The sequence below is a fragment of the Bittarella sp. HCP28S3_D9 genome, assembly GCF_052065655.1.
Lineage (GTDB): Bacteria > Bacillota > Clostridia > Oscillospirales > Ruminococcaceae > Bittarella > Bittarella massiliensis.
Genome location: NZ_JBQHTP010000011.1, coordinates 1 through 93,016, shown reverse-complemented (window position 1 = coordinate 93,016; position 93,016 = coordinate 1). Strand labels below are relative to the sequence as shown.

The window sequence follows — 93,016 nt, the reverse complement described above, 5'->3', positions numbered from 1 at the left end:
CCGGGAAAGGGGTTTGACCCTTTCCCCGGGCCGCCCTGTTTTGGTCCTACCCGCGGATGAACTTCTGCACCTTTTTGGGGGGCGCCTCGGGGTTGAGGCGGTAGACCTGGCGGGCGATGGCCTCCTCCGCCCCCTGGGGGGAGAGGGCGGCTGCCTCGCGAAACAGGCCGCAGCCCCAGAAGCGCTCGGCCGTGCAGAAGGCGGCCGAGGGCCAGCCGTACGCCTCCCCGGTTTGGGAGCGCTTTTGCTGCCGGCCGCAGACGGTGATGTAAAGCCCCATCTGCAATTCCGTCAGGGCCCGCTCAAAGGGGGCCTTCTCCTGGGAAGAGAAGCCGGCCCGGCGCTTGAGCTCGTGGGCGGGGAGGCTGTCGGCCTCCAGCAGCGCCTCGTAGACCCGCTTGGCCTCCCGGCTGACCTGTCCCTCCTCGTAGGCCTCGAAAAGGGTCCGCCCCTGTCGGCGGGCGGCGAGGAAATAGGGGTACCAGGCCCGGGTGATGTAGCCGCTCTTTTTGAAAAACACCTTGCCGTAGGCGATGTCGTCGCGCTCTGTCAGCACCCGCATCCGCCACTCCCAGGGATCGGTCTCGGGGTCGCCGGTGTGCCAGCGCACCGGGGTGTCGTAGGGCGGCTGTTCCCGCCAGTCCCAGGGCACCAGGGTGTAGATGCCCTCGGCGTTGCTGCCGCCCAGGGCAAACCCCGCCGCCAAAAGCCCCTCGACAAAGTCGCTGTAGCTGTAAATCTCCACCGCTTTTCTCTCCTCCTTCTCTTCGGCCCAGGCCCGGCCCCGCTCGATGCGGGCGCCGGGCGGGGTGTCGCCGTGTGCGGGGTCGCTGAAATGGCGCGCCGACAGCGCGCAGGGGAAGGCGAGGCACCCGCCGCAGTGGGGATGGCCCCTGCCCTGGCGGCACCGGGCCAGGGGGCAGGCCCCGTGAAAGGGGGGGACCGCCAATCTCGATACAGCCGCCGCAGCGCTCCCCCCAGGTGCAGCCGGTACAGGGGAGGCCGCAGCGGGGTTCCACCATCAAAGGCGCCTCCTCTGCGGGCCGCCGTCATTTCCCCCCTATCGTAGCAGGGCAAACAGGACAACAGCCTGTCCTATTCAGCGGTGGTGGGCGGCGATTTTTTCGGCCTCCTCGCGCACCCGTTCCCTCATCTGGGGCGGGTCGATGACCTCCGCCCCGTCGCCGAAGCTGAGGAACCAGGCGAGGGCCTCCTCCGGCCCGGCAAACCCCCAGCGGGCCAGCAGGCGGCCGTCCTCTGCGACGGAAAAGGAGTCGGGGCCCCGCTCCTCCACCAGCCGGTATTTGGCCGCCGGGCAGTAGAGGGCGGTGACCAGGTAGTCATCGCGCATCTGGCTGCCGAAGCGGCGCTTTTCCGCCGGCACCGGGCGGGGGACAAACCCCTCTCCGGCGGGGGTCAGGGCCCAGAGCCGCCCCAGCTTGTAGAGGCGGAAGACCTGCCGCTGGGTGCAAAAGCCGAAGAGGTACCAGTCCGACCACTTGAAGACCAGGGAGTAGGGCTCCACTCGCTTGTCGGCCTCGCCCTTGCCGTAGTAATAGTGAAAGCACACCAGCTCCCGCTGGGCGATGGCCCGGCGCAGCAGCTCGATCTTTTCGGACAGGCTGTCCTTGTAAAAGGATGCCAAATCGATGACCAGGTCGCCGTCGGGGGAGAGGGGGGCCTCCCCCCGGGCGGAGACCTTCTGCAAAAACTGCTCGGCCGAGGAGGTCTTGCTGACGCTGTCGAGCCCCCGCAGCCCGGCGAGGATGCCCTGCAATTCACCGGGGCTGAGCAGCCGCCGGTCGAGTTTGTAGCCGTCCATGATGGCGACCCCTCCGCCGCTGCCCCGGGTGCTCACCAGGGGGATGCCCGCGCGGCAGAGGGCGTCCACGTCCCGCTGGATGGTGCGCCGGGACACCTCAAAGCGGGCCGCCAGCTCTGGCATGGTGGCCCGGTCGGTCTGCAAGAGGTAGGTCAAAATGCCCACCAGACGATCTGTTTTCACGCGCTCACCCCGCCGGTCGAATCGAATTGGGGCCGCGGCTGTGCGCCCCCCTGAAGAGAGTGTACGGCATTCCCGGCAAATTGACAAGCGGCGGCCCTTGTCCCCCCTGCCGCCGCTGTGCTATCATGCAGGAAAGAGAAGGAATGTGCGGCCCCCGCCGGACCGCCTGTTTGCAGAAAGGGTGGTATGCCGTGTACCCAGTTGATTTGATCCTCGAGAACGCCCGGATATACAACAGCTATTTTCAGCGCTTTTTCCATGGCTATCTGGCTGTTTTGGAGGGGCGGATCTTCCACGTGGGCCTGGGGGAGGAGGGGCTGGAGAAGTTTTCGGCCCCGGCGCGCTATGACTGCGGCGGGCGCTGCCTGATCCCCGGGCTGGTGGACGTGCACATGCACATCGAGAGCAGCATGGCTGCCCCGCTGCCCTTCACCGACTACCTGGCCCGCTGCGGGGTCACCACCATCGTCAGCGAACCCCACGAGATCGCCAACGTCTTTGGGCTTGAGGGGATCCGCGCCATCCTCGACGCCGCCCCTGACAGCGCGGTGGAGGTGCTCTGCGGCATCCCCAGCTCGGTGCCCTCCACCAGCGCCGCGCTGGAGACCACCGGCGGCGAGATCGGGCTGGAGGAGCTGAAGGAGCTGCTCCAAGATCCCCGCATCGCCTGTCTGGGCGAGGTGATGGATACCCGCGGGGTGCTAAGCGAGCCCGACTGCAAGCCCAACGTTTTCACCCGCTACCTGCGCGATCGGGCCCCGGCGCTCCCCCTGGAGGGGCACTGCCCCCGTCTCAAGGGGATCGACCTCTCCCGCTACCTCTTCACCGGCATCGACAGTGACCACACCGAGCACGACTTGGAGGAGGTGAAGCACCGCTATTTTAAGGGGATGTTCTTCGAGCTGCAGCGGAAGATGCTGCTGCCCGAGGTGGTGGAGTTCATCGTGCAAAACCGCCTCTACGAGCAGACCGCCTTTGTCACCGACGACACCATGGCCGACGCCCTCGTCGACCGGGGCCACCTCAACGCCCTGGCGAGGGAGGCGGTAGAGCTGGGGATGCCCCTGGAACAGGCCATCTACTGCGCCAGCTACACCGGCGCCCGGCGGATGCGGCTGTACGACCGGGGGGCCCTTGCCCCCGGCCGGCTGGCGGACATGGTGCTGCTCTCCGAGCGGGCCGAGGACTTTTTGCCCCAGCGCACCTACAAGGCCGGGCGGCTGGTGTGGGACGCGGCGGCCCCGGCCCCCACCCGCAGCCGCGCGGGGATGTTCCCGCCCCACTTCTACCGCTCGGTGCAGCTGTCCCCCATCGGGGAGGAGGCCTTTCGGGTGCCCGCCCCCCAGGGGGCCCAGCGGGTGACGGTGCGGGCCATGGGGGTCAGCCGCCTAAGGACCCAGACCGCCGAGGAGCACCTCTCCCTGCCGGTGCGAGGGGGGCTGGTGGACTGGCAGGGCAGCGGCGCGGCCCTGGTCTGCGTCTTTGAGCGCCACGGCAGGGGCGGCGGCGTGGGCCGCGGATTTACCTGCGGCGACCTGCTGCAGCGGGGGGCGGTGGCCACTACCTACGCCCACGACCACCACAACCTGATGGCGGTGGGCCACAGCGCCGCCGACATGGCCCTGGCGGCCGAGCGGGTGCGCCAGCTGGGCGGGGGGATGGCGGTGGCCGAGGGCGGCAATATCCTGGCCGAGATCCCCCTGCCGGTGGCGGGATTGATGAGCGAGGAGCCGATGGAGGTCATCGGCGCCCAGCTGCGGGGGGTGCAGAGCGCCCTGCGCCGACTGGGGTACCGCCACTACGAGCCGGTGATGTCCCTGTGCACCCTCTCGCTGCCGGTGAGCCCAGCTCTGAAAATCACCGACAAGGGGTTGGTGGACGTGGCCAAAGGGGCGGTCGTCCCCCTGTTTTGCGAGGAATGAGCGGGGGAAAAGAGAGATTGGTAGAGGGGGGCGCGCTCCGGGTGTCGCCTTGGGGCGATGGAAAGTTGTCCGCCTCTCTCCGCGGCGGCGGGCAGGAGGAGTGGGCACGCCCCCGCGGCCGGTGGGGAAGGGACGGCCTGTCCTGGCGGCCACGCGCTCCTCTTTTTTGATTGGGAGCAAAATTTCCGCGGAGACATCCTGCTGCCGGGCAACGAGATATCCGGCGGGAACGACCTCGAGACTGCCCGGCGCATCTGGGAGGCGAGCCGGCAATCATCTCTGTCAGCGGGCGCGGCGGTTGCCCGGGCGGAGGGGACGGCGTGCAGGTTCTGCGCTGTCCCCTCAAACCGACAGATGAAAGGAAGTTCTTTGCCGCCCTCGACCGGGTGCGGCCGGGCACCCGGCACACATCGCCCCGGCCCTGCTGCTGCCGGAGGAGGGGCGATGCGGGTGCCCGCCAATCGGGGTCGCCTGGGCTGAGGCAAAGGGATGCGGCTGCCACTGGCGCGCCGCAGAGGGCTGACGGCCTGTTCGCAGGGATCGTCCGGCTGCAAGGGGGGCGGAACGGGCCGTGCAGGGGCGCTCTTCGCCTGTCGCCGCAGCTGTTTGGTGCGGCGGACCCGGGCGGCGCTCCCGGGCTGCCAGGAGGTGGACACCCGCGGCCGGTGAGTCGCCGGGCCGCACCGCAGCCGGCTTGTGTCCTCCCCGGTGAGAGCGGGTGAGGGGAGAGAGAAAAATGCGACGAGGGCCGCTGGGGCGGCCGGATGCACCCTGGCGGCAGGCCTTTTGGCGGTGGGGTCGGCCCGGCTCTGGTGTCGGCGGCTCGAGCGGCGGTCGGCCCTCTCCCCCAAACAGGCGAGGCGCCGCTGCTCGGGCGAAGCCCAGGGGAGCAGCCGGGGCCCTTTACAGAGACGCCCCATTTGTCATTTTGGACAGGCCGACGGCAGCCCCGGCCCGGCGGTGGAATTTGAAATTTCATCCATTTTTTGGTGGACGGGGAGAGACGACTGTCCACCTTCCTCGCCGGCTCACCCGCTGCTTTTGCCGGGATATCGCCGGCTTTGGCGGGGGCGGCTGAACCGGTGGGAGCAGGTGCACCCCGTCGCGGTGGGCCCAGACCCGGTCCTGCGCCGAGGACCAGGCCGCCGGGTTGGATGTGGGGGAATAACCCGCCCGCCGGGGGAGAAAATGAGAGAGAAGGGCAAAAAAAGCCTGGAGCGGCCGCTCCAGGCTTTTGATGAATGGTTTGTCAGAGGGGGCGCTCCACCCGGTCGTCGTCGGTGATGGGGCGGATCACCCGGCAGGGGACGCCGGCGGCCACCGACATGGGGGGGATGCTCTTCAAGACCACACTCCCCGCGCCGACCACCGAGCCGTGGCCGATGCGCACCCCGGGGCCGATAAAGCAGTTGGCGCCCACCCAGACGTCGTCCTCGATCACCACCGGCTCCAGGGTGATGGTGGTGCTGCCGTCGGGGCCGTAGCGCTCGTCGGGGTGGATGGGGTGGCGGAAGGTGCAGACGGTGACGTTGGGGCCAAAGAGGACCCGGTCGCCGATGTCGATGCGCTCCCCGTCCAGGAGGATGCAGTTGTAGTTGGAATAAAACTGCCGGCCGATGTGGACGTTTTCGCCCTGGTCGCAGTAAAAGGGCGGGGTGATCAGCTCCCGCTCGCCGATGTCGCCCAGCATCTCCTCGAGGATCTGCCGCCGGCGCTCCAGCTCGTCGATCCGGGTCTGGTTGTAGTCGTAGAGCAGCTGGCCGGGCTTGTAGGCCTTTTCCCACCAGGGCTTGGTGTAGCCGCCGTAATTGTCTCGCAGGGGAGGGGTGTCGTACATCTCTCTGCCGCCTTTCCTTTTTTGTCCTGTCCGCCCTGCCCCGCGCTGTGGGGGAGGGCGGCGGTCGCCCCCTGGCCGGCGCTCTGCCGCCAGGGTCAGAAGCCGCCTTTGCCGCCCACCGCCGGGCGGGGACAGACGCCGCCTGCCCACCTGTTCGGCCGCCTCGGCGCACCGGCCGCGCTGCGGCCATTGTCCCGCCAGCGCCGAGCGCGCAGGGGGATTTGGCCGTGGGGCAGGGGCAAACGGCGTCTGCGCATCTGCCCGGCCAATCCCCGGTATCATAGCTGCTTCGTGGCTATTATACCATATTTCTCCGCCGGGGGAACCCGGTTTCACCGCTTTTCAAGGAGGTTTTAAAAGAGATGAGACACCGCTTGTTTTCCGCCCGGGAGCCCGCGCGCCCGGCCCCCCTTTCAGCCGAGGGGGACGCCATCTGCCTGGCCGGCGGCTGCTTTTGGGGGCTGCAGAAGTACCTCTCCCTCATTCGGGGGGTCACGGCCACCCAGGTGGGCTACGCCAACGGCTTTAGCGAAAACCCCAGCTACGAGGCGGTCTGTTACGGCAACACCGGCCACGCCGAGGCGGTGATGGTCCGCTACGATTCGGCCGTCCTCCCCCTGGAAGGGCTGCTGGAGTGCTATTTTGGGGCGGTGGACCCCACCATTCGCAACCGCCAGGGGGGCGATATGGGCAGCCAGTACCGCACCGGCATCTTCTACTTGCGGGAGGGGGACCTCCCCGCCATCCGCCGGGCGGTTGCGCGGGTGCAGGCCCAATACAGCGCCCCGGTGGTCACCCAGGTGGAGCCGCTGAAAAATTACGCCCCGGCGGAGGAGTACCACCAGGACTACCTGCAAAAAAATCCCCAGGGCTACTGCCACATCGGCCCCGCGCAGTTTCGCTGGGCCGAGGCAGCCAATCCCCCGCCCAGAGAGACGGGGGAGCGGGGGTGGAAAAACCCGCCGGAGGAGGTGCTGCGGGAGGAGCTGCCCCCCGAGCAGTACCGGGTGCTGCGCGAAAACGGCACCGAACCCGCCTTTGAAAACCCCTACTGGGACTTTTTTGACGACGGTCTTTACGTGGACGCCGCCACCGGCCAGCCCCTCTTCCTCTCCTGCGACAAGTTCGCCTCCGACTGCGGCTGGCCCGCTTTCTCCCGCCCGGTGGAGGGGGCGGCCCTCACCGAGCACCGGGACGAGAGCTTTGGCATGGAGCGGGTGGAGGTCCGCTCCCAGGGGGGCGACAACCACCTGGGGCACCTCTTTGACGACGGCCCGGCGCAGACGGGGGGCCTGCGCTACTGCATCAACAGCGCCGCCCTCCGCTTCATTCCCCGGGAAAGGATGGCGGAGGAGGGCTATGGCGCCTACCTCGCCCGGCTGGAAGAGCGGGGGAGTGAGGACCCGCCCCCTCAAACCGCCTGTTGGCGGCCCGGGCGAGGGGGATAGAGCTCTGGCACCCGCTGGGCAAAGCCTCTAAAGGGGGCGCGGCCCGCCCCCGTGTTTTGGCGAAGGCTGTGCTAGTTCGTAAAAAGTTATTTTGCCACCGGGCAAAGGGTGCGAAAAGCATTCGCCTGCACATCGCTAGGTCTTTGAAGATGTGCGAGCGGATGCTTTTTTTGGAAGTGCTTGCAGTGAACGGAAAGGCGCTGTCCAACTACTTCACAAGGGCAGAGAGGCTGCTGTGTTGCTCGTCGGTGCTGCTGATCGCCCTCTCCGCAGAGGTGAGGGTGGACCGGTTGAAGCGGGGAGAGGGCGCCGTCATGCTGGCCCTGGCGGCGGCTGTCACCGCGGCGTTTTTCTCTATTTTGAGGGCCTTTCACACGGCCGACCTGGGGGTGAACACCCTCTCTGTTGCCACCAGTTTCCCCGCCGTCTATCTCGCCTTTCGGCGAAATCCCCACTGCGCGCTGGCCTATGCGGCCAACGGCCTGGTGCCGATCGCCCTGTGGGGGCTGGCCCCTTTGACAGATCCCTCCTACCTCTCGGCGGCCATCTGTTTTGCCGTGTTTTTGGCTGGCGACCTCTACGTGTCTGTCAACTGGCGAAGGGTGCAGGTCCGGCAGAGCGAGGCCCGAGGAAGCGAAAAAAGGGCTCCCCCAAAGGGGAGCCCTTTTTTGTGGGAGGGGGCGCAACCCCTCTCTCTTTGGCGGCGGCGTGGGAAATCAGAGCATCGCTTTGAGCAGCTCTTCCAGCTCGGCCTGGCTTGTCTCCCGCGGGTTGTCGGCGGTGCAGACGTCGCTCATGGCCTGCTGGGCCAGGAAGGGGACGTCCTCCGCCTTGACGCCCAGGGCGCCCAGGTTGGCGGGGACCCCCAGGTCGGCCCCCAGTTGGCGCACCGCGTCGACCGCGGCCTTGCGGTACTCCTCCGGCGACATGTTGGCGGTGCCGTGCACCCCCATGGCCTTGGCGATGTCGCGGTACTTTTCGCCGGTGCACTCGGCGTTGAACTCCATCGCCCAGGGGAGGATGACCCCGTTGGTCAGCCCGTGGGAGGTGCCGTAGACCCCGCCCACCGCGTGGGCCAGGGAGTGGACGACGCCCCGCCCGGCGTTGGAGTAGCCCATCCCCGCCAGGTGCTGGCCCAGGGCCATGCTGCTGCGGGCCTCCGGGTCGTTTTCAAGGGCGGCTTTGCGCAGCGACCGGCCGATGAGTTCCACCGCTTTGAGGGTGAAGATGTCGCTCATGGGCCAGGCACCCTTGCTGATATACCCCTCGATGGCGTGGGTCAGGGCGTCCATGCCGGTGGCCACGGTCAGGTCCTTGGGCATGCCGGCCATCATATCGGGGTCGACAATGGCCACCACGGGGATGTTGTGGGGGTCGTTGCAGACGATCTTGCGGCGGTTTTTCACGTCGGTGATGGTGTAGGAGGTGGTCACCTCGGCGGCGGTGCCAGCGGTGGTGGGGACCGCCACGATGGGCACGGCCTGATTGAGGGTGAGGGGCCGCCCCTCCAGCGAGAGAACGTCGTCGTAGTCGGGGTTGTTGGCGATGATGCCGATGGCCTTGGCGGTGTCCATGACGCTGCCGCCGCCGATGGCGATCATGCAGTCGGCCTTGACAAAGTGGTAGGTCTGCACCCCGTGCTGCACGTTTTCGATGCTGGGGTTCTGGTGGATGTCGTCAAAGAGGCTGTATTTGATTTTGTTCTCGTCCAGGATGTGGGTCACCCGCGCCGCCACCCCCAGGCGGATCAGGTCCCGGTCGGTGACGATGAGGGCCTTTTCCCAACAGTGCTCCCGCACCTCGTCGGGGATTTTTTCAATGGCCCCAGGCCCGAAGTAGGACGTTTCGTTGAGCAGCATTCTCTGAATCATTTGTCAAACCCTCCCGCTGTTATTTGTGTTGGGATTTGGATCCTCTCAACACCTTTAGTGTAGTATATATATGATAACAAACTATTAACAAAAATAGAAAATATAGATAGAATATACATATTTCTGCCAAAAAGACGCTGAACTTTTGCGCTTTCTTTTGTGCAGTTTGGGGGCGGATCCGCTGTTTGGGACCGCGCTCTTTTGATTTTTGGAAAAGTCTGCTATAATAGAGCCAACTGCCGGGCGGCCCGCGCCCCCGGACGACAAAGCCCACCAGAAAAAGGAGCGAGCGACCATGTACGATACCCAGACCGGCGAATGGATCGAACCCGGCAAGGAGCCGATTTCCGCCCCCCTGCAGAGAGAACCCGTCTACAAGCACCTGGCAGCCACCTTCGGCTGGATGTTTTTGGCCCTGGCCATCACCTTTGTCACCTCTTATGCGGTATATGCCACCGGCGCCCTCTACTATGTCTTTGCCAGCCCCTACCTGCTCATCGCCATGGTGGTGGCCAAGCTGGTGATGGTGGCGGTCCTCAGCCGCAACCTCTACAAGTTCAGCGTCGGGGCGGCCCGGGCCATCTTCCTGGCCTACGCGGCCACCACCGGGGTGGTGCTCTCCTCCCTCTTTTTGCTCTACGACGTGCCCAGCGCCATCCTCCTCTTTTTGGCGGCCTGCGTCTACTTCGGGGCGATGGCGGCGGCGGGGATCATCACCAAAAAGGACGTCTCCGGCCTGGGTGGCCTGGTGACCTGCGGCCTGATCGGGCTGCTGGTGATGACCGTGTTGTCGATGGTCTTTCGCCTCTCGGGGCTGGACATCGCCGTCAGCTTCATCGGCCTGGCCCTCTTCATGGGAATCACCACCTACGACGCCAAGCGGGCCAAGGACTACTATTACAGCTTTGAGGGCGATGGGGAGATGCTCAAGAAAATCTCCATCTACTCGGCGCTGAACCTCTACCTCGACTTCATCAACATCTTCCTCTATCTGCTGCGGCTGCTGGGCAAGCGCCGGAAGTAGGGCGGTGGACATTGTGTTGCGCCCCACCCGGCGGGGAGAATACCGCGCCACCGAGGAGCTGGTGCGGGAGGCCTTTTGGAACCTCCTCGCCCCCGGGTGCGTGGAGCACTACCTGCTGCACCGGCTGCGAGGGGATCCCGCCTACCTGCCGGGCCTGGACTGGGTGGCCCTGGCGGCCGGTCGCCCGGTGGGAGTGATCGCCTACTCCCAGGCCCTGGTGACAGGGGCGGATGGGGTGCGCCGCCCGGTGGCCACCTTTGGCCCCATCGGGGTGTTGCCCGACTGGCAGGGGCAAAGGGTGGGTTCCGCCCTCATCGAGGCCACCCTCCCGCTGGCCGCCGAGCTGGGGTACGGCGGGGTGGTCATCACCGGCGACCCCGACTACTACCGCCGCTTTGGCTTTCGCACCGGCAAGGCCTTCGGCATCCGCCTGCGCGACGGGCGCTATCACGCGGCCCTGCTGGCAAGAGAGCTGCGCCCCGGCGGGCTGTCGGGGGTCGCCGGCCGCTACTGCGAGGCGGAGGCCTTCTCCCTCTCTCCCGGCGATGCGGGCCTGCTGGCCTTCGAGAGGGGCTTTCCCCCAAAGGAGCGGGTGGAGGGCACCCCCTCCCAGCGGCGATTTGCCCGCTCCGCCGCCCGCTATCTCCCCGACGACTGACTGGCAAAGCGCCCCGTTCCCACATGGGAACGGGGCGCTTTTTTGACGGATGGGAGAATTTTGTGGGCTGTTCTAAAAATGCTGTACAAATCTTGTCTAATAAACCGTTGAAAAGGGAGATTTAAGGGAATAAGCTGAAAGTGGAAGTCATTACACCGCTGGACCAGACAGAGGAGGACTACAGAATGGACGTTCAAAATTTGACCAATGAAGTGGGTGCGCCGGTGGCGGAAAACGAGAACTCGCTGACCGCGGGCCCCCGCGGCCCGGTGATGCTGCAGGATGTTTGGCTGCTGGAGAAGCTGGCCCACTTTGACAGGGAGGTCATCCCCGAGCGGCGGATGCACGCCAAGGGCTGGGGGGCGTACGGCAAGCTGACGGTCACCGGCGACATCTCCCGCTACACCCGGGCCAAGGTGCTGCAGCCCGGCGCGGTGACCGACCTCTTCCTCCGCTTCTCCACCGTGGCGGGGGAGCGGGGGGCCGCCGACGCAGAGCGGGACATCCGCGGGGTGGCGGTGAAATTCTACACCGAGGAGGGCAACTGGGACCTGGTGGGCAACAACACCCCCACCTTCTTCCTGCGCGACGTCCACAACTTCCCCGACCTCAACCGGGCGGTGAAGCGCGATCCCCGCACCGGCATGCGCTCGGCGCAGAACAACTGGGATTTCTGGACGCTGCTGCCCGAGACCTTCCACCAGACCACCATCGTCATGTCCGACAGGGGGATCCCCGCCTCCTTCCGCCACATGCACTTTTACGGGGAGCACACCTTCTCCCTCTACAACGAGAAAAATCAGCGGGTCTGGTGCAAGTTCCACTTCAAGACCCAGCAGGGCATCAAAAATCTCACCGACGCCGAGGCGGAGGCGGTGGTGGCCAAGGACCGGGAGAGCCACGGCCGGGACCTCTACGAGTCCATCGAGCGGGGCGACTACCCCCGCTGGACCATGTACGTGCAGATCATGACCGAGGAGCAGGCCCAAACCCACTATGAAAACCCCTTTGACATCACCAAGATCTGGAGGCATGGGGAGTTCCCCCTGATCGAGGTGGGGGTGCTGGAACTCAACCGCAACCCCGAGAACTACTTTGCAGAGGTGGAGCAGTCCGCCTTCACCCCGGCCCACGTGGTGCCGGGCATCGGCTTTTCGCCGGACAAGTTTTTGCAGGGGCGGCTCTTTGTCTACGGCGACGCCCAGCGCTACCGGCTGGGGGTCAACTACAACCAGATCCCGGTCAACCGGGCCCGCTGCCCGGTGAGCGACTACCACCGGGACGGCGCCATGCGCACCGACGGCAACTACGGCGGCGCGCCGGCCTACTCCCCCAACAGCCAGGGGGCCTGGGCGGCCCAGCCGGGGGTGATGGAGCCGCCGCTGGACCTGTCGGGGGCCATGTACGCCTACGACCCCAAGGACGACCCCACCGACGACTGCTTCCGCGCGGGGGGCGACCTCTGGCGGGTGATGACCCCGCAGCAGCGGGACCTGCTCATTGAAAACACCGCCAGAAACATTGAGCCGGTGAGCAAAAACGTCAAGTACCGCCACGCCGTCCACTGCTACCTGGCGGATTTGGAGTACGGCCGCCGCATCACCGAGGCCATGGGGCTGGACCTTGAAATGGTCAAAGCCCTCTCCCGCCTGACCCACCAGAAGTTGGTGGAGGCCACTTTGGGGGAGATGGAGTAGAAAAAGGGACCCGGCGCTTTGGGCGCTGGGTCCCTTTTTTGGGTCGGCAATCGTCTGGCGGCGCGATGTCCGGAGCCCATGGAAAAGACCAATTTTTCCGCCTCCCCATCCCCCTTTGGCTTTGACCGGGGAGGGGAGGAAGCGGGTGGTTTTGAACTGCCGAGGACGGGAGGGAGAATTCTCTGGCAGGGGAGCCGCCAGGGGCGTTTTCCCGGGCCGAAGAGCGGCGGCCGGACGCCTGCGAGAACTGCCGATGGGGAAGAGGACAGCCGGGAGTATTGAGATTGCGAAAACAGCTCCAATCGAGGGCGGTGCCGAGCAGCCGCCGGGCCCCAGTGACCCGGCGGCGCTCCCCCCTTGCCCTTCCGCGCGGGGGCTGCCGACTGCCTTTTCGATGGCCGGGCCGTTGGCACGGATCGACTGGTTTCTGCGCCCGCTTCCGCTTTGCATTTATGTCCCCGCAGGGAAGGGGAGCGGCCTCCCCTTGGAAGGCAGGGCCCCCTAGCGGCGGTATCCGCCGGGCAGGGGGCGGTGGGGGTACTGCACGGCGATACGATTTTCCGGCAGGGGATCAAAGAGGTAGAGCACAGTGAGGAAGAGCCATTCGGCCGGTTTCATCAGCAGGTAGACGGCGTCCGCCAGGTAGGGGGAGCGGATGTGCCGGGCCACCGGGTAGCCCAGCCGGTCGTAGAGCCCCCGCACCAATCGGTGAAAGCGGGGGGCGCGCTCCTCCAGCAGCTGCTCAAAGGCGTTGGCCACGCAGAGCTGCCGGTTGACTGTCACCCGGTGGCCGTGGCGGCAGCCCGGGCGCAGGGGTTTGACCAGCCGCCGGTGCCCGCCCGCCGCCACCGTGCAGAGGTAGTGCTCGTCGTAAATGACGTTGGGGGGAGAGACCTGCCGGGAGAGGTTCCAGTCGCTGGTCTCGCTCCAGGCCCGCAGCACCGCGTCGGGTGCCTGGCCAAAGAGGGCCAGCAGCCCGACGAGGACCCCCAACAGGGGCCACATCAGCAGCCCGGCGAGCCAGGGCCAGTTGGCGGTGTTTTCGAGCAGGGCGGCCATCCGCCCCAGCAGGGGGCGGGTCTGGTAGCGCGCCGCCGCCTCCCGCCGGGGACACTGTTCCCGCCACTGGGCCACCAGATCCCGCACCGCCTTGGCGGCGATGAGAAGGCAGTTGGCGGGGAAGAGGGCCAGCAACCAGTACCGGGCGGTGAACACCTGCGCCATCCAGAGCAGGCAGACGCCGCAGCCCAGGTAGAGGGCGGCCATGGCCAGCACCGCCGCCAGGGGCGGCAGCTTGGGCAGGGGGACCAGCCGCAGCAGCAAGTACCCCAACAGCCCTACGGCCGCCAACACCGCCACGGTGGGCGCCCCCCAGCTGGCGACGGGGGTGTGCCGCTGGGCATTTTGCAGGGGGACCGGCCAGTCGGCAAAGCGGACCTCCGAGATCGAGAGGAGAAGGGCGGTAAAGAGAGACCCAGCCGCCAGCGTCGCCCCCTCCACCGCCTGCCCGGCCAGGCGGGCGGCTGCCCCCTTGGCGCGGCGGATCAAAAAGGCCAGGTTGAGGAGGGTCAGGAGGAGGGGCCAGACCAGAAAGAGCCCGACGCCCGCCGACACCGCGAACAGCCCCGCGAGGGAGGAGGCGCGGCCCAGCGCCGCGATCAGGCAGCCCAGAAAGCCCAGGACCTGCCCGGCCGCCAGCGACCAGAGGAGCGGGTGGCGCAGGAAGGCCTCTTTGGCCCTGGCGGGGCTCATCCCCTTTTCCCCCGGGGCGCGAGCCCCAGCCAGCGGCCGTAGAGGAGGGCCAGCAGCAGCTGAATGGCCCCCGCCGCCAGGGCGATGAGCAGGCAGGGGAGAAGGGCGCTACCCCCCTGGCCCCAGCCGCGGTAGTACCAGAGGGCGAGGGCATCGCCCCCCAGACAGAGCAGGGCGGTCAGCCCCCCCGAAACGAGAGAAAAGAGGGGGGCGCTGCGGTATTCCCGGGCGAAGAAGTAGTGGATGAGGGAGAGAAAGAAGCTCACCCCCGGCACCACCAGCCAGAGGGCGGCCCGCCCCTGGGGCAGGGTGTGCCAGCCCCCCTCCACCATCACCCCGGCGGCGGTGAAGAGCAGGGCGGTGAGGAGGATGGCCGCCAACAGGGAGTTGGCCCAGCGGCGGCGGATGTTGGCGAGGACGGTCCCCTCCGGCGGGGGGGCGGAGAGGGGGAGGTCGAGCCCCGCCTCCATCTCCGCCAGGGCGCGGCGGCAGTCGGCGCAGCCGGCCAGGTGCGCCTTTACCGCCCGGCGCGAGGCATCGCTGCAGACCCCGTCCAGGTAGAGGGGGAGCAGGTCGCGTATCAAATCACAGTCAAAGTCCATCCAAACCATCCTCCTTCATGGCGGCGATGATCCGCCGTTTGGCCCGGTAGTAGAGCACCCGCGCCCAGCTTTCAGAGCGGCGGTAGCGGCGGCTGATCTCGGCCAGTGAGAGCCCCTGCAGGGCGTGCATGGCAAAGACGGTGCGCCCCGGCTCGGCCAGCCGCTCCACCTGGCGGAAGATGGCCTCCGCCTCCTCTCGTTCCTCCTGGCGCAGGAGGGCCGGATCCTCCGCTGCCGCACCGTCCACAGCCCCCTCCAGGGGGAGCTGTCGGCTCTGCCTGCGCCGGGCGTCCAGGTAGAGGTTTTTGCCGATTTGGCAGAGCCAGGAGGAGAGGCGGCAGTCCCCCCGAAAGCCGTCCAGCCGGATCAGGGCGCGGACAAAGGTCTCCTGCAACAGCTCCTCCGCCTCGCCGGGATCGCCGGTCAGCCGCAGCAGATAGCCGTAGACCAGGGGGGCATTCTCCCGGTACAGCTGTTCAAATTCGTCCACGGCGGCTCCCCTCCTCTCTTCTAGTAAGACGCCTGTATCCCCCGGCCGTTACAGCGACCCCGCCCCTTTTCTGCGCATTCGGCCGCTGCGGCAGGCGCGGGGAGAGGGGCAAAAAAGCGGGCCGCCCGCCCTCTGGCGAACGGCCCGCTGCGGCTGGGCAGGCGGTCAGTCCCGGCTGCGGCGCAACTTGCTCTCGGCGGCTGCCAGCCGGTCGTAGCCCTCGATCTTGCAATCGAGCCTTGCCAGCACCGCCTGCATCTCCTCGATGCGCTCTGCCAGCCGCTGCCGCTGTTCCGCCAGCAGCAGTTTGCGGGCTGGGGCGGTCTCCTCCCCCTGCTGGAAGAGGGCGACGTACTCCACCAGCGACTCGATGGGGAGTCCCGCCCCCCGCATACACTTGATGAATTCGACCCAGCGGCAGTCCTCCTCGTCGTACTCGCGGATGCCGCCGGCGCTGCGGTGCACCGGGGGGATCAGCCCGATGCGCTCGTAGTAGCGCAGGGTGTCGGCGGACAGGTCGTAGGTGCGGCTCACCTCGGCAATGGTCATGGCGCAGTCTCCTTTCGCTTGTTTGCTTTGCCCGGGGCGGGTGTTCCCCCGCCGGCTTGCGCCCGGCGGGCGAGCTCCGCTGGGCATTTGATCTGGTAGCCCTGTTTGCTCTTTTGCAGCACCCCTTCGCGGCAGAGGTCGGCCAGCAGGCGAAAGACATGGCGGTAGCTGGCGCCGACAGAGCAGGCCACGTCGGTGATGGGGTCGCGGAACAGCCCGCCGGGCGCATTTTTGCAGATGTAGGCGCAGAGGCGTTCCTGTGCCGAGCAGAGGGAGGAGAGGGCGTAGTTTTCAGAACTCCTCTGCAACTTGTCGGCCAACACCGCCCCCAGCCGCTGCCAGAAGGGGATGTTTTCCCGCAGCTGCTCGGCGATGCTGGCGCGGTCGATCAAGACGCACTCGAAGGCGGAGACGGCCGTCACCGTGGTGGTGGCCAGCCGCTGGCAGGTCAGCAGTTCGATCTCCCCGATCATCCCGTCCGAGAGGTAGTAGCAGAGGATGAGGTTTTTGCCGTCCGGCGTGGAGCGGGAGACCTTGGCCAACCCCTTGACCGCCAGGGCCAGCCCCTCGAGCTCGTCCCCCTCCCGCACAATGGCCTCTCCCGGGCAGTAGCGCAGGGCGGTGCAGCGCTCCCGCGGCACCCCCTGCAGGTTGTACTCGGCGAGTTTGGCCAGGTGCCGTGCTGTCAGTGCGCACCGCTCCATCGGCTCTTCCCCCTCTCTAAAAGACAGTATCGCGCCTCTCCCCCAAAAGCACCATGACAAATGTCCTATGCCGTCCCGGAAAAATCTGGTATCCTCATGACAGGGAGGGATCAAACCATGTATCAGCTGCTCGCTCTTTTGACCGGCGTCACCCTCGCGGTCATGGTGTCCGTCAACGGCAACCTCACCGCCGCATACAGCGTCTTTGTGGCGGCGGCGATCGTCCACCTGGTCGGCTCGCTCTTTGCCCTGGTCCTCTGCGCGGCGCAGCGGGAGAAGCGGCCGCTGTGGGGCCACCGCCCCCGCTGGATTTACCTGGGCGGGGCCATCGGGGTCTTTACCACCGTCTTCAACAACCTCGCCTACGGGAAAATCAGCATGACGAGCATCGTCGCCCTGGGGCTATTGGGGCAGACGGCGGCGGCCCTCGCCATCGACCACTTCGGCCTGTTGGGAATGGAGAAGCGCCCCTTTCAAAAGAGCTCCCTCATCGGGCTGGCCTTTTCCCTGGCGGGCATCAGGATGATGCTCGACCGCACGGTCGCCGCGGCGGCGGTGGCGGTGGCGGTCTCCCTCGGCGCGGGGGTATCGGTGGTCCTCTCCCGCACCGTCAACGCCCGGCTGGCCGAGCAGACGGGGCTCCTGCGGGGCTCCCTCATCAACCATCTGGTGGGGCTGCCCATCACGGTGGCGCTGGCCCTGGGCTCCATCTGCCTGGCGGGCGGGGCGCACATCGGCAGCGGCGCAGGACGGCCCTGGATCTACCTTGGGGGCGTTTTGGGGGTGGCGGTGGTGCTGCTGAGCAACCTGACTGTCCCCCGCGTGCCGGCCTTTCGCCTGACCCTCCTGCTCTTCATCGGGCAGATCTTCACCGGCGTCCTGCTGGATCTTCTCCTGGGCAACAGCTTTTCCGACGCCACCTTCCGCGGCGGCCTGGTCATCGCCGCGGGGGTCATTGTCAACCTTGTGGTGGAGAGGTGGGTCGGCCGCAAGGGGGAGAAGGGGGAGGACTAGCGCCTATCGCAAGAGGGCGGCCGGTACAGTCCGGCCGCCCTCTTTTTGGGCTAGAGGCAGGCGCGGAAGATGGCCTCCACGTCGGCCGGGCGCAGGGGGCGATAGCCCCGCAGCACCCCGTTACCGCAGGCCTTTTTGGCCATCTCCGCGAAGTGGGTGTCGTCGATGCCCAGGGCGGTGAAGGTGCTCTTCAGCCCCAGGGTGTCAAAGAGGAAGGCGGACAGCCGGGCAATGCCCTCTCTGGCGGCCACCCTGTCGGGCAGGGCGGCATCGACCCCGAAGACGCTCTTGGCAAAGCGGGCGAGGCGGGGGGCGCTCTCCTCGTCGAGGACGTGCTCCATCCAGCGGGGGGTGAGGATGGCCAGCCCCAGGCCGTGGGTGATGTCGTAAAAGGCAGAGAGCTCGTGCTCCATGGGGTGGCAGCTCCACTCGCAGGTCTGGCAGGTGCGGGTGAAGCCGTTGATGGCCCAGGAGGAGGCCCACATCAAATTGGCCCGGGCCTCGTAGTTCTCGGGTTCTGCCAGCGCCACCGGGGCCGCGTGGACCACCGTCTCCATCAGCCCCTCCATCATCCGGTCGAGCATGTAGAGGCTGCCCTCGGCGTTGAAGTAGGTCTCCATGAGGTGGGAGAGGATGTCCGCCGCCCCGCAGGCGGTCTGGTAGGGCCCCACGGTGTAGGTGGCGGTGGGGTCGAGGAAGGAGACCTTCGGCCGCATGGAGGGGTGGCCCCGGCCGATCTTGTCCCGGGTCTCCAGGTTGCTGATGACGCCGCCCGCGTCCATCTCCGAGCCGGTGGCGGACAGGGTCAACACGGTGACGATGGGCAGGCAGTTGGTGATGGGGGCTTTGTCGGACAGCAGGTCCCAGGCGTCGCCGTCGTGGTAGTACCCCGCGCCGATGAACTTGGTGGCGTCGATGGTGGAGCCGCCGCCCACCGCCAGCAGCACGTCGATTTCGTGCTCCCGGCAGAGGGCGACCCCCTTGTTGACCGAGGTGATGCGGGGGTTGGGCTCGATGCCCGGGAGCTCAAAGAGGGTGAGCCCCGCCCGCTCGACCTCCGCGACGACGCGGTCGTAGAGACCGGTCTTTTTGATGGAGCCGCCGCCGTAGGTCAGCAGTACCCGGGTGCCGAATTTCTTCAGCTCCTCCCCCAGGTGGGAGAGCTGGTCGGGCCCGAAATAGACCTTGGTCGGGATATCGTAAACAAAATTTTGCATTGAAAAACTCCTTTCATCTGGCCGAAGGGGGGGCAGATATGGCGCCCCGCCGGCGCAAGTTCCTATCAACTCCATTTTAAAGCGCCGCTCGGCCGGGGTCAATAGCCCTCTTGGGCGGATTTTTTGGTGCAGGTGGCAACCGGTCTACCCGTCCACCGACTCCAGCCACTTGGTCGCGCCGCCGTCGGCGGGCACCTCGACCGCCAGGAGGGGAAACCAGCTGTCCGGCGCCGCGCCGTGCCAGTGCTTGACATCCGGCGGGATGTTGACCACATCCCCCGGGCGGAGTTCCCGGGCGGGCTCGCCCCAGGCCTGGTAACACCCCTGCCCCCCGGTGACCAATAAAATCTGGCCGCCCCGGCGGTGGATGTGCCAGTCGTTGCGGCAGGCAGGGGCAAAGGTGACGTTGGCGATGCTCACCCCCTGTCGGCGAGCATTGCCAGATAGGATTTTTCGCTGAAGTGGGCGGCGAAGGCGGTGTTTTCCGCCCCTATGGGGAAGGCGGTGCCACCGCCCAGGTCGTGCAGTCTCTTTCCTTCATCCATCTCTCATCCCCCCTCAAACGGCGGCGCGTAAGGGCCGCTGTTTTGTTGGTCTGGTTCTAGGATAAACCCTGGAGTCCGCTCCAAGTCAAGGGCCAGTTTTGCGCCGCCTTTCAGTGAGGGTCAAGCGGCAAAAATGCCCCCGGGAGCACTGCTCCAGGGGGCATTTTGGGGAGGTCACAAGAGAGAGGGAAGACGGGCGAAAAGGGAAGATGTCCAATGTGCGAAGGAGACACAGGGTCCACTGGTTTTTTTACATCCTGTCCGAAAGCGTCATTCAATAGGCTTTTCTTCCTGTTTGGCCATGGTGATGAGTGTTTTTGCATCGTCCCCCAGGAAGCGGATGGTGCCGCGATCGCCGTCCTGAACAAAAAGGTGGTCCGGGAGATCGTCGTTTTGTGGCCTGGGATTCTTCAGATGGATTAGGGGGGTATGGGCTTCACTTATGTACTGCATCAGAAAAATGAGAAACTCTTTTTGGAGTTCTAGCATATCCCTGTCAAAGCCTCCAGCCGGATTGCGATGCCCGTCGATGTCGAGGTATAAAACGCGCTTTTTCCCGGGATGAGCCCTCTGCGCCTCAGCTGCCAGGTCCATTAGAATGCACGCCGACGTATCGAAGTCCTCACCTTCGTATACGACGTGGTAGATAGCCACTTTTTCACTCTCCAGTGCTGTGTAAGCGCTATCGCTGAGCCCTCTGTCAAGAATGCCGCTGTCTGTCATTGATTCGACTTGCTGGTAATAGTGGTCCCTCATCTCCCTGATCTGCTTTCTCTTGGCGGGATTTTCACCAAATAGGTCGTGACATCTTGCGCACAGCGGAACGGCGTTGTCCAGCGTGTCATCGCCGCCTTCGTGTTGTGGCTTAATGTGGTGAACCTCCACAAACGGCTCCCCACAAATCACACATCTAAAATTGCTTTTCCTTTTGGCAGTCAACTTGACTTGCTCACTAAAGGGCATGGGTTACCTCCCTTTTCTCACGGGCATCTCTCTGGGAGACAAAACTACCCGTTTGCAAAAATGACAGACGAGCCTAGGCGCGCCTGTCATCAAACACTTACTTGAGATAGCTATTCCCACTCGGCAAATTCAGATATAGTAGGGTGTATTTGAGGTGATTTCGCAGGAAAAACTTTCGCAAATATGTTAATATTCCACCTGCTATTTTCGGCTGTAAAGTTTATTAGTATCAAAATAGTATCACAAAAGGCTGGGAAATACAACAGAATTATGTGGAGCTCTACATAATTCCGGCACGGACGGACGCTGTCAGGCACAGCGGATAACAGCCTTGCAAGAGGCGTTGTACCTGCGCTGGATATATTCTTGATAGGCTTTCTGGTCTGTCATGGAAATTCCCCCTCTCTGAATAATAGTGCGGGGCGGCAGCACTCCTTGCTGTCGCTCCTTGACTGCCTAACTGCGAAACCGGGCGGGGCTGTCAACGGTGGGCGAAGCCCGTTCATCTTGACCGCCCGCTGGCTCGGCTGGCTTTGCTATTTACCCGACAAACTTGAATTTATTGTAAGGTATCACGTTTTACCTTCTTAAGCCTTACTATCATTACCATAGGAATTTCTTTGTTGGTTTTGAAACATTCTTCATAAAATCCATCAATGACAAATCCAGCTCTAAAACAAAGGTTAAAAATATCTTGTATGGAACGATGATAATAAATCTGCTCTTTCGGTTGCCCTTCAATCGCTATATCATAGTAACTGTGCGGTGTCATATATTTTTCAGTCAACGTGACAAAACAAGGGTGTTGCGTTGCAAAGACAAAAATTCCGCTTTCCTGCAACAGTTCATAAACAGCCATAAGAAGTGGTTCAATATCCGTAATATCCATAATTGCCATATTAGAAACTGCTTTCGTAAAGGCTCGATTTCTTTTTAATTCTAATATACTTTTTCTATTGGTCGCATCCGCCACACAAAATTCAATTTGTTTTGCATATTGTGATTGCCGTCTTTTAGCCAATTCTATCATTTTTTTGCTGTAATCAAAAGCGACAACCGAAGCGCCTCTTTGTGCAAGATACGAAGAATAATTTCCATTGCCACACGCAATATCCAAAATATAATCCGCAGGATTAGGAGATAGAAGTTCCGTTACTTTGGGACGCACTACCTCTCTGTGAAATTCATTAGATTCGTCACCCATTGCATTATCCCAAAATTGTGCGTTCTCCTCCCAGATTTTTTTACTTTCCTCTGTTCCCATGTTCTCTCCCACTCCCAAAATTTGCTTTTTTGCTTCCATTAAATCTTCCTTACGATATTCCATTGTTACCCTCCATAACTTCTGATTGTTGCCGTCTTGACGATTATGTATCTTTACATTACCTTCTGAAACATATGGCGCACCTTGTCCAGGCGGTTGTTTGGACGGCGGGGCTGGATGACCGGCTGGCCGACAGCGGCCTGATACCCTTTTAGCTCTGTAAGGCATACGCTCTGCCCGTTGGTGTAAAAGGCCAGATCAGTACGGTATGCCTGTATACAGCGGGCGGGAATCTCGCCAGTAAAGACAACTTCATCCTTTTTTACCTGGGCCGTTTCGATGGTGGCACAGTATTTCGGTGCATCATGATAAGCCCTGGAAAGGTATTCCTGGGGCGCATAGAGGGTGAAGGAGAGATAAGGTTCCAGCAGCTGCGTCCCCGATTCCTTCAATGCCTGTTCCAATACAATCGGGGCCAATGAGCGGAAGTCCGCCGGCGTGCTGACTGGACTGTAATAAAGCCCGTATTCAAAGCAAATCTTACAGTCCGTTACGTTCCAGCCGAACAAGCCCTGCTCCAGCCCGTAACGGATACCATCCCTGACAGCGTTTTGAAAACTCTGGTTCAAGTATCCCAGCGAAACCCGGCTCTCGTATTGTACGCCGGAGCCAAGCGGGAGTGGTGTAACAGACAGTCCGATAGATGCCCAAAACGGGTTGGGCGGCACCTCGATATGGATGGTGTGGCTGGCTGCTTTGAGCGGCCGCTCCATATAAATGACGGTGGGTTCCTTTACCACTGTTTCAATCTTGTATTTTTCCGACAGCAAAGCGGAAACGACCTCCAACTGCACCCGGCCCAAAAAAGAAAGAATGATCTCATGGGTGATGGAATCCACTTCGCAGCGCAAAAGCGGGTCAGTATCCGCAAGTTGCGTAAGAGCGTCCAGCAGCCGTTCTCTTTGCGCTGCCGTTTTCGGCGCAATCGTCGTCCGCAGCATGGGGAGGGGGGCCTCGCGCCACCTTTTACGAGGGAGCCGGGTTTGATCCCCTAATACATCGTTTAACCTCACGCTGTCGCTGGGAAGGATAACAATTTCGCCCGGATAAGCGGTGTCTGTCCGAACAATTTCCCCTTTGGATGGAATACGCATCTCTGTGATTTTCAGCTTTTCTCTCCCGGCCAGGGCCACCGTATCCCGCAGGCGCAGCGTTCCGCTGTATAGCCGCAGATAGACACGCCGCTGGCCGCAATCGGTGTACTCAACCTTGAAAACGCTGCCGCATAGGGTGGCGCTCCCCTGTTCCCCAATCGGTTGGAACAGTCCTGTCACCGCATCCATCAACGGTTGAATGCCAAGGCCCTTTTTGGCGCTGCCATGATAGACCGGAAACAGGGAGGCTTCTTGAACCCGCCGCTGTTCCTCCCGCGCAAGTTTTTCCTGGCTGATTGGTTCTCCTGCGATATACTTTTCCAATAATGCATCGTTATTTTCGATGACCGCATCCCATGCTTCTATGTCGGTATTTTCCTCCAGGACTATTTCCGGGGACAGCGACACCGTCTGCTTGATGATAATATCGGCGGAGAGCTTATCCCGAACAGACTGAACCACGCTCTGCAAATCAACGCCAGCCTGGTCGATCTTGTTGATAAAGATAACGGTGGGAATGTTCATTTTCCGCAGGGCATGGAACAGAATACGGGTCTGGGCCTGCACGCCATCTTTCGCGGAGATCACCAAGATGGCCCCATCTAAAACAGCCAAAGAGCGGTACACCTCCGCCAAAAAATCCATGTGGCCGGGCGTATCCACAATGTTAACTTTACATCTGTGCCACTGGAAGGAAGTGACTGCCGCTTGAATGGTAATCCCACGCTGCCGCTCCAAAAACAAGGTGTCCGTCCTCGTTGTCCCTTTTTCGACGCTCCCTGGTTCTGAAATGGCTCCACTGGCATATAGCAGACTCTCCGTCAAGGTCGTCTTTCCAGCGTCTACATGGGCAAGAATCCCGATATTGATAATGTTCATGTCTATCCTCCATACAAGGCCCGAATGGGCGCAAAAATCCCCAGCGGCTAATACTTTTACCGCTGGGGATCATGACTTCGGACACACAGAAACATACACGACTTACATAAGCCGCGGTCCGTCACGATATTTACTAAAAAGGCAAAAGTATTCTTAAAATTGGGTACAAAAACCAAGCCCCTGCAAGGGGCAATCATTTTTGCGCCCATTATCAAATTTTATTTAAGAATACCTTGCCGCATATTTGATAGACTCCTCAAATCAGGATAATAGCAGTATATCATAGTACGCTCTAAAAAACAAGAAATCATTTTACCGATTCCACAAATAAAATCGGAGGGTATTCACTGGAATACCCTCCGGTTTTGGTGATTATCGTGCGTCTATCCGAATTTTTGACTTTGCGGCCCGTTTCCGTTCCTTTTCGGCATGTTCCTGCTGGTAAGCTGCCTCTAATATTCTGTCCACTTGTTCTGGGCCAAAGGCCCTTTTGACCCGCTCATAGTCAGCGGAGACTTGCCGCATGGCCTTGTTTTCCAACTTGACCTCCTGCAATCGATCAGACAGGCGGATGTTGCTCTCCCTCACCCGGCCATAGTCCCCTTGCAGACGCTCAAATTTCCCCCGCAGCTCCACATAGGCCAGATACAGGGAGCGCAGCACCTTGACGATTTGGGCCAGCAGGGGCTTTGCCTTTTTCTCTCGGTAGGCCCGGCCTGTTTCCAGCGTTCCCGGCTCCGGCAAAATCTCCTCCGGATTGGCGGAGAAATCCGCTGCCAACCGCTCCATATTTTTCACCGCCGGGGCAAGTTCTTTGAGCCGCCGTTCCTGGCTCTCCACCTGGTTTTCTTTCTCCGCCTTGACCGTCTCCAGAACGGCGATCTCCTTTGCCCGCTGCTCTTTCTTGTAGTCCAGCACAGACAAGTGCTTGTCGTGGGTGCCTTTGTCCTCCCACTCAATCCCGTGGCGCTCCATGACCAGGGAAAGCTGCTCCTTTTCCGAGCGCACCCACTGGCTCCACTCTGTGTCCCCTCTGGTGCCGCCCTGGAAACCCTGGGCCGCTAACGCCTGTTTCAAAGATACCCTCGTGTCCAGCCCTCGCTTGCTCCCGGTGGTGAATGGTACAAAGTCAATGTGCAGATGGGGCGTAGCCTCGTCCATGTGGAGGTGGGCAGAGAACACCCGGAGTTGGGGGTTGCGCTCTTGAAAGCCCTTCATGTACTCGTCCAAAACCGCTGCCGCAAGCTGTCCCTCCTCGCTGTCGGCGCTCATATCATCTCGATTGCCCACTTGCAGGATGATTTCATGGAACGGCTTTTCCTGCTTGCCGGAGCGGATCTTCTCATAGTAATCCTCTATCCTTCTGTCGGCCCTGGTTTGTTTAGCGTTGTACCGTTCCAGAGCCTCGTCAAAGAGTTCATGGTACACCGCCTTGATATTCTCCTGGCAGTAGGTTATATTCAAGTGGGAGCGTTCCGGGTCAGTGTTCTTGGCGTGGAATTTTCTACTGTTATGGTTCACCGATCCTTGGCCCACCATGGCGCTGATTGTCCTTTTCAAATCAATCCCTCCTCCCTTTTCCGCCGCGCAAGCGGCGAGCCTTTGTTACTTTCTGCGAAAGTAACGCAAAAGCACTTTTGACAGCCTGACGGCCATCAAAAGCGCATTTGCGCCCTACGGGGTGGTGTGGGGGCTTTGCCCCCGGCAACTGCGGTTGCCTCCCCCAGCAGGGCCGCCCTTTGAAAAGGGCACCCTGCACCCCGCCTAAACTTTGTCACTCGCCGTTGGGCAGGGTGGAAAGGCCAGGGGCCTTTCCCCCGCCCGGCAAGTGTTTTCCGTGGGCCGAAAGTCAAGGGGTACGGGTTGTATTGACTTGCGGCAATCTCCACCCGCAGGTATGCCCCCCTTGACTTTCGCCCCCGCTCCCCGTGACAGCCGTGACGACCGTGACGATGTTTTACACACCGCCTCCGCACTCCGAAAAGCTGTCACAGCTGTCACGGTCGTCACGCCTGGGGTTCCTCCAACGTGAGCTTGATACTCCGCCCGGCATGGGTTCGGGCGCTTTCATAGTGGATGTGGTACTCATAGGACAGCCGCCACGCCCGGACATTCAGCCGCATAGCCAGGGCATTGGGTTTCATATCCAGCCCCAGGGCGGCGACAAGTTCCGTGGCCGTCCCTCTCCACTCTGGCCGTTCCGCCGTTACCAGGGCGGCAACAGCCTCCAACACCGGGTCAGGCGGCTCCTGCCGCAGCTCCGTTTCCCGCCGCTCCAGCTCCCACACAAGCCGTTCCTCGTCCCGCTTGAGGTAGAGGCGCTGGTCTTGCTGATCCCGCCCAGAAATGTCCAGGGTGGCGGCGTTGTCTGCCCGCCGCTCCTTTTGGAGCAGAAAGGCCCCGTCTGCCGCACCCAATAAGCCGTTGGTGCCGGAGATCATATCAAACTTATCATCGGCCTGCTGCTTGCGGGTGTGATGTACAACCAGGAGGCAAACCCCGCTTATATCGGCAAACCGTTTCAGTTTGGTGATTACCTCATAGTCGTTGGCATAGCTGTACTTCTCTGCCCCGGCCTCCCGGATTTTTTGCAGGGTGTCGATGATAATAAGCCGGGTGTCCGTGTGTTCCCGGACAAAGCCCTTTAGCTGCTCCTCCAGGCCACCGCCGAGCTGCTTAGCTCCGATGGCAAAGAACAGGTTTCCGGTACTCTCTACTCCAAACATCCGGTACAACCGCTCCTGTAAGCGACGGTGGTTGTCCTCCAGGGCCAGATAGAGGACTGTCCCCTGGCGCACCTCATACCCCCACAGGGAAAGGCCCATACTCACATGATAGGCAAGCTGGGCCATGAGAAAGGACTTGCCCACCTTGGGAGCGCCCACAAAGAGATATGTCCCCGCATAGAGCAGACCGTCTACCACAGGAGGTCTGCCGGGGTACACCTGTTCGTAGAGGTCATTCATAGACACGGTAGGCAGATAGGCCGGGTCATTGACCCGGCTTATCTGCCGCAGGATTTCCTCCAAATCTCTTTCCGGGGGCTTGTGTTCTGTCACGCCCTCTGCTATACTTTGGTTAGGTTTTTGTGAGAGCGACTGTCCCCCGTCTGCGCCAACAGGCGGATATGGGGCAGTCGTTTTCTCTTGCAATCTATCCATCTATCAATCCTCCCTCATGCCGTCCATGATGGCGGCGATCAGCCGGATGGTGTCCAGCAACTCCCCATCCACGCCATTCCCGGCCTCGATACGCTCCAGTTCTTCCAGAACGGCGGCCAGCTCGTTCCGCAGGGCCTTATACACCCTGGGGTTGCCCTGTACCACCACATCCCGGCACAGCAGCCGTCGGGTGATGTAGTCCTGTTTGGTAAGGCCGGAGAGCCGCACAGCGGTTTCAATTTCCCTGTCCTCATCCGGGGACACCCGGAAAGCCACAGTTTTGTTTCTCCAGCGGTTGTGTCGGTCAAGATTTTTCACTGACATGATTTAGGCCCCCTTTCGCTCCATGTCCAGTTTGTCCGCCATCTCCGCCTGCCGGGTGGGGAACAGGTGGGCGTAGCGGTAGGTAATATCAATGCTTTCATGTCCCACCCGGTCAGCGATTGCCAGGGCCGTAAAGCCCATGTCAATGAGCAGCGAAATGTGGGAGTGCCTCAGGTCGTGTATTCTGATCCGCTTTACCCCGGCCTCTTTCGCACCCCTGTCCATCTCCCGGTGGAGGTAGGATTTTGTCACCGTGAAAATGCGGTCGGTGGGCTTCACCCCATACAGGCTCTTGATATAGTCTCGCATTTCTTCACAGAGGAAAGCGGGCATTTGAATGACCCGGTTGCTCTTAGGGGTCTTGGGGTCGGTAATCACATCCTTGCCCTTAATCCGCTGGTAGGACTTGGAGATGGTGACGGTCTGTTTCTCAAAGTCGAAGTCGCCAGGAGTGAGGGCCAGCAGCTCCCCCTCCCGGACGCCGCACCAGTAGAGCATTTCAAAGGCGTAATAGGAAAGGGGCTTGTCCATCATGGCCTCGGCGAATTTCAGATACTCCGCCTTTGTCCAGAACAGCATTTCCCGTCCCTTTGGCTTTCCCATATTGCCCGCCTGGGCAGCGGGATTGACCTTTAGATTGTAGTGCCGTACCGCATGGTTGAACACGGCGCTCAACTGATTGTGCAGCGTTTTTAAGTACACCGGAGAGTAGGGCTTGCCGTTCTTGTCCCGGTAACCCAGCATTTCATTCTGCCAGGCGATGACCTCCTTGGAGTGAATGTCGCACATCTTCCGCTTGCCGAAGTACGGCACCAACTTCTTGTAGAGGATATGCTCTTTCGTCCCCCAGGTGTTTTCCTTGATACGGCCTTTCATGTCCGCCACATAGACAGCCACGAAGTTTTCAAAGGTCATTTCCAGGTCGGCGGTCTGTTGTTGCAGGAATGTCCGCTCCCACTCCAGAGCCTCCCGCTTGGTGGGAAAGCCCCGTTTCATTTTCTTTACTTTCTTGCCCGTCCAGTCCTCGTAGTAAAAGGACGCATACCATGTGCCCTTTGCCTTGTCTTTGTATGCCGGCATTGTGGTTCCCTCCTTATTGTCTGTCCCGCAGCCCATAGAATTTTTCCTCGAAGTAGCGCCTGCTTACCCGTCCGGGAATGGTGAGAAAGCCTTTTTTCTTCAGCTCCTCGTTCATCTCCCGCACCAGCTTGTAGGCGTAGGGCTTGGAAATGCCCAGCTCCCTGGCGACCTCCTCTGCTCTCACAAACAGCTCCTTTTCCATGGTCAGCACCTCCTTATTTTAGTTTCGCAAATATGTTAATGTCACCATCTTCATTATACATTAACATAAGTGTTAATGTCAAGGATTTATTTCGCATTTTTGTTAAAGATTATCTTGCATCTTTCGCTTTTTTGCGCTATACTATTGGCAAAGGCGGTGGGATATTATGACAGTCGGAGACAAGATAAAGAAAATCCGCACCTTTCGAGGCATGACACAAAAGGAATTGGGGCTTGCTATCGGCTTTGAGGAAAAGGGAGCGGACAACCGGATCGCCCAGTATGAGACGAATTACCGTGTTCCGAAACGGGAACTGCTGGACAAGATGGCCGAGGCGCTGCGGGTAGACCGCCAGAACTTCTACACCATCGCCCCCGGCTCTGCCGAGGACTTCATGCGGACATTCTTCTGGCTGGACGAGGACAGCCCTGGCGCTATCCGCCTGTTCCAACTTGTCCGCAATCCGGGCAGAGCAGGGGCCGCTGATGATACCGCTGTACGGTACAATGATAGCGATGACTGGCCCGCACACCCTCCCGTGGGTATGTACTTCCAGTATGGCCTTGTGGACGAGTTCATGCGGGAATGGCTTTTTCGTCAGCAGGAGTTACACGCCGGGGAGATCACCAGGGAAGAGTATTTTGAATGGAAACTCAACTGGCCCCATACCTGCGACGATGGCCTGGAAAGCGAATATTATATCCCTTGGCGGAAAAATAAATAAGACAAGCAAAAAAACCGCCCTGCTGAATTTGTCGTTCAGCAGGGCGGTTTTGCTTGTCCTTTTGGGATTTTTCTCTTGAGAATACCGGGCGGACACAAATAGTATCAATCCAGTATCAAGAGCAGTATGGACGGGCAAAAAAGCCTGTATTCATGCGGGTTTTCGCCGTTTCGAGCGTCATTCCCACTCAATGGTGGCCGGGGGCTTGGTGGTCACGTCGTAGACGATGCGGCCGATGCCCGGCAGCTCGCCGATGATGCGGGTGGATATCTTCTCCAGCACGTCATAGGGGATGCGGGCAAAGTCGGCGGTCATGAAGTCGTCGGTGGTGACCGCCCGCAGCGCCAGGGTGTAGCCGTAGGTGCGGAAGTCGCCCACGACCCCCACCGTCCGCTGCTCGGTCAGCACGGCGAAATACTGGCTCAAACTGCCGGACTCGCCGGCCTTGTCCAGCTCCTCGCGGAAGATGAAGTCGGCCTTTTGCAGCAAGTCGACCTTTTCGGGGGTCACCTCGCCCATGACGCGGATGCCCAGGCCGGGGCCGGGGAAGGGCTGGCGCCAGACCATCTCCTTAGGCAGACCCAGCAGGATGCCCAGGCGGCGGACCTCGTCTTTAAAGAGCATGTTCAGCGGCTCGACGATGTCCTCGAAGTCCACGTGCTCGGGCAGGCCGCCCACGTTGTGGTGGCTCTTGATGACGGCGCTCTCGCCGCCCAGGCCGGACTCCACCACGTCGGGGTAGATGGTGCCCTGGGCCAGGAAGTCCACCTTGCCGATCGCCTTGGCCTCTTCCTCGAAGACGCGGATGAACTCCTCGCCAATGGCCTTGCGCTTGGCCTCGGGCTCGGTCACCCCGGCCAGTTTGCCGAAAAAGCGCGCCTGGGCGTTGACCCGCTTGAAGTTGACGTCCATCTTGCCGAAGGTCTCCTCGATGGCGTCGCCCTCTTTGTAGCGCATCAGGCCGTGGTCCACAAAGATACAGGTGAGCTGTTTGCCGATGGCGCGGGAGAGCAGGGCCGCACAGACCGAGGAGTCCACCCCGCCGGAGAGGGCCAGCAGCACCTTTTTGCCGCCGATGCGCTCTTTCAGCCGGGCGATCTCGCTGTCCAGGTAGTTTTCCATGTTCCAGTCGCCCACACAGCCGCAGATGTCAAAGAGGAAGTTGTGCAGCATCTCGCTCCCCTGCTGGGTGTGGTTGACCTCCAGGTGAAACTGCACCGCGTAGAGCTTTTTCTCGGGGCACTCCATAGCGGCCACCGGGCAGTTGTCGGTGACGGCGGTGACGGAGAAGCCGGCGGGCGGCTGGGAGATGTAGTCCACATGGCTCATCCAGACCACGCTCTCCTGCTGGATGCCCGCAAAAAACGGGGTCTCTCCCACCACCTTGCAGACGGTCTTGCCGAACTCGCCCACCGGGGCCGCCTCGACCTTGCCGCCGAACATGTGGGCCATCATCTGGGCGCCGTAGCAGATGCCGAGGATCGGCACCCCCAGCTGGTAGAGGGCTGGGTCGCACTGGGGCGAGTCGGGCAGGTAGGCGCTGTTGGGCCCGCCGGTGAAGATGATGCCGGACGGGTTCCCGGCCCGGATCTGCTCCACCGGCGCGGTGTGGGGCAGCACTTCGCAGTAGACCCCCAGGTCCCGCACCCGGCGGGCAATCAGCTGGTTGTACTGGCCGCCAAAGTCAATGACATAGATGAGCTGATGTTTCAAATTGATACCCCCGCTGTCTGTTTTGATGTCAAGGCGTACAAAAGGCGGCCCAACCGGCGCCGCCGGCGCGTCGGACCGTCCGCCTGACTGGCGCGCTGCCGGACAGGCTGTCTCTTACCCCATCTATTGTGCCATGGGGCTGTCGAAAAAGCAATCGCTTCTCATATCTTTGTAAACTTTTGCCGATAGCTTTCCCCCTGCGGCAACGGTTTCTCAAAGCAGTTTGCATAGACGGCGTCGGCGCGGGCCTCCACCCGGCCGAAGGAGGTGCCCCCCGCCCGGGCCAGGCTGTGGCAGACCGGCAGCCGCTGGGGCCCCCGCAGCAGGGCGAGGCCGGTCTCGGTGGCCCCCAGGATGCGCAGGCAGTCGGGCGGGGCGAGGACCTCTTCCCGGCGGATGTCCAGCAGCAGGCACCAGACGGCCCGGCGCACCCGGGCGCGGGTGTGCTGGCGGCTGACGCAGCGAGCGGCCAGCTCCTCCAGGTCGGCGGCGCCGTCGGCGCAGGCCTGCAGCCGGCGGGCCAGCCCCTCGTCGCAGAAGGGGAGGGCTGCCAACCGCTCGAGGGGGGCCAACTGCACCGCCAGCACCGCCGCCCGCCCCAGCCAGCGGCTGTCCGCCAGGGGGTGCGGCCCCGGCAGCCCCTTCGGCAGATAGGGGGCCGCCTCCTCGCCCTTTCCGGCACGCAGCAGGGCGCGCAGGGCGCTGGCGCTGGCGGTCTGTCCCCCCAAACGGCTGTCGTGGTGGCCCGCGCCGATGCGCCGGATGGGGAGGATGTTCATCCCCGCCCCGGCGCGGCGGATGGCCAGCAGGTATTCCAGCGCCAGGGTGTCGTTGGGGGAGGAGAGGAGCGCCGCCTCTCCCCCCAGGCGGCAGCAGGCTTCGGCCCGGGCGGCGGGGTACCCCAGGTTCCCCCGCTGCAGCGCTTTGGCCAATTGGACAAAGGCCTCGCTCTCCACCAAGTCGGCAGTCGCCTCTAGCCCGGCCCGGTCGCCGCTCTCGCTGCCGAAAAAGAGGGTGTCCACCCCCAGCGCAGCCAGCAGGGAGACCCCGCCCTGGGCGTAAAATTGGGCCGAGGAGAGGCAGTGGGCGGTGGGGATCTGCACCACCAAGTCGGCCCCGTTTTCCAGCAAAGCTCTCGCCCGCACCCACCAGGGGAGGAGGGCCGGCTCCCCCCGCTGGACAAAGTTGCCGCTCATGGCGCAGACCACTGCCTCCGCCCCGCGGGCCCTGGCCTGCGACAGCAGCCAGATGTGCCCGGTGTGGAGGGGGTTGCACTCGCAGACGACCCCGAAAATCCGCACAAATACGCCCTCCTTCCGGCTTTTCCCCTTGCACTTTTTCCCATTTTATACTACTATATAGTACGCAAGTGTGTTCGTCAACAAACGAGGACAGGCGAAAAATCAATTGAGGGGGAACTTTTTTCATGAAAATATTGGTCATCAACGCCGGCAGTTCGTCGCTGAAGTACCAGCTCATCGACATGCAGGACGAGAGCGTTCTGGCAAAGGGCAACTGCGAGCGCATCGGCGTAGACGGTCTCATCACCCACAGCGCTGGGGATAAAAAGATCGAGAAGAACATGCCCTTCCCGACCCACAAAGAGGCCTTCATGGCCGTGGTCGAGATGCTGACTTCCGGCGAGGGCAAGGTCATCGACAACGTGCAGGAGATCTCCGCCGTCGGCCACCGGGTGCTGCACGGCAGCGAGAAGTACAAGGTCTCCACCGTGGTGACCGACCAGGTCATCGACGACATCCTCTCCTTCAAAGAGCTGGGCCCCCTGCACAACCCCCCTCAGGCCATCGCCATGCGCGCCTGCCAGGAGGTCTTTGGCAAGGAGATGCCGATGGTGGCGGTGTTTGACACCTCCTTCCACCAGAGCATGCCCCGCAAGGCCTACATGTTCGGCATCCCCTACGAGTACTACGAGAAGTACTCCATCCGCCGCTACGGCTTCCACGGCACCAGCCACCGCTACGTGACCGCCCGCTACGGCAAGATCAAGGGCGGCCTCGAGGGCACCAAGATCATCACCTGCCACCTGGGCAACGGCAGCTCCATCGCCGCGGTCAAAGACGGCAAGGTGGTGGACACCACCATGGGCTTCACCCCGCTGGACGGCTTTATCATGGGCACCCGCTCGGGCGGCATCGACCCCTCGGTGGTCACCTACCTGATGAACAAGGAGGGCTTCACCCCCGACGAGATGAGCGACCTGCTCAACAAGAAGTCGGGCTTCCTGGGCCTCTCCGGCGTCTCCAGCGACTGCCGCGACCTGCGCCAGGCCGCCGACAGCGGCAACGACCGGGCCAAGATGACGTTGGAGATCGTGGTCTACCAGATCAAAAAGTTCATCGGCAGCTACATCGCCGCCATGAACGGGGTGGACGCGGTGATCTTCACCGGCGGCATCGGCGAGAACGACGACGTCTTCCGCGCCGAGGTCTGCCGCGAGATGGAGGCCCTGGGCCTCTCCTTCGACGAGGAGAAGAACAAGGCCGCCTCCCGCCAGGACGCCAAGTTCAGCGCCGAGGGCTCCAAGGTGGAGGCCTGGGTCATCCCCACCAACGAAGAGCTGATGATCGCCCGGGACACCCTGGAACTGATCGAGAAATAGATCCATTTGACGGCAAGAGCCCGCACCCCCTGTGGCGCGGGCTCTTTTTCTGCCCTTTGACCAAACAAAAAAGGGGGCCGCCCCTCTCTGCCAGAGAGGGACGGCCCCTGTTTTCAGTGGGGCACAGAAGCGGCCTTTACTTGTGGGCCTTCAGCCAATCCAGGGCGCACTGGGCGTAGAGGGCGGCCCCGGTGGGGAAGACCGACTCCTCCGGCACCATGCCGGGGTTGTGCATCGAGCACTGGTGCCCCTCGCCGATGCTGCCGGCCCCCAGGTTGAGGTAGCAGGAGGGGACGTACTGGGCCACGTATGTAAAGTCCTCGGTCCCGCTGGAGGGGGGGACCGCCTGCACGTCCTTCTCGGGGACGACCTTGGCGCAGTAGGCGGCCAGTTCGTCGCAGGTGTCGGCGTCGTTGACCAGGGGGGGCATGCCGTAGACAAACTCCACCTCGGCCTCGGCCCGGTAGACCCGGGCGGTGCCCTCGGCCACCTCTTTGATCCGCTTTTTCAAAAACTCGCGGCGCTCGTGGGTGGTGGCGCGGATGGACGCCTCCATCACGCAGTGGCCGGAGACGGTGTTGCAGGTGTCGCCGCCCTCGATCTTGCCGACGATCATCACCGAGCCCTCGGTGGTGGAGACCTCGCGGGCGATGACCTCTTCCAAAGCCACCACAATGTGGGCCGCCACGCTGATGGCGTCCACCCCCAGCTGGGGGGTGGAGCCGTGGGTGCCAAAGCCCTTGACGGTGATGCGCACCATGTCGCCGGAATTGGCGGCGGTCCCCCGCACGTACTGAACGGCCCCGGTGTAGGAGTCGGGCAACCCCACCGAGAGGTGGATGGCCATGGCCGCGTCGACCTTGGGTCCTTCCAGCACCCCGGCCTCCACCATGGCCTTGGCCCCGGCCAGCTGCTCCTCGCCGGGCTGGAACATCAGCTTGACGGTGCCCTCCAGCTCGCCCTCCCGCTCCTTGAGCAGCTTGGCCGCGCCCAGCAGCATGGCGGTGTGGCAGTCGTGCCCGCAGGAGTGGCAGTTGCCGTTGTCTGCGGCAAAGGGGAGGCCGGTCACTTCCCGCATGGGAAGGGCGTCCATGTCGGCGCGCAGCAGAAAGGTCTTGCCGGTGCCGGCCGGTTTGCCCACCAGGGCCACGATGCCGGGGCCGCAGGGCTGGGGGTCAAGGCCGAAGGAGCGCAGCTTCTCGGCGACCAGAGCCGTGGTCTGGGGCAGGTCCAGCCCCACCTCTGCATAGCTGTGCACCGCCCTGCGGTACCAGCAGATCTCCTCCTCCAGTTGCTTGGCGCGGTCCAAAAACAGATTCTCCAATGCGAACACCTCTTTCTCGCTTTTGCGATTTTTCAGCTGTCAACAGGCGCGTGCGGCGCGAGGTCTCGGCCCCGCGGCGACCGCCCGACAGCTGCTCTTCGGCTATCATACCACAAAAAGAGGCTGCAAAAAAGGGGCGCGGCCACTGCATTTGCGCAGTTGCCAAGCCCCTTTTTTGTGGATTTTGCGCCCGTGTCTACTCGGTGACATCCAGCGCACGGCTGTCTTTGAACAGCAGGGCGATGCACCAGATCCCGGCGATCCCCACCACAGTGTAGATGATCCGGCTCACCAGAGAGGCCATTCCGCCGAACAGGTAGGCCACCAGGTCGAAGGAAAAGATGCCCACCAGCCCCCAGTTGAGGGCCCCGATGATGACCAGTACCAGGGCGATTTTGGATACGACTCCCATACAAATGGTACCTCCATCCGCAGAAATATTGAAAATGACAGCGCCTTGCAAACGCTTCACCTCTAGTATGGGTGGAAGGGTGGGATTTATGCAGCGGCAAACGAATTTGAAAAAACGGCCTTTTTTATTTTTTGTTCTTTTTTCCTGCTCATCCCCAAAAGAGGATGTACAGGCCGTAGAGCTCGACGGCGCAGCCCAGCACCCGCCCCAGGATAGAGGCGCGGCGCAGGCCCAACTTGGCATAGGTCTGCGGGGTGCAGAAGGGGAAGAGGACGAGGGTCGCCCCCAGCAGGGCCATGCCGCCCCCGACGGTACAGTTGGTGGGGAAGACCGCTTTAAAAAAGGAGCCGCCCACCATCAGAGCGCAGGCGGCGATCACACCCGCCCAAAACCATTTCAGGTGTTTTTGAATGCCCGCCATCTCCCGGCCGTAGGCGGCCCGGCATTCCTCGCTGCAAAAGGCGCTCTCCCGTCCGGGGTCGCCGTAGAAGACGGCGCGTCGGCCGCACCGATCGCAGATGCGCTTGCTCCCCTCCTCCACCTGCGGGGAGGAGGCGTACCGGCCGGTGAGCTGTTCCACCGACCGATGAAACAGGGTTGCCAGAGCGACGAGGTTGGCGGTGCTGGGCCGGCTGGCGCCCCGCTCCCAGCGGGAGACGGCCTGCCGGCTTACCCCGAGGGCCTCCGCCACCTGTTCTTGCGAGAGACCGACCTGCAGCCGGGCCTCGCGGATGTTTTCTGGAAGGGACATCTCTTCTCACCTCGCCCCAAGGATACCACACCCCGGGGCAAAGGGCCAGCAACCGGGGGGCAAGTATCGGTTGCGGCGGGGTGTTTTGTGAAAAAACCTCCCGCAGAGGCGATGGCGGCGGAAAAAGACAGAGAGAGGGCGGGGCGGGCGCAAACCTGCTTCGCCCCCTCTCTCGGGAGGGTGGGGAGTGGCTATCGGCAGCCGTAGCGGGCGGTGCGGTAGAGGGTCTCGGCGGTGTCGAGGACCAGGGAGAAGAGGATACAGGCCAGGACGATGTCGTTGAGGTGGAGAAAGAGGGGAAGGAAGTTGGCGGAGGTGTTTTGCTCCACCAGGGCAATCAGCTCGCCGCTGAAAAAGGGCTGGATGCGGAGCGAAAAGTAGGCGATCCCGCCGGTGAAGAGGTGAAGGGCGGTGGAGACCGCCGCATAGCGGACGGAGTAGCGCCCCTCGATGAGGGCAAAGAGGTGGACGATGCCCGCCAGCAGGAAGAGGAGGATCGCCCCGGCGACGAACCGACCCTCTGCCTGGGGGGACAGCAGCTGTATCGGCCCCTGCCCGGCAAACGCGGCCGCGGAGAGGGCGGAAAAGTTGAGCATGACGGTCACCATGACGGCGGCCCCCACCACCCCGACGATGGATTCCCCCCGGCTGATGCGCGCCTTCTCGGCGGGGATGGGCGGGAGGGCGGAGATCCAGTCGGCGGGCTGTTCCCGCCTGCCCGGCACCCCCAGGCGGTCGAGAAGGGCGACCACCAGGGTGACGACGGCGAAGAGGGGAAAGGCCCAGGTGAAGAAGGAGCGCAGCAGGAAGAGGGGTGAGGGGGCAACCGAGATGCCGCTGCCCTTTAATAGGCTGATCAGTGCGCCGATCCCCCAGACGGCAAAGTGGATGGCGGCACACCCGCCCAGGGAGACGGCGAGGGCGGCCTTGTAGGGGCCGTACCAGAGGGGGCTGATGAGGCCGCGCCCCTCGCGGGCGCCGTAGCGGCGGGCGAGGGCATTCGGGGGGCCGAACCCCTCTAAAACGGCGCGGATGTCACTCTCCTCCACCGCTCGGCCCTGGCAGCGGGCCTCCAGCATGTCGGCAATGTCGACCCGCAGCTCCCGCTCGATGTCGGCACGGCTTTTCCTGGGCAGATCTTTGGTTGCGGCATAGAGGTAGCGCTCGACGGCTTCAAAGGTCATTTTTCTGCCTCCTTTTCAATCTCTTCCACGCTGTGGGAGAGCTGTTTCCACTGTTCTTGCAGCTGCCGGTAGACGACAGCCCCCTCCGGGGTGAGGGAGTAGTACTTGCGGGGTTTGGCCCCGTCGGTCTCCCACACGCTGCGCAGGAGCCCCTGTCCCTCCAACCGGCGCAGCAGCGGGTAGAGGGTGCCCGCTTCCACCGGGATGCCCTTTTGCGCCAGGGTGCTGACCAGGTGGTAGCCATACATGGGGCGGCGCAGCAGCCCCAGAGTGCAGAGAACGAGGGTCCCCCGCCGCAGCTCTTGCTCCAAGCTGCCCAACAGGTCGTCTTTGCCCATTGAAATCCCCCCTTTTGATGCCTGACAGACAGGCGGTGATAAGTAATACACTGTATTTGCGATTTCATTATAGTGTGTATCACACACTATTGCAAGCGAAAAATAAAAAAAGAGCGATTTTATTTGATTTCCCATCCTCTTGTGGGAAGTGTGCGTTGAAATGGGGGCTGCTGCGTCTTTGGGGCAGGCCGCGTCCCTGTCGCCCCGCCGCGGGTGGCGCCAAGGCAACGACGCCTTCACACCGAGGCAATGGGGCTTATTTGGCCCCTGTGGTATGATAGACAGCAGAGTGAAAGGAGAGGATTTCCCGTGGGTGATTCCAGAGTAGAGGTGTTGGTTCAAGCAGTGGCCTATCTAAACGGCGGAGAGGTCGATTCGGCAAAACGGATAATCGACGAAGAATATCCCTTTGTCCCTGTTGAGAGAAGAGGGAGAAGATATACCGTCCGGCAGATGGTGGAGCAGTTCTTTAGGGACGGCTTTATCGACCGGTACTCTGGAGAGCGCCTGGTGAATCCGGGGGTGTTGCGCGCCATTTCGGAGATGATCCCGGACGCCTTCCCCTATCAAGCACATTGGAAAACGGGCGAGTGCCACCTGGCCTACTGGAACAACCACCCCACAATCGACCACATCTGCCCCCTTTCACTGGGAGGGGAAGATGGACCGGAGAACTGGGCCACTACCTCGATGATGCGCAACTCTCTCAAAGGCAACTTCACCCTTGAACAGATGGGGTGGGTGCTGCAAGAGCGGGGGGATATCAGGGAGTGGGACGGCCTGTCAAAGGTGTTTGTGGATTTGGTTGAACGGGAAAAGGCGTTGCTGCAAGTGGGCAGAATCAGGAATTACTACACAGCTACAAAGGAGATGGTGAAACGGTACGATTTGTAGGGAGCAGCTGTTCGCCCACCTTTTAGAAGGGGCTGTCCCGACCCCTGTGCCGGGCGGAAAGGGGGCGGTTCTGGTCGGGGGGCCAAAGGGGGTTTCGATAAAAAGAGGGGGAACGGGCGGATGCCCGTTCCCCCTTGTGCAGAGAGGTCGGATGGGTGAACTTCGCGTTTGGCGGGAGATGCGGCGGGGCGCCGCCTTGGCGGGAACGCAGCCTCCCCGAGAAAAGGCGCGCCGGCCTATTCCCTCTCCGCCCGCAGGAGGGCGGTGCCCTCGTTTTGATAGAGCAGCTCGACGCGGGCAAAGCCCGCCTCGGTCAGCAGTTCGGTCTGGTGCGCGAGGGTGAGGGGGATGTCGATGTGGACAAACGCCCCTTCGGGCAGGTCGCTTGCCTTCCGGCGGCGGTGGTATTCGGCCAGGCAGAGGTCCTCCTCTTCCTGGCAGCAGGCCAGGTAGTCGCACTCCAGATAGCAGCCGCCGCTGCGGACGGCCCGGTAGAGTTTGCGGTAGATCTCCCTCTTTTTTTGGTAGGGGAAGTGGTGGAGGGTCTCAAAGGAGAGGACGGCGTCGTACTGCCGCCCTTCAAAGGGGTAGCTGAAATAGTCGGCACAGATGGTCTCCACCCGGGGAGAGGGGTAGTTCTGCCGCAGCTTTTCGAGCATGGGGGCGGAGAGGTCGATGCCGGTGACGCGCAGGTCGGGGAAGCGGCGCAGAATGGAGGCCAGCTCCAACCCGGTGCCGCAGCCGATGTCCAGCAGGGTGGAGAGGCCGTCGGGCAGGTAGTCGGCCAGCGCCTCGTACTCGGCCGCCCAGTGGGCCAGGTGAACGCCCTCGTACTGGTCCAGCCGGTGGGCGAAGAAGGAGGACATCTCCTCGACGGGGGTGTCCCGCTCCCCCGCCAGCCAGTCCCGCAGTTCGGCGAGGTAGGCGGCCTGTTCTTCGGAGGTGCGGATTTTGCTGACGAGCACTGAAATCACCTTCCTTTTGTCAGCGGGGGCTGACAGCAGGGGCAGTAGACGCTGCTGCGCCCGCCGATGACGGTTCGGCAGAGGGGCGCGCCGCAGGCGGGACAGGGCTCCCCTCCGTGGCCGTAGACCTGAAAGAAGGAACTGCCCCGGTAGTTGCGCCCCCCGCTGGCCAGGTACTCCTCGGGCGAGGTCTCCTTGCCCTGGATGGCGGCCTGGAGGATGGCGGGGATCTGCCGGGCCAGGCGGGCGACCTCCTCCGGGGTGAGGGTGTTTGCCGGGCGGGTGGGGCAGATGCCCGTGGCAAAAAGGGATTCGTCGGCGTAGATGTTGCCGATGCCGGCGACGATGGACTGGTCGAGAAGGCACTCTTTGACCGCCTTTTTGCGCCGCGCCAGCTGTTCGGCCAGGTAGGCGGCATCAAAGGCGGGGTCAAAGGGCTCGGGCCCCAGGCGGTCGATGCCGGTAAAGCGGTCCTCCTCCCCTGCCCGCAGGAGCCAGAAGCGGCCGAACCGGCGCAGGTCGATGTAGCGCAGCTCGCTGCTGTCGTCCAGGGTGAAGACCAGGTGGGTGTGCTTTTCCTGGGGGTGGCCGCCGGGGGTGGGCAGGAGGTTGCCGGTCATCCGCAGGTGGAAGACGAGTCGATCGCCGCTCTCCAGGTGCAGGGTGAGGAATTTGCCCCGCCGGTCGATGGCGGAGAAGGTCTGCCCCTGCACCAGGCGGCAAAACTCCTCCGCCCCCGGGCGGGCGATGACCTTGGGGTTGTGGGCGGTGACCCGCTGGATGCGGCGGCCCCGGATCTGGGGTTCGACGACCCGCTTGACGGCTTCGACTTCTGGCAATTCTGGCATGGCGCTCTCCTCTTTTCTGGCGGCCGCAGCGGGCCGGTTTGACCTGTTCAGTGTAACATCTTTGTCCCCATTTGTCGATTGGGGGTGGGAGAAAGGGGTTGCGGCGACCGGCCCCGGGGCGGTATACTGGTGGCCAGAGAGGGGCGCGCCCAGGCGGGCCGCCCTCACACGTCAGAGGGGAGGAACAGGCGATGGCGGGGAGGATCTATCTCATCACCGGGGTGATGGCGGCGGGCAAGTCCACCGTGGCCCAGCTGCTGGCCGAGCGGATGGCGCGGGGCGTGCACCTGCGGGGGGATGTCTTTCGGCGGATGATCGTCACCGGCAGGGAGGAGATGAGCGAGACCCCCACCCAGGGGGCCCTCGACCAGTTGGCCCTGCGCTACGTCCTGGCCGCCCAGGCGGCCAGGACGTACTGCGAGGCCGGCTTTGCGGTGGTGTTGCAGGACAACTACTACGGCCGGGCGCTGCCCGAGATGCTCGAGCTGCTGCGGGGATACCCCGTCTTCACAGTGGTGCTCTGCCCGCGGGCAGAGGTGGTGCGGCGGCGGGAGGCCGGGCGGGGCAAGACCGGCTACACCGGCTTTGCGGTGGAGCGGCTCTGCGCCGACTTCCTGCGGGAGACCCCCCGTCTCGGTCTCTGGATCGACAGCTCGGAGCAGACCCCGGAGGAGACGGTGGAGGCCATTTTGCAGCACAGCGGGGGCGCGGAGCTCTGAGAAAATAGGGCGCAAAAAAACAGGCGGGCAAGCTGCTCGCCTGTTTTTTTGTGGGGCCGTGGGGGCGGTCAGGCGGATCGGTCATCGGCCGCCTGGGCGGCTTTTTCCTTCTGCGCCTTGATCACCTTCAGGCGGGAGAACTCCTCCCGGTCCTTCTCCTCCAGGGCCTCGGTGATGGCCTTTTCGGTGGCCTTTAGGTCGGGGATGATGATGTGCTCCAGGGCGTTGGCCCGCTTCTGGGTCTTGCGGATGGCCCCGGCCAGCCGGTAGACGCTGTTCTCCACCTCCGCCAGGCGGACCGACAGCTCCTTGACCTTTTGAAACTTGCGGTAGGCGTCGTCGAATTTGGAGTTGGACAGCTCGAAGCCGTAGACCGGCCGGGGGTCGGCGTCCTCGTAAGTGAGGTGGGGGATCTCCACCCCCATCACGCTGCGGGAGGTCATCTGCAAGCTGTCGTCCACCGGGACGCTGCCCACCAGGTGGTCGATCTTGCCCAGGGACATGTTGGCCTGTTGCAGGGCAAAGTAGGCCTGGCGGAAGGTGGCGCTCACCTCGTCCTTGATGGCCTTGGCCTCGTCCACCCGCTGCATCAGCTCGCGGATGAGGACGTTGCGCTTGCGGTCCAGCAGGTCAAAGCCCAGGCTGGACAGGTCCAGGGATTTGCGGGTGGCCATCAGGTTGGCCTTGGTGGCGAATACCTGCCCGGCCATCAGCCGTTCTCCTTGTTGAAGGCCTCAAAGACCTCTGGGCGGTAGTACTGGTCCACCAGCTTGTTGTCGATGCGGTCCAGGGCCTGCCGGGGCAGGATGCTCAGCAGCTCCCAGGCCAGGTCCAGGGTCTCGTCGATGGTGCGGCCGCCGTCCTCCCCCTGGTTGAGGAAGCGCTTTTCAAACTCCCGCCCAAAGACCAAAATCTTCTTGTCGGTGTCCGAGAGCTCCTCCTCGCCGATGACCGAGGCCAGGCTGCGAGCGTCCTGCACCTGGGCATAGCAGGCAAACAGCTGGTTGGAGACGGCGGAGTGGTCCTCTCTGGTGTACTCGGCGCCGATGCCGTCCTTCATCAGACGGGAGAGGGAGGGCAGCACCGAGACCGGCGGGAAGATGCCCTGGTTGTCCAGCCCCCGGTCCAGAACGATCTGCCCCTCGGTGATGTAGCCGGTCAGGTCGGGCACCGGGTGGGTGATGTCGTCGTTGGGCATGGTGAGGATGGGGATCTGGGTGACCGAGGCGTTTTTCCCCTTGATGATGCCGGCGCGCTCGTAGAGGCTGGCCAGGTCGGAGTAGAGGTAGCCGGGGAAGCCCTTTCGGGCCGGGATCTCGCCCTTGGAGGAGGAGAATTCCCGCACCGCCTCGCAGTAGGAGGTCATGTCGGTCATGATGACCAGCACGTGCTTGCCCAACTCGTAGGCCAAAAACTCGGCCGCGGTCAGGGCGCAGCGGGGGGTCATGATCCGCTCGACGATGGGGTCGGAGGCCAGGTTGAGGTACATGACCACGTTGCTCATGACGCCGGCCTCTTCAAAGCTGCGCTTGAAGTAGTCGGCCACGTCGTTTTGCACCCCCATGGCGGCAAAGACGATGCAGAAGTCCTCCCCGTCGCCGATCTTGGCCTGCTTGACGATCTGCACCGCCAGCTTGTTGTGGCTCATTCCCGAACCGGAGAAGATGGGCAGCTTCTGCCCGCGGATCAGGGTGGCCAGGGCGTCGATAGAGGAGATGCCGGTCTGGATGTAGTTTCGGGGGTAGACTCGGGAGACCGGGTTGATGGGCTTGCCGTTGACGTCGGCAAACTCGGTGGCGTGGATCTCGCCCAGGTTGTCGATGGGGCGGCCCGCGCCGGAGAAGATCCGCCCCAGGATCTGGGGGGAGAGGGGGATCTGCATGGTGTGCCCGGTGAGGCGGGTCTTGGTGTTTTTCAGCGAGAGGCCTTCGGTCCCCTCGAACACCTGGATGACCGCCCGCTCGCCCTCGATCTCGACGATGCGGCCGGTGCGGGTCTCGCCGCTGTCCAGTCGAATTTCCACGATCTCGTCAAAGCTGACGTCCTGCACCTTGTCCAGCACCACCAGGGGGCCGTTGATCTCTTTTAGTCCTACATACTGTAAACTCAAACTCGCCGCCCCCTCTCTAATTCATGGCCGCCAGGGTGGTGTCGATCTCCTGGCGGAGGCTGTCAAATTTGTCCAGCCGGTCGTTCTCAATGTCGTATTTCATCTTGTTGATCTTGTCAAACAGCCCGCTGCCGGCGATGGTGGTGACCGGGATCTGGCGCTCGTTCACCACGATCAGGGCCTTTTTGTAGAGGTACCAGATGGTGCGCATCATCTCCAGCTGCTTCTCCAGGGGGACATAGGTGTCCTCTTTGTGGAAGGCGTTTTGCTGCAAGAAGCCGGTGCGGACCAGTTTGGCCACCTCGATGATGAGCTTCTGGTCGTCGGGCAGCACGTCGGCGCCGATGAGCTTGACGATCTCCAGCAGCTGGCTCTCCTCCTGCAAAATCTGGGCCATCCGGCTGCGGTAGCGCAGGAAGCGCTCGCCCAGGTGGGCGTTGTACCAGCCGGCCAGGTCGTCCAGGTACTCGCTGTAACTGGTGGTCCAGTTGATGGCCGGGTAGTGCCGGGCGTAGGCCAGGGATTTGTCCAGCGCCCAGAAGCAGCGGACGAACCGCTTGGTGTTCTGGGTCACCGGCTCGGAGAGGTCGCCGCCCTGGGGGGAGACGGCCCCGATGATGGAGATGGAGCCCTCGCTGTCGTTTAGGTTGACCATGTAGCCGGCGCGCTCGTAAAAGGTGGCGATGCGGGAGGGCAGGTAGGCGGGGAAGCCCTCCTCGGCGGGCATCTCCTCCAAGCGGCCGGAAATCTCGCGCAGGGCCTCGGCCCAGCGGGAGGTGGAGTCGGCCATGATGGCCACGTGGTAGCCCATGTCCCGGTAGTACTCGGCCAGGGTGATGCCGGTATAGATGGACGCCTCGCGGGCGGCCACCGGCATGTTGGAGGTGTTGGCGATGAGGACGGTGCGGTCGGTCAGGGGACGGCCGGTCTTGGGGTCGATGAGGGAGCCGAACTCCTCCAGCACCTGGGTCATCTCGTTGCCGCGCTCGCCGCAGCCGATGTAGATGATGATGTCCGCGTCGCACCACTTGGCGATCTGGTGCTGGGTCATGGTCTTGCCGGTGCCAAAGCCCCCGGGCACGGCGGCGGTGCCGCCCTTGGCGATGGGGAACATGGTGTCGATGACCCGCTGGCCGGTGATGAGCGGCTGGGAAATGGGGAGGCGGGTCTTGGTGGGGCGGGGGGTGCGGATGGGCCACTTCTGGCACATCTTCACCTCGTGGGTGGCACCCCGCTCGTCCTTGACGGTGATGAGCACGTCCTCCACCCGGTGGGGACCGCTCTCGGCGGCGGTGAGGACGGTGCCGCTCAGGTGGGGCGGCACCATCACCCGGTGCTCGATGCGGGAGGTCTCAGGGCAGGTGGCGATGATCTGGCCGGGCGAGACCTGCTCCCCCGGCTTGGCGAGGACGGTGACGTCCCACTCCCGCTCGGGGTCGAGGGAGGGGATCTCCACGCCGGAGCCGATGAAGGCGCCCTCCTGCTCTTCGATCTTTCCCAGGGGGCGCTGCACCCCGTCGTAGATGTTGGAGATGATGCCCGGCCCCAGGGTGACGCTGATGGGGCTGCCGGTGCCCAGCACCGGCTCTCCGGGCCGCAGGCCGGAGGTCTCTTCGTAGACCTGGATGGTGGTGGCCGCATCATTGACGATGATGACCTCGCCCATGAGGCGCTTCTGGCCGACATAGACCATCTCGCCCATGGAGAAGTCCTTGGTGTCGCGCACCTTCACCACCGGGCCGTTGATGGAATAAATGGTGTTCAAAAATATCGTACCCCCTTAGAAGTTGGTTGGGCAGGCAGAGGAGGGCCCATTGCCCCGCAAAGGGCCTAGATGGCCTTTAAGACCAGGCCCGAGTTGGCGTAGAACCACGCCCGCTGCTCCTCCAGGGCGTTGTCCAGGGTCTCGTCGCAGGCGTAGCCCTCGTCCAGGTTCTCGGCGACAAAGCCGCCCACGGCGATGGCGTCGTCGTATTCCACCCGGCAGGGGACGGAGAACGCCTCGCCGCAGAGCCCTTCCAGCGCCTTGTCGGCGGGGGAGAGGCGAACGGTGACAGAGGCAAAGGAGTGATCGGAGGCCACGGCCGTCAGCCGGGCCTTTAAGTAAGCGACGTATTCGGGGGACTGGTGAAAGGCCACCAGCCGGGCCCGGGCGGCCTCAAAAATCTCTTTGGCATAGCCCTCGCTGCGCTGCAGCAGCTCGGTGCGGTATTGCAGGGTGGCCTTGGAGATGGCGGTGGTCTCCCGGGTGTGGATGTCCTTTTTGGCCTTTTCCACGTAGCGGGCGGCGTCCTCGTTGGCCTTGGCCTCCGCGTTGGAGAGGGCGGAGATCCGCTTTTGAGAGGCGGACTTCAAAATGGCGCTTGCCTGCTCCTCCACCGTCTGTTCGATCTCCTTGCGGATGAGTTCCAGTTTTTCTTCGTTTGAAAGCATCTAAGCCACCTCAAATCTTCACGCCGATGGCGTCTTTGATGTACCGGGCCAGGTTCTCCTCCAGGTGGGAGGAGCCGTGCCGGTCGGGGATCTCCACGATCAGGGTCGTCTTGCTCTGCTGTTTGTACTGGTAGACCAGGTCCTGACAGAGGGAGACCAGCTTCTGGGTCATCAGCACCACGGCGATGTCGGGGTCCTCCATGGCGGTTTTGAGGGCGGCCACCGTCTCGTCGTACTGGTGGACGACGGTCCCCTCCATCCCGGCCAGACGCATGCCCATATAGGTGTCGCTGTTGTCGCTGATCACAAAAAATTTCATTGCAGATGCCTTCTTTGGCTTAGACTTTGTTGAGGATCATGATGGAGATGAGCAGGCCGTAGATGGCGACGCCCTCGCCCATGGCCACGAAGATCAGGGATTTGCCGAAGGTCTTGTCGTTCTCGCTGACAGCGCCGATGGCGGCGGGGGCGGCGGCGGCGACGGCGATGCCGCAGCCGATGCAGGCCAGGCCGGTCACCAGGGCGGCGGCCAGGTAGGCCATGCCGGCGGCGGAGGAGGAAGCGGCGGCAGCGGGGGCCTCAGCGGCGTAGCTGACCACCGGCAGAAGGACCGAGCCCAGGCAGGTGGCGCCGAAGGCGATGAGCTGTTTCTTCATCATCGAGGGGGCTTTCTTCCCGGCTTTGCGGGCCTTGAACAGGTAGACGAACAGGGCGGCGATGGCGGCGGTGGCCGCGGTCAGAAGCAGAATATCCATAGTGATAAAACCTCCAATTAGAAATTGTCAAACGTATTTATGTTTCTCCGGGCGGCCCTAGAACAGGGCCGCCCGCCTTTCCCGGTGGGGAGTGGGCGCGCAGAGCGGCTCAGTTGGCGTGCTCGTGCACGATCTGGCTGATGGGGGTGAAGGGCACCCCTTCGCCCGAGTAGTAGCGGCCGAACATCTCGTAGAACTCCAGGCGCAGCACCTGGATGCCGACCACCAGGCCCTCCAGCCCGATGACGAAGAGGTTGCCCAGGGCCACGGTGATGGCATAGCCCACCGGCCCGAACATCCCCGCCAGGGTGAAGACCACGCTCATCATCCCCGCGTGGCTCAAAATAAAGCCGCCGACGCGGAGGAAGGACATGGTGTTGGCCACAAAGGAGATGGCGATCTCCAGCATCTCAAAGATGTTTTCCAGGGCATAGGCGCCAAAGCCCCCCTCGGGGAAGGCGTCCTTTTTCAGCAGGAGGTTGCCCAGGGGCACCCGCATGAAGATGCAGATGATGGGGATGACGATGCAGATGAGGATGATGGGCAGGTTCAGGGAGAAGCTGACCCCCAGCATCGGCAGGCCGATGGCGCTGATGACCGTGGCGTAGAGGACAAAGCCGGCCACCCCGTTTTGGGAGAAGAGGGCCTTGCTGTAATCGCGGTTTTTCAGCCCGATATAGATGTTCAGGGCCATCGAGGTGAGGATGAGCACCACCCCCAGGGCCACGGCGCCGATGAGCAGCACGTTGATGGTCTGGGCGTTCATCACCTCCACCGGCTTCTCGGCAAAGCCGATGGCCCGGTACAGCGGGTCGAGGGCGTGTTCAAAGCCGAAGACCGAGCCGTAGAGGAAGCCGAAGAGGGTGGAGCTGATGCCCATGCGCATGATGATCTCGCCCAGGCGGGACTTCTTCCACTTGGCAAAGAGGAAGCCGCCCAGCACGATCAGCAGCCCCTGGCCCACGTCGCCGAACATGATGCCGAAGAGGAGGGTGTAGGTGAAGGCCACCAGGGGGGTCGGGTCGATCTCGCGGTGGCTGGGCACGCCGTACATTTCCACGTACATCTCGAAGGGGCGGGCAAACCAGTTGTTTTTCAGCTTGGTGGGCTTCTCGGGGCGGGTGCCCTTTTCGTGGGCCTCCTTCATCGAGTGGGTCACCAGGCCGGGCAGCATGAGGACCGCCCCGTCGTCGGACTTCTCGGCGGTGACCACCACGGTGGGCAGGTCGCCGAAGAGGGCCTCGAAGTCGCCCTCCCTCCCCGCGGGGACGTAGCCGGCGAACTCGAAGTAGTCGCCGCCGGCGAACTTGTCAAAACTGGTGCCCACGAACCGGCGCACGCCGTAGGTCTCCTGCATGAACTGGACGGTGGCGTAGTAGGAGAGGAGGGTCTCCCGCCCCTCTTCCACCAGCCGGTCGCGCTCGCCCTTGCAGCCCTCTAGGGCCGCCTGCTCCTCGGCGAGCTTTCCCTCCAGATAGGAGGCGGCGTCCTCCGGCTCGCCGTGGAGGTAGTCGGGGATGCGCACCCGCTCGAAGTAGAGGGCCTCCATGATGGAGTCCACCTCGGCGGCGTGCTGCTCCCCGGTCAAATAGAGGCACCACTGGTAGTTTTTGTCGCTGGAAAAGGTGAAGAGGAAGAAGGGTTTGTCCTGGTAGTGCTCCAGCTTTTTGTAGTTTTCCAGCGGCAGCCGCCCAAAGCGCACCTTCAGGTACTTGGCCTTGAACAGCTCGTCAAAACTGGTGTGAAAGCTGCGGATCATGTCCAGGTGGGAGAGGTTGAGGCGGTGTTCCTCCACCAGCTTCGCGATCTCCTTTTCCTTTTGGTCGGCCGCGTCGAACCCCTGCCGGAACGACTCCACGAACTGGCGGACATCCGCCAGGTTCAGGTCGTGGCTGCTGCGCTCCAGCTGGTCGCCGGGCACCGCCACCGGGGTCAGCCCGGCGTCGGTACAGGCCGAGCGCAGGGCGTCGGCCAGCTCGGTGTAGGGGTTTTCGGCGGAAGCGGCCTTGGAGACCGCCCCGCTCTTGGAGGTGATCTCCTCCGGGTGGAAGTAGTCCAGCCGGCTCAGCCGCAAGACCACCTCGTCCAAATTTTCCAGGCGACCGATCAGGCTGACCAGGGTCGTCTTCTGTATTGCCATAGTGCGTGATTCTCCTTTCGCGTCAGGCGTTTCTCCAGGCGGTGGCGCCGCCTAGATGATGAGCAGCTTTTGAATGTCCTCCGGCTGCACCCCGTAGCGGATGCCCTCCACAATGTGGGTGATGTTGTCGCACTCCACTGTGCCCAGGGTCACATAGGCCAGAAAGGCGGTGGCCGCCTTGGTGGCAAAGCTGATGTGGCGGCGGCTCAAGTGGTACTTGATGTAGCTGGTGTGGTACTCGATATAGAGAAAATCGTCTTTGTCGAAGTAGTTTTTGTAGCTGCTCTGCGCAATCTCCCGGATGAAAGCGTCCCCGTTGGGGGCCGCGGCGAGGGATTGCAAAAACCTGTCGGAGAGGCGGGAGTACTCGTTGTGGACGATGAACCGGTCCAGCTCCTCGGGTTTGTAGTGAAAATACACCTTGAGGCGGTAGAGGTTGGTGATGTTTTGCAGCTCCAGGCTGGTGGAGACGATGTCCATCATCTCCTGCCGGGTCTTGCCCTTGTAGTTTTCCTCGATGAGGGAGAACAGCCGGTTGTAGTACTGCTGGCGCAGGGCGATGACACAGCTGCTGACATCGAATTCGCCGGGGGCCAGGGCAAAGGGCTCCACCGTCTTGTAGTAAGGGGTCTTCTCCAGCAGTTCCAGCAGCTCCCGCCCGGTCTCCGCCTGGCCCAGGGCCACCGCGTCAAAGGAGAGGTAGTCCAGCAGGAAGGTGGGCACTTCGGGGACAAACTGGGTTTCGCCCTCGGCGTCCAGCCGGTTGATGCAGCCGATGAGCTGGTCCATCTCGATTTGGCCGATGAAGAAGCTGACATACTGCTCGCGCTCCTTGCGGCCGGGCAGGTAGCGCACCAGCCGCAGCAGGGAGTAAAACAGATCTTTTCTCACAGTGGCTTCCAGCTGGCCGCGGTGCAGGGCCGCCGGGTTGACTGTGTCCATGGCGTCTTGGTAGTGGGTGCTGTTTTTGAGGTAGGCCGCCAGCTCGCTCAAAGAGGTCTTGTGCAGCATCTCCCCGTACTGGGAGGGGGTGATCCGCTTGCCGTACATGGCCTTGATCTTGGCGAGGATGGCGTTTTGAGAAAAGGTCGTGAACATGCCCTACTCACCGCCCACGCAGCGCTGCACGATAGCATCCACCAGACTGTCTTTTCTCTGTTGGTAACTCTCGTCCAGCGCCTGCACCGCGTCGGCGTACCGCTTTTTCAGCTCCTCTGACCGGGCCTGCACCCGCGCGTCGCTGTCCCTTTGCAGTTGGGCCACCTCGGCCTTGGCCGTGGCCAGGATCTCGTCGCTGAGGGCCTGCTGCTGCTCTTCCAGCGAGTCGAGGATCTGGTTTCGCTGGGTCTCGGCGTCGGTCAGCTTTTTTTGGGCGCCCCGGTCGATCTCCAATAGGTTATGGATCAAATCTTCCATAGAACCTGCCTCCTTTCCCGTGTGAAGTGAACGTTCCACGGATAATCCTACTCCTTTTTTGATGGCTCCGCAATGTTGCAACTCATAAAAACCGAAAGCTGGAAAAAAGCTTTTTTGAGCAGACGGCACAAAAGGGGGGAAGAATACTGAGCATCCTGCCCAAAAAAATTAGCCGAGATTGGTTTTGTCGAAATGGGGAGGGCGGCCGGGATGTCTGTTTGCTCGGAAAGCGGAGCAAAGCAGGGCGAGAAAGCCGGCTTTTGACAGACGGGTCTCCGGCCGGCCCCGATGCAATAGGATCGGGAAAAAGAGAGGCGTTTATTCCGCCGAGACGGGGGGACAGCGGGGAAAAGGGGGTGTCTCTTCTTATATATAGCCGCCGCTGTCCGCCGGGATGCGGCTGGGCGCGGCCGGGGCAGCGGGGAAACTTGCGCCGGGCGGCGGTAGGTGATAAAATAAACTGATATTGATTTTCTGCATCCCGCCGGGTTTTCCGGCGGCCCGAATGGAAGTGGATGGCAACTTTGAGTATGAACCAGTGGATTTTACCCAACACCCCGGCGGAGAAATGGTCTGCCGTGGCGGCGCAGACGGGGCTCACCCCCCTGTGCTGCAAGGTGCTCTGCGCCCGGGGGATCGACACCCCCGAGAAGGTGGAGCACTACCAAAATGACCCCTGTGAGATCGAGGATCCCCTGCGCCTGGCCGACATGGAGCGGGGGGCGGCCCGGATCCGCCGTGCCGTCGAGGAGGGGGAGCGCATCTGTGTCTTTGGCGACTACGACGCCGACGGCATCACCTCCACCGTGCTTCTCTACTCCTACCTGGACATCTGCGGGGCGGATGTGCGCTGGTACATCCCCTCCCGGGAGTCCGACGGCTACGGCCTCAGCCTCTCGGCGGTGGAGGCGCTGCACCGCGACGGGGTGCAGCTCATCGTGACGGTGGACAACGGCATCGCCTGCTGCCGGGAGGCCGAGCGGGCCGCCGAGCTGGGGATGGATCTGGTCATCACCGACCACCACCAGCCCGGGGCCGAGCTGCCCCGGGCCTGCGCGGTCATCGACCCCTACCGCAGAGACTGCCCCAGCCAGTTCAAGTGCCTGGCGGGGGTGGGGGTGGCCTTCAAGTTGGTCTGCGCGCTGGAGGAGCAGGACCCCCGGGTGATGCTCGACGAGTTCGCGCCCCTGGTGGCCATCGGCACCGTGGCCGACGTGATGCCCCTGAAGGGGGAGAACCGCCTCTATGTAAAGGAGGGGTTGGCCGCCCTGCCCTACTACGACAACCCGGGGCTGGCCGCCCTCATCGCCCGCTGCACCAAGGGCGGGGAGATCACCGCCCAGACCCTGGCCTTTACGGTGGTGCCACGCATCAACGCCGCCGGGCGGATGGAGAGCGCCGAGAGCGCCGTCAAGCTGCTGACCTGCCTGGACGAGGGCGAGGCCGAGCGGTGGGTGGACGACCTCTGCGAGAAAAACGCCCAGCGCCAGCAGGTGGAGGGCGAGATCATCGAGGAGATCCGCCAGATGCAGTCCCAGCACCCCGAGTACTTTGGCCAGCGGGTCATCGTGCTGGCGGGGGAGGGCTGGCACAAGGGCATTGTGGGGATCGTCTCCTCCCGGGTGGTGGACCGCTTCGCCAAGCCCTGCATCCTCCTGGTCCCCGACGGGGAGGAGGCCAAGGGCTCGGGCCGCAGTTTCGGCGACTTCTCCCTCTACGAGGCGTTGGAGAGCTGCGCCGACTGCCTGAGCCGCTACGGCGGGCACAAGCTGGCCGCCGGCCTCTCCCTGCCGGTGGGGCGCATCGACGAGTTCCGGGAGCGGATCAACGACTACGCCCGCAAAACCCACCCCACCATGCCCCTGCCCGCCCTGCGCATCGACGCGGCGGCCGACTTCGGCGAGCTGACGCTGGAAAATGTGCTGGCGCTGGAGGAGCTGGGCCCCTACGGCCACGAAAACCCCAAGCCCAACTTCCTGCTGCAGGGGGTGCAGGTGGAGGGCGTCTACCCCATCTCCGACGACCGGCACGTCCGGCTCAAGCTGAAAAAGGGCGGGTCCACCCTCTTTGCCGTCTACTTCCGGGTCTCCTCGCAGGAGTTCAAGTACGCCCCGGGGGACCGGGTGGACGTGGTGGTCACTTTGGACCTGTACCAGTATTTGGGGGAGCAAAACATCTCCATTAAAGTCAAGGACATCCACCCGGCCGGGCTCTCCCCCGCCATCTACGACGAGATGGCCCTCTACCAGAAAATCGAGCTGGGCGAGCCGCTGGACGACGGGGAGTTCGCCCGGGCCATGCTCACCCGGGAGCAGGTGGCCCTGTGCTACAAGGCCGCCCTCTACTTCGGCCCCGCCGTCGGCGACTTCGTCCTCTTTTACAACAAGATGGCCGGCAAGCCCATCACCTACTGCCAGATGATGTTGGCCCTCAACGTCCTGGCGGAACTGGGCATCCTGACGGTCAAGCGGGAGAAGGGGAAGGTCTTGCTCCTGGTCAACAGGGGGCAGAAGGCCGACCTGAACGCCTCCCGCATCCTGCGAGAATTGACTGCGAAAAGGACTGCTGCACTATGTATTTAAGCTACGAACAGCTGCGCGAGAAGCTGGCCGCCGGCGACAAGTACGACCTGGCGGTCATCGACCGCGCCTATCAGTTGGCCTACGATGCCCACGGCGAGCAAAAGCGCCGCTCGGGCGAGCCCTATATCACCCACCCGGTACAGGTGGCCGCCCTCCTCTGGGAGCTGGGGATGGACACCGACTGCGTGGTGGCGGCGCTGCTACACGATGTGGTGGAGGACACCCCCACCTCCCTGGAGGAGGTCTCCAAGCAGTTTGGCCCCGACGTGGCGCTGCTGGTGGACGGGGTGACCAAGCTGGGCAAGATCCAGTTCACCACCAAGGAGGACGAGCAGGCCGAAAACATCCGCAAGATGCTTTTGGCCATGTCCAAGGACATCCGGGTCATCCTCATCAAGCTCTGCGACCGGCTGCACAACATGCGCACCCTGGAAGTGATGCCCGAGCAGCACCGCCGGGACAAGGCCCTGGAGGTGATGGAGGTCTACGCCCCCATCGCCCACCGGCTGGGCATCAGTTCGGTGAAGGAGGAGCTGGAGGACCTGGCCCTCAAGTACCTGGACCCCTTCGGCTACTACCAGATCCAGGAGTACCTCAACAGCCGCAAGGTGGACACCGAGGACTTTTTGGAGATCGTCACCGGCCGGATCCGGGAGCGGCTCAAGGACTACGAAGACGTCATCGAGATCTCTGGCCGGGTCAAGTCGATCTACGGCATCTACCGCAAGGTGTTCATGAGCGGGCGCAGCTTCGACGAGATCTACGACATCGTGGCGGTGCGGATCCTCTGCAACACCGTCAACGAGTGCTACAACATCCTGGGGCTGATGCACGACCTGTTCCGCCCCATCCCCAACCGGTTCAAAGACTACATCTCCACCCCCAAGCCCAACATGTACCAGTCGCTGCACACCACCGTCATCTCCAAGGAAAAGATGCCCTTTGAGATCCAGATCCGCACCTACGAGATGCACCACACCGCCGAGTACGGCATCGCCGCCCACTGGAAGTACAAGGCCGGGGTGCGGGGGAGCGACAAGCTCGACGAGAAGTTGGCCTGGGTGCGCCAGCTGCTGGAGGCCCAGAAGGACTCGGAGGACGCCCGGGACATCATCACCAACATCAAGAGCGATCTGACCTTTGAGGAGGTCTACGCCTTCACCCCCAAGGGGGATGTGAAGAGCCTGCCCAAGGGCTCGACGGTGATCGACTTCGCCTATGCCATCCACTCGGGGGTGGGCAACTCGATGGTGGGGGCCAAGGTGGACGGGCGGATCGTCTCGCTGGACTACCAGATCCAAAACGGCGAGATCATCGAGATCATCACCACCAAGTCGCCCAACCGCGGCCCCAGCCGCGACTGGCTGAAAATCGTCCACACCAGCGAGGCCCGCAACAAGATCCGCAACTGGTTCAAAAAGACCCAGCGGGAGGAGAACATCCTCGAGGGCAAGATCGAGGTGGACCGGGAGTTCAAGCGCAACCAGATCGCCGTCAACGACGAGCAGCTCGAACAACTGCTGATGGGGGTGGGGAAGAAGTACCAGGTGGGCAGCCTGGACGACTTCTACGCCGCCTTGGGCTATGGCGGCATCAACCTGACCCGGCTGATGCCCCGCATCAAAGAGGCCTACTCCAAGATGGTCAACCCCGCGCCCCCGCCGGCCCCCCTCACCAAGGAGGAGGTGCCCCTGACCAAGTCCAAACACACCTCCTCGGGCGGGGTGGAGGTCGAGGGGATCGACAACTGCCTGGTGAAGTTTGCCAAGTGCTGCAACCCCCTGCCGGGGGACAGCATCGTCGGCTTCATCACCCGCGGGTTCGGGGTCTCGGTCCACAAGGCCGACTGCCCCAATGTGCTGGCGGCCAAGAATTTGGAGGAGAACAGCGAGCGCTGGGTAAAGGTCAAGTGGAGCGCCTCTAGCCGGGACTCCTTCAAGTCCACCCTGCAGCTGGTGGGGCTGGACCGGCAGGGGCTGTTTGCCGACATCTCCATCGCCCTCTCGGCCATGCGGGTGCCCATCTTCGCCATCAACGCCCGCAGCCTGCAAAACGGCTTTGCCGACGTGATGATCACCATCGGCATCTCCAATGTGGAACACCTGACGAGCATCATCGCCCGGCTGCAGAAGATCCAGGGCGTGGAGAGCGTGCAGAGAAGCAGCCAATAGATCCCCGGTGGACGATGGCCCGGCGGGGTGGTATACTTGTGAAAAATCGGCGGGCGGGCCATCCGCCGCCGGGAAGAAGAGAGAGGAGCGAGCGCGGTGAAAGCGGTATTGCAGCGGGTCACCTCGGCCGGGGTGGCCATCGACGGCGGGCCCCGGCAGGGCATCGGCCCCGGCCTGGTGATCCTGTTCGGGGTGGAGGAGGGCGACCGGGAAGAGTACGTGGACGCCTTTGTACAGAAGATCGTCCACCTGCGCATCTTCTCCGACGAGGCGGGGAAGCTCAACCTCTCCCTGCTGGACCAGGGGTATTCGGTGCTGGCGGTGCCCAACTTCACCCTCTGCGCCAACTGTAAAAAGGGGCGGCGCCCCTCCTTTGAGCGCTCGGCCCGCCCCGACTTCGCCTCCGCCTGCTTCGACGCGCTGGCGGCGGGTCTGCGGGCGGCCGGGGCGGCGGAGGTGGTCTGCGGCCAGTTCGGCGCCGACATGGCGGTGGATCTGGTCAACGACGGGCCGGTGACCCTGATTTTGGACTCGGCGGAGATCGTCAAACAGTGAGAGGGCGGGGCTGCCCCGCGAAAGGAAGGAACACATGGAAATTGGGATGATGACCCTGGGTGCCCTGGGCACCAACTGCTACCTGGTGTACGGCGAGAAGAAGACCGGCATCCTCATCGACCCGGCGGACAGCGGCGACACCATCATTCAGTGCATCAAAGCCGAGGGGGTGGACGTGAAGTACATCGTCCTCACCCACGGGCACTTCGACCACATTGGGGCCCTGCGGCAGGTGAAGGAGTTCACCGGCGCGCAGATCGCCATCCACGAGAAGGACGCCTACCGCCTGCCCCGGGCCGACCGGGAGGCCGCCCTCTTCGGCATGCCCTGCGAGGCACAGCCCCGGGCCGACGTGCTGCTGCACGACGGGGACGGGCTCAAGGTGGACGACCTGCTCTTCCGGGTGCTCTTCACCCCGGGCCACACCGAGGGGAGCATCTGCCTGCTGGGGGGGAAGGCCCTCTTCACCGGGGACACCCTCTTCTGCGGCAACGTGGGGCGGACCGACCTGCCCGGCGGCAGCCTGCCCTGGCTGGAGACCTCCCTGGCCCGGCTGGCCGCGCTGGAGGGCAACTACGCCGTCTACCCCGGCCACGGGGACGTGACCAACCTGGACGCAGAGCGGCGGCACAACCCCGCCTTTATGGCGTAGGGGCGGAGCGATGAAGGTATTGGTATTGGGCCACCGCCTGCAGTACGAGGTGCAGAACCTGGTGGGTCTGTTCTTCCCCGGCGAGCGGGTGGAGACGGCCTTTGAAAAACAGCCCGACTGGCAGGTGCTGACCTACCTGCGGGAGGGGAGGGGCGCCACCCGGCTGCTGGCCCTCTGCCGGCTGGGGGATGGCGGCGAGACCCTGCGGGCCCACTGTGCGGTGGCGCCGGGGGAGCCGGGCCACAAACAGCGCTGTGAGATGGCCTTTGGCGAGCTGCTCTACCGCCTCTTCTCCCAGGTGACCGGCTACCGCCCCAAGTGGGGGGTGCTCACCGGGGTGCGGCCGGTGAAGAACATCCGCCGCCGGCTGGACGGGGGGATGGGCGAGGCGGATCTGCGCCGCCTCTTCTGCGGGGAGTACCGGGTCAGCGAGCAGAAGTTTGACCTGGCCCTGCAGACCGCCCGGGTGCAGGAGCGGGCCCTGGCCCCCCTCCCCCCGGCGGGGCCGCGGGATGTGAGCCTCTACATCTCCATCCCCTTCTGCCCCAGCCGCTGCCTCTACTGCTCCTTTGTCTCCCACTCGGTGGAGAAGACGCATAAACTGGTGGAGCCCTATCTGGAGCTGCTGCTGCAGGAGATCAGCGCCACCTTCGCCCTGGTGGAACGGCTGGGGCTGCGGCTGCGCACCGCCTACATCGGCGGGGGGACCCCCACCATCCTCACCGCCGGGCAGATGGACCGGCTGCTGGGGCACCTCTTCTCCCTGGTGAAAACCCCGCTGGAGGAGTTCACCGTCGAGGCCGGGCGGCCGGACACCATCGACCGGGAGAAGCTGCGGGCGATGCGGCAGTACCCGGTGAGCCGGATCAACATCAACCCCCAGACCCTGAACGACGCGGTGCTGGAGAGGATCGGCCGCCGCCACACCGCCGCCCAGACGGTGGAGAGCTTCTGCCAGGCCCGGGAGGCGGGCTTTGCAAACATCAACATGGATTTGATTGCCGGGCTCCCAGGGGACAGTTACGAGGGCTTTGTCTCCACCCTGGACCGGGTGGTGGCGCTGGACCCCGAAAATGTGACGGTGCACACCCTCTCGGTCAAGCGGGCGGCCGATTTGAAGAGCACCGCAATGGTCCGCTACGCGGCGGCCGACGCCCCGGTGGAGCGGATGGTGGACTACGCCGCCGCCACCCTGGGGGCGGCCGGGTACGACCCCTACTACCTCTACCGGCAGAAAAACACCCTCGCCAACCTGGAAAATGTGGGCTATGCCAAGCCGGGGTCCGAGGGGCTATACAACATCTACATGATGGAGGAGCTGCACACCATCCTCGGCTGCGGCGCCGGTTCGGTGACCAAGCTGGTGGGCCGGGGCACCCGCCCCATCGAGCGCAGTTTCAACTACAAGTACCCGCAGGAGTACATCCGCCAGTTTGCAACTGTGTTGGAGCGCAAGGGGAGTTTGGAGGAATTTTATGGCTGTCTTTCAGAAGCGGAACATCCCGCTGTATGAGATAAACTTCCGGGCCAAGGAGCCAAAGGCGTTTATTGCCGCCTGCGACCACCGCTACGAGAGTGCCCTGGCCGCCATCGTGGGCGACGCGCTGGAGACCCTGGGGCAGAAAAACGTCTTTATGCTGGCGGGGCCCTCGGCCTCGGGCAAGACCACCACCGCCCACAAGCTGGCCGCCGCCTTTGGCCGGCGCTCGGTGGAGGCGCGGGTCATCTCCCTGGACGACTTCTACCGGGGGCGGGGCTTCTGCCCCAAGCGGGAGGACGGCACCGAGGACTACGAGACGGTCCACTCCCTGGACCTGGACTGCTTTACCGCCTGCATGGAGAAGCTGCTGGCCGAGGGGGAGGCGGAGTTCCCCATCTTTGACTTTCAGGTCAAGCAGCGCGCCGAGGAGACCCGGCACATCTCCCTGGGGAGGGACCAGGCCCTGATCATCGAGGGGATCCACGGGCTCAACCCCCTGCTGACCCGGGGGATCGAGGGGCGGGTGAAGCGGGTCTACGCCACCGCCATGGACCGGTTCGTGGGGGACGATGTGGTGCTCAAGACCAACGACCTGCGCTTTTGCCGCCGCATCGTCCGCGACTGCCGGCACCGCAACGTCTCCGGCGCCGAGACGGTGGACATCTGGCCCTACGTCTGCGACGGGGAGTTCATCTACATCAAGCCCTACCGGTCCGAGTGCGACTACTACGTCAACACCGCCTTCGGCTACGAGCCGGGCATCTACGCCGGCTACCTGCGGGCGATTTTGGAGGGGATGGGGGACATCCCCCAGACCGGCAAGGTGGGGCACATCCTGCGCAAGTTGCAGCGGTTTGTCCCCATTGAGCCGGCGCTGGTGTCCAAGGACGCCATGGTGCAGGAGTTTATCGGGTAGTACCCAAGCGTGAGAGGGGCTACCGCCCCCCTCATGGCCCCCCCCTTGCACGGGCTCCGCTCCGCCGCGGAACCCGCGAGAGGTGTCCCTCCGTCGGCACATGTCCGCCTGCGGGACGGATGGGAGGGGACTGCGCCCCCTCCCGCCACCCCCCTGGCCCCCCTCTGTCTCCCCCCGCGGGGGAGAACGGGGACGAGAGATGGAGAAAAAATAGAGTGTTTGAAACCAGGTTGACTGGTTTAAACTGATACGCCTGCACATTTTGAAAGACGCGACAGGAGGTTTGCGACCATGGGATTTTGGGACGATTTTGCCGACACCACCAAACAGGTATTTGACTACACCGGCAACAAGGCAGACGAGTTGGTGCAAAAGGGAAAGCTCAAGTACCGCATCGAGAAGCTCAGCTACCAGCTGCGCCAGCAGCAGCGGAAGCTGGGGGCCCTGGTCTACGGGCTGAAGAAGGCCGGCAAGGAGAACGCCCCCCTGCTGGACGAGTGCATGGGGCAGATCGACGCCCTGGTGGACCAGCTGCGGGAGGCCCGCAGCCAGTACGACAGCGTGGGCGGCAGCAAGAAGATCTACTGCCCCCGCTGCGGCTTTGAAAACGCCGACTACGCCCTCTACTGCATCTCCTGCGGGCAGAAACTGCAGGAGGATGAGGGCGAGAAGGAACCCCAGCCCCCCGTGGAGTAAAGGGGCAGGCAGAAGAGAGAAGAAGAGAGAAGACAGGGAGAGAGGTACTTTTATGAGCATGGAACGGGCAAAAAACTACCCCATCGACTTTTTCGGCGAGAACGTCTTTGACGACGAAGTGATGCAGCGCTACATCCCCCACAAGACCTATCTGGAGCTCAAGAGCGTCATTGAAAAGGGCCAGACACTGAATTCCCAGCTGGCCGACGTGGTGGCCAACGCCATGAAGGAGTGGGCCATCTCTCGGGGGGCCACCCACTACACCCACTGGTTCCAGCCCCTCAACGGCTTTACCGCCGAAAAGCACGAGTCCTTTATCTCCCCCACCGGGGACGGCGGGGTGATCACCGCCTTTTCGGGGAAGATGCTCATCAAGGGCGAGTCCGACGCCTCCAGCTTCCCCTCCGGCGGGCTGCGGGCCACCTTTGAGGCCCGGGGCTACACCATGTGGGACTGCACCTCCCCGGTCTTTTTGAAGGAGGACAAGTCGGGGGTGACCCTCTGCATCCCCACCGCCTTCTGCGCCTACACCGGCGAGGCGCTGGACGAAAAGACCCCCCTGCTGCGCTCCCTGAAGGCGGTGGAGGAGGAGGCGCTGAAGATTTTGAACCTCTTCGGCTTCTACGACGTGAAAAAGGTCACCCCCTCGGTGGGGGCCGAGCAGGAGTACTTCCTCATCGACCGCAAGTACCTGAACTCCCGGCTGGACGTCAAGTTCGCCGGGCGGACCCTCTTCGGCGCCCGACCCCCCAAGTGCCAGGAGCTGGAGGACCACTACTACGGCAACCTCAACGAGAAGATCTCCTACTTCATGAAGGAGCTGGACAACGAGCTGTGGAAGGTGGGGGTTACCGCCAAGACCAAGCACAACGAGGCCGCCCCCTCCCAGCACGAGCTGGCGCCGGTCTACTCCTCGGTGAACATCGCCGCCGACCAGAACCAGATCATCATGGAGACGCTGCACAAGGTGGCCGCCCGCCACGGGCTCTGCTGCCTGCTACACGAAAAGCCCTTTGAGTACATCAACGGCTCGGGCAAGCACAACAACTGGTCCCTGACCACCGACACCGGGCTCAACCTCTTCGAGCCGGGGAAGACCCCCTACGACAACATGATGTTCCTCCTCTTCGTCTCGGCCATGATCAAGGCGGTGGACAAATACAGCGGGCTGCTGCGCCTCTCCACCGCCAGCTACACCAACGACTGCCGGTTGGGCGGGTACGAGGCGCCGCCGGCCATCCTCTCCATGTACCTGGGCAGCGACATCCACGAGATCTTGCAGAAGATCGCCGACGGCAACCGGGACAGGGAGGGCTGCCCCCGCAAGATCATGGACATGGGGGTAGCGACCCTGCCCCGGGTGCACGCCGATTCCAGCGACCGCAACCGCACCTCGCCCTTTGCCTTTACCGGCAACAAGTTCGAGTTTCGGATGCTGGGGGCGTCCATGTCCATCTCCTGGGTGAACACGGTGCTCAACACCATCTGCGCCGACGTCCTCTCGGAGATCGGCGAGCGGCTGCAGGGCTGCCAGGACTTTGACGCCGAGGTGCAGCAGATCATCAGCGAAATCTACCGGGAGCACGGGCGGATCCTCTTCAACGGCAACGGCTACGGGGAGGACTGGGAGAAAGAGGCCCGGGCCCGGGGCCTGCGGTGTGTGCGGGACACGGTGGAGGCCGCCGAGGTCCTCAAGGAGCCGGAGGTGCGGCGGGTCTTTGAGAAGTTCTCGGTCCACAGCGGGGTGGAGTTGGACGCCCGCTACGAGATCGTCCTGGAGACTTACAGCAAGAAGTGCGCCATCGAGGCGAAGACCATGCTCTCGATGTGCAATCGCCAGCTGCTGCCCGCCGTGCGGGCCTACCTGGCCCAGCAGGCCAACGAGTTTGTCGCCCTGGGGAAGGCCGAGCTGGAGAGCGGGTTCCTGCGCGAGCACATCTACGACCTGGACGAAAACTGCCGCCAGCTCAACGACCAGACAGCGGTGCTGCGCAACGCCGTGGCCCAGCTGGGGGCCTATGAGGACCCCGCCACCGCTGCCTACTGCCGGGACGTGCTGATCCCCGCCATGCGGGCGGTGCGGGAGACCGCCGACTACCTGGAGACGGTGGTCGACAAGCGGTTCTGGCCCCTGCCCACCTACGACGAGATCCTCTTTGACGAGCAGGCCTGACAGACGCGCTCTGCGCGGCTGTCTGACATCCAACTTGCCAGGGCATTGCCCTGGCATTTTGCTGCGCAAAACCGTCGTCTGTCCGGCCTGGGGGCGACAGGCGCGCCTTGCGCGGCTGTTTGACAGTCGATTTGCCGCAGAGCGCCGCCCTGGCATTTTGCTGTGCAAAACCGCTGTCTATCCTGCTAGAGGAAGGGGGAAGTGAAACAGACGCGCTTCGCACAGCCGGCCGATAGCCGACTTGGGAAAGAGAACGGATAGATTGTGCAAAGTTGTCGTCTGTCCGGTGCGGGGTGAAGGGGAACAAAAGCCGCGCAGCATTGTGGGTCCGCCCGGCGGAAAAAAGGAAAGGAGGGCGCTACTTGGCCGGAGGTGGAGCGGCAGATGGAGGTGCTGTGCGAGATGGCTGCCTACCTGGGAAAACGGAGGGCAAAGGGGGAAAGCTGTCTTCCCCCCTGCCTCACAGCAGACAAAACGCCTCACCGAAGACGGTTTCCGCCCGTCGGACAGAGGGGGACACATCTTTCCCTTTTAGCGCCGGCGGCGGGCAACAACATGGCAAAATAGGGGAGAGGGCCGGAGGGATCGCGGCCCTCTTTTCGTTTGCCCCTTTCCCGGCGGCGAAAAAAGGGGTAAAATGGGGGAAAAAGACGAGAGAAGGGGCTTTATGTATATCGCCGACCTGCACATCCACTCCAAGTACTCCCGCGCCACCAGCGCCGACTGTGACGCCTCCCACCTGGACCTCTGGGCCCGGCGCAAGGGGATCGGCCTGGTGGGGACTGGGGACTTTACCCACCCAGTCTGGCGGGCGTCCTTAAAGGAGTGCCTGGAGCCGGCCGAGGAGGGGCTTTACACCCTCAAGGCGGAATACCGCCTGCCCGACGACACTGCCGGGGTGCGGGAGCCGCCGCGGTTTGTGCTGTCGGGGGAGATCAGCTCCATCTACAAGCAGGGGGGCAAGACCCGCAAGGTGCACAACTGCATCCTGCTGCCCAGCCTGGAGGCGGCCGAAGAGCTGGCCCAGAGACTGGAGGCCATCGGCAACGTCCACTCCGATGGGCGGCCGATTTTGGGCCTCTCCAGCCACGACCTGCTGGAGATCACCCTTGCGGTCTGCCCGGAGGCGGTCTTTGTCCCCGCCCACATCTGGACACCCCACTTCTCCCTCTTTGGGGCCTTTTCGGGCTTTGACACCCTGGAGGAGTGCTTTGGCGAGCTCACCCCCCACATCCGCGCGGTGGAGACGGGCCTCTCCTCCGACCCGCCCATGAACTGGCGGGTCTCGGCCCTGGACGGGCTGCAGCTGATTTCCAATTCCGACGCCCACTCCCCCCAGAAGCTGGGGCGGGAGGGCACCCTGATCGACGGCCCTCTCTCCTTTGCGGGGATGGCCCGCGCCGTCCAGACCGGCGAGGGGCTGGCGGGAACGCTGGAATTTTTTCCGGAGGAGGGGAAGTACCACCTGGACGGGCACCGAAACTGCGGCCTCTGCCTCTCGCCGGAGGAGACCATCGCCCTGGGCGGGGTCTGCCCGGTCTGCGGCAAGAAGATCACCATCGGGGTGGAGCACCGGGTGGAGGAGCTGGCCGACCGGCCTCGGGGCGCGGCCCGGCAAGGGGCCAAGCCCTTCGAGAGCATCTGCCCCCTGCCCGAGGTGATTGCCGCCAGCGTCGGCGCGTCGGCGGCGGGGAAGCGGGTGCAGGCCCAGTACATGGAGATGTTGGCGGAGCTGGGCCCCGAGTTCGCCATCCTGCGGGAGGTGCCCCTCTCGCAGATCGGGCTGGCCGCCGGCCCCTGTGTGGAGGAGGGGATCCGCCGCCTGCGGGCGGGGGAGGTGGAGCGCATCCCCGGCTTTGACGGCCAGTTCGGAACGATCACCCTCCTCTCCCCCTCGGAGATCGAGGTGCTCAGCGGCCAGGTCTCCCTCTTTGGCGCGTCCCGGCCGGGGAGCCGCAAGAGGGCAGCGACCGGGGGGGCAAAGCGGCCTTCCAGATCCCAGAAGGGGGAAGGGACAGCCGCCGTACCGCTGGTGCAGGGGGGCCCAGTCCTCAACGAACAGCAGCGCCAGGCGGTGGAGGCGGGGGAGAAAACGGTGGCGGTGGTTGCCGGGCCGGGAACCGGCAAGACCGGCACCCTGGTGGCCCGCATCGCCCACCTGATCGAAAAGAAGGGGGTGCGCCCCACCGAGATCACCGCCGTCACCTTTACCAATCAGGCGGCGGCCGAACTGCGGGCCCGGTTGGAGGGGCGTCTGGGGGGCAAACGGGCCCTGCGGGGGCTGACGGTGGGGACCTTCCACGCCATCTGCCGGGAGCTGTTGGGGGGCGCCGCCCTCATCGGCGAGGGGGAGGCGCTGGCCCTGTGCGCCCAAATCGTTGGGGGGATGGGGCTGAAAATCGCCCCCCGCAAGGTGTTGGAGGGGATCTCCCGCATCAAGGGGGGAAGCGACCCTGCCAGCGCGGGGGTGCCCCTCTCCCTCTTCGAGGAGTACGGCCGCCGGCTGCAATCCGCCGGTCTGCGGGACTTTGACGACCTGCTGCTGGACGCCCTGGCGCTGGACACCGCCGGCAAGCGGTGCTTTCACCACCTGCTGGTGGACGAGTTCCAGGACGTGAGCGATTTGGAGTACCGGCTGGTGGCCAAGTGGAGCCGGGGGGGTCAGCTCTTTGTCATCGGCGACCCGGACCAGTCGATCTACGGCTTTCGGGGGGCCGAGGGGCGCTGCTTTGAGCGGCTGCGGGCGGAGCGTCCGGCCCTGCGGGAGATCGCCCTGGTGAAAAACTACCGCTCCACCCCCCAGGTGCTGGGCTGCGCCCTTCCCCTGATCGCCCACAACCCGGGCGGCCCGCGGCGGCTGGAGGCCACCCGCCCCGACGGCCCGGCGGTGCGGCTGCTGCGGGCGGGGAGCGAGTTTTCCCAGGGGATCGCCCTGGCCAAAGAGATTGGGCGGATGACCGGGGGGATGGACATGCTCGCCGCCGGGAACCGGGGAAGGGAGCCGGAACGGCTGCGCGCCTTTTCGGAGATGGCGGTCCTCTGCCGCACCCACCGCCAGCTGGAGACGGTGGAGGAGTGCCTCCGCCACGACGGCATCCCCTGCGTGATTGCGGGGCGGGAGGACTTTTTGCAGGACGAGCGGGTGCGGGGGGCGCTGGGCTTCTTTCGCTCCCTGCTGGAACCGGGGGACGCCCTCTCGGCCGAGACAGGGCTGCAGTTGGGCTTTGGCTGCCCGGCCGACCTGGCGGCGGCCGTCGCCGCCCAGCTGGGGGAGGCGGGGGCCTGGGACCTGCCCGCTTTGAGGGACGCCTTTGGCGGGCAGAGTTGGGTCAACTGCTGGCTGGCGGCCGCCGAGGAGCTGCTGCCCCGGGCGGCCAAGGAGAAGCCCCGCAAGCTGCTGGAGCGGTGGGTCGCCCTCTGCCCGGGCGGAGGGGAGAAGGCGGTGGAGCGGCTGTTGGCCATGGCCGTCTTTTCCCCCACCATGCCCGCCTTTTTGGAGACCCTCCTCCTGGGCAGGGAGGGGGACTTGAGGCGGGCCTCGGGGAGAGAATACGCCTCGGGCGCGGTCTCTCTGATGACCCTGCACGGGGCCAAGGGACTGGAGTTCCCGGTGGTCTTTCTGGCCGGGTTCAAAGACCGCTCCATCCCCCTGGAATCGGGCCGGGGCCCGGTGGATAGGGAGGAGGAGCGGCGGCTGTGCTATGTGGGGATGACCCGCGCAAAGGAGGAGCTGATCCTCGCCGGCTGGGGCGACCCCTCCCCCTTTGAAAAGGAGCTGCCCGCCGGGGCCTGCCAAATCGAGGCGGTGGGGGAGGCCCCCGCCGCCAAGCAGATGACCCTGTTTTGAGGCGCGACGGCGGCAATGGGCTGCTGTGTGAAAAATTCAGGTGTTGCCGCAGCGGACGAGATGCCGTGTGGCGGCCCCGTGGCAAGCTGCCGGTGGCAGGGCGAACGCGCCGTGCCGAAGGGAGAAGCCCACAGATTTCCAAATCGCAGTCAGATCCTTTCTCGACGGGGAGGACCAGTCGATTGCCCTGCCTGTCAAGAGGAGAAAAAGTGCTGCACCCTCTGCTGTCTGTCGGGCAAATTCGAGGGGGAGGTGGTACACTGAAGGAGGTCAACGCCCTGGTGGAGAGGTATTCCACCTTTTGCGACCCGCCACCTTCCGCCGAGAACGGTATGATAGCCAGTTTTTCGACCGGGTGAGCGGCGGGAGCGCCTATTGGGGAAAAGAGGTGTCACCCGACCTCGACCGGTCGGTGCGGGAGCCGAGTTGAGGCCGCGTCTGCCAAAGTGGTAGGCCGTCTCAACTGCCGGGGGGAGAAGGTGCCGTTTGGGGCGGCCAACTGCTTCTCTCCGCGGCGTTGGCAAAGGCCCTGTGCCGCCTGAAAAGGGGAGGCCCTGCGGGGCGGTGCCAGCTTGGTTTGGGAGACGGCGTCCCTGCAGAACAAAAGAGCGAACGCCTTTGGGCGCTCGCTCTTTTTGCGCCTTTGGGCGGGGGAGAGCCGCCGCATATCCCTTTCCCCCAGGGCATATAAAAAGGGGAGAAGGCAGTGCGAAGAGGACGGGGGGAAAAGGCGGATGGGCAGCAAAAGCAAGCGGCAGTCGTTTTTGGAGGGGGCGGTCATCCTGGCCGTCAGCACCATTGTGGTCAAGGCGCTTGGCGCCCTCTTCAAGGTGCCGCTGATGAACCTCTTGGGCGGGACGGGAATGGCCTATTTCATGACCGCCTACGAGATTTTCAACCCCATCTACGCCCTCTCCATCGCCGGGTTCCCGGCGGCGGTCTCCCGCCTGGTGAGCGAGAGCGTGGCCCAGCGCCGCTACCGGGATGCCCGCAAGATCGTCCGGCTGTCGGTCTGGCTCTTTTTGGCGGTGGGGGGCGTGGGGTTTTGCCTCCTCTTCTTCGGCAGCGGGCTGCTGTGCCGGCTGGTGGGCAACCCCGACGCCAGGCTGGCGGTGGCCATGTTGGCCCCCAGCCTTCTCTTCGGCTGCGTCACCTCGGCGGTGCGGGGGTACTACCAGGGAATGCGCAACATGATCCCCACCGCCGTCTCCCAGGTGGTGGAGGCGGTGGCCAAACTGGTGCTGGGCATCGGCCTGTGCTACGGCACCTTTGTCTACGCCCTGCAGGGCTACGCCGACACCGGCGCGGTCTTCGGCCGCCCGGCCGCGGACCTGGCCGCCGCCAAGGAGCTGGCCATGCCCTATGCGGCGGCGGGGGCGATTTTGGGGGTGGCCCTCTCGACCCTGGCCTCGGCGGTCTACCTGGGGTGCAAGTACAAGTTCGGGCGGGAGACCATCTCCCCGGCGGCCATGCGGGCCGCCCCCCGCAGCGAGAGCGCCCGCTCCATCGCCCGCCGGCTGGCCAAGATCGCCCTGCCGGTCTGCCTGGGCACCTTTGCGGTGAGCCTGACCTCGGTCATCGACCTCTTCTCGGTGATGAACAGCCTGGAGGTGGCCGCTGCCTCGGGGGCCGACCTCATCAACCGGATGTACGGCCTTTCCCTCCCCGCCGGCCAGATACCGGCCTTTCTCTACGGGGCCTATTCGGGCATTGGGGTGACCCTCTACAACCTGATCCCGGCCCTGACGGCCACCTTTGCCACCAGCGCCCTGCCGGCGGTCACCGCCGCCTATGTCTCGGGCGGAGGGGAACCGCTGAAGAAGGGGGTGCGCTCGGTCTTTCGGATGACCTCGGTCCTCTGCATCCCCGCCGGGCTGGGGCTGGCGGCCCTCTCCCGCCCCATCTTGGAGCTGCTCTACGCCGGCCGGCCGCAGGAGATCGCGGCGGTGGCCCCCTCGCTGACCATGCTGGGGCTGGCGGGGGCCCTTCTGGGCTACACCGCCCCAGTCTACAGCATGCTGCAGGGGGTGGGCCGGGCCGAGGTGCCGGTCAAACTGATGGGGGTGGGGGCCCTCATCAAGCTGGGGTGCAACCTGACCCTCTGCCGGCTGCCCCAGTACAACCTGAAGGGGGCCGCCCTGGGCACCCTGTTGTGCTACCTCTTCATCGCCGCGGCGGCCCTGGTGATCCTCACCCGGCAGGTGGGCTTTTCCCTGGGCTGGGGCCGCTCCTTCTTCGGGCCGCTGCTGGGCGGGGCGCTCTGCGCGGTGGGGGCCCGGCTGAGCTGCCCCCTCTTCGCCCGCCTGGGGCTGGGGCGGATGGCCGCCCTCCCCGCCATCCTGCTGGGGGCGACCATCTACCTGGTGACCCTCCTCTGCACTGGCTCGCTGGAGGAGGGGGACCTGCTGTCCCTGCCCGGGGGGAAGAAGTTGGCCCCCCGGCTGGCCAGATGGGGGCTGCTCTAGGGCGGCCCGGCAAAGCGGTCCCCGCATCTGTGGGGGCCGCTTTTTGGCGCGGGCAATTGACGGGCCGGCCGCAGGGGGGTACAATGGCAAAAAGAGCGGCGAAAGGGAGTGCGGAAATGGAGTTTTCCACAAAAGAGCGGTACGGGGTGGAGGATCTGCGGGCGCTGGTGGCCTTTCTGCGGGCGCCGGGCGGCTGCTCCTGGGACGCGGCCCAGACCCACCAGTCCATCCGCCGCAACCTCATCGAAGAGACCTACGAGGTCTGCGACGCCATCGACCAGGAAGACGCCCCCCACCTGCAGGAGGAGCTGGGGGACCTGCTCTTGCAGGTGGTGATGCACGCGGCGATGGAGGAGGAGCGGGGCGGCTTCACCTTTGACGACGTGGCCGACGGCATCTGCAAAAAGTTGGTGGAGCGCCACCCCCACCTCTTCGGCGGGGAGAAAAAGGACTGGGAGGAGATCAAGAGGGAAAAGGGGGGCGTGACCTCGGCCGCCGCGCACGCCGCGGCGGTCCCCCGCTGCCTGCCGGCCCTGATGCGCGCAAAAAAGGTGCAAAAGCGTCTGGGGTTGGCAATGTTTTCCTCAAAGTCGCCTGAGAATGCGGTTTGCGCCCTAAAAAGTGCAGTGGAGCGGCTTGACAAAGGCGGGCAAAACTGTGATAATGTGAAAGAAGAATTGGGGGATGTGCTCTTTGCAGCCGTCGCGGTGGGCCGTCAGAGCGGCATTGACTGCGAAGAACTGTTGGCCGAGACCTGCGACCGGTACATCCAGGCCGATTCCGAGCGGGAAGCGGGCCAGTGAGCGTGTGAGCGTTCGAGAGGACCCCTTCTTTTTTGCCGGGCGACTTTCCGCCCTCCCAGCCGTCGGCTGGGAATTCTGTCAAAATAAATGACGAAATTATTGGAGGAACGCAACATGACTAAAACCGATCTGATTGCAAAAGTAGCGGAGCAGGCTGAGCTGTCCAAGAAAGACGCCGAGAAGGCTGTCACCGCCACCATCGAAGCCATCTCCGCCGCTTTGGTCGCCGGCGATAAAGTCCAGCTGGTTGGCTTTGGCACCTTTGAGGTGCGCGAGCGCGCCGAGAGAAAGGGCCGCAACCCCCGCACCAAAGAGGAGATTACCATCCCCGCTTCCAAACTGCCCGCTTTCAAAGCCGGCAAGGCCCTGAAAGACGCGGTGGCCAAGTAAGCTTCCGAGATCGGACTGTAAAGGAACTGGTGCGAACCAGTTCCTTTTTTTGCAGGCGGGCCGCGCGCCCGCCGACGGGCGAGAGGGGGTGTTTTTGTGCGGTTGGACAAGTATCTGAAGGTGGTGCGGCTGATCAAGCGGCGCACCGTGGCCAACGAGGCCTGCGACGCGGGCAAGGTGTCGGTCAACGGCAAGCCGGCCCGGGCCTCCTACGACGTCAAGCCCGGCGACGTCATCGAGATCGACCTGGGCCAAAACCCGCTGAAGGTGCGGGTTTTGGAGGTGGTGGAACACACCCTCAAGGACGACGCGAAAAACTACTACGAGATCCTCTAGTGGCCGCCCCCTTAAAGGGCAGGGCCGGGCGGGGGGGCTGCACCGGCGGTGCGGCCCCCCTTTTATCTGTGGGGAGGGATTGTCCGGTTCTTTTTAAAAACAGGCCCTCATAGACTGTAGTAAAACAAAGGAGGGCAATGCAATGCAAGAGGAGAGAAAGCCCGCGGGACAAAGCCAAGGGCAGGTGCCCCACAACGTCATCATGGAAAACCGCAAGCACATGACGGTGTCCGGGGTTTTGGATATCGACAGCTTCAGCGAGGACGGCATCGTCCTCTACACCGATTTGGGGGAACTCAGCGTCACCGGGCGGGACCTGCACCTGGGCAAGCTCAGCGTGGACACGGGGGAACTGACCCTGGACGGGGAGATCGAGTCGCTGACCTACTACGACTCCCAGCCGCGGGAAAAGGGGTTTTTTGCCCGGATATTCAAGTAGATGGGCGCCCTGCAGCTGACGGTCTCGGCCCCTTTTCAGTTTCGGGTCTTCTGCTACTCCCTGGCGCTGGGGTTTGGGCTGGGGCTGTTTTACGAGGTCTTTCGCATCCTCCGGGCGGTATTCCCCTGGTGGGGGGCGCTGGTCATCGCCCTGCAGGACGTGCTCTACTGGTCGGTCTGCGGGGTGGCGACCTTTCTCTTTTTCATCCAGTTCACAAACGGAGAGGTGCGCGCCTACGCCCTGATCGGCGAGGGGCTGGGCGCCGCCCTCTACCTGCTGACGCTGGGGCGGCTCATCCGCTCCCTGACCCAGGGGATCCTCTCGCTGGCGAGCCGGTTTCTGCACTTTCTCTACAAGATTTTCTGCGCCCCGGTAATCAAATTGGCCCGCCGGTTGGGGGCAAAGGGGAAGCAGTTGGGGAAAAAAGTTGCTTCCGGGGCCAAAAAGGCGGAAAACAAGAGAAAATTCCACTTGAAAGACAGGCGCGTTTTATTGTATAATTTATTAAAACATTCTCCACCCGACCAGAAACCAAAGAGAGAGCAGAGCAATGAAAAAAAGCCGAGGCGCAAAAACCGCAAAAAAGCGGGCCAATAAACCGCGCGTTCTTGTCCACCTGGCCATTGCAGCAGTGATGGTCTATATTGCTGTGTCCCTCATCACCACCCAGATGCAGATCGTCTCCCGCAAAAACGAGCTGGAACAGGTGCAAAACACCATCACCGCCACCCAGCAGGAGAACGAGGAGATGAAGCGGGTCCTCGAGAGCGACCAGGAGAGCGAGTTCATCGAGCGGATCGCCCGGGAGAAACTGGGCTACGCCGCACCGGGTGAGAGAATTTTTTCCGACGCGTCCGGCGCCAATAAATAGCGAGCCGGGGGGCAGGCGGAACAGCCGCCTGCCCCCTTTTGTTTTTCGGCCCCGCGGGGCCGCAGGCAGGATCGGATAGATTTCACAATATTCACAGAAGCAGGAAACTGCGGGGAGGATTCATTTTTTATGCAGCTCGAAGTTGGAAAGATTGTAGAAGGCAAAGTGTCCGGCATCACAAAATTCGGCGCGTTCGTCGATTTGGGTGAGGGAAAGACCGGGATGGTGCACATTTCGGAGGTAGCGGCTGCGTTTGTTCAGGAGATCAAAGACTACGTGAAGGAGGGAGAGACCGTCAAGGTCAAGATCCTCTCCATCGGCGAGGACGGCAAGATCGCCCTCTCCATGAAACAGGCGCTGCCCCAGTCGCAGCAGCGGCCCCCCCGCCGGGACTACGCCCCCCGGGACGGGCAGCCCAGGGGCGGTCGCCCCGGGGGCGCTCCCCGCTCGGGCGGCGCGCCTCGCACCGGCGGTCCCCGCCAGGGCGGGTTTGGCGGCGGCCGCTCCGGCGGCTTCAAGCCCCGCAGCGACAAGCCCCTCACCTTTGAGGACATGATGGCCAAGTTCAAGCAGTCCAGCGACGAGCGGATGTCCGACCTCAAGCGCTCGCAGGACGGCAAGCGGGGCGGCGGGTACTCCCGCGGCGGCCGCTCCCGGTAGAGACCGGCCCCATCAGAAAGAGACCGTAGAGCACGGCGGCGCGGGAAGCGCCGCCGTGTCTTTTGTGAAGAGAGAGGGGAATTGCCCGTGATACTTGTCAATGCCGCCCTGGTGCCGGTGGAGAGCCCGGCCGTCGAGAGGGGCTATCTGAAAATCGAGGGGGGAAAGATCGCCGCCCTCGGCCCGATGGAGGAGCTGGGCCCCACCGCGGGGGAAGAGGTGATGGACTGCTCGGGTCTCACCGTCTACCCGGGCTTTATCGACTGCCACACCCACATGGGGATGTGGGAGGACGGCCTGGGCTTTGAGGGGGCCGACGGCAACGAGGAGACCGACCCCGCCACCCCCCAGCTGCGGGCCATCGACGCGGTCAACCACCGGGACCGCTGCTTTGCCGAGGCCCGGGCCGCCGGGGTGACCACCGTGGTCACCGGGCCGGGCAGCGCCAACTGCATCGGCGGGCAGCTCTGCGCCGTCAAGACCAGGATGAGCCGCATCGACACCGGGGTGCTGCGGCAGACGGCGGCCATGAAGTTCGCCCTGGGGGAAAACCCCAAGACCGTCTACAACGACAAGGAGATGGCCCCCATCACCCGGATGGCCACCGCCGCCATCATCCGCGAGCAGCTCTACAAGGCGCAGCGGTATCTGGAGGACCGGGAGCGGGCGGCAGAGGACGAGGACTTTGACGAGCCCGACTGGGACATGAAGTGCGAGGCCCTCCTCCCCCTGCTGAAGGGGGAGATCGGTGCCCACTTTCACGCCCACCGGGCCGACGACATCTTCACCGCCCTGCGGCTGGCGCGGGAGTTCGGGCTGCGCCCGACCATCGTCCACGGCACCGAGGGGCACCTGATCGCCGAGGCCCTGCGGGAAGAGGGGGCGCCGGTCATCTGCGGCCCCCTGCTCTGCGACCGCTCCAAGCCGGAGCTGCGCAACCTGACCCCCAAGACCCCGGGAGTGCTGGCGGCGGTGGGGGTGGAGGTGGCCCTCTGCACCGACCACCCGGTGATCCCCATCCAGTACCTGCCGCTGGAGGCGGGGCTGGCCGTCCGCGAGGGGATGAGCCGGGAGGACGCCCTGCGGGCCATCACCCTCACTCCTGCGCGCATCTGCGGGCTCGAGGGGCGGGTGGGCTCGCTGGCGGTGGGGAAGGACGCCGATCTGGCCCTCTTTTCCGGCGACCCCTTCTCGGTCTACGAGACCCCGCGCCACGTCTTCATTGATGGCGAAATCGTGAATAATTTATAAAAACAGAAGTCATCCCCTTTTATTTTTAGGCATCCTGTGCTATACTAAAGCCATCAGATAGGCTGGCTTTCCAGCTTATAAACAAAGGGGTTGTTGGAATGAATATCGAAGTAATCGGGCGCAAAGTCAATCTCAAAGACAGCTTCAAAGAGCGGGTCGACAAGAAGTTGGCCAAATTCAGCCGCCTGTTCCACGAAGATGCCAGCGCCACAGTCACTGTAACGGTCGAAAAAGACCGCCAGACCGTCGAGGTCATGATCCGGGCGGACGGGATGCTCTTCCGGGCCGAGCGGACGGCAAAGGCCATGGAAGAGGCCCTGGACTTGGTGGTCGATGTTCTCTTCAACCAGATCGTCCGCAACAAAGACCGGCTGGAAAGGAAGATGAAGGTCTCCTTCCCCGAATTCAACGAGGAGGAACTCCTCCCCGCCGAGGAGATCGACATCGTCCGGCGCAAGTCCTTCTCGGTCAAACCCATGAGTGTGGAGGAGGCCATCCTGCAGATGAACATGCTGGGACACCAGTTCTTCCTCTACCGGGACGCGGTTGACAACGAGATCAATCTCGTATATGTTAGACGTGACGGAAAATACGGTGTCATCGTCCCCGAATAAAGAAATCGTTTTGGGAGAGCCGCGGCACAGAGGGCCGCGGCCCTCTTTTTTGTGTCATCTCCCCCTGCGCGAAGGCGGGGGGACGGAAGTGGAAAGGGAGAAGAGAGATGGAGTACAAGCTGGTCTGCCCCTGCATCTTTGGGCTGGAAAAGATCGTCGGCTTTGAGCTGCGCCGGCTGGGGGGCGAGGAGATCGCGGTGGAAAACGGCAAGGTCAGCTGCCGGGGCGACGCCCTGACGGTGGCCCGGGCCAACATCGGCCTGCGCTGCGCCGAGCGGGTGCTGGTGGAGGTGGCGGCCTTTCCGGCCCGCAGCTTTGAGGAGCTGTTTCAGGGGGTGCTGGCGGTGGACTGGGCGGCCTACATCCCCAAAAACGGGGCCTTCCCGGTCAAGGGGTGGAGCCTTGCCTCCCAGCTGGCCAGCGTGCCCGACTGCCAGGCCATCGTCAAAAAGGCGGTGGTGGAAAAGCTCAAACAGACCCATCAGGTCTTTTGGTTTGAGGAGACGGGGGAGCGCTACCAGATCCAGTTCTCCATCCACAAAGACCAGGTCTCCATCCTGCTGGACACCTCGGGCGAGGGGCTGCACAAGCGGGGCTACCGGGCCCATGCGGGGGAGGCCCCCATCAAAGAGACCCTGGCGGCGGGGATCGTCGACCTGGCCCGTATCCGCGAGGGGGACATCGTCTACGACCCCCTCTGCGGCTCGGGCACCCTGCTCGTCGAGGCGGCCATGCGGGCGCTGAACATCGCCCCCGGGCTGCGGCGGACCTTTGCCGCCGAGCGCTGGCAGACCTTTGACCAGAAGGCCTTCTCCCTGGCCCGCCAACAGGCCCTGGACGAGGCGGATCCCGGCGGCGACTTCGAGGGCTACGGCTTTGACATCGACCCCCAGGCGGTGGAACTGACCCTGCAAAACGCCAAGCTGGCCGGGGTGGGGGAGAAGATCAGCGCCCGGGTGGAGGACATCACCAGACACAAGTTGCAGGACGCGGGGGGCATCCTCCTCTCCAACCCGCCCTACGGCGAGCGGATGCTGGGCCCGGCCCAGGTGAAGGCCATCCACCAGGCGCTGGGGAAGATGCACCGCTACAACAACCTCAAGTCCTACATCATCACCAGCGCCCCCCACTTTGAAGAGCAGTTCGGCAAGACCGCCGACCGCCGCCGCAAGCTCTACAACGGCGAGCTCAAGTGCCAACTGTATATGTACTACAAATAGGGCGAGGCGGGCATAAAAATGGCGTGAAGAAGAGGGCCGAAAAGGGGACAATTTACAGATTGTTCACACCTGCCCTCTCCGCTCCCGTATAGTAGATAACAGAGCGAGAAAAGAGTTTGAAAAGAGAGGTAAATCATGGTCAAAACCAAACACAAGGTGTGGACGTATGCCGGCATCACCCTGCTGGTGATCCTCTACGTCCTCATCAACAACGTCAACCTAAACCCCCTCTACCAGGGCAGCGCCCTGTTTTACGCGGTGGTCATCACCCTCTACGTGGGCGCCTGGGGTGTTTTGAAGCTGGGCGGAATGCACTTTGTGCGGGACGAAAACAGCCCCCGGGTCAACGTGCAGTTCGGCGACAGCCAGAAGTTCCCCAAGTGGGCCAAGTGGCTGCTGATCGCAGTCTGGGCCTTTCTGATCGTGGTCACCATCGCCTCCAGCGTCATCTTCAACGTCAACGCCTACAAAAACCAGATGACCGAGCCGATCGTGGGCGAGTTCACCGACGACATCCAGCCCATGGATCTGGCGAACATCCCCATCGTGGACAAGGAGCTGGCCAAGAAGCTGGCCGAGAAGAAGCTGGGCGAGAACCCCTCCCTCGGCAGCCAGACCCACATCGGCACCCCCACCATCCAGCAGGTGAACGGCAAGCTGATCTGGGCGGTGCCCCTGCAGCACTCGGGGCTGTTCAAATGGCTGTCCAACCTGGACGGCACCCCCGGCTACATCATCGTCTCGGCCACCGACACCCAGGACGTACAGCTGGTGGAGGGGCACAAGATCAAGTACCAGCCCGACAGCTACCTCTTTGACGACCTGGAGCGGCACACCCGCTTCTTTGGCGGCGGCCTCTTCACCGGGATGACCGACTACTCCTTTGAACTGGACGACGACGGCAACCCCTTCTGGGTCATCACCACCTACAAAAACCTGCGGGGCTTCGCCCTGCCCGAGGCCACCGGCGCCATCCTGGTCAACGCCACCACCGGCGAGTCCCACCACTACGATTTGGCCGACGTGCCCGAGTGGGTGGACCGGGTGCAGCCCGAGAGCTTCGTCCTCAACCAGATCAACAACCGGGGCGAATACGTCCGCGGCTTCCTCAACTTCTCCAACAAGGACAAGTTCACGGCCTCCGACGGGCACATCATCGTCTACAACGACGGCAACTGCTACCTCTTCACCGGGTTGACCTCGGTGGGGGCGGACGACAGCACCATCGGCTTTATCATGGTGGACATGGTCACCAAGGAGAGCTACCAGTACAACCTGGGCGGCGGCGCCACCGAGGAGGCGGCCCAGAAGTCGGCTGCCGGCAAGGTGCAGCAGTACGGCTACTACGCCTCCTTCCCGCTGATCATCAACATCAACAACACCCCCACCTATTTCATGACCCTCAAGGACAACGAGGGGCTGATCAAGCAGTACGCCTTCGTCTCGGTGAAAAACTACCAGATCGTCGGCGTGGGCGAGACCATCTCCGCGGCCCAGAAGGACTATGTCAGCGGCCTCACCGCCGCCGGGCCCGAGGACTTGAAGGGGGACGAGACGACCCAGGAGGAGAAGGTCTCTGGCACCGTCACCCGCATCGCCTCTGAGGTGAAGGACGGGCAGACCACCTACAAGTTCCTGCTGGACACCAGCGCGGGGACGATGTACATCAGCTCCGCCAATGTCAGCGAGGAGCTGGCCCTCACCAGCGCAGGCGACGCGGTGGAGGTCACCTTCTCCGGCAAGGTGGACAATGTGGTCACCGTGGTGGGCTTTGACAACAAGGCCATTGGCTAAATAAGCGCAAAAAACAGGGGAAGGCCGGACGGCCTCCCCTGTTTTTTCTGTCTGCAAAGTTCCCCGGACTGTTTTGTTTGAGGGAAAAAAGGAGCGGCAGGAGACGGGACGGTCGCGTGCGGGAGAGTTTGTTGCGGTGTGGCTTGCCCTGACCGCCTCCCGCCATCTGCGGTGCAGAGGGGAAGGCAGCTGCGTGTGAAGGACCTGTTGCGGCAATGCTCGCCGACCGCCCTTCCTTGCCGTCTGTAGCGCAGAGGGGAGGTGGGGTAGAAGGGGGAACGGCTGTGTGCGGAAAGGACCTGTTGCGGCAGGGTTCGCCGCCCATCCCTTCCCGCCGTCTGCGGCATGGGGTGGATGGGCGAGATAGAACGGGGCGGCCGTATGAGAGAGACTTGTTGCGGGGGAACACGCCATCTAGTCCTTCCTGTTGTCTGTGGGGCAGAGTGGGGGCGGGGTAGAAGGGAGGACAGCTGCGCGTGGAAGGGCTTACTGGGTCAGGGTATTTTCTGCCTGTTCCTCCCCGCCGTCTGCGGCGCAGAACGGGGATAAGGGAGAAGGGGGGACGGCCGAATGTGGAAGGTTTGCTGCGGTGGAGCCCCCCTGCTCATCCCCCCTTTTCGCTGTCTGCGGCGCGGAGTGGAGGTGGAGCCGAAGGAAGAACAGCTGTGTGTGGAAGGGCCTGTTGTGCCGGGATTTTTTGTCTATCCCTCCCCGCCGTCGGTGCAAAGTAGGCGGGGCAGAAGGGAGGCGGCCGTGTGCAAAGGGGTTTGCTGTAGCGGGCTCCCCGATCACCCCTTCCCGCCGCCTTTAGCGCAGAGTGGGGGCGGAAGGGGGAACAGCCGCGTGCCGGGGGCTTGTTTCAGCGCAGAGCAGGCCGGACACTTGCGGCCCGGCAGAAAGAATTTGTGATTTTTGAAATCTTCTGCCCCCGTGGGTTTATTGGCGGCCCCTTTTTTGGTATGATAGTACCGTAGTCAACTGCCCGCAAAAGGGCGGCTCTATTTTCCGCCCTCGGGGAGAGGGCGAGACGGCGCAGCAGTGTAAAGGCACCCTGACAAGCTACCGCCCAACGAGGAGGAACGCGTTCATGCCCGCATTTGTCACCCATCACCTCTTTGCCGACCAGGTGTTTCACGCCCTGCCCGAGGGACAGGCCAAGACGGCTGTCCGCCGCAACTACGACGCCTTTTTGTGGGGGGCCCAGGGGCCGGACATCCTCTTTTTCAATAAAATTTCCACCGTGCTCCCCCTCTGGGGCTCGGTGATGCATCACAAAAAGGTGAAGGAGAACTTTGCCGCCATGCAGCGCTACCTCATCCGCACCCGGCAGGGGCTCTTCTTTGAGGCGCAGCTGGCCTACGCCCTGGGCTTTTTGTGCCACTACGCCCTGGACAAGACCTGCCACCCCTACGTCTACTGCGTGCAGGCGGCCTTTCAGGAGGACCCGCGGGTCAGTTCCGGCGCCCACAACCGCATCGAGTCGGACATCGACACCGCCCTCTACCGCCGCCTCACCGGCCGCAGCGTGCGGGAGTACGCCATCCCCCAGTCGATGTTCGCCCCCCATGTGACCAAGGCCATCGCCCTCTATTTGAGCTATCTGCTGCGCGCGGTCTACGGGGCCAAGACCTCGGTGGAGAAGGTGGAGCAGAGCTTTCTCTGCGATGACTTTTTCATCTCCCTCTTTGTGGGGAAGGCGGCTTTCTCCCACAGGGTGGGGCTGGGGCTGGACAGGCTCACCGGCCGCCGGTACGCCTTTTCCGGCTACATGCGCCAGGAGCAGGAGAGTTGGGACTGCCTCAACCTGCGGCACCAGCGCTGGTGCAACCTGCAGCGCCCGGTGGAAAAGAGCCGGGAGAGCGTGCCAGAGCTGATGGAGCGGGCACGGGGCGAGGCGGCGGAGATGATCGACGCCTTCTGCAAAAATGTGGCGCGGATGCGCCCGCGCGCCATCTGCGGGGACGAGACCTTCGACAACGGCCACCCGGAGCGAAAGACCCTGCGGGAGGCCATCGAGGAGCGGGAGCTGACCCGGTGATTATCCCCATTTTTTGCGCGGGGAATCCGGCAGTTTGCTCTCTTGCAATCCCCTGGGGCATCGGGTAAACTAGAATCATCAATGATTGGGTAAAGGAGCCGTACTATGAAAATATTGGATTTTGGTTCGATCAACATCGACGAGGTCTTTCAGGTAGACCACTTTGTCCGCCCGGGCGAGACCATGTCCACCCTGGGGTACGCCAAGAACTGCGGCGGCAAGGGGCTCAACCAGTCCATCGCCCTGGCGCGGGCCGGGGCCGAGGTCTATCACGCCTGCATGGTGGGCGAGGGGGCCGACTTCCTGGTGGAGACCATGCGGGAGAGCGGGGTCGACGTCTCCCTGATGAAGAAGATCGACGCGCCGGCCGGCCGGGCCATCATCCAGGTCAACGAGAGCGGGCAGAACTGCATCCTCCTCTTTGGCGGTTCCAACCACCAGAACACCGAGGAGTACATCCGCTGGGTCATCGACCAGTTTGAGGCGGGGGACATCCTGCTTTTGCAAAACGAGCTGAACCTGACCGACACCATCATCAACTGCGCCGCCGAGAAGGGGATGCGCATCGTCCTCAACCCCTCGCCCATGAACGAGGCCCTGACCAAGGCCCCGCTGGAAAAGGTGGAGTACTTCATCCTCAACGAGGTGGAGGGCGAGGAGATCGCCGGCGGTCAGAAGGACCCCGAGGCCATCTGTGACGCGCTGCTGAAAAAGTACCCCGGCTGCAAGGTGGTGCTGACCCTGGGCAAACACGGCGTCATGTACAAAGACGCCGAGACCAAGGCCACCCACGGCATCTACGACGTGAAGCGGGTGGACTCCACCGCTGCCGGCGACACCTTCACCGGCTACTTTCTGGCCTGTTTGGCCGAGGGGCTCTCCATCGACGTGATTTTGGAAAAGGCGTCCAAGGCCTCCTCCATCGCCGTGGGCCGCCCGGGTGCCGCTCCCTCCATCCCCACCCGGCAGGAGGTGGACACCACCAGCATCGAGCCGCTCAACCTGTAAGGCGTCGCCATCTCTCACTGCCTTTTTGGCGGCCGCGGAGAGGAGGATTTTCCCCTCTCCGCGGCCGCTTTGCGTCCAAACAGGGCCACCCTTGAAAAGAGGGAGCGAAAAAGTATAGATTTTAAAATTTGCGAAGGGTTGTGCAAAGGGGCGCAGTGTAGTAAACTAAAGGAGAACGAGTGTGTGAGAGAAGGGATGAGGAGAATGGATTTGACACTTCGCAGCTACCGGCCGGAGGACCTGCCGGAGATGATAGAGATTTGGAACCAGGTGGTGGAACAGGGGGATTCCTTCCCCCAGGACACCCCGCTGGACGCGGCTTCGGCCGATGCTTTTTTTGCCGCCCAGACCGACACGGTCTGCGCCCTGGACGGGGAAGGCCGGGTGGTGGGGCTCTACATCCTCCACCCCAACAGCGAGGGGCGCTGTGGCCATGTAGCCAACTGCTCCTACGCGGTCAAGGCCGACTGCCGGGGGCAAAAAATCGGCCGCCAGCTGGTGGAGGACTCGCTGAAGCGGGCAAAAGAGGCGGGCTTTTTGCGGCTGCAGTACAATGCGGTGGTGGTGACCAACGAGCGGGCCATCGCCCTTTATGAAAAGCTGGGCTTCACCTGCATCGGGCGGGTGCCCAAGGCCTATCGGGCCAAAACCGGCGAGTACCGGGACACCTATATCTTCAACCGGGCCCTGTAAGGGCGCCCTGACAAAAAGGGGGAAACGACTGTGCAGATGGCGATCATCATTCTCAGCCGCTTTGAAAAGTTGGAGGAACTGCTGTTTTGTCTGGCAGAGGAGGGGGTGCGCGGCGCCACTGTCATCGAGTCCAGCGGAATGGCCAAGGTGCTGGGGCGGGAGGGCGGCCGCTTCTTCCAGAGCCTGCACCTCTACATCCCCGACCGGGAGGAAAACCGCACCATCTTCACAGTGGTGCCGGAGGAGCAGGTGCCCCTGGTGGAGCGGGTGCTCACCGAGGTGGTGGGCGACCTCTCAGCGCCGGACACGGCGGTCCTTTTCTGCGTGCCGGTGGGCTACACCGCCGGTCTGGGGGAGAAAAAGTAGAAAGGCAATATTGACTGGACAGGGGACCGGGCGGCGCAATGCGCGCTCCCGGTCCCTTTTTTGCCCCGCGGGCCAAATACGGACAACTCGCCCCCGCATATAGATGGAAAAGCGGCCCATTTGCCGCCATCTCATCGAACAGGAGGGGGCTTTTTCATGTATACCGCACTGGTTTGTCTGGTTTTGGCAAACCTCTTGTACTTTGCGCTTCACATCTCCTCACAGGGGACTTTTCCCAAGCCCCTGGACAAGGAGGAGGAGACCGAGCTGTTTCACAAATTTGCCGCCACCGGCGACTTGGAGGCGCGCAACACCATCATCGAGCACAACCTGCGGCTGGTGGCCCACATCTGCAAAAAGTACTACGCCGCCGGGCAGGTGGACCAGGACGACCTGGTCTCCATCGGCACCATTGGGCTGATCAAAGCGGTGAGCACCTTCAACTGCGACAAGGGCATCCGCTTCGCCACCTATGCCGCCAAATGCATCGAAAACGAAGTTTTAATGAATTTCCGCTCCCAGAAAAAGACAGCGGGGACCCTCTACATCAACGACACCATCGAGTCCGACGGGGACGGCAGCTCCCTGACATACCTGGACGTGGTGGCCGACTCCACCGACATTGTGGACACCATCGACCTGGGGCTGCGCTCGGCCGCCCTCATCGAGGGGGTCAACACCGCCCTCACCCCCCGGGAGCGCATCATCGTCAAGCTGCGCTACGGGCTGAACAACCAGCGCCCCAAAACCCAGAAGGAGGTCGCCAAGCTGCTGGGCATCTCCCGCTCCTACGTCTCTCGCATCGAGAAAAAGGCATTGGGCAAGTTGGAGCGGGCCCTCAAAAAACGGGGGGAGAAGGAAGAGGGGTAAAGGGAAAAAGGGAGGGCCGGTACGGCCCTCCCTTTCCATTCCCCCGGAAATATGGTATCATCGTCACAGACTGAAAAGAGAGGGGAGGGGCGGCCGATGGCCAAAAGGCAGACGCGCTATGTGGTGTTGGAGGCCCTGCGCCAGCAGGGCGGGGAATTTCTCTCCAGTACCGCCCTCACCGAGAAATTGGGGGTCACCCGGGCCGCCATCTGGAAGGCGGTGGTCGCCCTGAAAGAGGAGGGCTACCCCATCCGCTCGGTGACAGGGGAGGGCTATGCCCTGGAGGGGGAGGCGGACGTGCTGTCCGAGCGGGAGATCGCCCGCAGCCTCGCCACCCACTGGCTGGGGCGCGCCCTCTGCTGCCAGCCCCAGATGGAGTCCACCAGCGCCCACCTCAAGGCGCTGGCTGCCGGGGGCGAACTCCGCCACGGGCTGGTGGCGGTGGCGGGGGAACAGACCGGTGGCCGGGGCCGGGGCGGGCGCAGCTTCTATTCGCCCCCGGGCGGCCTCTACTTCTCGGCGGCCCTGCAACAGCCCCTCCCCCTCTCGGCGCTGCGGCTGTTGACCCTGGCGTCGGCGGTGGCCATCTGCGAGGGGATCGCCGACTGCTGCGGCCTGCAGGTGGACATCAAGTGGCCCAACGACCTCTACTGGGGGGGGAGAAAGCTGGGCGGCATCCTCACCGAGTGCTCCCTGGTGGGGGAGAGCGGCGAACTGGAATACGCCGTCTGCGGCGCGGGGCTCAACTGCGCCGCCACCCCCTGCCCGCCGGAGCTCCGGGGGGAGATCGTCTCCCTGGAAGAGGCGCTGGGCGGCCCCCCACCGGCGCGGGCGGCCCTGCTGGCCGCCCTTCTGCAGCGGCTGGAAGGGGCCTTTGACCGGCTGCTGCAAGGGGAGGGGGGCCGGTCCCTGCTGGAGGGGTACCGCGCCCGGCTCCTCTGGGTCGGGGAGACGGTGGAGGTCTCGCGGGGGAGCGAGCGGTACCGGGCGGTCTTTGAGGGGGTCGACGGCGAAGGCCGCGCCCTCCTGCAAACGGGCGGGGAGGTGCAGGCGCTCTCCAGCGGAGAGATCCGCCTCAGGAAGAGATAGGAGAAAGAGAGAGGAGCGGCAGCTGTGGCTGGATTGGGATTTTATCCGGGGGACATCTATTTCCCCCTTGTGGAGGAGATGGAGAAGTGGAGCGTGGTGGCCTGTGACCAGTACACCGCCCAGCCCGACTACTGGCAGCGGGTGGAAAAGCGGGTGGGGGATGCCCCCTCGGCCCTGCGGATGATCGTCCCCGAGTGCTACCTGGGCACCCCGCAGGAGGGGGAGCGGGTGGCCGCCACGGCCGCAGCCATGCGCCGGTACGTGGAGGAGGGGGTCTTCCGGGCCGCCACCGGCTTTGTCTACCTGCGCCGCACCCTGCGCTCTGGACGGGTGCGCCAGGGGCTGGTGGGGCTTTTGGACCTGGAGCAGTACGACTACCGCCCCGGCGCCCAGTGCCCGGTGCGGGCCACCGAGGGCACGGTGCTCGAGCGCATCCCCCCGCGGGTGGCGGTGCGGCGACAGGCCCTGCTGGAGTGTCCCCACATCATGCTGCTGGTGGACGACCCGGAGGGGACGGTGGTCGAGCCCACGGCCCGGCGGCTGGGGGAGTTGAGCCAGGTCTACGACTTCGATTTGATGGAGGACAGCGGCCACCTGCAGGGGTTCCTCTGCGATGACGACGAGGCGGTGCGGGTGATGGGCGCCCTGCGGGCCCTGTCGCTGAAATCCCCCTTCCTCTTTGCCGTGGGGGACGGCAACCACTCCCTGGCGGCCGCCAAGGCCCATTACGAGGAGATCAAGCAGTCCCTGCCCGCCGGGGAGGCGGCGGTGCACCCGGCCCGCTACGCCCTGGCAGAGGTGGTCAACCTCCACGACCCGGCCCTGGATTTTGAGCCCATCCATCGGGTGGTGTTCGATGTCGACGGCGAAAAACTGCTGGCCGCCCTGCGGGAAGAGCTGGCCGCCGCCCCCGGCGAGGGGGGCCAGGGCGTCACCCTCTGCCTGGCGGGGCGGGAGGAGCGCTTTGCCTTTGGCAGACAGCTGGCCAACCTGTCGGTGGGCACCCTGCAGGCCTTTTTGGACGGGTATCTGGCCCGGGAGGGGGGCCGGGTGGACTACATCCACGGGGCGGAGGTGGTCCGCCGTCTGTCCCGAGACGAGGGGTGTGTCGGCTTTTTGCTGGAGGGGATGGAGAAGGAGTCGCTCTTCCCCGCCGTGGCGGCGGACGGCGCCCTTCCCCGCAAGACCTTTTCCATGGGCGAGGCGTGGGACAAGCGGTTTTACCTGGAGTGCCGCCCCATCGCCGCGGGATAGATCGGAGGGACAAAGCCAGGGGGCGAAACCCGGTGTACCGGGTCTCGCCCCCTGGCTTTGTTTGCGCAGAAGTCTTTTGCCGCGAAGGGGGGGAGGGGGGCTAATCGGGCCGGGAGAGGGACTTACCCGCCGGGCTTGCGAAAGACGACGGTAAAGGCCATCTCCCCCTCCCCCGCCTGGGCGAAGAGCTCGCCGTCCATCTTCGCCATCAGCTGGCGGCAGATGGCCAGCCCCAGTCCGCTGCCGGGCTGGTCTGCGGCGTTGGAGCCCCGCCAGAAACTGTCGAAGAGATAGGGCAGCTCCCCCTCGGGCGGGGGGGAGCCGCTGTTTTTTACGGTGAGGAGGAGACAGTCCTCCTCCCAGCCAAAGGAGAGGGCGACCCAGCCGCCGTCCCCGTACTTGATGGCGTTTTCCAGGAGGTTTTGCGCCACCTCCACCGCCCGGTCCAGGTCCCCTTTCAAGAGGCAGTCGCTCCAGGGGCCCACCCGAAAGTCGGTCTTTTGCAGGGCCAGCTTGTCCGGGTAGTAGGCGGTGAGCGCGCCGACGAGTTGGCGGAGGTAGAACTCGCCTGAACACACCTCCAACTGCAGCAGGTTTTCGCTGGAGGCGGTGACCAGCTGGGAGACAAAGGACTCGATCTCGTCCGCCTTTTGGCCGATGCGCCCGGCGATCTCCCCCCGCCGCTCCGGCCCGTAGAGGTCCTGGCGCAGGGCCTTGGCGTAGAGCTTGATGGCGCTCAAAGGGGTCTTGATATCGTGGGAGAGGGAGAGGAGGAGGGACTTTTTCTCCCGCTGCAGGGAGAGTTCCGCCGCCCGCCGCCGCTCCAGCTCCTCCCGCAGCAGGTCCAGCCCCCAGAGAAAGCGCCCGAAGAGGCGGCCCCGGCTCTCGGGCAGGGGGGATGACAGGTTGCCCTTGGCCAGCTCAAAGGGCAGTTCGCGCAGCTGCTCAAAGGGCTGCAAAACGAGCCGCCAGACGACAAAAAGGAGGGAGAGCACCAGGACCGCCATGGCGATCATCCCCCCGTTGGCGGCCCAAAAGAGGGTGCTGTCACCGCCGGTGGGGAGGCGGTAGTCGAAGCGGTAGCAGGTGCCGCCGATCTGGCGGACGGCCGCGTCCAGGTTTTCGCCGGCAAAGAAGGCGGCCGCGTCCTCTCCGGACAGCAGGGGGGTCACCCGGGTGACGTAGCGGCAGTCTGTGAGGTCGATGGCCCCCTCGCCCCCGGCGGCGATCGCCCGCGCCAGCCGGCTGATCTCCACCTGGTGGGGGCGCGCCCCGCCGCCCCCCTCCCGGGCGGGGAGGAGGAAGACCAGGTTGACGCCCAGAATGAGGGCGGCCAACCCCAGGGCAACGGCGAAAAACAGGCGGCTAAAGCGCTTCATCGGCTTCCCCCTCAAAGCGGTAGCCCACCCCCCAGACCGTCAGGATGCGGGTGGGGTGTCTGGGGTCGCGCTCGATTTTTTGGCGCAGCCACTGGATGTGCACCGTCAAGGTCTGGGGCTCGCTGAAGCTGTCTGTTCCCCAGATGCGGTCAAAGATCCACTCCTTGCGCAGGGATTTGCCGCGGTGCTCCACCAGCAGCCAGAGGAGGTCGAACTCCTTGGCGGTGAGGGCCAGGGGCCTCCCCGCCAGGGTGGCGGCGCGGCGCTGCCAATCCAGGACGAGGTCGCCGTCACGCAGGGCGGTGCGCTCGTACCGCCGCTGAAAGATGCCACGGATCTTGGCCAGGAGGATGTCCACGTCGTAGGGCTTTTCGATGTAGTCGTCCGCCCCCAGGCGCAGCCCGGCCAGTTTGTCCTCCTTTTCCGACCGGGCGCTCACCACCAGGATGGGCAGGTCCCCCTCCTGCCGCAGGGCGCGGCAGACGGCGAGGCCGTCCATCCCCGGGAGCATGACGTCCAGCACCACCAGCCGGGCCCCCTCCCGGCGGGCCAGGGCCAGCCCCTCCTCCCCGGTGGGGGCGAGGGCGGTCTGGTAGCCCTCGGCCTTTAAAAAGTCGCAGAGCAGTTCCCCCAGCTCCCGGTTGTCCTCCACCACCAACACGTCGATCACGGCGCGCCCTCCTCTCTTCTGCGGGGTTTACCAGCCCATCTCGATGAGCCAGTTGCTCAGTGCCCGCTCTCTGGCGCGGGGCTGGCTCTCCTCAAAAGTATACTCCCCTTTGATGTTTCCATCAACGAGGTAGACCACCCGGCCGCAGCGGGAGGCCACCTTTACGTCGTGGGTCACCAGCAGGAGGGTGGTCCCCTCCCGGTTGATCTCCTCCAACTTCTCCATCACCCCGTCCGAGGCGGCGCGGTTGAGGGCGCCGGTGGGCTCGTCGGCAAAGATCATCTTCGGCCGGTTGATGAGGCTGCGGCAGATGCAGGCGCGCTGCAACTGTCCCCCCGAGACCTCGCTGATGTCGCTGTCGGCGGTCTCGACAATGCCCAGTTTGCGCATCAGCCCCTCCCCGCGGGCCACGATCTCCCGCCGGGGGGCCCGCTGCGCCTTGGACTGGCAGGCGGGGAGGATGATGTTGTCCAGCACCGTCAGATTTTTGAGCATGTACATCTGCTGAAAGATGAAGCCCATCTCCTCGAGCCGGGTGTCGGCCAGTTCCCGGGGGCGCATCCCCGCCAACTCCCGCCCGAAAAAGGAGACGCTGCCGGCGGTGATCCGGTCCATCCCCGAGACGGCGTAGAGGAGGGTGGACTTGCCCGAGCCCGAGGGGCCCATCACCGCCACCATCTCCCCCTCCTCCACGGTGAGGTCGACGTTTTTGAGGACGTTGTTCTGCCGCTTGTTGACAATATAGGTCTTGCAGAGGTCTTTGGTTTGCAGCGCAGTAGCCATGGTCGTTCGCTCCTTTTATTCAATGTTGTTGGTCTCGCGGGGGGAGATGCGGCGGATGGGGAGGGCTGCCAGGGCGCTGACAGCCAGGGTGACGGCCAGCACCAGCAGGGGGTAGAGGAGATAGACTTCCAGCGGGCGGACGATGAACTCGATGTGGCTGGCCCCCATCATCTCAAAGGCCTTGGCCGCCGAGAGCTGGGCGATGGGCCCCGAGAGGGCCGCCCCCAACAGGGTGGCCGCCGCCAGGACGATGCCGATGCGCAGCACCTGCCAGGCGAGGATGGCCCCGTCCCGAAAGCCGATGCTCTTGAGCATCCCGATCTCGCCCTTTTCCCGGGTGAGGAAGCTCTTCATCATCAGCAGGGCCACCAGAGCGTTGATGGCGAGGATGACCGCCACGATCAGCTGCTTGACCTGGTCGATCTGCTCGGCGGTGTCCCCGATCATGTAGCTGACGTATCCGGCCCCGATGTAGATGCGCTCGCGCGGGAAGAGCTCTTTCAGCCGCTGGGCCCGCGCGGCGATCTCCCCCTCGCCGGGGTGGTCGCGAAAGGCCACCTGGGTGGCAAAACCGCCGAACCCGTAGTGGTAGTCGAGATCCTCCTTTTCCGAGAAGCGGATGCCCTCGCCCAGATTGTTCATCGACTGGTAGATGGCGGTGACCAGGAAGGACTTCTCCTCCCCGCCGATCTTGATTTTGACCCGGTCGCCGATCCGGGCGCCGACGGCGTCGGCGGTGATGTGGGTGAGGGCCACCTCGCCGGGCCCGGCGGGGGCGCTGCCGCTGGAATAGGTGTAGCGGCCGGCGTCGACACCGGTGCCCTGAATGGCAAAGGCGGAGGTGCTCTCCTCCCCCAGGGAGATGCGAAAGCGAAAGATGGTCTCGGCCCAGCAGTCGGCGGGCATCCCCTCCTGGGCCAGCGTCTCCTCGGTCTGGCGCAGGTGGACGCGCAGCTTCTCCCGCCCGCCGGGGACCAAAAACTCCATGGTGCGCTCGTCGCTGTTCAGGTAGAGGTCGCTCTCGACCATCCCGAACAGGTCGATGAGATGGCCGCTGCCCAGCGTGTTGACGGTGTTCACCGGCACGATGATGAGGACGATGCCGATGGTGAAGGTGACCAGCAGGGCCGCAAAGCGGCGAAAGCCGCTGAGGATGTCCCCCAGGGCCAGAAAGGGGAGGACCGGCATCCGCCCGCGGGAGAGGCGCAGCGCCCCCTTGCGGTGGAACCGCTCGCCGCTCTTTCCGCTGCGGATGGCGTCGATGGGGGAGAGGGAGCCGATGCGCCGGGTGCAGAGGGAGCAGAAGGAGACGACCACCGCCACGATGAGGACACAGCAGAGCAGGTGGAGGAGGACCCCGCCGCCCCCGGCGGCGGGAAGGACGATGTTTTTGCCCACCCGCTCCAAAAAGAGGTTGCCAAAGGGGATGCTGGCGAAGAAGCCGGCGGTCGCCCCCGCCAGGGCGATGGCCAGGTATTTGACCAGGTAGAGGCCGCGGATCTTGCGGGCGGGGATGCCGATGGCCTTCATGATGCCGATTTCGCGGTACTCCTCCTCCAGGGTGAAGGTGATGGTGAAGCGGAGGATGACCAGGGAGATGAGGATGAGGCAGGCGCTGACGGCCAAGAGGGCCGCGGCGACCACCGTGTCCATGACGTAGGTGGTGGCCACCAGGGAGCGGTCGCAGGCCACCACCGCGGGGAAGCCCAGGCGGTTGTACGCCCGCTGCAGCGCCGGGGCGTCGCCGGTCTTGACCGAGTAGATGGCCCCGGTCTGGTTGTCCCAGTCGCCCTCCCGGGCAAGGGTCTGGTAGTCGCCCCGGCTGATGAGCAGCCGGGAGGAGCCCATCATGGAGGAGCCGAGAAAGGCGTCTTTGACGTTGCCGGCAACGGTGAAGTCCATCTCCAGCGCCCCGGTGCGCAGGGTGATGGTGTCGCCCCGGACCAGACCGGCGTCCTCCATCACCTTGAGGGGGAGGTAGATGGTCCCATCCTCAATGGCGGTGAGGGGGCGGTCGCCGCTGTCGAAGAAGGTCAGCTGGGCGTCGAGAGAGCTGAGGAAGCCGGTGTTTTGCAGTTCCAGCACCTCGCCGTTTCGCCAGAGGTTTTGCCCCAGGTAGAGGTGCTCGCTGCGGCCCCAGCTCTCCACCAGTTCGCTCTCGTTTAAAAAGTCGATCAACTCGCCGTCATTCCCGCCGTTGTTGGCGGTGACAACCGTAAAATCCCCCAGACCGGCCCTGTCAAAATAGCTGTCCAGGGCGGTGGAGATGGCAATCAAGTTGCCGGTGCTGCTGGCGATGAAGGTCGCCGCCAGGGCGATGAAGACGAGGAGGATGGCGTTCATGGTCTTTTTGCGCCGCAGGTCCTTTTTTAAGATGTGCAGGTACATGAAAAAGCCCCTTTCTGCTCTCGGTAAGACCGAGTATAGGGCAGAAGATATTAAAGAATCCTTAAATCCCAAAAGGGCAGAAAAAAAGAGGGCGGCATCGCCCTCTCCCTTTACATCCGGCCCAGCCACAGCCAGGCGGCCATCCCCGCCAGCCAGAGCAGACTGAGGGCCGGGACCCCCCAGGTGAACTTTCTGTGGCGGGTCTTGTGGTGAAACCAGTGCATCCCCAAATAGAAGCCGGGCCCGCCCCCCAGCGCGCAGAGGGTGAGCAGCGCCCGCTCGGAGATGCGCCAGCGGCCCTTGACGGCGGCGCGCTTGTCCGCCAGGCAGGCAGAGAGGGCCGCCAGGTTGACGGCGGCCAGATACCACCAAAAAAAGACCGGCACAGCGCTCGCCCTCCTTTATAAAAGAGATGGTTTTTTACAAGTATACCAGAGGGGGGAGAGGGGGACAAGGGGGAAATGCCGGCAGCGGCGCACGGAGGGGCGGAGGAGTAAACATTTGGAGATGGAGGAATATTTAACGATTTATCTTGACAAAATCTTCAAAAAGAGGTATGGTGATTGTGCAAAAGTGTAAGTTTTCGTTCTTTTTAAAAATATATTTTGTTTATTTTTGTATGCCAACTTGTGTTCGTCACAGGTTGGTTTTTTTGTTTGTTTCAGCCAAAACGGCGGGGTGAACGACAACCTACACCTTTTTAGCAGGGGGCGACCACTGCGGCCGTCCCCGCCAACAAACTCATTTTACAGGAGGGAAACCATGAAGATGAAGAGAGTGCTGTCGGTCCTGTTGAGCCTGGGACTGGTGGCGGCAGCGGTCCCCGCCCAGACCCTGGCCAAGGGGGAGGAGACGGTCCGCATCTCCAGCTCGCAGGAGCTGGTGGAGGCCATCCACAACCAGAAAGACGGGCAGACCTGGGTGCTGGAAGCGGGCCTTTACGACCTGGGAGGCGACTGTCTGGACGTTGTGGCAAACATCAATGGGGTGGAGAAGGGGTTTGTGTTCCCCCTCTTTGTCGATGATTTGAGCATCCGCGGCGAGGGCGAGGTGTCGATCACCAGCTCATACGACCCCGCCACCGGCAACTGGGCTGGGCAGAACTTCGTCACCGTCGGCGGCAGCGGCGTCACCCTGGAGAACCTGACCCTCAAGGGGAACCCCAACAGCTTTTACGACGGCCAGTGCAACAAGGCCATCGAGCTGATGGGCGGCAAGGACCTGACCCTGAAAGACATTGCGCTGGGCGCGCTCCAAGCCCCCGACGGCTCTGTCAGCAGCGGCTCCATCTACATCAGCAGCGCTGATGCGGGCAACACCGTCATCGAAGGGGTGGAGATGGCCTCCTGGATCAGCGCCAAGTCGGTCACCTCGGGCTCGGTGACGGTGAAAAATGTGACCCAGGACTTTGCCAACAACACCTATGCGGGCTATTCCGACCCGGTGTACGGCTACGCCTGGAACCCCGGCGTGAGCGGGGACAAGGTGTCCCTGGAGGGGCTGACCATCAAGGTCGACAACAAGTCGAACTTTGTCAAGCAGATTTCGGACAACCTGCGCCCCGGCACCACCGTGGAGCTGACCGAGGACATCGCCGTGAGCGAGATGGTCTACCTCCGCGCCGACGGGGTGAGCATCCGCGGCGGCGGCCACACCATCACTGCGGCCGACAATTTCCAGATGGGGAGCCACGGCCAGATCAACCTCGTGAAGGTGGAGGCCGACGGCGTGACCCTGGAGGACCTGCAGCTGGTGGCCACCGCGGCCAACAAGCACGCCCTGGACATCTGGGGCGCCGACGGGGTGACCCTGCGCAATGTGGAGCTGGACCACAGCGCCGCCAAGACGGGGGCGCCGCTGGTCAACAACAGTTCCAACGTGACCATCGAGGGGACCTTCCGGGCCGTGACCGGGGAGAACTCCTGGTACGGCGTAAACCTGGACGACAGATACGGCAAAGCCACCCTCACCTTCGCCGAGGGCGCGGCGGTCAGCTACGAGAGCAAGGCGGCGGGGGAAAAGCCCTTCGTCTACCTGGAACTGGCCACCACCAAGCCCAGCGAGGCCATTGTCAACCCGGAAAACGGCGGCCTGCTGCTGGACCCCGAGAACGGCCAGTTTGTAGAGCACAGCCACCAGTACGGCAGTTGGCAGAGCGATGCGGCCGAGCACTGGAAGAGCTGCGAGTGCGGCGCCGAGAGCGAGCGCGCCGCCCACACCTTTGTCTGGGTGATCGACAAAGAGGCCACCGAGACCGAGGCCGGCAGTAAACACGAGGTGTGCAGCGTCTGCGGCTATGCCCGGGCGGCGGTGGAGATCCCCGCCACCGGTTCCCAGACCACCCCGTCGGACGAGGAGCAGCCCGGCGACACCCCGGAGGAGCAGCCCGGCGAAGGGGAGAAGGCCGACACCCCCACCACCGGCGACAGCGCCATCCTGCTGGGGGCCGGCCTGGCCGCCGTTCTTGGCGCGGCGGCACTGGTGGTGCTGAAGAGGCGGAAAGCCAGCGCCCGCTAGGGAGCGGACGGACAGAGAGCCATAGAAAAGAGAAGGGGGGCGGCCGTCCCCCTTCTCTTTTTGCACAAAAATGGAGGAGGAGGGCGCTTTACATTTGAAAAACGGGGTCTTATAATACATGTGAACAATACGTTACAGCGAGAAAGACAGGTGATGACCCCGTGGCAAGCGAACCGTCCGGCGCGACACAGGACCGCGCCCAATTCCTCAAGATGACCACCGAACCGGTGGGACGGCTCATCGGCAAACTGGCCGTCCCCACCATCATCAGCATGCTGGTGACCTCCATCTACAACATGGCGGACACCTTTTTTGTCAGCCAGTTGGGCACCAGCGCCACCGGCGCCGTCGGGGTGGTGTTCTCCCTGATGGCGATCATCCAAGCGGTTGGCTTCACCCTGGGCATGGGCTCGGGGAGCAACATCTCCCGCCTGCTGGGGCAGGAGAAGAAGGACGAGGCCGACCGGGTGGCCTCCACCGCCTTTTTTACCGCCCTGCTCCTGGGGCTCTGCATCACGGTCATCGGCCTTCTGTCCATGAAAAACCTGATGCGGCTGCTGGGCGCCACCGAGACCATTTTGCCCTACGCGCAGGACTACGCCCGCTACATCCTCTTTGGCGCGCCCATCATGTGCGCCTCCTTTGTGATGAACAACGACCTGCGCTCCGAGGGGAAGGCGGTCCTCTCGATGATGGGGATCGCCACCGGCGGGGTGCTCAACATCGCCCTGGACCCCCTCTTCATCTTTGTCTTTGACATGGGCATCTCGGGGGCGGCCATCGCCACCCTGCTCAGCCAGTGCATCAGCTTTTGCATCCTCCTCTCCAACTACCTCTTTCGCCGCAGCACCGTGCGCATCGCCATCCGCAAGGTGAGCCTGCGCTGGGACCTCTACCAAAAAATCGTGGTCACAGGCATGCCGTCCTTTTTCCGGCAGGCGCTGGCCTCCTTTGCCTCCATCTCCCTGAATGTGGCTGCGCGGGCCTACGGCGACCCGGCAGTGGCCGCCATGTCGGTGGTGGGTCGGGTGTTCATGTTCATCCTCTCGGCCATGTTGGGCTTTGGGCAGGGCTTTCAGCCGGTCTGCGGCTACAACTACGGCGCGGGCCGCTACGACCGGGTGAAAAAGGCCTATCTCTTCTGCCTGAAGGTGGGCTTCTGCGGGCTGCTGGTCCTCTCGGCAGCGGGCTTTGCCCTCGCCCCTAAAATCATGGCCATCTTCCGCCGGGACGACCCTGTGGTCATCGCCATCGGCGCCCTGGCCTTTCGCCTGCAGTGCTGCAGCCTGCCCCTGCACTCCTTCATCGTCATCAGCAACATGCTCTTTCAGTCCCTGGGCAAGGCCCGGCAGGCCACCTTCATCTCGGTGGCCCGGCAGGGGCTGTTCTTCCTCCCCCTCATCTACACCCTGCCCTCCCTCATCGGGGTGCTGGGGGTGCAGTGCAGCCAGCCCATCGCCGACCTGGTGACCGCCCTGGCCTGCGTGCCGATCGTCCTCCTCTTCTTCCGGCAGCTAAACGCGCAGATCGCCGCCATGCCCCGGGAGGGAATGGCTTCCCCGCAGGGAGAGCCCGCGCCCCAGGCCCAGAAGGCCGATTGACCCGCCGCACAAAAAGAGTGAGAGCGCCCCGACAATCTGTGTCGGGGCGCTCCTGTTTGTCCTTGACTCCCCCTTAAAAGGGTGTAGAATGGCCTTGCGGGGATAAAAACACGGCCTGGTCGGGTAGTCCAGGCGCGGCGCAAGCCGTCAGTAACCTGCCTCCTTTGGTTGTCCCTTCTCCGCCGGGCGCGCCGACAGGCGCCCCGCAGGATATTCTCTTTAAAGGAGGGATCGTCTGTGGTACAGACAAGGGCGAAACTGACTGTGTACTTTGAGGACCCGTTCTGGGTCGGGCTCTACGAGCGGTGGGAGGACGGCCGGGTGGAGGTCTGCAAGATCACCTTCGGCGCCGAGCCCAAAGACTACCAGGTCTACGAGCGGATGCTCGAGGGGTGGAGCCGGCTGCGCTTCGGCCCCCCGGTCGCGGGGGAGGACCCGGCGGACGACAGGCGGGTGAACCCCAAGCGGATGCAGCGGGTCATCCGCCGCGCGCTGGAAGGGCGGGGGAGCGGCGCCAAGGCCCAGCAGGCGCTGCAACTGCAGCGGGAAGCGGGCAAGAAAGAGCGCCGCACCTCTACCCGCCAGCAGCGGGAGGCCCAGCGGGAGCGGCAGTTTGCCCTGCGCCGGGAAAAGCGGCGGGAGAAACACCGGGGCCACTAGGGGCCCGCGCCCACAGGGCAGACGCGGCCCGGGGGAAAAGTCCGGGGGGGGGGGTTTGGTTCCCCTTTTGGGGGGGG

At 63.7% G+C, this 93,016-nt stretch carries 82 protein-coding genes and 2 pseudogenes; 42 read left to right on the top strand and 42 right to left on the bottom strand.

What is annotated here, in order from left to right:
* Positions 1 to 46: 46 nt before the first annotated feature.
* Complete coding sequence (locus ACTNAU_RS07650) at positions 47 to 949, bottom strand: DUF3795 domain-containing protein (protein ID WP_441098046.1); 903 nt, start codon at positions 947 to 949, stop codon at positions 47 to 49.
* A gap of 150 nt (positions 950 to 1,099) precedes the next feature.
* Positions 1,100 to 2,005: a helix-turn-helix transcriptional regulator gene (locus tag ACTNAU_RS07645; protein WP_441098045.1), complete on the bottom strand. Its 906-nt coding sequence runs from the start codon at positions 2,003 to 2,005 to the stop codon at positions 1,100 to 1,102.
* A gap of 191 nt (positions 2,006 to 2,196) precedes the next feature.
* On the opposite strand from ACTNAU_RS07645, the gene ACTNAU_RS07640 reads away from it, so the two are divergent.
* Positions 2,197 to 3,927 carry an adenine deaminase C-terminal domain-containing protein gene (locus ACTNAU_RS07640; protein ID WP_441098044.1) on the top strand — a complete coding sequence of 577 codons (1,731 nt, stop codon included), beginning with the start codon at positions 2,197 to 2,199 and terminating at the stop codon, positions 3,925 to 3,927.
* Positions 3,928 to 5,176: 1,249 nt separating this feature from the next.
* Here the strand turns inward: ACTNAU_RS07640 and ACTNAU_RS07635 are convergent.
* Positions 5,177 to 5,764, bottom strand: coding sequence for a sugar O-acetyltransferase (locus ACTNAU_RS07635; RefSeq protein ID WP_185914798.1), 588 nt, complete (start codon positions 5,762 to 5,764; stop codon positions 5,177 to 5,179).
* 362 nt (positions 5,765 to 6,126) lie between these two features.
* On the opposite strand from ACTNAU_RS07635, the gene msrA reads away from it, so the two are divergent.
* Together msrA and ACTNAU_RS07625 are read left to right on the top strand one after the other, a co-directional pair.
* Positions 6,127 to 7,212, top strand: coding sequence for a peptide-methionine (S)-S-oxide reductase MsrA (gene msrA, locus ACTNAU_RS07630; protein WP_441098043.1), 1,086 nt, complete (start codon positions 6,127 to 6,129; stop codon positions 7,210 to 7,212).
* Between the two features lie 149 nt (positions 7,213 to 7,361).
* Positions 7,362 to 7,802: pseudogene (locus tag ACTNAU_RS07625) on the top strand (nicotinamide mononucleotide transporter); the annotation flags it as partial.
* A 126-nt stretch (positions 7,803 to 7,928) separates the two neighbouring features.
* Here ACTNAU_RS07625 and fucO read toward each other — a convergent pair.
* Complete coding sequence (fucO, locus tag ACTNAU_RS07620; RefSeq protein ID WP_256136482.1) at positions 7,929 to 9,083, bottom strand: lactaldehyde reductase; 1,155 nt, start codon at positions 9,081 to 9,083, stop codon at positions 7,929 to 7,931.
* Between the two features lie 295 nt (positions 9,084 to 9,378).
* On the opposite strand from fucO, the gene ACTNAU_RS07615 reads away from it, so the two are divergent.
* From ACTNAU_RS07615 to ACTNAU_RS07605, 3 genes are all read left to right on the top strand, one after another.
* Complete coding sequence (locus tag ACTNAU_RS07615; protein WP_216401730.1) at positions 9,379 to 10,107, top strand: Bax inhibitor-1/YccA family protein; 729 nt, start codon at positions 9,379 to 9,381, stop codon at positions 10,105 to 10,107.
* Positions 10,108 to 10,111: 4 nt separating this feature from the next.
* Entirely contained in the window at positions 10,112 to 10,765 is a 654-nt protein-coding gene (locus tag ACTNAU_RS07610; RefSeq protein WP_441098042.1) for a GNAT family N-acetyltransferase, read from the top strand.
* A gap of 185 nt (positions 10,766 to 10,950) precedes the next feature.
* Positions 10,951 to 12,462: a catalase gene (locus ACTNAU_RS07605; RefSeq protein WP_441098041.1), complete on the top strand. Its 1,512-nt coding sequence runs from the start codon at positions 10,951 to 10,953 to the stop codon at positions 12,460 to 12,462.
* 501 nt (positions 12,463 to 12,963) lie between these two features.
* Here ACTNAU_RS07605 and ACTNAU_RS07600 read toward each other — a convergent pair.
* The 5 genes from ACTNAU_RS07600 to ACTNAU_RS07580 all read right to left on the bottom strand — a co-directional run bounded on the left by ACTNAU_RS07600 (position 12,964) and on the right by ACTNAU_RS07580 (position 16,559).
* Positions 12,964 to 14,214 carry a DUF6688 domain-containing protein gene (locus ACTNAU_RS07600; protein ID WP_441098040.1) on the bottom strand — a complete coding sequence of 417 codons (1,251 nt, stop codon included), beginning with the start codon at positions 14,212 to 14,214 and terminating at the stop codon, positions 12,964 to 12,966.
* The gene (locus ACTNAU_RS07595) at positions 14,211 to 14,816 is read right to left on the bottom strand and encodes a zf-HC2 domain-containing protein (RefSeq protein WP_441098039.1); all 606 of its coding nucleotides are present in this window, start codon (positions 14,814 to 14,816) and stop codon (positions 14,211 to 14,213) included. Before ACTNAU_RS07595 ends, ACTNAU_RS07600 begins: the two co-directional genes overlap by 4 nt.
* Positions 14,806 to 15,306: an RNA polymerase sigma factor gene (locus tag ACTNAU_RS07590; protein WP_441098038.1), complete on the bottom strand. Its 501-nt coding sequence runs from the start codon at positions 15,304 to 15,306 to the stop codon at positions 14,806 to 14,808. The genes ACTNAU_RS07595 and ACTNAU_RS07590 overlap by 11 nt, the downstream gene beginning before the upstream one ends.
* Positions 15,307 to 15,471: 165 nt before the next feature.
* A complete protein-coding gene (locus tag ACTNAU_RS07585) occupies positions 15,472 to 15,855 on the bottom strand; it encodes a MerR family transcriptional regulator (protein ID WP_256136488.1) in 384 nt (127 codons plus the stop codon).
* The gene (locus ACTNAU_RS07580; protein WP_441098037.1) at positions 15,852 to 16,559 is read right to left on the bottom strand and encodes a Crp/Fnr family transcriptional regulator; all 708 of its coding nucleotides are present in this window, start codon (positions 16,557 to 16,559) and stop codon (positions 15,852 to 15,854) included. Before ACTNAU_RS07580 ends, ACTNAU_RS07585 begins: the two co-directional genes overlap by 4 nt.
* A 117-nt stretch (positions 16,560 to 16,676) precedes the next feature.
* Between ACTNAU_RS07580 and ACTNAU_RS07575 the strand changes: the two genes are divergently transcribed.
* Complete coding sequence (locus ACTNAU_RS07575; protein WP_441098036.1) at positions 16,677 to 17,573, top strand: DMT family transporter; 897 nt, start codon at positions 16,677 to 16,679, stop codon at positions 17,571 to 17,573.
* Between the two features lie 50 nt (positions 17,574 to 17,623).
* On the opposite strand, the gene ACTNAU_RS07570 is transcribed toward ACTNAU_RS07575, so the two are convergent.
* From ACTNAU_RS07570 to ACTNAU_RS07525, 10 genes and pseudogenes are all read right to left on the bottom strand, one after another.
* On the bottom strand, positions 17,624 to 18,790 hold the full coding sequence (locus ACTNAU_RS07570; protein WP_441098035.1) for an iron-containing alcohol dehydrogenase: 1,167 nt from the start codon (positions 18,788 to 18,790) through the stop codon (positions 17,624 to 17,626).
* A gap of 144 nt (positions 18,791 to 18,934) precedes the next feature.
* A pseudogene (locus ACTNAU_RS07565) lies at positions 18,935 to 19,335 on the bottom strand (cupin domain-containing protein).
* 270 nt (positions 19,336 to 19,605) lie between these two features.
* Positions 19,606 to 20,298, bottom strand: a complete 693-nt coding sequence (locus tag ACTNAU_RS07560) for an HNH endonuclease (RefSeq protein WP_441098034.1) — start codon at positions 20,296 to 20,298, stop codon at positions 19,606 to 19,608.
* 559 nt (positions 20,299 to 20,857) lie between these two features.
* Positions 20,858 to 21,625, bottom strand: coding sequence for a class I SAM-dependent methyltransferase (locus ACTNAU_RS07555; protein ID WP_004010385.1), 768 nt, complete (start codon positions 21,623 to 21,625; stop codon positions 20,858 to 20,860).
* Positions 21,626 to 21,675: 50 nt separating this feature from the next.
* A complete protein-coding gene (gene tet(W) / locus ACTNAU_RS07550; protein ID WP_031474227.1) occupies positions 21,676 to 23,595 on the bottom strand; it encodes a tetracycline resistance ribosomal protection protein Tet(W) in 1,920 nt (639 codons plus the stop codon).
* Between the two features lie 372 nt (positions 23,596 to 23,967).
* A complete protein-coding gene (locus ACTNAU_RS07545) occupies positions 23,968 to 25,155 on the bottom strand; it encodes a plasmid recombination protein (protein WP_228275371.1) in 1,188 nt (395 codons plus the stop codon).
* Between the two features lie 446 nt (positions 25,156 to 25,601).
* Positions 25,602 to 26,756 (bottom strand): helicase RepA family protein, encoded by a 1,155-nt coding sequence (locus ACTNAU_RS07540; RefSeq protein ID WP_031474225.1) that lies wholly within the window; start codon positions 26,754 to 26,756, stop codon positions 25,602 to 25,604.
* Positions 26,757 to 26,759: 3 nt separating this feature from the next.
* A complete protein-coding gene (locus tag ACTNAU_RS07535) occupies positions 26,760 to 27,080 on the bottom strand; it encodes a plasmid mobilization protein (RefSeq protein ID WP_004010381.1) in 321 nt (106 codons plus the stop codon).
* A gap of 3 nt (positions 27,081 to 27,083) precedes the next feature.
* The gene (locus ACTNAU_RS07530; RefSeq protein ID WP_004010380.1) at positions 27,084 to 28,160 is read right to left on the bottom strand and encodes a site-specific integrase; all 1,077 of its coding nucleotides are present in this window, start codon (positions 28,158 to 28,160) and stop codon (positions 27,084 to 27,086) included.
* Positions 28,161 to 28,173: 13 nt separating this feature from the next.
* Positions 28,174 to 28,362 carry a hypothetical protein gene (locus ACTNAU_RS07525; RefSeq protein WP_004010379.1) on the bottom strand — a complete coding sequence of 63 codons (189 nt, stop codon included), beginning with the start codon at positions 28,360 to 28,362 and terminating at the stop codon, positions 28,174 to 28,176.
* 166 nt (positions 28,363 to 28,528) lie between these two features.
* On the opposite strand from ACTNAU_RS07525, the gene ACTNAU_RS07520 reads away from it, so the two are divergent.
* A complete protein-coding gene (locus tag ACTNAU_RS07520; RefSeq protein ID WP_004010378.1) occupies positions 28,529 to 29,086 on the top strand; it encodes a helix-turn-helix domain-containing protein in 558 nt (185 codons plus the stop codon).
* 177 nt (positions 29,087 to 29,263) lie between these two features.
* On the opposite strand, the gene guaA is transcribed toward ACTNAU_RS07520, so the two are convergent.
* Together guaA and ACTNAU_RS07510 are read right to left on the bottom strand one after the other, a co-directional pair.
* Positions 29,264 to 30,799 (bottom strand): glutamine-hydrolyzing GMP synthase, encoded by a 1,536-nt coding sequence (gene guaA, locus ACTNAU_RS07515; protein WP_207721187.1) that lies wholly within the window; start codon positions 30,797 to 30,799, stop codon positions 29,264 to 29,266.
* Positions 30,800 to 30,960: 161 nt separating this feature from the next.
* Complete coding sequence (locus ACTNAU_RS07510) at positions 30,961 to 32,100, bottom strand: tRNA(Met) cytidine acetate ligase (RefSeq protein ID WP_441098033.1); 1,140 nt, start codon at positions 32,098 to 32,100, stop codon at positions 30,961 to 30,963.
* A 125-nt stretch (positions 32,101 to 32,225) separates the two neighbouring features.
* On the opposite strand from ACTNAU_RS07510, the gene ACTNAU_RS07505 reads away from it, so the two are divergent.
* Positions 32,226 to 33,419, top strand: a complete 1,194-nt coding sequence (locus tag ACTNAU_RS07505) for an acetate/propionate family kinase (RefSeq protein WP_185914815.1) — start codon at positions 32,226 to 32,228, stop codon at positions 33,417 to 33,419.
* Between the two features lie 136 nt (positions 33,420 to 33,555).
* Here ACTNAU_RS07505 and ACTNAU_RS07500 read toward each other — a convergent pair whose 3' ends face one another.
* From ACTNAU_RS07500 to ACTNAU_RS07480, 5 genes are all read right to left on the bottom strand, one after another.
* The gene (locus ACTNAU_RS07500; RefSeq protein WP_441098032.1) at positions 33,556 to 34,743 is read right to left on the bottom strand and encodes a M20 metallopeptidase family protein; all 1,188 of its coding nucleotides are present in this window, start codon (positions 34,741 to 34,743) and stop codon (positions 33,556 to 33,558) included.
* 196 nt (positions 34,744 to 34,939) lie between these two features.
* Positions 34,940 to 35,155, bottom strand: a complete 216-nt coding sequence (locus ACTNAU_RS07495) for a DUF378 domain-containing protein (RefSeq protein ID WP_021660486.1) — start codon at positions 35,153 to 35,155, stop codon at positions 34,940 to 34,942.
* A gap of 148 nt (positions 35,156 to 35,303) precedes the next feature.
* Entirely contained in the window at positions 35,304 to 35,906 is a 603-nt protein-coding gene (locus tag ACTNAU_RS07490; protein ID WP_441098031.1) for a helix-turn-helix transcriptional regulator, read from the bottom strand.
* Positions 35,907 to 36,097: 191 nt separating this feature from the next.
* On the bottom strand, positions 36,098 to 37,090 hold the full coding sequence (locus ACTNAU_RS07485; RefSeq protein WP_441098030.1) for a hypothetical protein: 993 nt from the start codon (positions 37,088 to 37,090) through the stop codon (positions 36,098 to 36,100).
* A complete protein-coding gene (locus tag ACTNAU_RS07480) occupies positions 37,087 to 37,428 on the bottom strand; it encodes a PadR family transcriptional regulator (RefSeq protein WP_441098029.1) in 342 nt (113 codons plus the stop codon). The genes ACTNAU_RS07485 and ACTNAU_RS07480 overlap by 4 nt, the downstream gene beginning before the upstream one ends.
* A 309-nt stretch (positions 37,429 to 37,737) precedes the next feature.
* On the opposite strand from ACTNAU_RS07480, the gene ACTNAU_RS07475 reads away from it, so the two are divergent.
* Positions 37,738 to 38,322, top strand: a complete 585-nt coding sequence (locus tag ACTNAU_RS07475) for an HNH endonuclease signature motif containing protein (protein ID WP_256136496.1) — start codon at positions 37,738 to 37,740, stop codon at positions 38,320 to 38,322.
* A gap of 236 nt (positions 38,323 to 38,558) precedes the next feature.
* On the opposite strand, the gene ACTNAU_RS07470 is transcribed toward ACTNAU_RS07475, so the two are convergent.
* Positions 38,559 to 39,287 (bottom strand): class I SAM-dependent methyltransferase, encoded by a 729-nt coding sequence (locus tag ACTNAU_RS07470; protein WP_441098028.1) that lies wholly within the window; start codon positions 39,285 to 39,287, stop codon positions 38,559 to 38,561.
* Positions 39,288 to 39,292: 5 nt separating this feature from the next.
* A complete protein-coding gene (gene mutM, locus ACTNAU_RS07465) occupies positions 39,293 to 40,135 on the bottom strand; it encodes a bifunctional DNA-formamidopyrimidine glycosylase/DNA-(apurinic or apyrimidinic site) lyase (RefSeq protein ID WP_441098027.1) in 843 nt (280 codons plus the stop codon).
* A gap of 191 nt (positions 40,136 to 40,326) precedes the next feature.
* Here mutM and ACTNAU_RS07460 point away from each other — a divergent pair, with 191 nt between their 5' ends.
* Positions 40,327 to 40,854, top strand: a complete 528-nt coding sequence (locus ACTNAU_RS07460) for an AAA family ATPase (RefSeq protein WP_441098026.1) — start codon at positions 40,327 to 40,329, stop codon at positions 40,852 to 40,854.
* A gap of 68 nt (positions 40,855 to 40,922) precedes the next feature.
* On the opposite strand, the gene ACTNAU_RS07455 is transcribed toward ACTNAU_RS07460, so the two are convergent.
* From ACTNAU_RS07455 to ACTNAU_RS07415, 9 genes are all read right to left on the bottom strand, one after another.
* Positions 40,923 to 41,564 carry a V-type ATP synthase subunit D gene (locus ACTNAU_RS07455; protein WP_185914823.1) on the bottom strand — a complete coding sequence of 214 codons (642 nt, stop codon included), beginning with the start codon at positions 41,562 to 41,564 and terminating at the stop codon, positions 40,923 to 40,925.
* The gene (locus ACTNAU_RS07450) at positions 41,564 to 42,964 is read right to left on the bottom strand and encodes a V-type ATP synthase subunit B (protein ID WP_441098025.1); all 1,401 of its coding nucleotides are present in this window, start codon (positions 42,962 to 42,964) and stop codon (positions 41,564 to 41,566) included. Before ACTNAU_RS07450 ends, ACTNAU_RS07455 begins: the two co-directional genes overlap by 1 nt.
* A gap of 16 nt (positions 42,965 to 42,980) precedes the next feature.
* Positions 42,981 to 44,729 (bottom strand): V-type ATP synthase subunit A, encoded by a 1,749-nt coding sequence (locus ACTNAU_RS07445; RefSeq protein ID WP_207721189.1) that lies wholly within the window; start codon positions 44,727 to 44,729, stop codon positions 42,981 to 42,983.
* A 65-nt stretch (positions 44,730 to 44,794) separates the two neighbouring features.
* The gene (locus ACTNAU_RS07440) at positions 44,795 to 45,397 is read right to left on the bottom strand and encodes a V-type ATP synthase subunit E (protein WP_441098024.1); all 603 of its coding nucleotides are present in this window, start codon (positions 45,395 to 45,397) and stop codon (positions 44,795 to 44,797) included.
* A gap of 10 nt (positions 45,398 to 45,407) precedes the next feature.
* Positions 45,408 to 45,716: a V-type ATP synthase subunit F gene (locus tag ACTNAU_RS07435; protein ID WP_021660499.1), complete on the bottom strand. Its 309-nt coding sequence runs from the start codon at positions 45,714 to 45,716 to the stop codon at positions 45,408 to 45,410.
* Positions 45,717 to 45,735: 19 nt separating this feature from the next.
* Positions 45,736 to 46,152 carry an ATP synthase subunit C gene (locus ACTNAU_RS07430; RefSeq protein ID WP_216401752.1) on the bottom strand — a complete coding sequence of 139 codons (417 nt, stop codon included), beginning with the start codon at positions 46,150 to 46,152 and terminating at the stop codon, positions 45,736 to 45,738.
* 109 nt (positions 46,153 to 46,261) lie between these two features.
* On the bottom strand, positions 46,262 to 48,292 hold the full coding sequence (locus tag ACTNAU_RS07425) for a V-type ATP synthase subunit I (protein ID WP_441098023.1): 2,031 nt from the start codon (positions 48,290 to 48,292) through the stop codon (positions 46,262 to 46,264).
* Between the two features lie 51 nt (positions 48,293 to 48,343).
* Positions 48,344 to 49,390, bottom strand: a complete 1,047-nt coding sequence (locus ACTNAU_RS07420; RefSeq protein ID WP_185914827.1) for a V0D/AC39 family V-type ATPase subunit — start codon at positions 49,388 to 49,390, stop codon at positions 48,344 to 48,346.
* 3 nt (positions 49,391 to 49,393) lie between these two features.
* Entirely contained in the window at positions 49,394 to 49,708 is a 315-nt protein-coding gene (locus tag ACTNAU_RS07415) for a hypothetical protein (protein ID WP_185914828.1), read from the bottom strand.
* 515 nt (positions 49,709 to 50,223) lie between these two features.
* Between ACTNAU_RS07415 and recJ the strand changes: the two genes are divergently transcribed.
* The 28 genes from recJ (at position 50,224) to ACTNAU_RS07275 (ending at position 82,941) form a co-directional block, all read left to right on the top strand.
* Positions 50,224 to 52,290 carry a single-stranded-DNA-specific exonuclease RecJ gene (recJ, locus tag ACTNAU_RS07410; RefSeq protein WP_441098022.1) on the top strand — a complete coding sequence of 689 codons (2,067 nt, stop codon included), beginning with the start codon at positions 50,224 to 50,226 and terminating at the stop codon, positions 52,288 to 52,290.
* Positions 52,281 to 54,461, top strand: coding sequence for a RelA/SpoT family protein (locus ACTNAU_RS07405; RefSeq protein ID WP_441098021.1), 2,181 nt, complete (start codon positions 52,281 to 52,283; stop codon positions 54,459 to 54,461). The genes recJ and ACTNAU_RS07405 overlap by 10 nt, the downstream gene beginning before the upstream one ends.
* 96 nt (positions 54,462 to 54,557) lie before the next feature.
* The gene (dtd, locus tag ACTNAU_RS07400; RefSeq protein WP_441098020.1) at positions 54,558 to 55,016 is read left to right on the top strand and encodes a D-aminoacyl-tRNA deacylase; all 459 of its coding nucleotides are present in this window, start codon (positions 54,558 to 54,560) and stop codon (positions 55,014 to 55,016) included.
* A gap of 34 nt (positions 55,017 to 55,050) precedes the next feature.
* A complete protein-coding gene (locus ACTNAU_RS07395) occupies positions 55,051 to 55,668 on the top strand; it encodes an MBL fold metallo-hydrolase (RefSeq protein ID WP_441098019.1) in 618 nt (205 codons plus the stop codon).
* 10 nt (positions 55,669 to 55,678) lie between these two features.
* Positions 55,679 to 57,181, top strand: a complete 1,503-nt coding sequence (gene hemZ / locus ACTNAU_RS07390) for a coproporphyrinogen dehydrogenase HemZ (RefSeq protein ID WP_441098018.1) — start codon at positions 55,679 to 55,681, stop codon at positions 57,179 to 57,181.
* Positions 57,144 to 58,064: a uridine kinase family protein gene (locus tag ACTNAU_RS07385; protein ID WP_441098017.1), complete on the top strand. Its 921-nt coding sequence runs from the start codon at positions 57,144 to 57,146 to the stop codon at positions 58,062 to 58,064. The genes hemZ and ACTNAU_RS07385 overlap by 38 nt, the downstream gene beginning before the upstream one ends.
* A gap of 291 nt (positions 58,065 to 58,355) precedes the next feature.
* Positions 58,356 to 58,760: a zinc ribbon domain-containing protein gene (locus ACTNAU_RS07380; protein WP_185914834.1), complete on the top strand. Its 405-nt coding sequence runs from the start codon at positions 58,356 to 58,358 to the stop codon at positions 58,758 to 58,760.
* Positions 58,761 to 58,812: 52 nt separating this feature from the next.
* Positions 58,813 to 60,933 (top strand): glutamine synthetase III family protein, encoded by a 2,121-nt coding sequence (locus tag ACTNAU_RS07375; RefSeq protein WP_256136508.1) that lies wholly within the window; start codon positions 58,813 to 58,815, stop codon positions 60,931 to 60,933.
* Between the two features lie 667 nt (positions 60,934 to 61,600).
* Entirely contained in the window at positions 61,601 to 64,780 is a 3,180-nt protein-coding gene (locus tag ACTNAU_RS07370; protein WP_441098016.1) for a UvrD-helicase domain-containing protein, read from the top strand.
* Positions 64,781 to 65,514: 734 nt separating this feature from the next.
* Complete coding sequence (locus ACTNAU_RS07365; RefSeq protein WP_441098015.1) at positions 65,515 to 67,245, top strand: putative polysaccharide biosynthesis protein; 1,731 nt, start codon at positions 65,515 to 65,517, stop codon at positions 67,243 to 67,245.
* 116 nt (positions 67,246 to 67,361) lie between these two features.
* Complete coding sequence (locus ACTNAU_RS07360) at positions 67,362 to 68,048, top strand: MazG family protein (protein WP_052537626.1); 687 nt, start codon at positions 67,362 to 67,364, stop codon at positions 68,046 to 68,048.
* An 87-nt stretch (positions 68,049 to 68,135) separates the two neighbouring features.
* Positions 68,136 to 68,438, top strand: coding sequence for an HU family DNA-binding protein (locus ACTNAU_RS07355; protein WP_021659072.1), 303 nt, complete (start codon positions 68,136 to 68,138; stop codon positions 68,436 to 68,438).
* 96 nt (positions 68,439 to 68,534) lie between these two features.
* The gene (locus ACTNAU_RS07350) at positions 68,535 to 68,774 is read left to right on the top strand and encodes an RNA-binding S4 domain-containing protein (protein ID WP_185914837.1); all 240 of its coding nucleotides are present in this window, start codon (positions 68,535 to 68,537) and stop codon (positions 68,772 to 68,774) included.
* A 142-nt stretch (positions 68,775 to 68,916) separates the two neighbouring features.
* Entirely contained in the window at positions 68,917 to 69,213 is a 297-nt protein-coding gene (gene yabP / locus ACTNAU_RS07345) for a sporulation protein YabP (RefSeq protein ID WP_185914838.1), read from the top strand.
* On the top strand, positions 69,214 to 69,810 hold the full coding sequence (gene yabQ / locus ACTNAU_RS07340) for a spore cortex biosynthesis protein YabQ (protein ID WP_185914839.1): 597 nt from the start codon (positions 69,214 to 69,216) through the stop codon (positions 69,808 to 69,810).
* A 37-nt stretch (positions 69,811 to 69,847) separates the two neighbouring features.
* A complete protein-coding gene (locus ACTNAU_RS07335; RefSeq protein ID WP_207721190.1) occupies positions 69,848 to 70,084 on the top strand; it encodes an FtsB family cell division protein in 237 nt (78 codons plus the stop codon).
* A gap of 129 nt (positions 70,085 to 70,213) precedes the next feature.
* Positions 70,214 to 70,744, top strand: coding sequence for a S1 RNA-binding domain-containing protein (locus ACTNAU_RS07330; RefSeq protein WP_185914841.1), 531 nt, complete (start codon positions 70,214 to 70,216; stop codon positions 70,742 to 70,744).
* 87 nt (positions 70,745 to 70,831) lie between these two features.
* Entirely contained in the window at positions 70,832 to 71,995 is a 1,164-nt protein-coding gene (locus ACTNAU_RS07325) for an amidohydrolase (protein WP_441098014.1), read from the top strand.
* A 98-nt stretch (positions 71,996 to 72,093) separates the two neighbouring features.
* Entirely contained in the window at positions 72,094 to 72,609 is a 516-nt protein-coding gene (gene hpf, locus ACTNAU_RS07320) for a ribosome hibernation-promoting factor, HPF/YfiA family (RefSeq protein WP_216401762.1), read from the top strand.
* Between the two features lie 107 nt (positions 72,610 to 72,716).
* A complete protein-coding gene (locus ACTNAU_RS07315) occupies positions 72,717 to 73,829 on the top strand; it encodes a THUMP domain-containing class I SAM-dependent RNA methyltransferase (protein ID WP_441098013.1) in 1,113 nt (370 codons plus the stop codon).
* Positions 73,830 to 73,964: 135 nt separating this feature from the next.
* On the top strand, positions 73,965 to 75,623 hold the full coding sequence (locus tag ACTNAU_RS07310; RefSeq protein ID WP_441098012.1) for a hypothetical protein: 1,659 nt from the start codon (positions 73,965 to 73,967) through the stop codon (positions 75,621 to 75,623).
* A 1,087-nt stretch (positions 75,624 to 76,710) separates the two neighbouring features.
* A complete protein-coding gene (locus ACTNAU_RS07305; protein ID WP_441098011.1) occupies positions 76,711 to 77,661 on the top strand; it encodes a zinc dependent phospholipase C family protein in 951 nt (316 codons plus the stop codon).
* Between the two features lie 105 nt (positions 77,662 to 77,766).
* Complete coding sequence (locus ACTNAU_RS07300; RefSeq protein WP_185914845.1) at positions 77,767 to 78,669, top strand: ribokinase; 903 nt, start codon at positions 77,767 to 77,769, stop codon at positions 78,667 to 78,669.
* A 204-nt stretch (positions 78,670 to 78,873) separates the two neighbouring features.
* Positions 78,874 to 79,362 carry a GNAT family N-acetyltransferase gene (locus ACTNAU_RS07295; protein ID WP_185914846.1) on the top strand — a complete coding sequence of 163 codons (489 nt, stop codon included), beginning with the start codon at positions 78,874 to 78,876 and terminating at the stop codon, positions 79,360 to 79,362.
* 36 nt (positions 79,363 to 79,398) lie between these two features.
* The gene (locus ACTNAU_RS07290) at positions 79,399 to 79,728 is read left to right on the top strand and encodes a hypothetical protein (RefSeq protein ID WP_441098010.1); all 330 of its coding nucleotides are present in this window, start codon (positions 79,399 to 79,401) and stop codon (positions 79,726 to 79,728) included.
* A gap of 183 nt (positions 79,729 to 79,911) precedes the next feature.
* Complete coding sequence (gene sigK / locus ACTNAU_RS07285; protein ID WP_441098009.1) at positions 79,912 to 80,598, top strand: RNA polymerase sporulation sigma factor SigK; 687 nt, start codon at positions 79,912 to 79,914, stop codon at positions 80,596 to 80,598.
* A gap of 96 nt (positions 80,599 to 80,694) precedes the next feature.
* Positions 80,695 to 81,687 carry a biotin--[acetyl-CoA-carboxylase] ligase gene (locus ACTNAU_RS07280; protein ID WP_441098008.1) on the top strand — a complete coding sequence of 331 codons (993 nt, stop codon included), beginning with the start codon at positions 80,695 to 80,697 and terminating at the stop codon, positions 81,685 to 81,687.
* 24 nt (positions 81,688 to 81,711) lie between these two features.
* On the top strand, positions 81,712 to 82,941 hold the full coding sequence (locus ACTNAU_RS07275) for a DUF1015 domain-containing protein (RefSeq protein ID WP_441098007.1): 1,230 nt from the start codon (positions 81,712 to 81,714) through the stop codon (positions 82,939 to 82,941).
* Positions 82,942 to 83,063: 122 nt separating this feature from the next.
* On the opposite strand, the gene ACTNAU_RS07270 is transcribed toward ACTNAU_RS07275, so the two are convergent.
* The 5 genes from ACTNAU_RS07270 to ACTNAU_RS07250 all read right to left on the bottom strand — a co-directional run bounded on the left by ACTNAU_RS07270 (position 83,064) and on the right by ACTNAU_RS07250 (position 88,547).
* Positions 83,064 to 84,320: a sensor histidine kinase gene (locus ACTNAU_RS07270; RefSeq protein ID WP_441098006.1), complete on the bottom strand. Its 1,257-nt coding sequence runs from the start codon at positions 84,318 to 84,320 to the stop codon at positions 83,064 to 83,066.
* Positions 84,307 to 84,990, bottom strand: coding sequence for a response regulator transcription factor (locus tag ACTNAU_RS07265; protein ID WP_441098005.1), 684 nt, complete (start codon positions 84,988 to 84,990; stop codon positions 84,307 to 84,309). The genes ACTNAU_RS07270 and ACTNAU_RS07265 overlap by 14 nt, the downstream gene beginning before the upstream one ends.
* Positions 84,991 to 85,017: 27 nt before the next feature.
* Positions 85,018 to 85,773, bottom strand: coding sequence for an ABC transporter ATP-binding protein (locus tag ACTNAU_RS07260; RefSeq protein WP_441098004.1), 756 nt, complete (start codon positions 85,771 to 85,773; stop codon positions 85,018 to 85,020).
* Positions 85,774 to 85,788: 15 nt separating this feature from the next.
* Positions 85,789 to 88,161 (bottom strand): FtsX-like permease family protein, encoded by a 2,373-nt coding sequence (locus ACTNAU_RS07255; RefSeq protein ID WP_441098003.1) that lies wholly within the window; start codon positions 88,159 to 88,161, stop codon positions 85,789 to 85,791.
* Positions 88,162 to 88,271: 110 nt separating this feature from the next.
* The gene (locus ACTNAU_RS07250) at positions 88,272 to 88,547 is read right to left on the bottom strand and encodes a DUF1294 domain-containing protein (protein ID WP_441098002.1); all 276 of its coding nucleotides are present in this window, start codon (positions 88,545 to 88,547) and stop codon (positions 88,272 to 88,274) included.
* 376 nt (positions 88,548 to 88,923) lie between these two features.
* Here ACTNAU_RS07250 and ACTNAU_RS07245 point away from each other — a divergent pair, with 376 nt between their 5' ends.
* The 3 genes from ACTNAU_RS07245 (at position 88,924) to ACTNAU_RS07235 (ending at position 92,939) form a co-directional block, all read left to right on the top strand.
* Positions 88,924 to 90,678 carry a hypothetical protein gene (locus ACTNAU_RS07245; protein WP_441098001.1) on the top strand — a complete coding sequence of 585 codons (1,755 nt, stop codon included), beginning with the start codon at positions 88,924 to 88,926 and terminating at the stop codon, positions 90,676 to 90,678.
* Positions 90,679 to 90,839: 161 nt separating this feature from the next.
* Positions 90,840 to 92,279, top strand: coding sequence for an MATE family efflux transporter (locus tag ACTNAU_RS07240; RefSeq protein WP_441098000.1), 1,440 nt, complete (start codon positions 90,840 to 90,842; stop codon positions 92,277 to 92,279).
* A gap of 237 nt (positions 92,280 to 92,516) precedes the next feature.
* Positions 92,517 to 92,939, top strand: a complete 423-nt coding sequence (locus tag ACTNAU_RS07235) for a YjdF family protein (protein WP_441097999.1) — start codon at positions 92,517 to 92,519, stop codon at positions 92,937 to 92,939.
* Positions 92,940 to 93,016: the final 77 nt, after the last annotated feature.

Bases quoted from the DNA above. Each gene is read 5' to 3' on its own strand.
- ACTNAU_RS07455 (WP_185914823.1), bottom strand. From the start codon at position 41,564: ATGGCCGGGCAGGTATTCGCCACCAAGGCCAACCTGATGGCCACCCGC.
- ACTNAU_RS07305 (WP_441098011.1), top strand. From the start codon at position 76,711: ATGCCCGCATTTGTCACCCATCACCTCTTTGCCGACCAGGTGTTTCAC.
- ACTNAU_RS07430 (WP_216401752.1), bottom strand. From the start codon at position 46,152: ATGGATATTCTGCTTCTGACCGCGGCCACCGCCGCCATCGCCGCCCTG.
- ACTNAU_RS07525 (WP_004010379.1), bottom strand. From the start codon at position 28,362: ATGGAAAAGGAGCTGTTTGTGAGAGCAGAGGAGGTCGCCAGGGAGCTG.
- ACTNAU_RS07280 (WP_441098008.1), top strand. From the start codon at position 80,695: ATGGCCAAAAGGCAGACGCGCTATGTGGTGTTGGAGGCCCTGCGCCAG.
- ACTNAU_RS07375 (WP_256136508.1), top strand. From the start codon at position 58,813: ATGAGCATGGAACGGGCAAAAAACTACCCCATCGACTTTTTCGGCGAG.
- ACTNAU_RS07395 (WP_441098019.1), top strand. From the start codon at position 55,051: ATGGAAATTGGGATGATGACCCTGGGTGCCCTGGGCACCAACTGCTAC.
- ACTNAU_RS07440 (WP_441098024.1), bottom strand. From the start codon at position 45,397: ATGCTTTCAAACGAAGAAAAACTGGAACTCATCCGCAAGGAGATCGAA.
- ACTNAU_RS07595 (WP_441098039.1), bottom strand. From the start codon at position 14,816: ATGGACTTTGACTGTGATTTGATACGCGACCTGCTCCCCCTCTACCTG.
- recJ (WP_441098022.1), top strand. From the start codon at position 50,224: ATGGCAACTTTGAGTATGAACCAGTGGATTTTACCCAACACCCCGGCG.
- ACTNAU_RS07560 (WP_441098034.1), bottom strand. From the start codon at position 20,298: ATGCCCTTTAGTGAGCAAGTCAAGTTGACTGCCAAAAGGAAAAGCAAT.
- ACTNAU_RS07420 (WP_185914827.1), bottom strand. From the start codon at position 49,390: ATGTTCACGACCTTTTCTCAAAACGCCATCCTCGCCAAGATCAAGGCC.
- ACTNAU_RS07540 (WP_031474225.1), bottom strand. From the start codon at position 26,756: ATGGATAGATTGCAAGAGAAAACGACTGCCCCATATCCGCCTGTTGGC.
- ACTNAU_RS07260 (WP_441098004.1), bottom strand. From the start codon at position 85,773: ATGGCTACTGCGCTGCAAACCAAAGACCTCTGCAAGACCTATATTGTC.
- ACTNAU_RS07380 (WP_185914834.1), top strand. From the start codon at position 58,356: ATGGGATTTTGGGACGATTTTGCCGACACCACCAAACAGGTATTTGAC.
- ACTNAU_RS07460 (WP_441098026.1), top strand. From the start codon at position 40,327: ATGGCGGGGAGGATCTATCTCATCACCGGGGTGATGGCGGCGGGCAAG.
- ACTNAU_RS07245 (WP_441098001.1), top strand. From the start codon at position 88,924: ATGAAGATGAAGAGAGTGCTGTCGGTCCTGTTGAGCCTGGGACTGGTG.
- ACTNAU_RS07300 (WP_185914845.1), top strand. From the start codon at position 77,767: ATGAAAATATTGGATTTTGGTTCGATCAACATCGACGAGGTCTTTCAG.
- ACTNAU_RS07255 (WP_441098003.1), bottom strand. From the start codon at position 88,161: ATGTACCTGCACATCTTAAAAAAGGACCTGCGGCGCAAAAAGACCATG.
- yabP (WP_185914838.1), top strand. From the start codon at position 68,917: ATGCAAGAGGAGAGAAAGCCCGCGGGACAAAGCCAAGGGCAGGTGCCC.
- yabQ (WP_185914839.1), top strand. From the start codon at position 69,214: ATGGGCGCCCTGCAGCTGACGGTCTCGGCCCCTTTTCAGTTTCGGGTC.
- ACTNAU_RS07485 (WP_441098030.1), bottom strand. From the start codon at position 37,090: ATGACCTTTGAAGCCGTCGAGCGCTACCTCTATGCCGCAACCAAAGAT.
- ACTNAU_RS07585 (WP_256136488.1), bottom strand. From the start codon at position 15,855: ATGACCATTGCCGAGGTGAGCCGCACCTACGACCTGTCCGCCGACACC.
- ACTNAU_RS07335 (WP_207721190.1), top strand. From the start codon at position 69,848: ATGGTCTATATTGCTGTGTCCCTCATCACCACCCAGATGCAGATCGTC.
- ACTNAU_RS07425 (WP_441098023.1), bottom strand. From the start codon at position 48,292: ATGGCAATACAGAAGACGACCCTGGTCAGCCTGATCGGTCGCCTGGAA.
- mutM (WP_441098027.1), bottom strand. From the start codon at position 40,135: ATGCCAGAATTGCCAGAAGTCGAAGCCGTCAAGCGGGTCGTCGAACCC.
- ACTNAU_RS07330 (WP_185914841.1), top strand. From the start codon at position 70,214: ATGCAGCTCGAAGTTGGAAAGATTGTAGAAGGCAAAGTGTCCGGCATC.
- ACTNAU_RS07580 (WP_441098037.1), bottom strand. From the start codon at position 16,559: ATGGAGCGGTGCGCACTGACAGCACGGCACCTGGCCAAACTCGCCGAG.
- ACTNAU_RS07315 (WP_441098013.1), top strand. From the start codon at position 72,717: ATGGAGTACAAGCTGGTCTGCCCCTGCATCTTTGGGCTGGAAAAGATC.
- ACTNAU_RS07310 (WP_441098012.1), top strand. From the start codon at position 73,965: ATGGTCAAAACCAAACACAAGGTGTGGACGTATGCCGGCATCACCCTG.
- ACTNAU_RS07635 (WP_185914798.1), bottom strand. From the start codon at position 5,764: ATGTACGACACCCCTCCCCTGCGAGACAATTACGGCGGCTACACCAAG.
- ACTNAU_RS07435 (WP_021660499.1), bottom strand. From the start codon at position 45,716: ATGAAATTTTTTGTGATCAGCGACAACAGCGACACCTATATGGGCATG.
- ACTNAU_RS07555 (WP_004010385.1), bottom strand. From the start codon at position 21,625: ATGGAATATCGTAAGGAAGATTTAATGGAAGCAAAAAAGCAAATTTTG.
- ACTNAU_RS07600 (WP_441098040.1), bottom strand. From the start codon at position 14,214: ATGAGCCCCGCCAGGGCCAAAGAGGCCTTCCTGCGCCACCCGCTCCTC.
- ACTNAU_RS07295 (WP_185914846.1), top strand. From the start codon at position 78,874: ATGGATTTGACACTTCGCAGCTACCGGCCGGAGGACCTGCCGGAGATG.
- hemZ (WP_441098018.1), top strand. From the start codon at position 55,679: ATGAAGGTATTGGTATTGGGCCACCGCCTGCAGTACGAGGTGCAGAAC.
- ACTNAU_RS07535 (WP_004010381.1), bottom strand. From the start codon at position 27,080: ATGTCAGTGAAAAATCTTGACCGACACAACCGCTGGAGAAACAAAACT.
- ACTNAU_RS07575 (WP_441098036.1), top strand. From the start codon at position 16,677: ATGTATCAGCTGCTCGCTCTTTTGACCGGCGTCACCCTCGCGGTCATG.
- ACTNAU_RS07605 (WP_441098041.1), top strand. From the start codon at position 10,951: ATGGACGTTCAAAATTTGACCAATGAAGTGGGTGCGCCGGTGGCGGAA.
- ACTNAU_RS07370 (WP_441098016.1), top strand. From the start codon at position 61,601: ATGTATATCGCCGACCTGCACATCCACTCCAAGTACTCCCGCGCCACC.
- msrA (WP_441098043.1), top strand. From the start codon at position 6,127: ATGAGACACCGCTTGTTTTCCGCCCGGGAGCCCGCGCGCCCGGCCCCC.
- ACTNAU_RS07530 (WP_004010380.1), bottom strand. From the start codon at position 28,160: ATGCCGGCATACAAAGACAAGGCAAAGGGCACATGGTATGCGTCCTTT.
- ACTNAU_RS07505 (WP_185914815.1), top strand. From the start codon at position 32,226: ATGAAAATATTGGTCATCAACGCCGGCAGTTCGTCGCTGAAGTACCAG.
- ACTNAU_RS07405 (WP_441098021.1), top strand. From the start codon at position 52,281: ATGTATTTAAGCTACGAACAGCTGCGCGAGAAGCTGGCCGCCGGCGAC.
- hpf (WP_216401762.1), top strand. From the start codon at position 72,094: ATGAATATCGAAGTAATCGGGCGCAAAGTCAATCTCAAAGACAGCTTC.
- ACTNAU_RS07570 (WP_441098035.1), bottom strand. From the start codon at position 18,790: ATGCAAAATTTTGTTTACGATATCCCGACCAAGGTCTATTTCGGGCCC.
- ACTNAU_RS07385 (WP_441098017.1), top strand. From the start codon at position 57,144: ATGGCTGTCTTTCAGAAGCGGAACATCCCGCTGTATGAGATAAACTTC.
- ACTNAU_RS07360 (WP_052537626.1), top strand. From the start codon at position 67,362: ATGGAGTTTTCCACAAAAGAGCGGTACGGGGTGGAGGATCTGCGGGCG.
- ACTNAU_RS07290 (WP_441098010.1), top strand. From the start codon at position 79,399: ATGGCGATCATCATTCTCAGCCGCTTTGAAAAGTTGGAGGAACTGCTG.
- ACTNAU_RS07615 (WP_216401730.1), top strand. From the start codon at position 9,379: ATGTACGATACCCAGACCGGCGAATGGATCGAACCCGGCAAGGAGCCG.
- fucO (WP_256136482.1), bottom strand. From the start codon at position 9,083: ATGATTCAGAGAATGCTGCTCAACGAAACGTCCTACTTCGGGCCTGGG.
- ACTNAU_RS07365 (WP_441098015.1), top strand. From the start codon at position 65,515: ATGGGCAGCAAAAGCAAGCGGCAGTCGTTTTTGGAGGGGGCGGTCATC.
- ACTNAU_RS07480 (WP_441098029.1), bottom strand. From the start codon at position 37,428: ATGGGCAAAGACGACCTGTTGGGCAGCTTGGAGCAAGAGCTGCGGCGG.
- ACTNAU_RS07495 (WP_021660486.1), bottom strand. From the start codon at position 35,155: ATGGGAGTCGTATCCAAAATCGCCCTGGTACTGGTCATCATCGGGGCC.
- ACTNAU_RS07520 (WP_004010378.1), top strand. From the start codon at position 28,529: ATGACAGTCGGAGACAAGATAAAGAAAATCCGCACCTTTCGAGGCATG.
- ACTNAU_RS07415 (WP_185914828.1), bottom strand. From the start codon at position 49,708: ATGGAAGATTTGATCCATAACCTATTGGAGATCGACCGGGGCGCCCAA.
- ACTNAU_RS07490 (WP_441098031.1), bottom strand. From the start codon at position 35,906: ATGTCCCTTCCAGAAAACATCCGCGAGGCCCGGCTGCAGGTCGGTCTC.
- ACTNAU_RS07355 (WP_021659072.1), top strand. From the start codon at position 68,136: ATGACGAAATTATTGGAGGAACGCAACATGACTAAAACCGATCTGATT.
- ACTNAU_RS07270 (WP_441098006.1), bottom strand. From the start codon at position 84,320: ATGAAGCGCTTTAGCCGCCTGTTTTTCGCCGTTGCCCTGGGGTTGGCC.